A 112010-nucleotide genomic window follows, 5' to 3' on the forward strand; every position below is an offset into this window, starting at 1 on the left:
GCAGGGCACGCAGGGATACGGTGATCTCGGCGTCCGATTTCGTGCGGCGCAGGTTGTGGCGCACATATTCGTCCCAGGTGGCGATGTGATAGCTTTCGGTCCACAGGTCGGGATGTTCAAGGTCGCGCAGCAAGGCCCAGTTCCGCGCGCCGTCACGGCGGCGAATGTTGCGGCGCTTCTGCATCAGGCGCAGGAATTCCGGCACGTCCTTCTGGGCGATGCGGTAATCGACCATGACCATGATCGGACCCGACCGCCCGCGCAGGTCGATCCGCAGCGCCGGTTCGCGAAACCGGTTGGCCGGGTCCAGGTCGGCCGTGCCGAACTCGGGGGCCTTGAACCAGACGCCGATCACCGCGCCGACCAGCAGCACGATCCCCGCCGCCGTCAGCGCCTGGCCCAGCCCATGCGCCCCGGCGATGCCGCCCCAGACCCAGGACCCCGCTGCCATGCCGCCGAAGGTTGCCGTCTGATACAGCGCCAGCGCGCGCGCCACCACCCAGCGGGGGGTGGACAGCTGCACCGTCACGTTGAACAGCGACAAGGCCAGCACCCAGGATGCCCCCGCAGGCAGCAGTGCCAGCGCGTGCAGCCAGACCGATTGCGTCTGGCCCAGCACGACCGCCGACAGCGCGAAGCCCGCAAAGGCCATGCGCACGATGTTTTCGTTGTCGAACCGCGCCCGGATACGGGGGTTCAACGCCGCCCCGGCGATGGCGCCGATGCCGTAGCAGCCCAGAAGGCCGCCGAACAGCATCGAGCCCCCCTCGGGGTGGGATTTGGCGACCAGGGGCAGCAGCGCCAGCACGGACACGGCGGCAAAGCCGAACAGCGCGCCGCGCCCGATCACCTTTGTCAGGTTCGGCGACAGGAAGACATAGCGCAGGCCCGCGGCCACGGCGGGCAGGAAGGCCTCGGGCGGGGCGGTCCGGGGGGCGATGTTCGGGCGCCATCGGAACAGCGCGCCCAGCAGGGGGATATAGCTGGCGGCGTTGACGGCGAAGGCCGCAGCCGCGCCGAAGCCTGCCACGATGAAGCCCCCCGCCGCCGGTCCCACGCTGCGCATCAGATTGAAGCCCACCGAGTTAAGCGTGACGGCGGCAGGGAGGTCCGCGCGCGGCACCAGGTCACCCATGCTGGCCTGCCACGGCGGGTTATAGAGTGCCTGCCCCGCCCCGATCAGGAAGGTGAAACCCAGCAGCAGCCAAGGGGTCAGCCAGCCCTGCCAGGCGACCACCGCCAGGACCAGCGACACGGCGGCCATGAAGCATTGCGCGAACAAAAGGATCGTCTTGCGGTCGAAGATGTCGGCCAAGGCGCCCGATGCCAGCGCCAGCAGCATGATCGGCAGCGTGTTCGAGGCCTGCACCAGCGCGATCAGCGTGGCGCTGTCGGTCAGTTGCGTCATCAACCAGGCCGCGCCCACGGCCTGCACCAGCCCGCCGAAATTCGACACCAGAGTCGCGCTCCACAGCAGGCGGAAGTCGCGGTGCCGGAACGGGGCAAGGGCGGATGCTGTCTGGTCGGTCACTGGAACGGTCGCTTCGGGCTTTTCGGCAGCCTAGCCAGCCGGGTGGCGGGGGGCAATCTGCGGTCTTGGGATGGCGCCTCGGGGCCGGGATGAAACCAAACCAAACGACAAGTTGTTCCAGCGTCAGTCATTCTTGAACAGACTGCCGCTCTTTCGCCACAAGGCCGGGATTGCCGTCGGCCGGATCAGGCTGCAAGGCTTGACGCCCGGTGCCTGTGACAGGCTGATGAACCGATACGCGAATCACCGCCCGGTCCTGCCGCCGGGGTGGTTCGGGAATTTTACGCTGCTGGCGCGGTCCCCGCGACGCCGTATGCCATGAAGGAAGTTGATGATGATGCGTCTTGCCACCCTGTTCACGGCGCTTGCCCTGGGGCTTGCCGCATGTGGGAACAACAGCCAGCCGATAACCCTGGCCACGCCCCCCGTGCCGCCAGCCTATCAGGCCCGCACCGATACCGGCCCGAACGGAGAGCCGATCCAGATCCCCGCTGTCCGCGCCGCCTATCTGAACGAGCGCAACCAGCGCCAGCAGGTGCCCTATAACGGACCCGAGGAGCCGGGCACGATCGTCGTCGACCCCTATGCGCGCGTTCTGTATCACGTCCAGCAGGGCGGACAGGCGATGCGCTATGGCGTGGCCGTGGGCCGTGCCGGCACCGGCTATGCCGGCACCGCGACCATCGCCCGCAAGGCGGCCTGGCCGTCCTGGCGGCCGACCGACAACATGATCCGCACCCAGCCCGATCTTTACGCGCAGTTCGCGGGCGGACTGACCGGTGGGATGCACAACCCCCTGGGATCGCGGGCGCTGTATCTTTATGAAGGCGGGCGCGACACCTATTACCGCATCCATGGCACGATGGACCCGTCCTCCATCGGCAAGGCCACCTCGGCCGGCTGCATCCGACTGTTCAACCAGGACATCATCGACCTGTTTTCCCAGGTCGAGACCGGCGCCACCGTGCATGTCCGCAGCCAGGCGGAAAGCGTTCGCCTGGAAGGTCCGATGACCGAAACGCCCGAAGGCTATGTGGTGCCCGCCGGACAGGCGCCCGTCCCGGCCACCGCCGCGCTGGCCCCGACGGCCACGGCCTATCCGGCCACCTCGATGGTGACGGATCCCTATGCCGTCACGACGATCAGCACGCCCTATAGCGCGCCGGTCACGACCATGTCCCCGGTGGAAAGTGCCGTTCAGTAAACCGGGCAGATCGCCCTTGAAGGCCCCGGCTTCGGCTGGGGCCTTTCCAATTGCAAAACCGGAAAATCTTTCGCAACATTCGCGCGAAATCACGCCGCCCCAGGGAAGAAGCGATGCCCAACTACAGCAAGCTGGAACAGGAACTTCTGACCGTCGAGCAGCGGGCCTTGGCCGACAGAAGCCGCGGCGCGGCGCTTGGCCATCTGGACGACGGGGCGCTGGGGGCGCTGATTGCCGAACTGAAGGCCGCGGCGGACCAGGCGGGGCCACGGGGTGAAAACGGGCAGGTGGCGGCAGCCGACATCCTTGCGGCCGCCATCAGGCGGGTCAGGCGCGAACAGCGCAAGCGCAAGGCCACGCCTTCCGCAAGCAGCGGCAGCCCGGTGGTCAAGCCCGTCGCGCCAAAGCCTGAAAAGCCTGCCAAGCGCAAGCCCGCCTCGCCTGCCAGAAAGCCCGCAGGCCGCGAGAAGGCCGAGGTTCGCAAGCCTGACCTGCGCACCGGCTCTCGCCGCGTCGCCAAGGCGGGCGCCAAGTCTGCGGCAGCCCCGGCGGCGGAATCCGTGCCCTCTGCCACCGCATCCATGACCCCCGCCACCCCCGCCCCGGCCCAGCCGGAAAGTCCGGCCCCCGCGACCCAGGTTCAGGGAAAGGCCGCCCGCAAGGCTGCGAAAGAGGCCGAGAAGGAAGCCCGCAAGGCGGCCCGGAAGGCGGAAAAGGACGCGGCCAAGGCCGAGCGCAAGGCCGAAAAGAAGGCCGCGCGAAAGGCCGAGAAGGACGCCCTCAAGGCAAGCGCGAAAGCTGACAAGCCGAAGGGCAAGGACAAGAAGAAGGGCAAGGGCAAGGCCGCCAAGGCCAAGTCCGACCCGCTGGACGTCGCCTGATCCTGTCCGCCATGACGTTGCCCCGCCCCCTGGCAGGATGGTTCCGGCGACTGGCTGCGGTGCTGGCGATGCTGGCCGCGCCCGCCGCCCAGGCCTTTCCCGCCGTCGACGCCCTGGCCGGGCGCCCCCCGGTCCGCCAGACCGAATCGCTGCGCTGCACCGATGACGGGCGCGATTGCGTGCGGCTGGATCACTATGCCGCCGATGTCTGCAAGCTGATCGAACGCAATGCCGCCGAACGGGGGCTGGACCCGAACTTCCTGGCCCGTCTGCTGTGGAAGGAAAGCCGGTTCGAACCGGGCGCGATCAGCCCGGTGGGCGCGCTTGGCATCGCGCAGTTCATGCCGGGCACGGCTGATCTTTACGACCTGCACGATCCGATGAACCCCGCGCAGGCGATCCACAAGTCGGCCTGGTATCTGCGCCACCTGACCAACATGTTCGGCAATATCGGCCTGGCCGCCGTGGCCTATAACGGGGGGGAAAACCGCGCGGCGCGGTTCATCGGCCAGAATGGCGGCCTGCCCTATGAAACGCAGGATTATGTGGCCGCGATCACCGGATTTGACGCGCTTCGCTGGCGCGACAATCCGCCCCAGGCCCGGGAACTGAAGCTGGCCCTGGATCCCGACCTGGCGTTTCGCCCTGCCTGCGAAAAGCTTGCGGGCGAACGCAGGCTGCGCGAGTTCATGACCCAGCCCAAGGTCTTTCCCTGGGGCGTGATCGTGGCCAGCCATCCCAGCCAGTCCGGCGCGATCCAACAGGTCGCCCGCCTGAACCGCAGCCTGCGCCCGATCCTGGGCGACAAGCAGGTGGGTTATGTCCGCAAGCGCATCACCGGGGCACGCCGCGCCGTCTATACCGCGCAGATCGGCTGGGACAGCAGGCGCGAGGCCGCCGCCTTCTGCAACCGCCTCAAGCAGTTGGGCGGGCGGTGCATTGTGTTGCGGAACTGAAGTTTGGGTTAATTAATCATCCTATTAATAATCCTTTAGGTCACTGCGAAAGTGAAATCTACCTTTATCATCCATAATCATTTCCCCATTATTGCTTTTGTCATATCCTTGCTCCTCTACAATCCATTCTTCAACCCTGCGATGCAGCCAGTCTGCCTGCTTCGGATCTTGAATCAGGGATAATACCTCTTCCCAGTCAAACAAATATTTTGCGCTTCCGCTTCCTGAAAAAGGGTCGTATGCTTCTACAAGATACCAAATGCCCTCGCCCCCCTCAAAAGAAGGATTGGAAATTTCCATTTCCGTTCCTGATGCTTTCCATGCACGCTCAAAGGCAATTCTCCCCACTTCCTTCAACTCACCGTTTGTTGCAACATCATTGATGATGTTCTCCTTTAAAAGTCTAACTTTTCTACGTATAGCCGAAGGATGGGAGTGATTAAGATTACTTAGCATCAAAAAGGGATCTTCCACGGGGAGCCCAGATTCTACTTCAAGCCAGTTAAGAACATCTTTCCAGTTTTGAAACATCCACCTTGCATCTGACCGATCAGAAGCTGGGAGGTGGCTCAGCGGTGTAGAAGACACGGCTTCACCAAATTTTTTTGTGCTTCTATAATTTCTACCAATTTTTTGAAGTTCTGCTCCGATGCAGAACCACGCCCAAGCCTCCTCCTCTTTGTTCGGGTTCATACAGACTAGATCCACCAGTGAGCGGGTGTCTTTCACAACGATCTCCTTAAATTTTCTTTGAACCTATAGAAAACTCTGCGGATCGATGTCCACCGACAGCCGCAGGTTTGCGGGCGGCTTGTGCGGGGCGAGCCAGTCGGCGATGGCGGACTGGATGGGCGCCTGGCGCGGCGCGTGGATCAGCATCCGCATCCGGTGCCGCCCCCGGATCCGCGCGATGGGCGCGGGGGCCGGTCCCCACAGTTGCGCCCCCGCCTGTTCCAGCGGCGCGGCATGGGCGGCCAGATGGCGGGCGAAATCGGCGACGACGCCCAGGTCAGGATGGGACAGGATGATCCCCGCCAGGCGCCCGAACGGGGGCATCCCGGTGGCCTGGCGTCCGGCAGCCTCGGCGTTCCAGAAGGCCTCGTCCTCGCCCGACAGGATCGCGCGGATCACCGGGTGTTCGGGCTGGTGGGTTTGCAGCAGCGCCACCCCCGGCGCGGCGCCCCCCTGGCGGCCTGCGCGGCCTGCGACCTGGCGCATCAGTTGGAACGACCGTTCCGCCGCGCGCAGGTCGGCGCCTTGCAGGCCCAGGTCGGCGTCGATCACGCCCACCAGCGTCAGGCGCGGGAAGTTGTGGCCCTTGGCGACGATCTGCGTGCCAATGATGATCTGGGTGTCGCCATTCGCGATCTCGGCGATGGTGTCCTTCAGCGCGCGCGCGGAATGGAACAGGTCGGATGAAAGCACGGTCGCCTTGGCGTCGGGAAAGCGGGCGGCGACCTCTTCGGCGATGCGTTCCACGCCGGGGCCGATGGGGGCCAGCTTTCCTTCAACCTTGCAGGAGGGGCAGGCCAGCGGGATGGGCCGCGACTCTCCGCATTGGTGGCAGATCAGGCGGTTCTGGAAGCGGTGTTCGACCATCCGCGCGTCGCATTGATGGCAGCCGATTTGTTCGCCGCAGGCCCGGCACAGCATCACCGGCGCATAGCCGCGCCGGTTCAGGAACAGCAGCGATTGCTCCCCTTTGGCCAGCCGCGATTCGACCGCCCCCGCCAGCGTGGGCGAGATCCAGCGGCCCGACGCCATCTCCTCGGCCCGCAGGTCGATCGCGGCCATGTCGGGCAACTCAGCCGTGCCATAGCGTGACCGTAGGTCCAGTCGCCGGTACTTGCCACTGTGGGCGTTCACCCAGCTTTCCAGCGACGGCGTGGCCGAGGCCAGCACCACCTGCGCCCCGTTGATGGACGCGCGCAGCACCGCCATGTCGCGGGCGCTGTAATAGACCACGTCCTCCTGCTTGTAGCTGGAGTCGTGTTCCTCATCGACGACGATCAGGCCCAGGTCGCGGAAAGGCAAGAACAGCGCGGACCGGGCGCCGACGACCAGCCCGACCTCGCCCTTGCCCGCCATGTGCCACAAGCGGCGGCGTTCCGTGCGGGTGATGCCGCTGTGCCATTCGCCGGGACGCGCGCCGAAGCGGGCCTCGACCCGGTCCAGGAACTCGGCCGACAGCGCGATTTCCGGCAGCAGGACAAGGGCCTGGCGACCCTGCGCCAGGCATTCGGCGACGGCCTCCAGATAGACTTCGGTCTTGCCGGACCCGGTGACCCCGCGCAGCAGGGTGGTGCCATAGCCCCCCGCCCGGACCGCCCCGCGCAGCGCGTCCGCCGCCGCCTGCTGGTCGGCGTCCAGCGGCTTGCCGGGGCGCGAGGCGTCCAGCCGGGGATAGGGCAGATCGCGAGGGGCCTGAACCTCGGCCAGGGTGCCCGCCGCGACCAGGCCCTTGACCACCGCCGTTCCGACGCCTGCAAGCTGGGCCAACTCCGCTGGCGCAAAGCTTGCCCCGCCGTGATCGGCCATGACCTGCATCACGCGCTCGCGCGCCTCGGTCATGCGCGACGGCGGCACGCCGCCCGGCACGATCACGCGGCGGGCGGCGGGCGGCTGGTCCAGGTCGGGCGCGCGCGTCGCCATGCGCAGCATCAAGGGCAGCGGCGTCAGCGTGTAATCGGCAGCCCGTGTCAGAAAGTCCAGGAAGCGCGCGTCGAAGGGTTCGGCATCCAGCACGCGCGCCACGGGGCGAAGCTTGGCCAAGTCGAAATCCCCCACGCCCTCGCCCATGACCAGACCCACGACCCGGCGCGGCCCCAGCGGCACCAGAACAAGCTGTCCCTGCGCCACGCCCCCCTCGGGTGCCAGGTAATCCAGGACGCCCACCGGTTCGACCGTCAGAACGGCAATGCGCGCACGCGCGGGGAAAAAGGCGGGCAGGGTTTTCATCGCCCTGATAAAACCCTGCCGCGTGCCCGTTGCAAGGCCCGCCCTGCCCCTTTCGGCCAAGGCGGTTTTGCGCTATCACCCCAGCGAACCGCCTTACCGGAGCATGACCATGAAATTCTTCCTTGATACCGCCGATGTGGATGCCATCCGCGAGCTGAACGAGCTGGGCATGGTCGATGGCGTGACCACCAACCCCTCGCTGATCCTGAAGGCCGGGCGCAACATCGAGGAAGTGACCCGCGAGATCTGCGAGATGGTCAGCGGCCCCGTTTCCGCCGAAGTCGTGGCCGACAAGGCCGATGACATGATCCGCGAAGGCCGCCACCTGGCGCAGATCGCCCCCAACATCGCCATCAAGGTGCCCCTGACCTGGGACGGGCTCAAGGCCTGCCGGACCTTCGCCGACGAAGGCCACATGGTCAACGTGACGCTGTGCTTCACCGCAGCGCAGGCGATCCTGGCCGCCAAGGCGGGCGCGACCTTCATCAGCCCCTTCGTGGGCCGGCTGGACGACATCGGTCTGGACGGCGTGGACCTGATCGCCGACATCCGCGAGATTTACGACAACTATGGCTACGAGACCCAGATCCTCGCGGCCTCGATCCGGTCGGTGAACCACATCGTCGAAGTGGGCAAGATCGGCGCCGACGTCATTACCGCACCCCCCGCCGTGATCAAGTCGATGGCGAAACATGTCTTGACGGACAAGGGGCTTGAGCAGTTCACTGCCGACTGGGCAAAGACCGGTCAGAAGATCGGCGGATAACGAAAAGGGACAGGCATGACGGCGGAACAGCAGGCGGGGCTTGACCCCGAGACACGCGACAGGCTGCTGGCCGACCCCGGCGTCATCCTGGCCGACCGCGACCTGATGCGCGCCCTGGTCGCCGCGCGCGAGGCCGAGGTGGGCGACAACGTGATCGACATCCGCGGCCGCGCGATGGAGGCGCTGGAAACGCGGCTGGATCGTCTGGAATCGCAGCATGAAAGCGTGATCGCGGCGGCCTTCGACAACCAGTCGGGCACGGCGGTGATCCATCGCGCGGTGATCGGACTGCTTGAATCGGCCGATCTGGTGGAACTGGTGGACAGCCTGCAATCCGACATCGCGCCCCTTTTGCGGATCGAAACCCTGCGGCTGGTGGTCGAACCGGACCCCGTCATCCCCGGCCTGCCCGAGGATGCAGTCCTGGTGCCCGAAGGCGCCATCGGCCGGATCATCGCGGCCGGGCGGCGCACGCCGCGCGGCGACGACATCGTTCTGCGCCCGGCCTCGCCGGTGACGCAGCTGATGCACGGCCGGTCCGTCGCGTCCGAGGCGCTCTTGCCCATCGACCTAGGCGCGCGCCGCCCGCGTGCCATGCTGCTGATGGGCAGCGCCGACAAGACCCGCTTCATGCCCGCGCATGGCACCGACCTGCTGCGGTTCTTCGCCCAGGTCTTCCGGCTGGTCCTGCTGTCGCGGCTGCGCGGATGACCGCGCCGCTGGCCCTGGCGCCCGCCATGGCCAATGCCTTGGCCCGATGGCTGGAGGTGGAAGCCGCGACCCGCAACAGATCGGACCACACCATCACCGCCTATCGCGGCGACCTTCTGGCCTTCCTAGCCTTCCTGGGCGGTCATCACGGGCAGGCCGCCACGCCGAAATCCTTGGCCGACCTGCGCCAGACCGACATGCGCGCCTTTGCCGCCGCCGAACGCGCGCGTGGCCTCGGCGCGCGTTCGCTTGCCCGGCGGCAATCGGCGGTGCGCAGCTTCCTGCGCTGGATCGGGGACCGCGAGGGCCATGACCTGTCGGCGGCGCTTTCGACGCGCAGCCCGAAATACACACGGTCCCTGCCGCGCCCCCTGACGCCCGATCAGGCGCGGGACACGCTGGATATGGTGGCGCTGGGCCATGATACGCCCTGGGTGGCCGCCCGAGACACGGCGGTGATGACGCTGCTGTGGGGCTGCGGGCTGCGCATCTCCGAAGCGTTGTCCCTGAACGGCGACGACTGGCCCTTCCGCGACAGCCTGACCATCACCGGCAAGGGCGGCCGTCAGCGACACGTTCCCGTCCTGCCGGTGGCGCGGCAGGCCGTGGCCGATTACCTGCGCCTTTGCCCTTGGCAACCGGCCCCCGGCCAACCGCTGTTCCGCGGCGTGCGCGGCGGGCGGTTGGCACCCGGCATCATCGAGGGTGCGATGCAAAAGGCCCGCGCGTCCCTGGGCCTGCCTCCCACGGCCACGCCGCACGCGCTGCGCCATTCCTTTGCCACGCATCTGCTGGCGGCCGGGGGTGATCTGCGCACCATCCAGGAACTGCTGGGACATGCCAGCCTGTCCACCACGCAGGTCTATACCGGCGTCGATGATGCGCATCTGATGGCTGTCTATCAGGCCGCGCATCCGCGTGGCTAGGTCCGCGTGGCTGGGGTCGAACCGGGCCGCGCCCTGCCGCGTTCAGCACGCAGGATCAGAAGGATGTCACCATGACCACACATGCGATCTTCAACCGGCCGATGGACGCACCCGTCCTCCAGGGCCTTGACCAGGCGATCTTCGGCATGGGCTGTTACTGGGGGGTGGAACGGCTGTTCTGGCAGCAGAATGGCATCTGGCTGACCCAGGTCGGCTTCGCGGGCGGCACGGTCGAGAATCCGACCTATGATCAGGTGAAGACCGGCACCACCGGCCATGCCGAGGTCGTGCGCATCGTCTATGACAGTTCCAAGATCAGCTATGACCACCTGCTGCAACTGTTCTGGGAAAACCACGATCCGACCCAGGGCGACAGGCAAGGCAACGACGTGGGCAGCCAGTATCGCAGCCTGATCATGGCCTTCACCGACAGCCAGCACGCAGCGGCCGAGGCATCGAAGATCGACTATGACAACCGCCTGGCCGTGGCAGGCTTCGGCAAGATCACCACGCAGATCACCGGTCCCGCCCCCTTCTGGCCCGCGCACGAGGCGCATCAGCAGTATCTGCACAAGAATCCCGATGGTTATTGCGGCCTGAAGGGCACGGGGGTAGAGGCGTCCATGCCCAACCCGGATCCGATCTGATGACCACCTATTCCGCGCTGACCCATGTCCAAGGCCGTCAGGCCGCCGAAGCCCTGGCCGAGGCCTGCGAGGATCTGGAGCCCGAGCCCGTCGGCACCGGCGTTTTCGAGATCGAGGATGGTTCGGACCGCTGGGAGGTTGGCGTCTATTTCACCGACAAGCCCGACGAGATCGCGCTTGCGCTGCTGGCCGCGGCCTTAGGCGCCAATCCCTTCGCCGTGTCGGAACTTCCCGACGTGGACTGGGTGGCGCATGTCCGCCGCGAGCTGACCCCGGTGCGCGCCGGGCGCTTCTTCGTCCATGGCAGCCACGATGCCGACAAGGTGCCCGAGGGCGTCGAGGCGCTGTGGATCGAGGCCGCGATGGCCTTCGGCACCGGCCATCACAACACCACCAAGGGCTGTCTCGAGGCGCTTGACCGCCTGGCAACGCAGGGTTTCCAGCCCCACCGCATCGTCGATATCGGCTGCGGCACCGCCGTCCTGGCGATGGCGGCGGCGCGCCTGTGGCCGGTGACGGTGCTGGCCAGCGACATCGACGCGGTGGCGGTCGATACCGCAGCGGCCAACGTGATCGCCAATGGGCTGGACGGTCGGGTGATCTGCATCGAGGCGGCAGGCTTCGGCCACCAGATGCTTGAAGACAACGCTCCCTATGACCTGGTGCTGGCCAATATCCTGAAACAGCCGCTGATCGACCTGGCGCCGCAGATGGCCGCGATGGTCGCCCCCGAAGGCCGGATCATCCTGTCCGGCATCCTGACCACCCAGGCGGACGAGGTCGTTGAAACCTATGAAACGCAGGGGTTCGACCTGGATCGGCGGGACGATCTGGCGGAATGGTCGGCGCTGACCCTGGTGCGGAAATCCTGACCATCCATCGCGGACTTGAAAAACCGGGGAATGTCTGCTATCTGAGGGTGGCTGATGTTCTTCCTTCGACCTTCTGTCTGCTTTACGGCTTCAGATGTTCTTGCGACGACTGGGCCGCGCCACCGCAATCTCGCGGGTGGCATACATGACAGGAGATATCACGATGGCCAATGGCACCGTGAAATGGTTCAACGCAACCAAAGGCTTCGGCTTCATCCAGCCCGAGCATGGCACCAAGGACGTGTTCCTTCACATTTCGGCCGTGGAACGCGCCGGTCTCCGCGAAATCAAGGACGGCCAGGCCGTGACCTTTGACGTGGAACGTGGCCGCGATGGCCGCGAATCGGCGACCAACCTCGCCCTGGCCTAAGACGCCCTTCGAATGATCCGGGGTGGCGGCACTGATCGCCTCCCCCTTCCCGATCCTGGACGCCTTGCGCGGGATCGGATGACCTTCCCGAAAGAGACAATTTGATCGAGATTCACTGGGGCCAACCCCTGTCCTTTGTCGTTTCGCCCGACGGCGAGACGAAGACCTTCACCACCCTTGAAACCGCAGCCCATTGGCTGGAACGCAGATGGCCGGTTGACGACGTGTATCGTCGCCATGCAGCAAAGATGCTGGACGCCGCCGCCCATTGCATGACCCCCGTCGGTTCGGCACGAAAGGCCTTTTCGGCTGCCGCACGAAGCGCGGGCTTCCGGCCCGTCAACCAGCACTGACCGCACAAGAAAAAACCCCCTCTGCGACCGCATCGGGGGTTCGTTCGTCAAACCGGGATGGCTATGGCTTACAGACCGTGCGCAATCCGCTCGATGTCGCCGCGGCACAGACCGATATCGTCCAGCTCGCGATCCGACAGGCGGCTCAGTTCACGACGGGTCACGCGGGCATCGTTCCACGCGGACAGCATCGAGAAAAAGTTTGCAACGACATTGCCAACGCCCCCAACAGCCAAGCCGCGGTTCAGTTCCATCGTCGACATTTTCATCACCTGTTTCAGAAGTGCCCGACCATCGGGCATGTGCTTCATGCAACAGGATATAGAGCGGGCATTGTTGAAAGAGTAGCTGCGGGCAAGGCAATGCCGCCATGCAGAAAACGCAGATAAAGAAAGCGTTAAAGCGACAGGAGGTGTCGTTTTCCGGTTGCGGAACGCCGCATTGCAGCATCGCCCCTAGCGCCAGTCCCCCAGGGCCGCCTGCCACAACGCAAGTGCCGCAACGGCAGCCGTATCGGCGCGCAGAATCCGCGGACCCAGGCTGATCCGACTCACATGGGGCAGCGACGACAAACGCCCCCGTTCCGCGTCCGAAAAGCCGCCTTCGGGACCGATCAGGATCGCCCAGGGGCCGCGCGGCAGGACCGCCAGCGTTTCGGCCGGTCCGGCCATGGCCTCGTCCGCCCACAGGATGCGACGGGATGTGTCCCAGCCGTCCAGCAGGCGCGACAGCGGCATCAAATCCGCGACCGGGGGCACGAAGGTGCCGCCGCATTGCTCGGCTGCCTCGACGGCATGGGCTTGCAGTCGGTCCTGCCGGATGCGTTCGGCATTGGTGAAATCGGTCTGCACCGGCAGGATGCGCGCCGCGCCCATCTCCGCCGCCTTTTCGACGATGAAGTCGGTGCGCGCCTTCTTGATGGGCGCGAACAGAAGCCACAGGTCGGGCGGATCGCGCTGGGGGGCGGACTGTTCCAGCACATCCAGCGTCCCACCGCGCTTGGACAGCTGCGCAATCCGCGCGGCCCAGGCACCGTCGCGGCCGTTGAAGACCTCGACTCTGTCACCGGGCGCCTGACGCATGACGCCGCCCAGGTAATGCGCCTGCGCGCCGTCCAGCGGGATGGGTTGTCCCGCCGCCAGCGGGTGATCTATGAACAGCCTGATCCTTGCCATGGGGCCAGACGCTATGCAAAGCCGGACGGAAAGACCAGACACCGTCATCGACGCGCCCAAGGGCAACTGGGTGGACACCGCCGCCCCGCCCGCCTGGCGGCCTTGGCTGCGCTTGTCCCGCGCCGACCGACCGATCGGGACATGGCTTCTGCTGCTGCCCTGCTGGTGGGGGATCGGGCTGGCGATGATGGCCGACGGTCCCCGTTGGCTGGACCTGTGGATCGCGGTGGCCTGCACGGTCGGCGCCCTGGTGATGCGGGGGGCGGGCTGCACCTGGAACGACATCACCGACCGTGACATCGACGACAAGGTGGCGCGCACCCGGTCCCGGCCCCTGCCCTCGGGTCAGGTGACGCTGCGGGGCGCCTATGGCTGGCTGGTGGCGCAATGCCTGGTGGGCCTCGTGATCCTGCTGACGTTGGACCGGGCCGCGATCTGGATGGGCGTGGCCTCGCTGGTGCTTGTGGCGATCTATCCCTTTGCCAAGCGCTTTACCTGGTGGCCGCAGGTCTTCCTGGGGCTGGCCTTCAACTGGGGCGTCATGCTGGCCTATGCGGCGCATATGGGGCGGCTGGACGCGGCACCAGTGGTGGCCTGGGCCGCGGGCATTGCCTGGACGATCTTCTATGACACCATCTATGCCCACCAGGATGTCGAGGATGATGCCCTGATCGGCGTGAAATCCACGGCCCGGCTGTTCGGCGACAACAGCCCGCGCATCCTGGCGGGTTTCGCGGTGCTGACGGTGGCGCTGCTGGCGGTTGCGATCTCACTGACGGGTCGCAATCTGTTGATAGGCTATGCGGGACTGGCCGGGTTTGCGGTGCATTTGGCCTGGCAGCTGCGGAATTTCCAGCCGGAACAAGGGGCTGTCTGTTTGCGGCTGTTCCGGTCGAACCGCGACGCCGGGTTGATCCTTGCGCTGTTTCTTGCCTTGGCGGGGCTGGTCTGATTGCGCGGCGGCGATCCGGCCGCTAGACGACGCGTTCAGGAAACAGCCCAAGGTCATGCCCCATGGCGTCATCCCGCAGGCGGCTTCTGTCGCCGGTCGCCTCCATTCTGGTCCTGTCCGCAGCGGGCGGGCTGTGCTGGCTGGGCGCCGAAGCCGCCGCCCGCTATGTCGAGGACCGGTCCCGGCAGGATGTGGAACTGGCGCTGCATGCATCCGGCCAGAACTGGGTGACGGTCACGACCGACGGCTTGCAGGTCCGCCTGACCGGAACCGCCCCGTCCGAGATCGACCGCTTCCGCGCCATGACCCAGGCGGGCAGCGCGGTCGATCCATCGCGCGTGGTGGACCGGATGTCGGTCGCATCAGCCGATGCCGTGACCCCGCCTGATTTCAAGGTCGAACTTCTGCGCAACGACCAGGGGATTTCCCTGATCGGGCTGGTTCCCGCTTCGACCGACCGGGCGGGGCTGCTGCGGATGCTGCGCAGCGAGACCGCCGCGCCCCAAGTCACCGACCTGCTGGAAACCGCCGATTATGCGGTCCCCGAAGGGTGGGACGCGGCGCTGCAATATGGGTTGCGCGCGACACAAAGCATGGCGCAGGCCAAGATCTCGATCCAGCCGGGCAGCGTGACGATTTCGGCACTGGCCGACAGCGCGGATGAAAAGGGCCGCCTGGAATCCGGTCTGCGCCGGGGGGCACCCAAGGGCATCACGCTGGTCACGGACATTTCCGCGCCCCGTCCCGTGGTCGCGCCCTTCACCCTGCGCTTCGTCAAGGATGGGGACGGCGCCCGGTTCGAGGCCTGCGCCGCGGATGCCGAGGAAGGCCGCGACCGGATCGTGGCGGCGGCGCAGGCGGCAGGGGTTCCCGACGTGCCCGCCTGCACGCTGGGCCTGGGTTCGCCTTCCGCGGACTGGGCCGATGCGGCGGTTGCGGCCATCGGGGCTGTGGCCGACCTTGGCCAGGGCACCGTCACGCTGTCGGATGCGGATATCGCCCTGACGGCACCGCCTTCGGTCGCGCGGCCTGCCTTCGACGCGGCCGTGGCGGAGTTGCAGCAATCCTTGCCTCCGGTCTTTTCCCTGCAATCGACCCTGGAACAGGCCCCCGACCAAGCGAACCCGGGGCCGATGGAATTTACCGCCACCCTGTCGGACGCGCAGGTGCTGGACATGCGGGGGCCGATCAGCGACGACCGCATGGCGGAAACCGTGGACAGCCTGGCCCGCGCCCGCTTTCTGACCGTCCAGGCGGACCTGACCGGCGATCAGCGGGTGCCGCAAGGCTGGACCGTTCGCGTCATCGGCGCGATCGAGGCCCTGGACACCCTTCAGACCGGCAGCGTCCGCGTGACGCCGGACCTGATCCGCGTGACCGGCACCTCGGGCGATCCCGGCGCGCCCGAGGCAGCGGCGGCCCGGTTGGGGGAACGGCTGGGGCCGGGGGCAAGATACGAACTGGCGATCCGTTACGACCGGAGGCTGGATCTGTCGCTGAACCTGCCTGACGGACCGGAATGCGTGCGGCAGTTGAACATCATCATGTCCGAATCCGAAATCGGCTTCGAACCGTCGAAGGCTGCCATTGCAGGCGATCCTGCCCCCACGCTGGACCGGCTGGCGGCCGTCATGGCCGAATGCGCCGATTACCAGATCGAGGCAGGGGGCCATACCGATTCCCAGGGGTCCGAGGGCTTCAACGCCGACCTGTCGCGAGGCCGCGCGCAGGCCCTGGTCGCCGCCATGGCGGATGCGGGCATCGACATATCCCACCTGACCGCGCGCGGCTATGGCGAAAGCCAGCCCATTGCCTCGAACGAGACCGAGGAAGGCCGCGAGGAAAACCGGCGCATCGAATTCCGCCTGCTGTCGGATCATCCGGTCCGCAGCACCCCCCTGCCCCCGCCGGTGACGCTGTCGGGCCTGACCACGGAACCCCTGCCCCCCGGCCAGCCTGTCCCGGACCTGATCGGCCCCGTCCAGCCGCCCGCGCAGCCGCAGATGTTCGGACCCGAGATGCCGCGCGTCACCGCCGGTCCGACCGCCCCCGCGACCGTCGGCGCGAGCGAGGTCTTTCAGACGCTGGACGAACGCGAGGAAAACATTAGGCTGCCGGTCCTGACGCCGACGCCCGACACGCCCCGCCCCTCGCCCCGGCCGGACGAAGGCCCCGCCGACTGACCGCGTCGCCGACTGACCGCAAGGTGAACCGATCCATGAACCGTACGGAATTCGTCACTGTCACCACGATCATCCTGTTCGGCGTCTTCGTGCTGGGCTGGTTCGCAAGCTGGCTGATCGGGCGCCTGACCCGCCCCAGCCCGGCCGACCTGGCCGATCTGGCGCGGCAGTTGCACGACACCGAACGCGAACGCGACAAGGCCATCGTCCTGCTGAAGGAACGCGAAACCCGTCTTGCCGCCGTGCAGGCAGAACTGGACGCGGCCATGGAGGGGCTGCGAGAAAGCCGCACCGAGATCGAGGAGTTACGGGATTACATCGAACGCAAGCTGGTGCGCCGGTAGGGTGCGTGCTTGCACGCACCATTGACGCAGGTGTGGTGCGTGCAAACACGCACCCTACGTTACGCCACCTCGGCAAAGACCTTTTGCAGCGCCTTTTCCAGCTTCTCGAAGATCTCGTCCATCTGCGCTTCGGTCAGGATGAAAGGCGGGCACAGCACGATAGACTGGCCCAGCGGACGGCAGATCAGGCCCAGGTCGGTGCAGGCGTTGGCGATGCGTTCGCTGACTGACAGGCTGCTGTCGAAGGGCGTCTTGGTGGCCTTGTCCTTGACCGCCTCAAGCGCCCACATGAAGCCCACGCCGCGCAATTCGCCGATATGATCGCTGCGGTCCATGATGGCGCGCAGGCCAGCCTCCAACCGAGGAGCGAGTCGTTTCACATTTTCGGCAAGCCCTTCGTTCATCACCACGTCGATGGCCTTCAACGCGATGGCGCAGCCGACCGGATGCCCCGATGCGGTGAAGCCATGGGGGAATTCCTCGATCCGGTCGATGGCCTTTTGCAGCCGGTCGGTCAGTTCGGAACCCAGGATCACCGCGCCCATCGGGAACAGCCCGGCGGTCAGGTTCTTGGAACTGATGATCGCGTCGGGCGTGAATCCATAGGTCTGGCAGCCCCAGGTATTGCCGGTTCGGCCAAAGCCGGTGATCACCTCGTCCGAGATCATGGGAATGCCGTATTTCTTGAGGATCGGCAGCACCGCCTGGAAATAGCCCTGCGACGGCGGGATCACGCCCCCCGCGCCCTGCACGGGTTCGGCAAAGAAGCCCGCGATGGTGTCTGGGCCTTCGCGCTGGATCGTGTCCTCAAGCTCCTGCGCCAGGCGCGCGGTGAACTGTTCCTCGGTTTCGTCGGCCTTGCCATAGCGCCAGTAATGCGGGCAGGTCAGGTGGATGAAGCCGGGCAGCGGCAGGCCGAAGACCTCGTTATAGGGCTTGCCGGTCATGGAAGCCGACACCACCGTGACGCCGTGATAGGCGTTCCAGCGGGTCAGGATCTTGCGCCGCTGCGGGTTGCCCTCGCTGGCGTGCAGGAACCACAGCATCTTGACCATGGTGTCGTTCGCCTCGGACCCCGAGTTGGTGTAGAACACCTTGCCGCGCTCGAAGGGGGACACCTCGACCAGTTTTTCCGACAGCATCACGGTCTGGTCGGACAGGCGCCCGAAAAAGGCGTGGTATCCGGGAAAGCGGTCGTATTGGGCCTTCGCGGCCTCGGCCAGGCCCTTGTGGTCGAAGCCAGCAACCATGTTCCACAGGCCCGAATTCGCATCCAGATAGCGGCGGCCGTTCACATCGACGACGTAAGGCCCCTCGCCATGGGTCAGCACGACCGCCCCGCGGCTGGCGACGCTGGGCAGGTCGGTGAAGCCATAAAGCGAGTATTCGTCGGCGCGGGCTTCCCAGCTTTGCGGTTTGTTCATCATGGCCTCCATCGGTTTGCCCGCAGGCTAGCCGGGCCGATGCGGGCGATCAAGGACGGCGCAAACCGATCAGGTCCAGTTCCGCCTCGATCCCCGCCAGGGGCGCGGTGCGCACCTCGACCACCAGCGAATCGAATCGCTCGCGCAGCGCGGCCTTTTCAGCGCCCTGGCAGTCGTTCCAGGGCCGCCCCTGCAAGGCCATGACCAGGACGTAATAGCCAATGAAATGCGGCCGCTCGCCTGCCGCCAGCAGCGCACGATAGGCGTCATGCGCGCCGATCCGGCGCAGGGTCGCGGCGTCGGGAATGCCCGCCGCGATCAGCGCCCTCGCCGTTGCCGGCCCGATATTGGTGATCGCCGTCAGGTCGCTGTCCATGGCCCGCTTTCCATTTCGCCGTCTTTGCTGTATCAGCACTCGATCCCCCAAGGACAGCGGCAATGAACGACCAGGCCAATCCCCCGGCAGTGAAAAAGCTTTTCATCAAGACCTATGGCTGCCAGATGAATGTCTATGACAGCCAGCGCATGGCCGAGGCCATGGGCGCGGAAGGCTATGTCCTGACCGAGGATCAGGCGGAGGCCGACATGGTCCTGCTGAACACCTGCCATATCCGCGAGAAAGCGGCCGAGAAGCTGTATTCCGACCTGGGCCGCCTGAAGCCGCTGAAGGCGGAAAAGCCCGACCTGAAGATCGGCGTCGCGGGCTGCGTGGCCCAGGCCGAGGGCGCCGAGATCGTGCGCCGGATGCCGCTGGTCGATCTGGTGGTGGGACCGCAGACCTATCACCGCCTTCCCGCCATGGCGCGCGGCGAGGCGCCCGCGATCCTGACCGAGTTCCCGGCCGAGGACAAGTTCGACCACCTGCCCCAGAACCGCGCCACCCGCCGCGCACCCGCAGCCTTCCTGACGGTGCAGGAAGGCTGCGACAAGTTCTGCGCCTTCTGCGTCGTCCCCTATACGCGCGGTGCCGAGGTGAGCCGCCCCGTTGACCGGATCCTGCGCGAGGCGCGCGACCTCGTGGATCGGGGCGTGCGGGAAATCACCTTGCTGGGCCAGAACGTGAATGGCTGGCATGGCGCGGGATCGGGCGGCGAATGGGGCTTTGGCCGCCTGATCCGGGCGCTTGCAGATATCGAGGGGCTGGACCGTATCCGCTATACCACCAGCCACCCGAACGACATGGCCGACGACCTGATCGCGGCGCATCGGGACATCCCGCAGCTGATGCCCTATCTGCACCTGCCCGTGCAGTCGGGCAGCGACCGTATCCTGAAGGCCATGAACCGCAAGCACACGGCGGCGCAGTATCTGCGCCTGATCGACCGCATCCGCGAGGCGCGGCCCGATATCATGCTGACCAGCGACTTCATCGTGGGCTTTCCGGGCGAGACGGACGCAGACCACGCGGACACGCTGCGCCTGGTGGCCGAGGTGGGCTTCGGGACCGCCTTCAGCTTCAAGTATTCCCCTCGCCCCGGCACCCCCGCCTATGATCGCCCCGAGGTGGACAGCGACCTGGCCGACCAGCGGTTGCAGGAACTGCAGGCGCTGCTGACGAAACAGCAGAAGGCCGCGCAGGAAGGCATGGTCGGGCGCACCCTGGGCGTGCTGTTCGAAAAGCCGGGCCGCAAGGATGGGCAGATGATCGGCAAGTCGGATTACCTGCACTCGGTTTTCGTGGACGCGCCGCAGGCGCAGGTGGGCGACCTTGTGTCCGTGCGGATCGTGGAAAGCGCGGCCAATTCGCTGCGGGGCGAATTGAAGTCCTAGCTTGTTGTGAAATGCTAAGACATTAGGAGATTTCCATTTGAAAATTCAGGTTACTCCCTTCTGGAGAGCTAGAAAAATCTCTTATGCTGGCTATAGAAATGACGTAGTTGAGCCAATGCTAAGGCGACTTAAAGAAGATCCCTATTCTCTTGACCTTGCTATTTCTGCAACGATACTAGTTTGGCAGTCTCTTGACCATATTGCAAAGGAAAGAAATATATCGCTCAGTTGTGTAAGGGCTTTATTCAGAGATTCATATAATTATGCTAACCACCTTCAAGCCGCGGCTACCGTCTTTAAACATGCCGCTATCGAGACAAACCCAGCTTCCTTTGTTGGCCTAGATGCCGTTATTCAGCCTTCTTCTATCTTAAGCGCATCCACAGGAGGTGTATCAGTATCAGAGAAGATACCATGCCGTCTCGTATTTTCTGATGGATTTAATATAGCGCCATATGATCTGTTAACGGATAGCAATACAGCAATCAACACTATTAATTTAAGTTTAAAATGATTGTGTGAGATAAAAGTTCCGAATTTTTGTGGCAGGATAATTTATTGTCGGTAGCGACTTTATCCAGCAGAAAGTGCAGTTTTCTGGAACTCCACCTGATGCCCATCGTTAAGCCAAACGCATCACACTAGGAGGCCGGCATGGACGACGACCGGGTATGGAAGTTCGAGGAACGCCTGTGGCGCGCCTCGGAAGAACGCTATCACGAAAGGGTCGATCCCGAGTGCGTCATGGCGCTCAGCCATGCGCCCCATCTGTTCGCGGGCCAGGCCGCCGTCGACGCGGTCAGCGGCACCCCCGAATGGGACGAGGTGGCGTTCGACGACAAGACCATGTCCCGGCCCGAAGAAGGCATGATCGTCGTCGGCTACAATGTCACGGCGTCCAAGGGCGACACGCAGTTCAAGGCCGCCTGCACCTCGGTCTATCGCCGGCGCGGGCACGAGGACTGGACCGTGGTGCAGCACGCGCAGGTGGTGCCGTCGGGCGGCACGAACGGTCGGCGCTGAAATAATGCGGCCGGTCCCCAGGAACGCGCGAACATACGGGGGACCGGCCTCTTTCGCGTCAGCAGCCTGACACGAAAGTCCGAGGCGTCGGGCCATCGCCGGGGCGATGTCGGACGCTGTGATGAAAGACCGGCCCCCAGGAACGCGCGAACAGGACAGGGGCCGGTCTCTTTCGTCAGGGGTGGTGGACCCCGACGAAAGCCGGTGGCCGGGCGGGGGTCATTCCCCGCCGCCCAGGCCGTGAACATAGGTGGCGACGGCGCGGATCTCGGCCTCGGACAGGCGCGCGTTCCAGGCGGGCATCACCCCGTAGGGACCTTCGCTGACGATGCGGGTCAGCGTCTGGTGATCGTTGCCGTAAAGCCAGACGGCGTCGGCAAGGTTGGGCGCGCCCTGGCTGCGGTCGCCGGTGCCGTCCTCAAGGTGGCAGGCCGAACAGTTGTCGGCATAGACCTGCATCCCTTCCGCCGCCTTGGCTGCGTCATGCGGCTGCTCGGACAGGGACAGGACGTAATTCACCACCTGGTCGATCTGCGCCCGCTCCAGGATGCCGTCGCTGCCGAAGGCGGGCATCTGCGAATAGCGCGTGTCGCCGTCCTTCGGGTCGCGGATGCCGTGTTGCAATGTCAGGTGGATATCCTCCAGCGTGCCGCCCCACAGCCAGTCGTTGTCCAGAAGGTTCGGATAGCCCCGCGCGCCCCCCGCGCCCGATCCGTGGCACTGCGCGCACCAGGTGCGGAAGATCGCGCCGCCGGCATTGGTGGCATAGTTCACCAGTTCGGGGTCGTTCGGGATCGCGGTCAGGTCAACCTCGGCCAGGCGGGTCTGAATGGCGGCATTGGCCTGATCGAAACGCTCGATCTCGGCGGCGACCTCCTGGCGGTAATCGGTGCCCAGCAGGCCCTTGGTCGCCTGGGTGACCATCGGGATCGCCGGATAGGCGATCATGTAGCCGACCGCCCAGACGATCGTGGCATAGAAGGTCCACAGCCACCAGCGGGGCATCGGGTTGTCGTATTCGGTGATCCCGTCCCACTGGTGCCCGGTCGATCCCACCTCTTGCACCAGACCCTTGCGGGTCGGCTTGCGCATCTTGGGGGCCACCGGCTTGTCGGCGCGGGGCCGTTCGGGGATCTCGCCCAGGATCTTGGCGGCATGTTCGCTGTCGGCCGCGTGCCGCTGGACCGAGACCCGGTTGTCGGGATTGGCGGGATCCAGATGCGGATCGACTGGCTTGTCCTTGTCGTTGTCGGCCATCACCGGCCCTCCTTGTCGTCCGCGTCGGCGGGACGGTTCTCGTTCCTGAAGATGCTTTCGGCGGCGTCGCGGTGGGCCTTGCGGGATCCGGGGCGGAACACGAACAGGATCACGCCCACGAAGAACAGCACCAGCAGCAGCAGCGCCCAGCTGTCGGCCAGCCCGCGCAGGAAGCTGTAGGTTTCCATGCCCGCCCCCTACCGCGCCGGGTCCGGCTCGAAGGTCGAGAAATCGACCATCGTGCCAAGCACCTGCAGATAGGCGATCAGCGCATCCATTTCCGTCAGCTGCGGCTGGCGGTCGAAGTTGCGCTGCTGCGCGCCCGGATAGCGTTCCTGAAGGCCTTCGGCATCGGCATTGGGATCGGCCTGCGCCCGGAAATCCTCGACCGAAGCAGCAATCATCTCCTCGGAATAGGGCACGCCGACCAGGGCATCGGTTTCCACGCGGTCCTGGACGTATTCGGGACCGATGATCCGGTTCATCAGATGGCCGTATTTCGGCATGATGGATTCGGGCACCACCGACTGCGGGTCGCGCAGGTGGTCCAGGTGCCATTCGTCCGAATAGCGCCCGCCCACGCGCGCCAGATCCGGGCCGGTGCGCTTCGACCCCCACTGGAACGGGTGGTCATACATCGATTCGGCCGCCAGGCTGTAATGGCCGTAACGCTCGACCTCGTCGCGCATCGGGCGGATCATCTGGCTGTGGCAGACATAGCAGCCCTCGCGGACATAGATGTCGCGGCCTGCCAGTTCCAGGGGGGTGTAGGGGCGGACCCCTTCCACCTTCTCGATGGTGTTTTCCAGATAGAACAGCGGCGTGATCTGCACGAGGCCGCCGATAGTCACGACCAGGAAGGAAAAGATCAGCAGAAGCGTCGCGTTCTTTTCGAGGATCTTGTGTTTTTCAAGAAGTTGCATTGCTCGCGTTCCCTTATTCGGCCGGCACGCCGATGGCGGTCGAATGGGCCTTGGGCTGGCGGGCCACGGTGGCCCAAAGGTTGTAGGCCATGATGATCCCGCCGGTCAGATAGAGGACCCCGCCCAGGGCGCGCACCACGTTCATCGCGAACTTGGCCTGCACGGTGTCGGCGAAGGCGTTGACCAGGAAGCCCTGGCTGTCGACCTCGCGCCACATCAGGCCCTCCATGATGCCCGACACCCACATGGATGCCGCGTAAAGCACCAGGCCGATGGTGGCCAACCAGAAGTGCCAGCTGACCAGCGACAGGCTGTAGAGGCGTTCCCGGCCCCACAGACGCGGCGTCAGGTAGTAGAGCGCGCCGAAGGTGATCATGCCGTTCCAGCCAAGGGCGCCGGAATGGACGTGGCCGATGGTCCAGTCGGTATAGTGCGACAGGCTGTTCACGGCCTTGATCGACATCATCGGGCCTTCGAAGGTCGCCATGCCGTAGAAGCCGACGGCCACCACCATCATGCGCAGGATCGGGTCGGTGCGCAGCTTGTCCCAGGCCCCCGACAGCGTCATCAGCCCGTTGATCATGCCCCCCCAGGACGGCATCCACAGCATGATCGAGAAGACCATCCCCAGCGTCGAGGCCCAATCAGGCAGCGCGGTGTAATGCAGGTGGTGCGGACCGGCCCAGATATACAGGAAGATCAGTGCCCAGAAGTGGATGATCGACAGTTTGTAGGAATAAACCGGACGCTCGGCCTGCTTCGGGATGAAGTAGTACATCATCCCCAGGAAGCCCGCGGTCAGGAAGAAGCCCACGGCGTTGTGGCCGTACCACCACTGCACCATCGCGTCCTGCACGCCCGAAAACACCTGGACCGACTTCGATCCGAAGATGCTGACCGGCACCGACAGGTTGTTGACGATGTGCAGCATCGCGATGGTCACGATGAAGGCCAGGTAGAACCAGTTGGCGACGTAGATATGGGGTTCCTTGCGCTTGATCACGGTGCCCAGGAACACGGCCAGATAGGCCACCCAGACCACCGTCAGCCACCAGTCCACATACCATTCCGGCTCGGCATATTCCTTGGACTGCGTGGCCCCGGCGATATAGCCGGTCGCGGCCAGCACGATGAAAAGGTTGTATCCCCAGAACACGAACCAGGCCAGGTTCCCGCCCCAGAGCCGCGCGGCCGAGGTGCGCTGCACCACATAAAAGGACGTGGCGATCAGCGCGTTGCCGCCAAAGGCAAAGATCACCGCGCTGGTATGCAGCGGCCGCAGCTTGCCGAAGTTGGTATAACCCTGCGTCAGGTCCGACAGGTTCAGCGCTGGAAAGGCAAGCTGAAAGGCAATGACCACGCCTACCAGGAAGCCCACCACGCCCCAGAATGCCGTGGCGATCACCCCGAAGCGGACCACGTCGTCCATATACTGCGTCCGGTCGATGACGCGTGCCGGTTCGTCGACCTGGCGCAAGGACCAGACGAACATCCCGCCCGCCACCAGCATGACGACGATCGCATTGACCATATAGGCCGGATCGCGCGCCATGTTGGCGCCGATCGCGGCCAACAGCGCGATCGAGCCCAGCAAGATCAGTTTTACATAATTCCACATGGCTTCCACCTGCGTCCCTTGGCGGGAATGACCACACGGCACGAATCGCCGCCGGACAGATCCCTTCGTCGCAGTGGGAATAAGGCGGCAGGGGCGCACGAAACCTTGATCTGCATCAAGTTCGGCGGTTTGATTCCGATCAAGGCTGGGCCGTGGCGAAACCGCCATCCTGCGCCTGCCCGATCAGAGGAGACCGACATGGGTTACAAAAGCATCCTGACCGTCCTGTCCGATCCCCGCCAAATGCCCCAGCTTGACGCGGCGGCAGCCCTTGCCGCGCGCGAGGACGGGCATCTGTCGGTTCTCAGCCTCGGCCTGGACCATACGCAGGTCGGTTACTACTTCCCGAACGGTATGCCCTATGCCTTCCAGGACGCCATCGACATGGCGGTGGAACAGGCGGGCGATCTGGACAGGCAGGTCCGGCAGCATCTTGGCCGCTACAGCGACCTTCGCTGGTCGTCCGAGGCCGCCGTGGCCCAGATCGGCGGCATCGCCAATCTTGTCGGGATGCGCGCACGGTTTTCCGACCTGACCGTCCTGGCCCGCCCCTATGGCGAGGATGCCCCCGGCGAGGCCGAGGCCGTGGTCGAGGCCGCGCTGTTCGAGGGCTGCTGCCCCGTCCTGGTCCTTCCGGGCACCGCCCTGCCCGCCGATCCGCCGGGAAAGGTGCTGATCGCCTGGAACCAGTCGATCGAGGCCTTGGCCGCCGTCCGCCGCGCCCTGCCGCTGTTGCAGGCTGCCGGTTCGGTCGAGATCACCGTGATCGACCCGCGCGGCGGCGCCGATGGCTCGGAGCCCGGAGCCCCCTTGGCGCAGATGCTGACCCGCCACGGCGTCCATGCCGATATCACCGTCCTGGCCCGCACCGCCGCGACCGTCAGCGAGGAGATCAACCGCCGCGCGACCGAGATCGGCGCGGATCTGGTGGTGATGGGGGCCTATGGCCATTCCCGCTTCCGCCAGGCAATCCTGGGCGGGGCCACGCGCAACATGCTGGAAAAGGCGAAGGTGCCGGTTCTGATGGCCCGCTGAACGCCCGCGGCTGGTTCAGGCGACCAGCCGCGTCCCGTCATGCCCCGCGATGCGCAGGTCCATCAGCGCGCCTTCGGGCTGGTCGCTGGCGAAGGATACTTCGGTGAACTGTTCGGTCCGGCCCAGGCGCGGGCCTTCGGTCAGGACGCGATGCGTCTGGCCTACCTGCGCATCCAGGTGGCGGCGCAGCGCGGCCTCGCCCGTCTCGCGCAGGCGGGCGGCGCGGTCGCGGATCACCGGGCCTTTCACGGCAGGCATCCGCGCGGCGGGCGTCCCTTTGCGCGGGGAAAACGGGAAGACATGCAGGAAGGTCAGCCCGCAATCCTCCACCAGCTTCACGCTGTTCTCGAACATCGCATCGGTCTCGGTCGGGAAACCGGCGATGATGTCGGCGCCGAAGACGATGTCGGGGCGCAGCCGCCGTGCTTCCTCGCAGAAGCGGATCGCGTCGTCGCGCAGATGGCGGCGCTTCATCCGCTTCAGGATCATGTCGTCGCCCGCCTGCAATGACAGGTGCAAATGCGGCATCAGGCGCGGTTCCGTGGCGATGGCCAGCATCAGGTTTTCATCCGCCTCGATCGAATCGATGCTGCTGATGCGCAGGCGCGGCAGATCCGGGACCAGCCGCAGGATGCGCATCACCAGATCGCCAAGGCGTGGCGTGCCGGGCAGGTCGGCGCCCCAGCTTGTCAGGTCCACGCCGGTCAGCACGACCTCGTTGAAGCCGCGCCCCACCAGGCGCTTGATCTGTTCCACCACCACACCCGCAGGCACCGACCGCGAATTGCCCCGCCCGAAGGGGATGATGCAGAAGGTGCAGCGGTGGTCGCAGCCGTTCTGGACCTGGACATAGGCGCGGTGGCGGCCGAACCCGTCGATCAGGTGGCCCGCCGTTTCACGCACCGACATGATGTCATCGACACGGATCTTTTCGGTTTCCCCGATCAGGTCGGGCGCGCGCAGGCCCTGCCAAGTTTCCGGCTGCATCTTCTCGTGATTGCCGATGACGCGGGTGACCTCGGGCATCTGCGCGAAGGTTTCGGGTTCGGTCTGGGCGGCGCAGCCGGTCACGATCACCGGCGCGCCGGGGTTTTCGCGCGCCAGGCGGCGGATTTCCTGGCGGGCCTTGCGCACGGCCTCGGCGGTCACCGCGCAGGTGTTGACGACCACGGCGCCGGACAGGCCCGCGGCTTCGGCCATCTCCTTCATCGCCTCGGTTTCATAGGCGTTGAGGCGGCAGCCGAGGGTAGAAAAGACAGGCGCGGTCATGATGCCAGCCATTCAGGTGTCAGGACGCCCGAAAAGACATGCGCCGTCGGCCCTTCCATCCAGACGCCGTCGTCGCGCCAGTCGATCCGCAGCACGCCGCCCGGCACGTTCACGGTGACGCGCCGCCCGGTGAGCCCGCGCCGGGCCGCGGCCACGGCGGCAGCACAGGAGCAGGACCCCGAGGCCAGCGTCGGCCCCGTGCCGCGCTCCCAGATGCGCAGGATGATCTCGTCGGCCGAGACGACCTGCACGACCTCGACATTGGTGCGCTGCGGATAAAGGGGGTGGTGTTCCATCGCAGGGCCAAAACTCGCCAGATCGACGAAGGCCGCGTCGTCCACGAAAAAGGTCACATGCGGATTGCCCATGCCGGTCGCCACCGGATCGCCGTCGATGGGCAGGTGGTCGATGTCCACGTCTTGCGCCAGGGGGATCGCGCGCCAGTCCAGCACCGGCGGCCCCATGTTCACCCGCGTCAGGCCTTGGCCCGCATCTTCGGCCAGCAGCACGCCATGGTCGGTCCGCAAGCTCAGCCGGTCGCGGCCTGTTTCGTCCATCACGAACCGGGCGATGCAGCGGGTCGCGTTCCCGCAGGCCGCACTGACGGAACCGTCGGCGTTCCAGAAGCGCAGCCGGACATCCGCCTGGTCGTCCGCCTCGATGGTGGCAAGCTGGTCGAAACCCACCCCGCGCTGGCGGTCCGCGATGCGCGCCACCACCCCGGCCAAGGGGGCGGCGCCCCCGGCACGCAGGTCCAGGACGACGAAATCGTTGCCAAGCCCATGCATCTTCATGAAGGGCAGGCCGGGGGCGGATTTTCTGTTCATGCGCGTCCTATAATCCCTGCCGGAAATTTCCGCCAGTGCCCGTGTCTTTTCCGCTTGACGCCCCCGGCAGCCCCCCCTAGTAAGCGCCCGTGTTGGGCCCGTAGCTCAGTTGGTAGAGCAACTGACTTTTAATCAGTGGGTCACAGGTTCGAATCCTGTCGGGCTCACCATATGTCAAATCAAGGGCCTGGGCCGAAAAGCCCAGGCCCTGATCTTTTTTGCCATGCTGAAAGTTCGTCGTGCCACGAAAAAGGGCGCGCATCGCTGCGCGCCCGATCTTCGTGTGAGGCCCCGCCTTATTCGGCGGGGACGGCTGCGGGTTCTTCCACGTCCATGATCGGATGAGCCAGGTGGATCAGCATCTCCTTGGGGCAGACCTGCAGGAAGTTGGTCTTCTCGACCTCCCAGTCCGCAAGGATATCTCCTGCGCGGCGTGATCCGGTTTCCTTGAAATGCCGCTCGATCAGGCCCTTCAACTGGCCTTCCCAATGATCCTTGGTCACGGGACACATCACCAGCGTTTCAGGATTGATATAGTCCTGCGCCACGCCTTTCGGATCATAAAGATAAGCCATCCCGCCGGTCATGCCTGCGCCGAAGTTCGCGCCGATCCGGCCCAAAATTACGGCCACGCCGCCGGTCATGTATTCGCAGCCGTTGCTGCCGCAGCCCTCGATCACCACCTTGGCGCCCGAGTTCCGCACGGCGAAGCGTTCCCCTGCCCGCCCTGCGGCGAACAGATAACCGTCGGTTGCGCCGTAAAGCACCGTGTTGCCGATGATGGTGTTCTCGGCCGCGACCAGCGGGCTGGCCATCGGCGGGCGCACCACGATGGTGCCACCCGACAGACCCTTGCCCACATAGTCGTTGGCATCGCCCGACACCTCGATCTTCAGCCCCGGTGCGGCAAAAGCCCCCAGCGACTGCCCGGCCGATCCCGTCAGGCGGATCGTCAGGTGGTCGGGCTGCAGGTTGTTGCGCATCCCGAATTTCTGCACGATCAGGCTGGAGGTGCGGGTTCCGATGGTCCGGTGCGTGTTGCGCACGGCATAGGACAGCTGCATCTTCTCGCCATCCTCGAAGAAGCGGGCGGCGTCCTTGACGATCTCGGCGTCCAGCGTGTCCATCACCGCATTACGCGGCTTGGAACGGTCGTAGACGATCTTGTCCGCGCCATCGACGGTGATCAGCAGCGGGTTCAGATCCAGATCATCCAGATGCGCGGCGCCCCTGCTGACCTGGGTCAGAAGGTCGGCGCGGCCGATGATCTCGTCCATGCTGCGCGCGCCGATGGCAGCCAGGATCTCGCGGACCTCCTGCGCATAGAAGGTGATCAGGTTCACCACCTTGTCGGCGCTGCCGGTGAACATGGCCCGCAGGCGTTCGTCCTGGGTGCAGACGCCCACCGGACAGGTGTTCGACTGGCACTGGCGGACCATGATGCAGCCCATGGCGATCAGCGCGGCCGTGCCGATGCCGTATTCCTCGGCCCCCATCATCGCGGCCATGACGATGTCGCGGCCCGTCCGCAGGCCGCCGTCGGTGCGAAGCGTCACCCGTTCGCGCAACCGGTTCATCGCCAGCACCTGATGCGCCTCGGTCAGGCCCATTTCCCACGGCAGGCCCGCAAACTTGATGGACGTGGCGGGCGAGGCCCCGGTGCCGCCATTGTGACCCGAGATCAGGATGATGTCGGCCTTGGCCTTGGCCACGCCCGCAGCGATGGTGCCCACACCGCTGGACGCCACCAGCTTCACCGTGATCTTGGCGCGCGGGTTGATCTGCTTCAGGTCATAGATCAGCTGCGCCAGATCCTCGATCGAGTAGATGTCGTGATGCGGCGGAGGCGAGATCAGCGTCACGCCCTTGGTCGAATGGCGCAGGCGCGCGATCAGGTCGGTGACCTTCATGCCGGGCAACTGCCCGCCCTCGCCCGGCTTGGCACCCTGGGCGACCTTGATCTCAAGCTCCTCGCAGGCGTTCAGGTATTCGGCCGTGACGCCGAAGCGGCCCGAGGCCACCTGCTTGATCTTGGCGCAGGGGTTGTCGCCGTTGGGCAGCGGATGCGAATGCGCCGGATCCTCGCCGCCCTCGCCCGAATCGGACTTGGCGCCGATGCGGTTCATGGCGATGTTCAGCGTCATGTGCGCTTCGGGCGACAAGGCACCCAGCGACATGCCCGGCGTCACGAACCGCTTGCGGATCGAGGTGATCGATTCGACTTCCTCGATGGGCACCGGCTTGCCCAGCGGCTTGATGTCCAGAAGGTCGCGGATGTGGATCGGCGGATTGGCCCGCATGGTGGCGCTGTATTGCTTCCAGACGTCATAGGACGCCTTGTCGCAGGCCACCTGCAGCAGCTTCATGGTGCTGGCTTCCCAGGCGTGCTTTTCGCCCGAGCGGCGCATCTTGTAGAAGCCGCCGACCGGCAGCAGGTCCGCGTTGCCGTGGAAGGCCTTGTGGTGCAGTTCCTCGAGGTCGGACTGCAAGCCATGCAGCCCGATGCCGGAAATGCGGCTGTGCATGCCGGGGAAGTATTCCGCGACCATGGCGCGGGACAGGCCCACGGCCTCGAAGTTCAGGCCGCCGCGATAGGACGAGATGACGGAAATCCCCATCTTCGCCATGATCTTCAAAAGGCCCGCATCCACCGCGTCGCGGTAACGGCGCATGTTTTCGATCAGGGTGCCGGGCAGAAGGCCGCGTTCGATCCGGTCCTGGATCGAATCCTGGGCCAGATAGGGGTTCACGGTGGTCGCGCCGCAGCCGATCAGCACGGCGAAGTAATGCGGGTCGATGCATTCGGCCGACCGCACGTTCAGCGAACAGAAGGTCCGCAGGCCCTTGCGGGTCAGCCAGCTATGAACCGCACTGGTAGCCAGGATCATCGGCATCGCCACCCGGTCCGGCCCCTGCCCTTCGTCGGTCAGCACCAGATGGCCCGCGCCCGAGCGCACGGCATCCTCGGCCTCGGCGCGGATGCGGGCCAGGCCCTCGCCCAGGGCCTCGGGACCAGCCCCGTCGGGGAAGGTGCAGTCGATCCGTGTCACCGTTTCCCCGAACATACGCGACATCTCGGCGAATTCGCCGTTGGCCACGAAGGGGCTTTCCAGGATCAGGATCTCGGTCTGGCTGCTGGATTCGTCCAGCACGTTCTTGAGGTTGCCGAACCGGGTCTTGAGGCTCATCACCCGCGTTTCGCGCAAGCTGTCGATGGGCGGGTTCGTGACCTGCGAAAAGTTCTGCCGGAAGAAGTGGCTCATCGGGCGGTACTGGTTCGACAGCACCGCCGGCGGCGTGTCGTCGCCCATGGATGCGATGGCCTCCTTGGCATCCTCGGCCATCGGCGACAGGACGTGCTCCAGTTCCTCCAGCGTATAGCCGGCGGCGGTCTGGCGGCGGCGCAGTTCGTCGCCGCTGAAATGCGCCTGCTCGGGCAGTTCGCGCATGATGTCGTTCAGGTCCACGACCTTCTCGATCCATTCGCCGAAAGGCTGGCTGGAGGCCAGGCGGTCCTTGATGGCGCTGTCGTGGTAAAGCTTGCCGTCCCACATATCGACGGCGATCATCTGGCCGGGGCCAAGCGCGCCCTTCTCGCGCACGCTCATCTCATCGACCGGGACCATGCCGACCTCGGATCCGGCGATCAGCAGGTTCTCGGTCGTCACGACATAGCGCATGGGCCGCAAGCCGTTGCGGTCAAGCCCGCCGCAGACCCAGCGGCCGTCCGTCATCGCCAGGGCGGCGGGACCGTCCCAAGGCTCCATCACGGCGTTGCAATAGGCATACATGTCGGCCCAGGCCTTGGGCATGTCGGTGGTGGCCTTGGACCAGCTTTCCGGGACCAGCATGGTCTTGGTCATGGGGGCGCTGCGGCCCGAACGGACCATGACCTCGAACACCGCATCCAGGGCCGCCGAATCCGACGACCCGGCAGGCACGATCGGCTTGATATCCTCGGCCATGTCGCCGAAGGCACTGGATGCCATGCGGATCTCGTGGCTTTTCAACCAGTTGAGGTTGCCCTTCAGCGTGTTGATCTCGCCGTTGTGGGCCAGCATGCGGAAGGGTTGCGCCAGCCACCATTGCGGGAAGGTGTTGGTGGAATAGCGCTGGTGATAGATGGCGAAGGCGCTCTCGAACCGCTCGTCCTTCAGGTCGGGATAGAATTCCGCGACCTGTTCGGCCAGCATCATGCCCTTGTAGATGATCGACCGGCAGGACAGCGAACAGAAGTAAAGCCCCGCGATCTGCGCCGCGACGGCCGCACGTTCGATCCGGCGGCGGATGATGTACAATTCGCGTTCGAACCGGACCTGGTCGATGTCCTTTTCGCAGCGGATCAGGATCTGCTCGATCTCAGGGCGGGTGGCATTGGCCTTTTCGCCCAGCACGGCGGTGTTCACCGGGACGTGGCGCCAGCCATAGATGTAATGGCCCATGCGCAGGACTTCGGATTCCACGATGGTCCGGCAGGCTTCCTGGGCGGCGAAATTGGTGCGCGGCAGGAAGACCTGGCCCACCGCGATCAGCTTGGACTGGTCCGGTTCATGGCCCGTGCGGCGCACCTGGTCATAGAAGAAGGGGACCGGGATCTGGACATGGATGCCCGCGCCGTCGCCGGTCTTGCCGTCGGCATCAACCGCGCCGCGGTGCCAGATCGCCTTCAGCGCGTCGATGCCCGACTGCACCACCTTGCGGCTGGCCTTGCCGTCGATGTTGACCACCAGGCCCACGCCGCAGGAGGAATGCTCGTCCTCCTCGCGATACAGGCTGTTCTTGGCCATCCAGTCGCGAAGGGCCTCTTGTTCCTGTTGCCAATCCTTGCTCATCGCTAGGCCCTTTCGTGGATAAGCTGCGTCAGCAACTGATCGCAGTCGTATTGCGGTTCGGTGTCCCCGAAGCCCGGCTCGCCCGGAAAGGCGAAGGTGACGGGGCTGTCATTGGTTTCCTGGCGCTGCCCGGTCCAGTCGGACTGGGTTTCAATCCCGCCATAGAAGCGGCCCATCTTGCGGCTGACGAATTGCTGGCCGCTGCGTTCGATCAGCAATTCGCCATCGGCGCCATAGGTCTTGAGCTGGAAGCGCGTGACCTCCAGCGGCTGTCCGTCGATCTCGACCTTTTCGCCGGTCAGGATGTCCTGACCCACATGGCGCAGGCGTTCGCCGGTGTTCGATTCGGTCCAGAAGTCAAAGCTGTCCTCACCCGTTTCCAGCAGGGTGCGGAAGCTTGCATGGTCCTTGGACCGTTCCACCAGGAAATCCGCCAGACCGGTGTTCGGATCGCTGCTTTCGACCCAGCGGGTTTCGGCGTCGATGCGCGACAGATGGCGCAGCCCGTCCTCGCCGAAGATCGCGCTGCGCTGATCGCCGGCGGGATCGGCCTTGCAGATGTAATACTGGCTGACCGAACAGCCCCGGTTCTGGACCGTGGCCTGCAACTGGCAACCGCTGGGCGGGACGAAATTGGCGGCATGGCCGGCACTCGCCGCCAGGGCCAGCCCGAGGGACAGGATGATCCGCAGCATCGCGGGCCTACTCTGCCGCCAGGCGGGCCGCGCCGGTCAGATAACCGGCGATGGATTCGGCGGCCTCGCGTCCGTCGCGGATCGCCCAGACAACCAGCGAGGCGCCGCGCACGATGTCGCCCACGGCGAAGACGCCGGGCAGGCTGGTCTGGTGGGTCTGGAAATTGGCCTTGATCGTGCCCCAGCGTGTCACCTCCAGCCCATCGACGCCCCACAGTTTGGGCAGATCCTCGGGTTCGAAGCCCAGGGCCTTGATGACCAGATCGGCAGGTTCGTCGTAATCGGCGCCCTCGATCAGTTCGGGCGACTGACGGCCCGACACGTCCGGCGCGCCCAGGCGCATCTTCTGGATCCCGACCGAGGCGATCTGCATCACCGTGCGTACCGGCCCATCGACGTCGGCCTCCTGGTTCGCGGCAAAATCGCCGGCGACATGGCCGATGAACTTGCCTGGCGCCGACATCCAGACGAACTCGACGCCTTCCTCCTCGGCGTTCTGGACCTCGCGCTGGCTGCCCGGCATGTTGGCGCGGTCCCGGCGATACAGGCACTTGACCGACAAGGCACCCTGGCGGATCGCGGTCCGCACGCAGTCCATGGCGGTGTCGCCGCCGCCGATGACGATCACGCGCTTGCCGCGGGCGTTCAGTTCGCCGTCTTCGTAATCCGGCACCTCGTCGCCGAAATCGACCTTGTTGGACGCGGTCAGATAGTCTATGGCCCGCACCACGCCACCCGCATCGGCATTGTCGATGTCCAGGTCGCGCGTCTTGTAGACGCCCGTGGCGATCAGCACGGCATCATGCTTGCCCCGGATCGCGTCGAAGCTGATATCCTCGCCCACGTTGCAGTTCAGAACGAATTCGACGCCGCCGTCCTCCAGCCATCGGTTGCGGCGCATGACCACGTCCTTTTCCAGCTTGAAACCGGGGATGCCATAGGTCATCAGCCCGCCCGCGCGGTCGTAGCGGTCATAGACGGTGACCTGGAATCCCTGACGGCGCAGCATGTCGGCGGCGGCAAGCCCACCCGGGCCCGCGCCGATGATGCCCACGCTTTCGGCGCGTTCGATCACGGGGGCGGCAGGCTTGACCCAGCCCATCTCCCAGGCGGTGTCGGTGATGTATTTCTCGATCGAGCCGATGGTGACGGTGCCGTGGCCCGACTGCTCGATCACGCAGTTGCCTTCGCAAAGCCGGTCCTGCGGGCAGATGCGGCCGCAGATTTCCGGGAAGGTATTGGTCGATTGGCTGACGCGATAGGCTTCTTCCAGACGCCCTTCGGCAGTCAGGCGCAGCCAGTCGGGGATGTTGTTGTGCAGCGGGCAATGGCTTTGGCAATAGGGCACGCCGCACTGGCTGCACCGGCTGGCCTGTTCCGCCGCCTTGGCATCGGCGAATTCGCGATAGATTTCGTGGAAGTCTTCGCTGCGCTCGGCGGCCGAACGTTTCTCGGGCATCTCGCGCGGGGTCGAGACGAACTTGAGCATTTTCTGCGTGGCCATGGCTGCGCGACCTTCCGATGACAGGAGCTTCCGCAGACGCAGTAAACCAAGCCCCCAGTCATTAAAAGTCAGTCATGCTGACCTAATACGCATATTTCTTATTCGAAGTGCAAAAAGCCTGCTCTCGGGGCGAATATTTAGGTCAGCATGCGTTACCAACCCGCCGAAATCGCCAGCAAAGCAATGCCACCGACGATGATCCTCCACCAACCGAACAGCGCATAGCCATGCTGCGAGACATAGCCCAGCAGCCAGCGGACCACGATCAACGCGGTCAGGAAGGCTGCCACAAAGCCGATGGCGATATTACCCAATGCGCTTGCGTCCAGAAGGTCGCGATTCTTGATCAGGTCCAGGGTAAAGGCGCCCAGCATGGTGGGCATCGCCAGAAAGAACGAAAACTCGGCCGCTGCGCGCTTGTTCGCGCCCAGCAGCAAGGCCCCCACGATGGTCGCGCCTGATCGCGACACGCCGGGAACCATGGCAATGCACTGAAACAGACCAATCTTGAAGGCCACGGACAGGGGCAGATCCTCGGCCCTGTCATAGACGGGATGATCGGCGCGGCGATCCACCCACAGCAGCACGATCCCGCCCAGGATCAGCATGACGGCGATCAGGATCGGCGTCTCGAACAGCACCGACTTGATGAAGCCATGCGCTAGGACGCCCACGATCGCGGCGGGCAGGAAGGCCAGCAGCACCGCCATGACAAAGCGGCGGGCGGCCGGGTCACGGGGGGCCGATGTCAGGATCTGAACGATCCGTGCCGAATAGACCCCCAGGATCGCCAGCAGCGCACCCAACTGGATCAGCACCTCGAAACTGCGGCCGGGCGAATCGAAGCCCAGGAAATGACCTGCCAACAGGATGTGCCCGGTGGACGACACCGGAATGAATTCGGTCAGGCCCTCGAGGATCCCGAGGACCGCGGCAACGATCGTGTTGGATTCCATCAGTCGGCGCGCAGGTTCTTGGCCGACCGCTTGATCGCGTCATACTGCCCGGACGGGCGGAAGCGCCACAGATAGTCGTCGATCACCGCCTCGGCGGCGACCGGCTGGATGCCCAGGTCGTCGAACCCCCTGGCGTCCGGGGCGACCACGTTATCCTTGCGCAGCAAGGCGATCTGGTCGCGGGTCAGCAGGGAATTGGTGAACAGCCCACCCGTCACGAATTGCAGAACGCCCAAGACGCGCGCACCCAGGTTCGCCGCCCAGAACGGCAGGCCGATCACGCCGCGGCGGCGCATGGTGGCGCGCAGGACCTGATCCGCCACATCCTTGACCGTCATCACATCGGGGCCGCCCAGTTCATAGATGCCGGGCGCAGCCTCGCCCGTGGCGCCCTTCACGGCGGCCATGGCCACGTCATCGACAAAGACCGGCTGCATCCGGGTTCTGGCGCCGACGACCGGCAGAATGGGTCCAAGGCGCGTCATCGCGGCAAAGAGGTTATAGAAACTGTCGCCTGGCCCGAACATCACCGAGGGGCGCAAGATCACCGCATCGGGACGATGGCGCAGCACCGCCGCCTCTCCGCGCGCCTTGCCGGCGATATAGGGGCTGTCCGATTCGGCATCGACCCCCAGGCCGGAGACATGGACGACCCGCGCCACACCCATTTCGTTCGACAGGCGAGCGATCCGTTCGGCGCCGTCTTCAAAGACGGACTTGAAGGTGCTTTTCCCTTTGGGGGTCAGGATGTTCACACAGTTCACCACCGCATCGGCGCCAACCATTGCGGCCCGCACGGACAGATCGTCGCGGATGTTGCACAGCACCGGCTGGACTTGGCCCACCGACCCATAGGTGCGGGTGAACAGCGCCTCGTCCGGGCGGCGGACGGCGATGCGGACGCGCCAGCCCTGCTTGGCCATCAGCCGCGCGACATGCCGGCCCAGAAAGCCCGACCCGCCGAAAATCGTGACCAGTTTCGCCATGGGCGTCTCGCCTCCTTCATGCCGATGCCTGGGCGTTCCATACCCCTGCGCGCGTCCCGCGACAAGACAAGGGTCGGGCGGCGCGTGATGCGTCAGGATTTCGCAAGATTTCTTCTCGACCCCCATTGACGCCCCCCGCGACTGCCTTTAGAGACCCGCCTCACACCAGTTGGCCCAGATGGCGGAATTGGTAGACGCGCACGGTTCAGGTCCGTGTGCCGCAAGGCGTGGAGGTTCGAGTCCTCTTCTGGGCACCATAAAAAGCCCCCGGAAAACTTCGGTTTTCCGGGGGCTTTTTGCTTGTCCCTGGCATATGTGGGGGCGGGATCGTGCCCGCCCCGCCTGTCGTCAGAACTGCTTGCCGATGGCGCGGTCCAGGGACAGCCTGCCGCCGCCATGAGCCACGAAATACAGCGTGATCGCCAGCCACAGCAGCGACTTCTCGGCGCCGCCGAACCCCTCGGCCTGGACGACCCAGTGGAAATACGTGGTCACGCACAGCACGATCGACACCGCAAAGGCCGCGGGACGGGTCAGCAGGCCCAGGGCCAGCAGCAGCCCGCCAAAGAATTCGGTCGCGGCCAGCAGCGGTGACCAGAACCAGCCGGGATGAAAGCCCAAGCCTTCGACCATGCCAACGGCGCCCATGGGCGACATGATCTTGGGCCAGCCATGGACCATGAAGGCGATGCCCGCGATCAGGCGCATGTAAAGCACCGTCACGGGGGCCAGCGCGGCATAAAGGCCTTGCAGGCCGGGAATGATGAAGCGGGTATTGGTGGTGTTGTAGTCGGTCATTCTTGATCTCCGGCAACTTGCGGCCGCGATGCGGCGCAAGGGTGACAGCGTTGCCCACAAGGGCGGGATTGATGCAGTCGGAGGATCAGGCGCGCGGAGGCCGCCAGGGTGCGGCCCAGATGGCATCGCCCTGAAGGGCCGGGCCGGCATCGGCATGGATGGGCGATCCCGGTCGCGGCAGTTCGTCGGTGCCGTCGATCGGCGCCAGGCAGATGAAGCAGAAGCCGGGTTTCTTGACCGTCTCGGCCGTGCTGCCAGGCAGGCCCGCCGCATAGCACATGTCGTCCGCCCGGATCTGGGCGCTGCACAGGGGTCGCGTGATATCCGCGCTTGCCGCCGCGACGGACATCGCCAGCAGCGACATCATCAGCAGGACTGTGGCAAGAACTCTCATCCCGAATGGCCGGATCGTTGCGGATGGCCCGATATGCGCAGCAAACCCGCACCGTTCAAGCAATTTCCGCCCCCCTTGTTCACATTGCCGAAAGCCGCAGCCGCCGGTATCGTCTGCCGGGCAACCCTTGTGACAGGAGAAGCACCATGTCGGAACTGATCGTCATCGCCTTCGACGACGAGGCCACCGGGTTCGAACTGCGCGCGGAACTGGTGAAGATGCAGCAGGACTATCTGATCGAGATGGAGGACGCGGTCGTCGTCACCCGTCCCGCCGAAGACGACATCAAGCTGCATCAGGCGGTGAACCTGACGGCAGCCGGGGCGCTGGGCGGCGGGTTCTGGGGGACGCTGGTGGGGCTGGTCTTTCTGAACCCGCTGATCGGGGCTGCGGTCGGCGCGGCGTCCGGCGCCCTGGCGGGGCGGCTGACGGATGTGGGCATCAACGACGAATTCATGCGCAACACGGCCCGCGCCCTGCCGCCGGGCGGATCGGCGGTCTTCGTGCTGCTGCGCAAGATGACCGCCGACAAGGTGCTGGACCGGCTTCAATCCTTTCATCGCCGCGGGCGGGTGCTGCAGACATCCCTGTCCCAACAGGACGAGGACAAGCTGCGCGACGCGCTGTCGGGCAATGCCGCCCCCATCCCGCCGGTCACGCCGCCCGCCGGCGGCGCTTGACGCAAGGCCGGGCCGCATGAGACATGGCGGCCATGGTCCTGCGCATCCTGTTCAGCCCCCCTGCCAGCGACACCGCGCCGGCACCCGCGCTTCGCTGGCGTCCCCTGCGCCGGGCGCTGATCTGGCTGCGTTGGCTGGGCCTGCGGTTCCTGGCGCTGATGCTGGCGCTGGTGATGTTCTATGCGCTGATCAACCCGCCGACGACCTGGACCATCGTGGCCGAGGGGACGCAGCCGCGGGCCTGGGTGGATATCGAGGACGTGGCCCCGGTCATGCGCCGGTCCGTCGTCGCGGCCGAGGACGCCAATTTCTGCCTGCACTGGGGTTTCGACATGACCGAAATCCGCAAGGTCGTGGCCTCGGGTTCGTCGCGGGGGGCCTCGACGCTGACCCAGCAGACGGCGAAGAACGTGTTCCTGTGGCAGGGACGCAGCTGGACGCGCAAGGTGCTGGAAACCGCCTTTACCCCCATGATCGAGGCCTTCTGGTCCAAGCGCCGCATCCTGGAAGTCTATCTGAATGTCGCCGAATTCGGCCCCGGCATCTTCGGGATCAAAGCCGCGGCGCGGGAATATTTCGGCACCACCCCCGACCGGCTGACACCCGTGCAGGCCGCACGGCTGGCGGCCGTCCTGCCCGCGCCAAAGTCCCGCAGTCCGAACCGGGCATCCGCCCGGTCCCGCGCGATCGCGGACGGGGCCGCGACGATTGCGCGCGACGGGCGGGCCGATTGCCTGTAAAGGCTGCGCCTTCCGGTTGAAACATGGCCGCCACAGGCTTATCAAGGCCGGATTGCATGACAGATGATCCCGAAGCAGGCGATGAATACCAATAATCAGACCACCCGCCTTTATCATTCTGCCCTTTCGCCCTTCTGCCGCAAGGTGCGGCTGGTGCTGGCCGAAAAGAGGATCGAGGTCGAACTGGTCGAGGAACGCTATTGGGAAAGCCCGCCCGACCTGAAGCGCCGCAACCCGGCGGGCAAGCTGCCGGTGCTGCGCCATCGCGGCAACATGCTGGCCGAAAGCCAGGCGATCATCGAATATCTGGACGAAGCCGTTCCCAGCCCTGCGCTGATGCCCGCCACGCCCTTGGAGCGGCACGAGGTGCGCCGCCTCTGCGCCTGGTTCGACGACAAGTTCAACACCGAGGTGACGGTCCCGATCCTGACCGAACGGGTGTGGAAGAAGGTCACCCGCCAGGGCTATCCCGACAGCCGGGTGGTCAAGGACGGGCTGCGCGCGATCAAGGAGCATATCGACTATCTGACCACGCTGCTGGAAACCCGCCGCTGGCTGGGGGGCAACAGCCTGTCGCTGGCGGACTTCACGGCGGCGGCGCATTTTTCCTGCCTTGATTATATTTCGGACGTGGATTGGGACCGGTCGGAATCCTTGCGCGACTGGTATGCGACGATCAAGTCGCGCCCGGCTTTCCGGTCGGTCCTGGCCGACCAGGTGCCGGGGATCCACCCGGCCCCCCATTATGCCGAGCTTGATTTCGGATAAGTCTGGGGGGCCAGCCCCCCAGACCCCCCGGGATATTTATGCCAGAATGAAAGAGCGTCTGGCGGCTGAGGCCGAGGCGGTCGGGTTTTCGCGGATGCGGGTCACGACGCCGGATGCGGTTCCGCAGGTGGCCGAACGGTTGCAGCAGTTTCTGGACGCCGGGCGGCACGGGCAGATGGGCTGGATGGCCGAGCGGACGCATTGGCGGGGCGATCCGGCGGCGCTGTGGCCCGAGGCGAGGTCGGTGATCGTGCTGGCCGAGCTTTACACGCCCGACCATGATCCCCTGGGCGTGCTTGAACAGCGCGACCGCGCGGCGATCAGCGTCTATGCCCAGGGGCGCGATTATCATGACTTGGTCAAGAAACGCCTGAAGCAGTTGGGGCGGTGGCTTCTGGAGCAGGTGCCCGGAGAACAAATCAAGGTTTTCGTCGATACCGCGCCGGTCATGGAAAAGCCCCTGGCGCAGGCCGCGGGGATGGGCTGGCAGGGCAAGCACACCAACCTTCTGTCGCGCGACCTGGGAAGCTGGTTCTTCCTGGGGTCGATCTTCACGACCGTTCCCCTGCCCCCCGACGCGCCCGAGATTTCCCATTGCGGATCCTGCCGCGCCTGCCTGGACGCTTGCCCGACCAAGGCCTTTCCCGCGCCCTATCAGCTGGATGCGCGGCGCTGCATTTCCTATCTGACGATCGAACACAAGGGTCCGGTCGATCCCGCGCTGCGCCCGCTGCTGGGAAACCGCATCTATGGCTGCGACGATTGCCTGGCGGTCTGTCCCTGGAACAAGTTCGCCCAGGCCGGGTCCGAAATGCGCTATCGCGGCATCGTCGCCGCGCCGCCATTGGCGGAACTGGCCATGCTCGACGATACCGGCTTTCGGGCACGCTTTTCAGGCAGCCCGATCAAGCGGATCGGACGAGACCGGTTCGTCCGCAATGTGCTGTATGCCATTGGCAATTCCGGCGATTCCGGTTTGGCCGATGTGGCGCGCGGGCTGGTCGATGATCCCGACCCCGCCGTGGCCGATGCCGCCCGCTGGGCTGCGGAACGGTTGGCCCAGTCCTGAGGTCACAGCAGGAAATCGCCGCGGTCGAGGTCGATATGGCCCAGCAACCGCAGCAGGAAGTCTGCCTTGCCGTCTCCGTTCAGGTCGGCCATGACGCGGGTTTCGGCCCCCAGATGCTGCCAGCGAACCTGCCGGGCCGCGCTGAAGTTCGCATCATCGATATATCCCAGCCTGAAGGCGCGCAGGTCCAGCCGGTCGGCTGTGCCGGAAAAATCATGGATCACATCCGGCGCGGCGGGCAGGCTTTCGGCCAGGGCGACGAAGCGGAACACGTCCGCGCCATCGCCCCCCACAAGCACATCGGCCCCGCCCCCACCGATCAGGATATCGTTGCCAAAGCCGCCCCACAGGGTATCGCGCAGGTCGCCGCCGTTGAGGACATCGTTCCCCGCCTCGCCCCACAGCATGTCCGACCCCGCGCCGCCAAGCAGCGCATCGTCGCCCGGACCGCCATAAAGCGTGTCGTTCCCACCATCGCCTGACAGCGAATCGTTGCCCGCTTCTCCGAACAGGCCGTCATTACCGGATTGTCCCGCCAGCCGGTCGTTGTCCAGTCCGCCGCGCAGGGTGTCGTTTCCCGCCCCTGCGACAAGGACATCGTTTCCTGCGTCTCCGTTCAGCCTGTCGTGGCCTGCCCCCGCGGTCAACGCATCATTGCCGTCGCCGCCCCACAGGACATTGTGTCCCCACAGGTCCGCGAGGATGTCGTTTCCTCCTTCCCCGAACAGGCTGTCGTTTCCCGGCCCGCCGTCCAGCCTGTCGTTGCCGGCACCAGCCTGCAGAACATCGTTGTCCATGCCCCCCAGCAAGGTGTCCCACCCCGCGCCTGTCTGCAGGCGGTCATGGCCCCAGCCGCCATCCAGATGGTTGCTGCCCAACAGATCCTGCAGGATGTCGCTGCCCGCCTCGCCCAGAAGGCGGTCGTTCCCCGCATCGCCCAACAACCGGTCGTTTCCGGCCCCGGCCATGAGATGATCGTTGCCCAGCCCTCCGGCCAGCCAATCCATCCCTGCCCCTGCCCGCAACGTGTCATTGCCCGCGTCCCCCAGCAGGCGGTTGTTGCCAGACAGGTCGGCCAGCAGGTCGTTGCCGTCCTGGCCTTGCAGCGTGTCGTTTCCCAGATTGCCGTTCAGCTGGTCGTTCCCCAGCCCCCCGTAAAGCGCGTCGTCGCCCGCCCCGCCGTCCAGAAGATCGCTCTCCGCATCGCCGAACAGCTGATCGTTTCCGCCGTCGCCGAACAGGCGGTCATTGCCCCCGCCGGCACGCAGAACGTCGCTGCCTTCTCCTCCGCGCAGCAGGTCAAGTCCTGCGCCCGCGATCAGCAGATCGTTCCCGTCCTCGCCATGAAACTGATTGTTGCCAAAGAGATCCTCGAGCCGGTCGGCGCCCGTGCCGCCCCACATGATGTCGTTGCCGGTCTGGCCGTTCAGCATGTCCACACCCGCGCCGCCGCGCAGCAGGTCGTTGCCGTCGCCCCCCCAAAGGCTGTCCAGGCCGGAACCGGCGATCAGCGTGTCATGGCCCGCGCCGCCCAGAAGGTGGTTGTTGCCCAGCACGTCCTCGAGATAGTCGTTGTCGTTTTCGCCGGCCAGGGTATCGTCGCCCGTTTCTCCGAACAGGCGGTCGGCGCCGGGGCCGCCATACAGCCGATCGTTGCCGATGCCGCCGCGCAGGGTGTCATGGCCAAGGCCGCCATAGATCAGGTCATTGCCGTCATGGCCCAGCAGGCTGTCGTTTCCGTCGTCGCCGAACAGCGTATCGTTGCCGCCCTGTCCCAGCAGAAGATCCGCGCCGCTGCCCCCGCGCAGCAGGTCGTTGCCCGCCTGGCCATGGACCGTATCATCCCCCGCCCCGGCCGAGACGGTGTCGTTGCCTGTCCCGGCCTGGATCACGTCGTTTCCCCCGGCACCCAGCAGGCTGTCCGGGGCGGCAGTGCCGAAGACCCATTTGCCGACGGTCGTGGGCGGCGTCACGATCTTGACCGGATCCAGCGCGGGCAGGCCGTAGTGGCCGATGGGAAACATCCCGTTGTCGAAATCGCCGGGGGTCAGGGCACCGCCCGAGCGGGTGCGGATCTCCAGGATCGAATTGCCATAGATGATCCGCATCCCCCAGGTTTGGGGAACGAAGTTCAGCTGCCAGGTGCTGCGGATCATGCCCAGCAAGGACAGGTCCAGCCGATCCGCGCCTGCCTCATAGTCGGTGATGATCACGCGGCCATCGAAGCGGTCGATGACGAAGACATCGGCCCCTTCCCCACCCGTCAGCGTGATGTTGGACTTGGCGGTGACAAGGATGTCGTCGCCGTCGCCGCCCTGCAGATGCGTCGTGGCGGCAGTCGCCAGCAGCAGATCGTCGCGCGACGTTCCCGCGACCGTCCCCGCACCCGCCAGACCCGTCTGGCCAAGGGCGCCGGGGTCGATGGCAAGCTGGGTCAGACCGGTTTCGCCGTCCGAGGTGACAAGCAGCACGATCTTGCCCCCGATCACCGTGGCCTCGATGGCACTGACACGCGCCAGGGCCATGTCGGCGCTGTCGGCGATGGTTTGCAGATGCATCATCCTGCCGTCGGGCAGCAGCGTGAAGATGCTGATGCCGCCGTCGGCGCCGCCCGCGATCACATAGCCACGCCCGTCGACGACTGCCGTGGCAAGGGCCGTCACAGACTGGAACCGGGTCGTCAGTTCATCGACGATGTGATCGACCGCGGTCAGCGCGCCTGTCTTGTCCAGCCGGAACACCGACAGGGACGACGACGTGGCCCCCGCCACCACCACGAAGCTCTTGCCCCCGAACTCGATCGCGGCAATGTCCGATGGGACATAGTAGCCCAGTCCCGCCTCGGCGACATGGACCGCCCCCTGGCCCAGGGCGCCGTCCGCGCCAAGCGCGTGGGTCGAGATGAAATTGCCCAGGCCCGAGATGGCGACCAGCAGGCGCTGCCCGTCCACCGTCGCCATGATGATCTTGTCCAGCGACGCCTCGGCCACGCCGGCCGGCAGGGGCAGTTGGACCGAAGACACAGGCACAAGGGCGCCATCGGCGCCGATCCGGCTTGTCTCGATCGCCAGCCGGTCGTGACGGGCCGAAAACAGGAACTGCCCCTGGTCGCTGGTCATGCCGCCGCTGGCGGACAGTTGCGCCCCGATCCGGTCTGCCGGGAAAAGCTGCGCGATCTCGCCAAGCCGGCCCCTGCCGTCGAAGGACAGCCCGGCCACGCCCGCGCCCGACATCCCCCCGACCATCAGGTCGCCACCGCCTTCCCCGCCCAGGACCGTCAGGAAAGGCTCTGCCTGATAGGTAAAGTTCAACGGAAAGGCAGCCGCCTGACCGCGTTCCAGCGGCGCCAGGGGGTCGCTGATTCGATAGGTGCTGACCCCGCCCTTCGCATTCACGGCGAACAGCATCCATTTGCCATCGACAGGAGCCAGGGCCAGATCGGCAACATTCGACAGCCAGCGCGGTTGCGCGGTGCCATATGTGACGATGTGCTGCCAAGAAATCATCTGGTCCGTTCAATGCGCATTTGCAGCCGGCCCGCACGGGGCAATACGCTAACAGAACCCTAACCCGCCTTGTCCGAACAATCGGATTATCCCGGCAGATTGATGAAATCTTTAGGCATAGAATGCTAAAGGTCCGTAAATGATCAAGCCCGGTTGTGACACCGAGGCAATCTTCATCATCGTCGCCAATTCGTCGACCGTGGTGCGGATCAGCCGCTGGTGCGGATGCCCCACGGATTCCGCGAACAGGGCGGGCGTATCGCCCGGCAGGCCATGGGCACGCAACCCCGCCGCAAGGTCGGGAAAGCTTCGCTGGCCCATGAAGACCACGGTCGTGACCGCCGGATCGGCGATGGCCGCCCAGTTGATGTCCTCGGGCAGGTGGCCCGTCACATCGGCGCCGGTGATGAACTGCACCCGCCGCGCCGTCAGCCGGCGGGTCAGGGGGATCCCCGCCGCCGCCGCAGCAGCACTGGCCGATGTGACGCCGGGCACGATCTCGAAGGCGATGCCGGCGCCGGTCAGGGCGACCAGTTCCTCCTCCAGCCGCCCGAAGATGCCCGAATCGCCCGATTTCAGCCGCACGACCCGGCGCCCCGCCAGGGCATGTTCGACCAGCAGCGCATTGACGTGATCCTGCCGCGCTGACGGACGGCCCGCCCGCTTGCCGACCGCGATCAGCATCGCGTCGGGATTGGCGTGGTCCAGGACCGGACCGGATGCCAGGTCGTCGTAAAGCACCACCTCGGCCCGCGCCAGGCGGTCCACGGCCCTCAGCGTCAGCAGTTCCGGGTCGCCCGGCCCGGCAGAGACAAGCGACACGAAACCGGTTGATGGCATGGAGAGATCAGGCAAGGGACAGCTTTCGGCCGGGGATTTCCAGCTATACCACCCAAGACGGGCCTGACAATGCCGGGCGGCGAAACCTTGGCCGGTCCCGCCCACGGATCCGCGAACTGAACATGAGGGATGCAATGACCGTCATATGCTGGTTTCGCCGTGTGCTGCGGCTGGACGATCACCCCGCGCTTGTGGCCGCCGCCGAAAGCGGGCCGGTGATTCCGCTGGTGATCCTGGATCCGGCCGAAGCGTGCGCCCACCCGGCGTCGGCCCAGCGACAGGCGATGGCGCTGCCCGATCTGGACGCGGCCCTGCGCCGCCAGGGCAGCCGGTTGATCGTCCGGCGCGGCGACCCTGCCACAGTGCTGCTCGCGATGATCCGCGACAGCGGCGCCCAGGCGGTCCACGCGACGCAGGGATTGCCCTTCGCCACGGATGACGGCTTGGCGACAGCGGTGGAACGGGCGGGGGCCAAACTGCATCTGCATCCGCCGGCCGACCTGGTCCCGCGCGGCAGCGTGCTGACCGGCACCGGCACCCGCTTCAAGGTCTTCACGCCCTTCTGGCGCGCCCTGCGCAAGGGATCGATCGCCGATCCCCTGCCCGCGCCGCGCCCGTCCCTGCCCACGTCCTGGCCTGACGGCGACGGCCTGGACTGGCCCGAGGCACGCGCGGCGATGAACCGCGGCTGGGATGTGGTGGCGCGCCATGTCCAGGCCGGGGAAAGCGCGGCCCATGCCCGGCTGGACGCATTTCTGGACAGGCTGGACGCCCGCTATGGCACACGCCGCGACACTCCGTCCGACGGCGCTGCGACCTCGGGCCTGTCGGATGCCTTGGCGGTCGGCGAAATCAGCGCGCGGCGATTGTGGCACAGGGCGATGAACGCCCAGGCCCACGGCATCGGCGGGGTCGAGGATTTCCTGCGCGAACTGGCTTGGCGGGAATTCGCACGCGATCTTTTCGACGCCATGCCCGACATGGGCCAGACGTGCTGGAGAGCGGAATGGAATGATTTTCCATGGCAAAGCGATGGCGCAGAGGCCGAAGCTTGGCGACAGGGCCGCACCGGTGTGGCCCTGGTCGATGCAGGAATGCGAGAGATGTTCGCGACCGGGCGGATGCACAACCGGGTGCGGATGATCGCGGCCAGCTATCTGGTCAAGCATCTGATGGTTGACTGGCGCGTCGGGCTGGACTGGTTCGCGCGCTGCCTGACCGACTGGGACGCGGCCAGCAACGCGATGAACTGGCAATGGGTGGCGGGCTGCGGGCCGGATGCCTCTCCCTATTTCCGGGTGTTCAATCCCGACACCCAGGCCGCGAAGTTCGACGGCAAGCGGCTCTATCGCGACTATTGGCTGGCTCCGGGGGCGAAGGGCGCGGCCGAGTTTGCCGAGGCGGCGCCCCGATCCTGGGTGCTGGAGGCCCGCCCCGCGCCGCTGATCGACCTGGACCAGGGCAGGCAGCGCGCCCTTGATGCCTATGCCCGCTTCCGGCGATAGGCGGCCGCGCGCCAGATCAGCGCGGTGGCCGCAAGCCCTGCCAGCACCAGAACGACCGGATTGGCGGGCGTCAGGTTCGCGGCCAGGATGCCGATCAAGGCCCAGGCGACACCCGCCGGATAGGCCCACTCGCCTGGACGCACCGCCTGCACGGCCAGGGCCGCGCCGGTCACGGCCAGCAGGCACAGGATCGCGGCCGCCTGTTCAGACAGGATCCCGTATCCCCCCAGGACAATCCCGAAGGACGCCCCCGTGGCCGCCGTCAGCCAGCCCGCATACAGCGCGACGGGCCGCACCTGCCAGACCGGATCCTGCCGACCGGCGCGCAGGAAGGCGATCAGCGCCGGCACCAGCATCGCCACGATCAGCACGGTCGCGCCGATGGGGGTATTGTGCGCCGTCTCGATCCAGAACATTCCCAGTGCCAGGCTGACCAGCAGCGCAGGGCGCATCGGCTGCCAGTCGGGATCGGCCGGCCGCTTCCAGGCACCAAAGGCGGAACCCGCGACCAGCCAGGCGAAGATCAGGCCCCAGATGGAAAAGGCCCAGCCCGCAGGCTGGATCGGCGGATCGACCTGCGGGATCGGGAACTGGTCGGGACGATAGCCGCCAAAGCCGTTCGACAGCATGGGCGAGACGGCAAAGGCGACGGCTGCCAGCAGCACAAGGATGGAAAGCAGGTTGCGCATGGAATTTCCCTTGATCACGTTTGCAGCCCCAACCCCTGACGGGCCTGTTCCAGATCCTCGGGTGTGTTGATGTTGAAGAAGGGGTCGGGCGATATGTCCCAGCCAACCGTCGCCGCGCCGTGTTCCGCGGCAAAGCCGCGCACCCGCCGTTTCCCCAGGACCAGAAAGCCGCGTAAGGCATCCCGCAGCGCCACCGGCCACAGGCCGAAGGTCGGGTGATCCACGACCCGCCCCCCGCCATCCCGCCCGGCGGCCAGAACGATGCCGTTGCCCTGCGCAGTCAGGCGCGTGGCAAGATCGCGCGGAAAGAACGGCGTATCGCCCGCGACGCTGATCACCGCATCCGCGCCAAGCCCTGCCGCCCAGTCCATGCCCGCCAGGATTCCCGCCAGCGGCCCCGGGAAATCGGGCAGACTGTCGGGCAGGACAGGCAGCCCGAAACCGGCGAACCGCACCGCATCGCCATTCGCGTTCAGCGCCAGCGGCGCGCATTGCGGGGCCAGCCGGTCGATGATTCGCGCCAGCATGGGCCTGCCGCCCAGATCCAGCAGGCATTTGTCGCCCCCCCCCATGCGGGTCGCGCGGCCTCCGGCAAGGATGATGGCGGGATGGGTCATGGGGCGGTTGTGGCCCCGATCGGCGCGCATGGCAAGATCGGACCACTTCTTGGTGGGACACATCCAGGGCCGGACCCTATCCGTTTCTTGACACGACAGGTCGGCGACACTAGCCGATGCGGGACGCTGGCCAGGACCGGAACCTGTGCATGAGACATGACCCCCTGCCCCCCTATCAGACCCAGGCCAGCCTGCCCGACCTGCCCTTTGCCATGATCGACACCCTGATCCGGGCCGAGGCTGCGGAACAGGGGCTGGATCTGCACGACGGGCATGGCCGGTCCACGTGGTGCAAGCTGCCGGACGGGGGCGAATTCGGCGCGAAGATGGGACCGACGGGCAGCATCCTTTATGTCCGCGCCCATGCCCGCGACCGGCTGCACGACCTGTGCAAGACCGTCACGCATCGGTTGGTCGGGCATCTGCCGGATCTGCGGCCGGCATGGTCGTCGCTGGACCGTCCCGGCGCGCATCCCCCCAATTTCAGCCTGGCGCGGGTGGCGGGCGTCACCCGGATCGCGGCCGATTTCCTGCGCCTGCGTCTTGAGGGAGGCGACATGGGCCGTCTTTCCCGCGACCTGATCCATTTCCGTCTGGTGCTGCAACCGCGGGGAACGACGGTTCCCGCTTGGCCGGTGATCGGGGACGACGGTCGGACGGTCTGGCCCAAGGGCGCGGCCACGCTGCACAGGCCTGCCTATACGGTGCGCCATATCGATCCGGCTGCGGGCTGGCTGGACACCGACATCTTCATCCATGACGGCGGGCGGGCCTGCGATTTCGCGGCCTGCGCCGCACCAGGCACCGTAGTGGGGCTGACCGGGCCGGGCGGCGGCGGGATCGTGCAAGCGGGCAGCCTGCTGATCGGCGGGGACGAAACCGCCTATCCTGCCCTGGCCCGCACCCTGGAAGCCGCAGCCGCCGATGTGCGGGGCGAATGTCACCTGTTCGGCGCCCGATCGGATTATCCCCTGCCCGACCATCCGGGCATCCGCATCATCCACACGCCTGGCGGCGAGGCCGTTCTGGCAGACCGGCTACGCCAAGAGGGCACGAACGCCCGGCGAATCTGGCTTGCCACCGAACGGTCGCGTCTGGCGCCTCTGAAGACCGCCATCCTGGACGACTTGCGCATCGACAAGGCGCAGGCCCATCTTGCCGCGTATTGGAGTGCCTGAAACGGCAGACCCGCCACGTCAATAGTTGACAATTTTACATGGCTGTTCGATATGCGGCAAAACCCTGCGGGCCGGGCCATGGCCCTGTGCGCCGTTTCGGACCCCGCAGCGACCGCGACCAGCCGCCCCGGCGGATCAAGAAGCCAAGGAACGCCATGACCCATCTTCCGCTGTCCCGTCTCGGCGCCCCCATTGTCTTTTCGCTGGCCTGCCTGATGGCATCCCTGGCCCATGCGCAGGACGCCGCGCCCGCCCCTTTGGCGCAACAGCCGCAAGCGCCGGTGCAGGCGACAGGACCGGCTGCGGAACCCGCCGCACCCCAGGCCGCCGCAGTCCCGGCCTCGCCTGAACCCGAACCCGAACCGGTTGCCGATTTCCTTCCTCAGCCGGTGCAGGATGCCCTGGCCCCGATCCTGACGCCCCCTGCGCGCGACCCGAACCTGCCCCATGACCTGTCGCCGATGGGAATGTTCTGGGCCGCCGACATCGTGGTCAAGGCGGTGATGATCGGGCTGGCCTTTGCATCGGTCGTCACCTGGACGGTGCTGGTGGTCAAGGCCCTGGAACTGTGGGGGGCCAGCGCCACGGCGCAAAACGGCATCCGCCGCATCAAGCGGGCCGCCAGCCTGGATGCCGCCGTGGCCGCCAGCGGCAGCCGCCGCGACGCGGTGTCGCGCATGATCCGCAGCGCGGCCGAGGAATACCGCCGGTCCCGCCCTGCCCTGGACGTGGCGGGGGACCACGGCGTCAAGGAGCGCGTCGAATCGCAGCTGGACCGGATCGAGGCCGTCGCGGGCCGGCGCATGGGCAGGGGCACCGGCATCCTGGCCACCATCGGATCGACCGCCCCCTTCGTGGGCCTGTTCGGCACCGTCTGGGGGATCATGAACAGCTTCATCGGGATCTCCGAAAGCCAGACCACGAACCTGGCCGTCGTGGCGCCGGGTATTGCCGAGGCTTTGCTGGCGACGGCCATCGGCCTGGTTGCGGCGATCCCGGCGGTGGTGATCTATAACATCTTTGCGCGCGGCATCACCGGCTATCGCCTGCGGCTGGCAAATGCGGCGGCGGGCGTGCGCCAGCTGGTCAGCCGCGATCTGGACTTCCGCGGCATCGCCGCCACCACCGCACCGGGGGAATAGGCCATGGCTGGCGGGATACGCGACAGCGGCGACGATCTGGTCGAAAACCACGAGATCAACGTCACTCCCTTCATCGACGTGATGCTGGTGCTGCTGATCATCTTCATGGTGGCGGCGCCGCTTGCGACGGTCGATGTCAACGTCGATCTGCCGGTGTCGAACGCCACGCCCGCCCAGCGCCCCGACCAGCCGGTCTATGTGACCGTCAAGCCCGACCTGACGCTGGCCCTGGGAAATACCGACATCGCGCCGGGGGGTTTGGCGGCTGCGCTTGCCGAGGCGACTGAAGGCGACCGCGAGCAGCGCATCTTCCTGCGCGCCGACCGCGAGGTCGCCTATGGCGACCTGATGGAGGTGATGAACACCCTGCGCGAAACCGGCTATCTGAAGATCGCGCTCGTGGGGCTTGAATCGACCACGGGCGCCGTGCCGCCGGCATCCGCCGACCCCGCATCTGCGGCTGCCCCGGAACCCGCACAATGAGCGGGCGCACCGCCGCCATGATCCGCGAGGGCGCGCTGTGGGGCGGCGCCTCGGTCCTGGTGCTGGCGCTGCATCTGGGCGGGGCCTTGTGGTTGATGCGACAAGCCGAAGCCGCAGCCCCGCCCCCTGGGCTGCCCGAACCGGTCTTTGTCGATCTGGCCCCGCCCGCTGTCGAGGAGCCGGTCGAAGCGGCACGGGAACCTGCCGAGCCGGAACCCCGACCCGAACCGGAACCCGTGGCAGAGCCGCTGGAACTGCCGCCCCTGCCAGAGCTGGAACCGCTGGACGACATGGCGGATCTGTTTCCGCCCGCGCCGCCCGAACTGGACACCCCGCCCGAGGTGGTGCTGAACAGTTCCGCCCGCCCGCAGCGTCGCCCGGAACGCGAACCGGAACCGCAGCACCAAGCCGAACAACGCCGCGAACCGGAACGGCAGCGTCAGGCGGAACCCCGCAGGCAGGAACAGGCCGCACCGCAACAGCAGCAGGCGCGCCGCGCCGAGCAAGGCGCCGGCGGCACCGGGGCCGCCGGTCCCAGCCCGCAGCAGAAGGCCAGCCTGATGTCGCAATGGGGTGGCCAGATCCGGTCCTGCATCAGCCGCCGGGCATCGGCCCCGCGCGGGGTCCGCGAAGGCGGCCGGGTGGAATTGAATCTGTCGGTGTCGCGCAGCGGGACAATCCAGGGGGTAGGCATCGCCGGATCCTCGGGCATCGCGGCCCTGGACCAGGCGGCGGTCCGGGCCGCGCAGCGCGCCGGACGCTGCCCTCGCGCGCCCGCCGAACTGACCGATGCCACCTATGGCTTCGTGCTTCCGATCAATATTCAGGTGCGCTGACCGCATGGCCTGCTGCCTTGCAGCAGGCGGAGGCCGGGGGCGCTTCGCCCCCCGGGACCCCCAGAGGATATTTGAACCAAGGCAAAGACGGTTCTTTCAGCCGAACACCTGGGGCTGATCCACGCGCAGGCGGGCAATGATCCCCTCGATCCGGCTCAGATGCTGGCGGATGGCTGCCACGGCGGCCTCGGCGTCGCGGCGGCGCAATGCGTCAAGGATATGGCCGTGTTCGGCAAAGGCCGTGTCGGCGCCATAGGACAGCGACAGATAGCGCGCCCGGTCCATGTGGCCCTTGTTTTCCTTCACCAGTGTCCAGACGAACTCAAGTCCGGCATAGGCGCAGATGTCGTGATGGAACTGATCGTCCAGCCTGTGGAAGCCGGTGCGGTTGCCCGTCTCGATTTCCCGGGCTTGCAGATCCAGCAGATGCGCCAAGGCGTCGAAATGGCCATTCGTCAGACGTTCCGCCGCGACACGGATGCAGGATTCCTCCAGCGCGGCGCGGATGAAATAGGCTTGCAGGACCGCTTCTTCCGAGATCGGCGTCACGATGGTCGCCCGCTGCGGGCGGATCTGGATGAAGCCCAGTTGCGACAGCCGATAAAAGGCATCGCGGACCGGCTGGCGCGACACGCCCATTTGCGCCGCCATCTCGACCTCGGACAGCTTGGCGCCGGGCGGCAGGGTCAGGTTCACCACGCGGTCGTAAAGCAAGGTGAAGACCTGATCGGTTACCGTCGGCACCCGCCCGCTGTCGAGCGGCGGAAAACTTCTTGCAGAAAGGGACGCGGTCAACATGATGCCCCCGATTGACCATTCTTGAAAACTAGCATATTAGTTTCTGACGCAGAAAACAAGTACGACTCATGGGAGGAGAAAGAGCTTGCTGGACGAAGATCGGCTGTTCCCGCTGGAAGGACGCGCCCGCAATCTGGCGCGTGGCCTTTATTCGGAAGTCCGTGATCTGCCGATCGTCAGCCCGCACGGCCATACCGATCCCTGCTGGTTCGCCGAGAACCAGCCCTTCCCCGATCCCGCGCAGCTGTTCGTCACGCCCGACCATTACGTCTTCCGCATGCTGTGTTCGCAGGGCGTGGCGCTGACCGACCTGGGCGTGCCGCGGGTTGATGGCGGGGCGACCGAAGCGGACGGGCGAAAGATCTGGCGGCTGTTCGCCCGGAACTATCACCTGTTGCGCGGCACGCCGTCGCGGATGTGGCTGGACCACAGCTTTCACCATGTCTTCGGCATCGACCGCCGCCTGTCGGCGGAAACGGCGGACTGGTATTACGATCATATCGCCGATTGCCTGGCCCGCCCCGAATTCCTGCCCCGCGCGCTGTTCGAACGCTTCAACATCGAGGTCATCGCCACGACCGAGGCCGCGACCGACAATCTGCGCTGGCACCGGATGATCCGCGAATCGGGCTGGTCCGGTCGGGTCGTCACCGCCTATCGCCCCGACGGCGTGGTGGACCCCGAGATGGCGGGCTTTGCCGACAACGTGGCCTTGCTGGGCCAGCAGACCGGCTTCGACACAGCCACCTGGGACGGATACCTGGACGCGCACCGGGCGCGGCGGGCGTTCTTCAAGGACCATGGCGCCACCTCCAGCGACCACGGCCATGCCACGGCCCGGACCGAGGATCTGCCCCAGGCGGATGCGGCGGCGCTGTTCCAGAAGGCTCTGCGCGGGCAATGCACAGCCGACGAAGCCGATGCCTTCCGCGGCCAGATGCTGACCGAAATGGCGCGGATGAGCCTGGAGGACGGGCTGGTCCTGCAAATCCACCCCGGCGCGCGGCGCAACCATTCCGATCCGGTGATGGCCGTCCATGGCCGCGACAAGGGCTTCGACATCCCCGGCCGCACCGATTACGTCGCGGCCCTGCGCCCGTTGCTGAACGCGGTGGGGATGCGCCCCGACCTGACCGTGATCCTGTTCACGCTGGACGAGACCAGCTATTCGCGCGAACTGGCGCCCTTGGCAGGCGTATATCCCTGCCTGCGCCTGGGTCCGCCCTGGTGGTTCCACGACAGCCCCGAAGGGATGATGCGCTTCCGGCAGATGGCCACGGAAACCGCAGGTTTCTACAACACCGTGGGCTTCAACGACGACACCCGCGCCTTCTGTTCGATCCCCGCGCGCCACGATGTCGCGCGCCGCGTGGATTGCGCCTTTCTCGCCACCCTGGTCGCCACCGGGCGCCTGGCAGCCGACGAGGCACCGGAACTGGCGCGCGACCTGACCTATGGCCTCGCCAAGAAGGCCTACAAACTCTGAGCTTCACCAACGGGAGGATACCATGAAGTTCGTCAAGACCACCTTCGCCGGATTGATGATCTCGGCCGCTTTCGCCACAGGCGCGGCGGCCGCGGAATGCGAGATCACGCTGCGGTCGTCCGACACCCATCCCGACGGCTATCCGACCGTCGAGGGCGTCAAGGCCATGGCGGCCGAGGTCAAGGAAAAGACCCAAGGCCGCATCTGCATCGAGGTCTTCCCGTCGTCCCAGCTGGGCGAGGAAAAGGACACAATCGAGCAGACCCAGTTCGGCGTGATCGACATGGTGCGCGCGTCCTTCGGGTCGTTCAACGACATCGTGCCCGTGACGCAGATCATGTCGCTGCCTTACCTGTTCACCTCGCCCGAACACCAGCACGCGGTCATGGACGGCCCTATCGGCGAGGAGATCGCCGCCGACTTCGCCGAAAAGGACCTGATCGCGCTCGCCTATTACGACGGGGGCGCGCGCAACTTCTACAACTCGCAAAAGCCCATCAGGACGGTGGAAGACCTCAAGGGCATGAAGTTCCGCGTCATGCAGAACGATGTCTTCGTGGACATGATGTCGGCCCTGGGCGCCAACGCCACGCCGATGCCTTATGGCGAGGTGTATTCGTCCATCCAGACGGGCGTCATCGACGGGGCGGAAAACAATTTTCCCAGCTATGACAGCTCGGGCCATGCCGAGGTCGCCAAGTATTTCACGCTGGACCAGCACCTGATGGTGCCGGAACTGGTCGCGGTGTCGAAGACCACCTGGGAAAAGCTGTCGCCCGAGGACCAGGAGATCCTGCGCACGGCCGCCGAAAATTCGGCCACGCTTCAGCGCAAGCTCTGGGCCGAACAGGAAAAGGCCAGCGAGGAAAAGGTGATCGCTGCCGGAAGCGAGGTCATCAAGGACGTGGACAAGACCGCCTTCATCGAGGCGATGGCCCCGGTCTATGAAAAATACGTGACCACGCCCGAGGCGCAGGATCTGGTCAAGCGCATCCAGGAAACCCAGCCGGCAGCCCAGTGATCCCCCGGCCCGCGGCACCCCTGCCGCGGGCTTCCTTCTTCCTGAAACCAAGGGGTGACGCCATGCATGGCAGCATCGCCGCACTGTCACGCTTGAACGCCTGGTTTTCCCGGATCAGCCTGTGGCTGGCGGGAACCGGGCTGGTGGCGATGACGGTCATCGTCTTTGCGCAGGTCTTCATGCGCTATGTCATGAACGACAGCCTTCTGTGGGTCGAACCGGTGGCGATCCTGCTGATGAGCTGGTTCATCTTCCTGGGCTCGGCCGTGGGCGTCCATGAAAGCTTCCACATGGGCTTTGACGTGCTGCTGTTCTTTTTGCCCGACAGCGCCGGGACGTGGCTGCGCGCGCTGTCCGACCTGGCCGTGCTGGCCTTCAGCATCGGCATGGCGGTCTATGGCTGGCAACTGATGGCGAAGACCTGGGAATCGTCCTTGCCGGTGATCGGGCTGCCGGGGGGCTTCGGCTACATGCCGCTGTTCGCGGGAGGCGTGCTGATGACGCTGTTCGTGCTGGAACACCTGCTGAACCGGCTGACCGGCCGCACGGTCGAGGCCGCGCCCGATGCCCAAGACATCCTGATGACCGAGGCCTGACATGGAATACCTGATCCTGTTCGGCGTCTTCACCGTCCTCATGCTGATCGGCACGCCGATCGCCTTCTGCCTCGGCATCTCCAGCCTGGCGACCGTCGGATACCTGGGCCTGCCGCCGCTGGTGGTCTTCCAGCGGCTGTCGGCGGGGATTTCCGTCTTCACGCTGATGGCCATTCCCTTCTTCATCTTCGCGGGCGACCTGATGGTCCGGGGCGGCATCGCCGCCCGGATCGTGGCCTTCGCCGGGTCGCTGATCGGCCATGTCCGGGGCGGCTTGGGGCAGGTCAACATCGCGGCATCCACCCTGTTCGGCGGCATTTCCGGGTCGGCGGTGGCCGAGGCGGCGGCGGTCGGCGGCATCATGATCCCGCAGATGAAGGCGCGCGGCTATGGCGCGGACTACGCTGTCAACGTGACCTCGATGGCCGCGCTGATCGCGCTCTTGCTGCCGCCCAGCCACAACATGATCATCTATTCGATCTCGGGCGGGGGGCGGATCTCCATCGCAGACCTGTTCACCGCGGGAATCATTCCGGGCCTGCTGCTGGCCGCGGCGCTGTCCGTCACCGCCTATATCGTCGCCCGCCAGCGCGGCTATCCGACCGAGGCCTTTCCCGGCTTCGCCCGCGTGGGTTACTTCCTGCTGCAATCCATCCCCGGAATGCTGCTGATCGCCATCATCTTCGGCGGTGTGCGGTCAGGCGTCTTCACGGCCACCGAAAGCTCCTGCATCGCGGTCCTCTATGCGCTGCTGGTGACGATGGTGGTCTATCGCAGCATGTCCTGGTCGGACTTCGTCCATGCCACGCAGCAGGCGGTGCGCACGACGGCGATGGTGCTGCTGATCATCGGCATGGCGGGGGCCTTCGGCTGGCTGATGGCCTATCTGCACGTGGCGCAGATATCGCTCAACTGGATGCAGTCGGTGTCCGACAATCCTTTCGTGATCCTTCTGATGATCAACATCGTGCTGCTGGTGCTGGGCACCTTCATGGACATGTCGCCCCTGATCATCATCACCACGCCGATCTTCCTGCCGGTGGTTGCGGCCTTCGGCGTCGATCCGGTGCATTTCGGCGTTATCATGATCCTGAACCTGGGAATCGGCCTGAACACGCCGCCGCTGGGCCCCGTCCAGTTCGTCGCCGCCGCCGTGGCCCGCATTTCCATCTGGGAAGCCATGCGCAGCGTCTGGCCCTTCTATGCCGCGGGCCTGATCGTGCTGCTGCTGGTGACCTATGTCCCCGCCCTGTCGCTGTGGCTGCCGAGCGTCTTCAAATGAAGGGTCCCGTCCGCACCGTGCTGGCCCATTCCCCCGAATTGATGGTCGTCCGCTTCGCCTTCCGGGCGGGCGACCAGGGCGCACTGCATTCCCACCCCCATGTGCAATCGACCTATGTGCAGTCGGGCCGCTACCGCTTCACCGTGAACGGCCGCGAGTTTCAGGTCGGGCCGGGCGATGCCTTCGTCATCCCCTCGAACGCCGAACACGGCTGCACCTGCCTGGAAGAGGGCGAGCTGATCGACAGCTTCACCCCCTGCCGCGACGATTTTCTGTGAAAGGCCCTGCCATGACCCATGTCGACACCCGCCACGCGATCCATCCCGATCATGCCAAACGCATGGACACGGGCGATCTGCGCCGGCATTTCCTGGCCGAGGGGCTGTTCGCCCGGGCCGAGATCCGGCTGGTCTATACCCATTACGACCGCTTCGTGCTGGGCGGCGCGGTGCCGGACGGGTCGGACATCACCCTGGACAGGATCGCCGAAACCAGGACCGCGACCTTCCTGGAACGGCGAGAGATGGGCATCGTCAACATCGGCGACACCGGCAGCGTCACGGCGGCGGGCCAGACCTGGGAGATGAAGAAGGGCGACGTCCTGTATCTCGGCATGGGCTCGGGCGCGGTGACCTTCAGCGGCATGGGCCGGTTCTACATCACCTCCTGCCCCGCGCATCGGGAACTGCCCTGCCGGCTGATCACCGTCGAGGACGCCAAGGAGATGAAGACCGGCGCGGTGGAAACCTCGAACAAGCGCACCATCCGCCAGTTCATCCACCCGCTGGTCATGGAAAGCTGCCAGCTTGTGCTGGGCTATACCACGCTGGAGGACGGGTCGGTCTGGAACACCATGCCCGCCCATGTCCACGACCGCCGGATGGAGGCATACCTGTATCACGGCATGGCGCCCGAGGCGCGCGTCCTGCACCTGATGGGAGAGCCGCAGGAAACCCGCCACCTGTTCGTGGCCGACGAACAGGCGGTGATCTCGCCGCCCTGGTCGATCCATTCGGGCGCGGGCATCGGCGGCTATACCTTCATCTGGGCCATGGCGGGCGACAATGTCGATTACACCGACATGGACGTCGTCCAGCCGGGGGACCTGCGGTGAACCCCTTCTCGCTGGACGGCCAGGTCGCGCTTGTCACCGGCGCCAACACCGGCATCGGCCAGGCCATCGCCGTGGCCCTGTCCCAGGCGGGGGCCGAGGTCATCGCGAGCGGGCGCCGCGACTGCGACGAGACGCTGGCGCTGATGGGGTCCGGTCGCGGCTTGCGGCTGGACTTCCGCGATCCCCTGGCGGCGCGCGATGTCTTCGCGTCCGAACGCATCGACATCCTGGTCAACAACGCGGGCATCATCCGCCGCGCCGATGCGGTCGAGTTCTCCGAGGCCGACTGGGACGAGGTGATGGACGTGAACCTCAAGGCGCTGTTCTTCACCTGCCAGGCCTTCGCGCGGGCCGCCCTGCCGCGCGGGCGGGGCAAGATCGTCAACATCGCGTCCCTGCTGTCCTTCCAGGGCGGCATCCGGGTGCCGTCCTATACCGCGTCGAAACATGGCGTCGCGGGCCTGACCAGGCTGATGGCCAACGAATGGGCCGCCGCCGGGCTGAACGTCAACGCCATCGCGCCCGGCTATATCGAGACCAACAACACCGAGGCCCTGCGCGCCGATCCCGACCGGTCGCGCGCGATCCTGGACCGCATCCCCGCAGGCCGCTGGGGCCGCCCCGAGGATATCGGCCAGACCGCCGTGTTCCTCTCCGCCCCCGCCTCCGACTACATCAACGGCGCCGTCCTCAACGTCGATGGAGGCTGGCTTGCAAGGTAGGCTTTTCCGCGAACCGACCACGCAGGGGGGTATCGTCCACCTGGGCCTCGGCGCCTTCTTCCGCGCCCATGGCGCGATCTATGTGGCCGAGGCAGGGGGCTGGGGCATCACCGGCGTCTCGCTGCAATCGCCGGGCACGCGCGACAGGCTGAAGCCACAGGGCTGGGCCTATACGGCGCTTGAACTGGGACCGGAGGGCGAGAAGCCGCAGGTCGTGACGGTCCTGCGCGACGTGCTGGTCGCGCCGGAAGACCCCCAGGCGGTGCTGGAGGTGATGGCCGCGCCCGATACGCATATCGTCAGCTTGACGGTGACGGAAAAGGGCTATTGCCACGAGCCGTCCACGGGCCGCCTGAACCGCGACCATCCCGACATCCGGCACGACCTGGCGAACCCGCTGCCGAAATCCGCGCCGGGCTTCCTGGTCCGCGCCCTGGCCCTGCGCCACGCGGCGGGGCTGCCGCCCTTCACGGTGCTTTGCTGCGACAACCTGCCGGAAAACGGCCGGGTGGTGCGCGGCGTGACCCTGGAACTCGCCCGCCTGATCGACCCGGCCCTGGCCCACTGGATCGAGGCCAACGGAGCATTCCCCGCGACCATGGTGGACCGCATCGTCCCCGCCACCACGCCCGCCGACCTGGACCGGCTGGAAGCGGCGACCGGGATCCGCGACGAAGCCCCGGTCATGCACGAACCCTTCCGCCAGTGGGTGGTCGAGGACAATTTCTGCGGCCCCCGTCCGGCCTTCGAGACGGTCGGCGTGCAGATGGTCGCGGATGTCACGCCATACGAGCACATGAAGCTGCGGATGCTGAACGGCACGCATTCCAGCCTCGCCTATCTGGGCTATCTGGCGGGGCATGAGACCATCGCCGAGACCATGGCCGATCCGGTTTTCGCGGGCTTCGTGCGCCGGCTGTGGCGGGACGAGATCATCCTGGCGCTGACGCCCCCGCAGGGCGTGGCTCTGGAGGCCTATGCCGATGCGCTTGCCGCGCGCTATGCGAACCCGGCGATCCGGCACCGGACCTGGCAGATCGCGATGGACGGCAGCCAGAAGCTGCCGCAGCGGATCCTGGGCACCATCGCGGAAAGCCGCGCTGCGGGCCGGGCGGTGCCAGGGCTGACCTTGGCCGTGGCGGCCTGGATGCGCTATGTGTCTGGCCGTGACGAAAAGGGCCAGCCGATCGAGGTCAAGGATCCCCTGGCCCCGCGCCTGGCCGCCCTGTGGCGCGACGATTCCGCGCAGACGGTGGCGGGATTTCTGGCCCTGGTCGAGGTGTTCCCGCCCGCGCTGCGCGACGACGCGGGCTTCGCGGCTGACCTGACGGCGGCGCTGTCGGGGTTGGTGCAGGACGGGGCGCGGGCGATGGTGGCGGGCGTGGAAGCGGTGGGGTGAAATCCCACCCTACAGGGCCTCGGCCACCAGGGCGCCGCGATGGCGGATCACCTTGCGGCTGAGGCCATGGCCCGCCGCGATGGCCGTGGCGCAATCCGCGCCCGACAGGTGGGCCGCCAGATAGCCCGCATTGAAGCTGTCGCCCGCCGCCGTGCTGTCCACGGGGGTTTCGGGCGCAAGTTCGTCGATCAGCCCCGATCCCTCGGCCCCGCCAAAGCGGATCGGCCCGCCGCCGTTCTTGACCACCACCTGCCCCGCCCCAAGCGCCAGGTAGCGCGCGACGGTCGCCTGGGGATCGGCATCGCCGAAATGGCTGGATTCATCGTCGAAGCTGGGCAGGACCAGGTCTGCACCTGCCGCCGCATCGCTGATGCCTTGGCGCATCGTGGCGGCGTCGGCCCACAGGCGCGGACGCAGGTTCGGGTCGAAGACCACCTGCGTTCCCGCCGCCCTGGCGTGGGACAGGGCCGCCAGCAGGTTTGCCCGGCCCTGCGGCGGAAGGATCGCCACCGTGATGCCCGAGAAATAGGCGACCGCCGCACCGTCAAGCGCCGCGTCCAGAACCGCCGGATCGTCGGCCAGCCGCTTGGCCGCCGACGTATCGCGCCAATAGGCGAAGCTGCGTTCGCCGTCCTCGAGGCTGATGGCATAAAGCCCGATTTCCCGGTCGGGATCGCGGCCGACATGGGCGGTGCCGATGCCTTCCGACGCCAGGAAGTCCACCATCTGCTGCGAAAAGGCGCCCTGGCCCACGCGGGACAGGTAATCGACCTGCCAGTCCGCGCCCAGCAGGCGGCGCAGATACCAGGCCGTGTTCAGCGTATCGCCGGCAATCCCCAGGCGCCACAGGCCGGGCTGGTCCGACTGGCCCAGTTCGACCATCGCCTCTCCGATGGACAGGATGCGCATCAGGCGGCCCGGTGCCTTCGCGACAGGGCGAGTTCCACGCCGCGCAGTTCCGCCAGCCCCTTGAGGCGACCGATCGCGGGATAGCCCGGTTGCCCGCCGCGGCCGATGTCATCCAGGATATCCTGGCCGTGATCGGGGCGCATGGGGATGCGCCAGTCCTCGCGTCCGGCAGCCCGCCTGCGTGCCTCCTCGGCCAGGATGGCGTCGATCAGGTCCACCATGTCGGTCTGACCGGCCAGATGTTCATCCTCGAAGAAGCTGGCGGGGACGGTGTCGCTGTCGCGGCGGACGTTGCGCAGGTGCAGGAAATGCACCCGGTCGCCCAAGCGGCGCATCATGCCGGGCAGGTCATTGTCGTGCCTTGCCCCCAGCGAGCCGGAACACAGCGTGATGCCGTTGGCGGGCAGGTCCACCGCCGCCATGCGTTCGGCGTAATCGGCCTCGGTGGACATGACGCGGGGCAGGCCCAGCAGGGGGAAGGGCGGATCGTCCGGGTGGCAGCACAGCCGCATTCCCAGATCCTGCGCGACGGGGGCTACCTGTTCCAGGAAATCGTTGAAGTTGCGGCGCAGCACCGCGTCCGTCACCGGGGCATAGGTTTGCAGCAGGTCACGCACGTCGCCCATGGTCAGATGCTCGGCCGCGCCGGGCAGGCCGAAGACCACGTTTCCGGCAAGCTGCCGGCGCGCGCCGTCGTCCATGTCGGCAAAGCGGCGGGAAGCGGCCTGTCGGATGTCTTCGGGGAAATCCTCGGCCGCGCCGGGGCGTTCCAGGATATGGATGTCGAAGGCCGCGAAGTCGGTCAGGTCGAAGCGCATGCAGCGCGCGCCGTTGGGGCGGCGCCATTCCAGGTCGGTGCGGGTCCAGTCCAGCACCGGCATGAAGTTGTAGCAGATCACCCGGATCCCCGCCGCGTGCAGGTTCCGCATGGATTGGGTCCAGTTCTGCACATGGCCCCGCCAGTCGCCGGTCTGGGTCTTGATCGCCTCGCTGACGGGCAGGCTTTCCACGACCTCCCATTCCAGCCCGGATGGCGTGCCGTCGCGCATGACCGCAAGCTGGGCCTGACGCCGGTCAATTTCCTCGGGCGTCCAGACGGTGCCCGTGGGGACATGATGCAGGGCCGTCACGACACCCTGGACGCCCGCTTGCAGCATGTCGTCGATGGACACGCGGTCGTTCGGACCGAACCAACGCCAGGTCTGTCGCATGTAATCCTCTCTCAGTCGGTGAAATAGTCGGGCCGGGCCGCTGCCATCTGCGGCACTTCGGTCAGCATCTGGCGCAGATGGGTGCGCATCGCGGTCTCGGACGCGTCCGCATCGCCCTTGCGCAAGGCGTCCAGGATCTGCTGGTGCTGGCCGATGATGAAGCCGCGGTCGAAGGCGCGCATGGACAGGTGCCGCAACCGGTTCATCTGCGCCTTGAGCCGTTCCAGATCCGCCCAGACCGCCTCTTGTCCCGCCGCCAGGGCCAGCAGGCGGTGGAAGCGGTCGTCGGATTCAATGAAGTCGTTGACGTTCCCGGCCTGGTCCGCGGCTGTCTGGCGGGCGATTTCATCCGCCATGCGGTCCAGCATCTCGGCAGGCCGTGCCTGGGCCACGATGCGGGCCAGGTCGGCCTCGACCGCCTCGCGGATGAAGCGGGCGGACAGGACCGCCGCGACCGATATCTTGCTGATATAGGTGCCGCGCTGCGGGCGGACCTCGGCCAGGCCGTCGCTGGCCAAGCGGATGAAAGCCTCTCGCACGGGCTGGCGGCTGATGCCGATGGCGGCCGCGACCTCGGTTTCGCTGATGCGCATGCCGGGGGGCAGATCGCCCTGCTGGACACGTTTGCGCAGCCAGTCATGGACCTGGAACGCAGTGCTGGGCGCGATCGTGATGCGTGCAATGTCCATGGAAGCCTCCCCGCCAAGCAATCTATGCCATACTTCCATACAAGTAAAGCCTCCCGGAATCCGATTCAGGGGGTTGTGGGGGCATCCGTCGGCATGGCCGGGGTTTCCGTCGCACCTGCCGCCGGCGTGGGGCCGCTCTCGACCAGCCGGTTCTGGTCCCATTCGCCCGACGCGACTTCGCCGCTGGCATAGCGCATCACGCCCTGGCCTTGCCGCTTGCCCGCCACGAAGCTGCCCTCATAGCGGTCGCCGCTGGCATAGGTGGCGACGCCGGTGCCGTCGATCTCGCCCGCCTTCCAGCCGCCTTCATAGGTGAAGCCGTCCGGCGTCGTCAGCTTGCCCTGTCCCTCGCGCAAGCCATTCGCGAAGCCGCCGGTATAGACCGTGCCGTCGGGATAGGTGGCCTGGCCTTCGCCATGGCGCTGACCATCCGCCCAGGCGCCGTTATAGACATAGCCGTCGGGATAGGTCATCCGGCCCAGTCCGTGATTCCGGGCATTTCTGAAGCCGCCTTCATAGACCATGCCATTGGCATAGGTGGCCTTGCCCTCGCCCTCGATCACGCCCGCGGCCCATTGGCCGGAATAGCTGGCCCCGTCGGGATAGGTGATGGTCCCGCTGCCGTGGGGCCGGTCGTCCTTCATGCCGCCGGTATAGACCGATCCGTCAGGATAGGTGATCTGGCCTTCGCCCTCCATCCGGCCTTCCACCCACGACCCCGTATAGACATAGCCGTCGGTGCCGGTGAAGGTGCCCTGGCCGTGGCGGCGGTCGGCCTTGAAGGCGCCGTCATAGACATCGCCGTTGGCATAGGTGGCGACACCCTGCCCTTCGCGCCTGCCGTTCAGCATCTGGCCCTCGTAGCGGTCGCCCGAGGACTGGACCAGGACGCCCGTGCCGGACATCTGCCCCGCCGACCAGACGCCGTCATAGACCAGCCCGTCGGCCATGGTCAGCTTGCCCTTGCCCGCGCGCTGCCCGGCCAGCATCCCGCCTTCATAGACCGCACCGTCGGGATAGGTGATCTTGCCCTGCCCTTCCTTGACGCCCGCGTTCCAGTCGCCTTCATAGCGATAGCCGTTGGGCTGGGTCAGCACGCCCTTGCCCTGGTGCAGGCCCTTGACGAAATCGCCGGTATAGACCGAGCCGTTGGCATAGCGCGCGACGCCCTTGCCGGTGATCTCACCGGCCGACCAGTCGCCTTCATAGGTGCCGCCGTCGGCATAGGTGATCGTGCCGGTGCCGTTGGGCTTTCCTTCGGCGAACTGGCCTTCATAGACCGATCCGTTCGGAAAGGTGGCGCGGCCCTGGCCCAAAATCTCGCCTTCGACCCAGTCGCCTTCATAGCGATAGCCGTTGGGCAGGGTATAGCTGCCCTGGCCGTGCTGGCGGCCGTTGCGGAAGGTGCCTTCATAGACGCCGCCGTCGTCATATTGCTTGGTCACGACCTGCGCATCCGCCGCCATGGTCCCCGCCAGCAGCGCCACCATTGCCGCCCAACTTGCCGCCTTCATCGCCAGTCCGCCCTTCGTCCTTTGCCCCATGGTCTATCGCAGCGGAACCGGCTGCGCAAAGCCCGACTTTTCCTTATCCATGTCATCGCCTATCACGGCATCGAGAGAACAGGGGCTGCATGATGACCAACCGTTTCCGCCTGACCATCGGCCAGTTGAACGCCACGGTGGGCGACCTGCAAGGCAACGCAGACAAGGCCCGCGAGGCGTGGGAGGCCGCGAAGGCCGCCGGCGCCGACATGCTGGCCCTGCCCGAGATGTTCATCACCGGATACCAGACGCAGGATCTGGTGCTGAAACCCGCCTTCTGCCGCCAGGCCGAGGAGGAGATCCTGGAACTTGCGGCCCTTTGCACCGGCGGCCCGGCCCTGGGGATCGGCGGGCCATGGCGCGATGGCGAAAAGCTGTATAACGCGTTCTGGGTCTTCAAGGACGGCGAAATGATCGCCCGCGTGCTGAAGCACCGGCTGCCCCACAAGCAGTTGTTCGACGAATGGCGGCTGTTCAACAGCGGCCCGATCAGCGGTCCCTATCCCGTCGCGGGCGCGCGGATCGGATCGCCCATCTGCGAGGACAGCTGGTCCCCCGACGTGGCCGAGACGCTGGCCGAAACCGGGGCCGAGATCCTGATCGTGCTCAACGGGTCGCCCTATCACAGGAACAAGCTGGACCTGCGCATGGGCCACATGGTCGCCCGCGTGGTCGAAACCGGGCTTCCGCTCGTCTATGTCAACATGGCCGGCGGACAGGACGACCAGGTTTACGATGGGGCAAGCTTCGTGCTGAACCCCGGCGGACACAAGGTCGTGCAGCTGCCGCCCTTCCAGGAAATGCTGGCCCATGTCGATTTCACCCTGACCGACGACGGCTGGCGTGCCGAGCCGGGGCTGATGGTGCCCCAGCCCGACGAATGGGAACAGGATTACCAGGCCATGATGCTGGGCCTGCGCGATTATCTGCGCAAGTCCGGGTTTTCCAAGGTCGTGCTGGGCATGTCGGGCGGCATCGATTCCGCGCTTGTGGCGACGATCGCCGCGGATGCCATCGGGCCGCAGAACGTACATTGCGTGATGCTGCCCAGCGAATACACGTCCCAGACAAGCCTGGACGACGCGGCCGACTGCGCGGGCCGGCTGGGCGCGCGGCTGGATACGGTGCGCATCGACGGGGCGCGCGACGCCGTGGCGGATGCCCTTGCGGATCTGATGAAAGGCACCGAGCCCGACATCACCGAGGAAAACATCCAGTCCCGCCTGCGCGGCCTGATGCTGATGGCGATTTCCAACAAGTTCAACGAAATGCTTCTGACCACCGGCAACAAGTCCGAAGTCGGCGTGGGCTATGCCACGATCTATGGCGACATGGCGGGCGGATACAACCCGATCAAGGATCTGTACAAGACGCGGGTGTTCGAAACCTGCCGCTGGCGCAACGCCAATCACCGCGACTGGATGATGGGCCCGCCGGGCGAGGTGATCCCGCCCCGGATCATCACCAAGCCCCCTTCGGCGGAACTGCGCCCCGATCAGGTGGACCAGGACTCCCTGCCCCCCTATGACATCCTGGACGCGATCCTGGACGGGCTTGTCGAACAGGATCTGTCGCTGCGCGATCTGGTGGACCAGGGCTTTGACGCCGATACCGTCCGAAAAGTGGAAAGGCTGCTTTATGGCAGCGAATGGAAACGGTATCAGGCGGCCCCCGGACCCCGGATCTCGACCAAGGCGTTCTGGCTGGACCGCCGCTATCCCCTGGTGAACCGCTGGCGGGACCGGCTGTAGGCGGGCGCAAGCCCGCCTTCCCGCGCCGGTCCCTATCCGACCCCGCCCAGCAATTCGCGCGCGGCCATGTCGATGAAGGCCTGCTGGTTGCGCCCGACATTGTGGACGAAGATCGTATCCACGCCCAGTTCGGCGATGGCCTGCAGATCGGCGCGGTGCAGCCCCGGATCGGCCGAGACGCGAACCGACCGGCCAATGTGGTCCGGTCCGACGAACTGGCCCAGCAGGTCGAAATCCGATGGACGCCGGACATCCCAGTTGATCTCTCCGCCGATCGCCACGGGTGCCCATTGATCCAACGCGTTGGCCATGGCGCGACCTTCGGTATCCGCCCAGGATATCGTCTGCTGGACATGGACGGGCTTGCCCTCGCCTCCGCCCTCGCGGAAGGCGGCGAGGACGCGGGCGACATTGGCCGGATCGCCGCCCAGGGTCAGCAGCCCCTCGGCCCAGCCGCCCAGCCAGCGCGCCGTGTCCTCGGTCGCGGCGGCACCGAACAGGGGCGGCGGCGTGTCGGGCAGCGACCACAGGCGTGCCTCGATGGCGGTCACGCGTCCGCGATGCGTGACGGTCTCGCCGCGCAGCAGGGCGTGCATCACGTCAAAGCATTCCCGCAGCCGTGCATTCCGTTCCGGCTTGTCGGGCCAGGCCACCCCCGTCATCGCCTCGTTCAGCGCCTCTCCGGTGCCAAGGGCCACCCAGAAGCGGCCGGGAAACATCTGCGCCAGCGTGGCCGCCGCCTGGGCCATCACCGCCGGGTGATAGCGGTATCCCGGTGCGGCGATATTGCCGAAGGGCACCGTGGTCGTGGCCATCGCCGCGCCCAGCCAGGTCCAGGCATGGCCGGAATGGCCCTGACGCGTGCTCCAGGGCTGGATATGATCGGAACACTTGATGGCCGCGAAGCCCGCAGCCTCGGCACGGCGTGCCAGATCACACAGGGTCCGCGGGTCGTATTGCTCGTGCGAGGCGTGATATCCGATGCGTGCCATGACCGTGCCCTTCCTCCAATCCTGCGGGAAGCCCCTGACCCTGCGGGAAGTTCCCTGGGGGAACAATCCGTCGGCCATGATGCTTGCGCTGTGGCATGGATCACCGGACGGCGACATGGCGGAACTGGACGAATGGTGGAAGAACGCCGTCATCCATGGCGTCGATGTCGAACGGCTCTGCGACAGCGACGGCGACGGGGTCGGCAATTTCGCCGGGCATTGCGCCGTGGCCTTGCACCCCTGTGGTCGAAATGGGCACGCTGACCGCGTTGCCCCCGTGCATGACAAATGAAAGGACATCCCATGACCATTCGTGCCGTTGGCGCTCCTGCCGCCGATCAGCCCCTGCGCCCCATGGACATCACCCGGCGCGATACCGGTCCGCATGACGTTCGCATCCAGATCGTCTATTGCGGCATCTGCCATTCCGACCTGCACCAGGTGCGCAGCGAATGGGCCGGCACGCTTTATCCCTGCGTTCCGGGGCACGAGATCGTGGGCCGCGTGACCGAGGTGGGCGCCCATGTCACCAGCCACAAGCCGGGCGATCTGGTGGGGGTCGGCTGCATCGTGGACAGTTGCCAGCATTGCGCCGAATGCGAGGAAGGGCTGGAAAACTACTGCGACGGCATGGTCGGCACCTATAACGGCCCGACCGCGGATGCCCCGGGCCATACGCTGGGCGGCTATTCCCAGGCCATCGTGGTCCATGAACGTTATGTCCTGCGGATCACCCACCCCGAGGATCAGCTGGCCGCCGTCGCCCCGCTGCTGTGCGCGGGGATCACCACCTATTCACCGCTGCGCCACTGGGGCGCGGGACCGGGCAAGAAGGTGGGGGTGGTGGGCATCGGCGGCCTGGGCCACATGGGGGTGAAGCTGGCCCATGCCATGGGCGCGCATGTGGTGGCCTTCACCACCTCGCCCGACAAGGTGGACGCGGCCAGGGCACTTGGCGCCCATGAGGTCGTCGTGTCCCGCAACGCCGAGGAAATGGCGGCCCATTCCCAAAGCTTCGACTTCATCCTGAACACCGTCGCCGCCCCGCATGACCTTGACGCCTTCCTGGCGCTGCTGAAGCGCGATGGGACCATGACGCTGGTGGGGGCGCCCGCGACCCCCCATCCGTCGCCCAATGTCTTCAACCTGATCATGCGCCGCCGCAGCCTGGCCGGATCGCTGATCGGCGGCATCCCGGAAACCCAGGAAATGCTGGATTTCTGCGCCCGGCACGGGATCACCGCAGATATCGAGATGATCCGCGCCGATCAGATCGAGGACGCCTATGAACGGATGCTGACGGGCGATGTCAAATACCGCTTTGTCATGGACATCGCCACGATGGCCTGAACCACGCACCTGACGGTCGGGGAAACCTCCGGCTGTCAGGCATAATCCACCCAGACGCCGCCCGCGTCTGCGGACCGGACGCAATGTTCCACCCAGCGCACGCCCTCGACCCCGGCCTCGACGCCGGGATAGCGCAGGTGGGACACGCGCGACGGATCGCCCTCCTCATGCGCCTCGATCGCCTGGGCGAAGCGCGAATGCAGGTTCGCCCAGGCCTCGAACAACCCTTCAGGGTGGCCCGCGCCGATGCGGTCGTCCATCACGGATTGCGGATGAAGATAGGGCATCCCGCGGTCCAGAAGGCGCGCGGGTTCGCCCTGGATTTCAAGCCGCAATTGGTTGGGGTGTTCGTCCCACCATTCGACGGACCCCCTGGACCCGGTCACCCGCACCTTCTGGCCGTGCATGGACCCTGCATTGACGGCGGATGTCCACAGCGTCCCCACCGCGCCCCCCTCATATTCCATCAGCACCGTCGCGTTGTCTTCCAGCGGCGCGCGCGAGGCGACAAAGCTTTGCCGCGAACACAGCAGCCGCCTGATCCGCAGATCGGGGCAGATCACCTGCGCGATATACAGGGGATGGGTGGCCAGATCCCCCAGGACATAGCTGGGACCGGCAAAGGCCGGATCGACGCGCCAGCGGGCCGCGGGGCTGTCCAGTTCCACCGGGGCGCTGTGAAAGCCATGCGCGAACTGCATTGTGACGATGCGGATCTCGCCCAGGGTGCCGTCTGCCACAAGGCGGGCGGCTTCCTCGATCATCTGATGGCCGGAATAGCCATAGGTGACGCCGACGATCAGGCCGCGTTCCCGGGCAATGGCTTGCAGGTCAAGCGCCTCGGCGGTGGTGAAGGTCAGGGGCTTTTCGCAGATGACATGGATGCCCGCCAGCAGCGCCGCCTTGGTGATCGGGTAATGGGTGTTGTTCGGGGTGGCGATCGTCACGCAGCGGATACCGTCGGGACGCGCGGATTCAGCGGCGAACATCGCCTGGTAATCGGCATAGCAGCGATCGGGCTCCAGCCCCAGTTCCGCCCCGAAGGCCCGGCCCCGGTCGGGATCCAGGTCGAAGGCCCCGGCCAGCAGACGGAAATACCCGTCGCGCATCGCGGCGGATCGGTGGACATAGCCGATCTGGCTGCCCCTGCCGCCGCCCACCATCCCCCAGCGGATTGCGTTTTTCGTCAGGCGGGTGCCGTCGATCATCGGGTCGTCTCCTTCGCTCGGGCAAAGCCCACGGTTTCCAGATAGCGGCGGGATCTCGCGACATCGGCCAGCGACCCGCCCGCATTGCGGGGATCGCGTTCCTGTTCGACGGTGATGAAACCGGCATAGCCGCGCCGTTCCAGCAGCGACAGGATCGCGGGATAGTCGATGCAGCCGTCGCCGATGGGACACATCACGCCCATCGCGCAGGCGTCGAAGAAACGGATGCGGCGGGTCATCACATCCGCGAACTTGGCGGCGTCGATGTCCTTGAAGTGGAGGTAATCCAGCCGGTCCCAGTACCGGTCCAGCACCGCAACGGGATCCATCCCGGCATAGGCGATGTGGCCGGTGTCCAGGCACAGCCCCGCCTCGGACGCGGGGATGTCGCGGGTGATGCGGTCGATCTCGTCCGCGAACTCGACATGACCGCCCGCATGGGGGTGGATCACGGCGCGGACGCCGTATTCGTCCCGCGCGATCCGGGCGATGGCGCGGATGTTGGCGACCATGCCCGCCCAGGCGGCGTCGTCCAGCCGCATTGCGCGGTCGGAATGGCCCGCGGCGTAATCGCGCGCCTCGTGCCCCCAGTCCATCACCGTCAGATAGGGCGCGGCGAAACGCTGGCCGGGCGACAAGGGGGGCTTCGGCAGCGCCGTGATCACCGCGCAGATCCGGCGGGCCTGGCGTTCCAGCGCCTCGCGGTTCGCGGGATCCACGAGATTGTCGAAGATCGTGCCCGCCACGACGTAAAGGCCATGCTGTCGCAAGGCGTCCGATACCGTTTCCGAATCCAGCGGCATGTATCCGTATGGCCCCAGTTCCAGCCCGCCGTAACCCGCCGCCGCAGCTTCCCTCAGCACCAGCCGCCAATCGGGCAGGTTCGGGTTCGAGACATCGTCCACGCCCCAGCAACAGGGCGCCGTCGTGATGGTGATGGTCATGGGCTTCCTCCGGTCCAGGCAGGATTATCCGGCAAGCGGCAGGGTGCGAAGAAGGGACTTGAAGGGATCCCCTCAACTGGCCACTGTCCCGCGCAAAGGGGGGGCCATGGGAAAAGTGACGCTGGACAAGGTGGCGCAGGCGGCGGGGGTATCGCTGGCCACCGTGGACCGGGTGGTGAACCGGCGCGGCGGGGTGTCCGCAGACAAGGAAGCGGCGATCCTGGCGGCTGCCCGCCGCCTGGGCCTTGACCGCAGCCTGCGGGTCACGCCCACGGCCGCCAAGCGCATCGCGGTCCTGATCCAGCCCCCCTCCAATCCGTTCCATGCCCAGCTGCGCCAGGGCATCGAACAGGCCCGCGCCATTCACCGCGACCTGAACCTGCTGTTCCAGGTCGAATGGATCGACCCGGCGCAGCCCGACCGCATTGCCGCCCGGATCGCCCGCGCTTCGGCCTGGGCGGACGGCATGATCCTGACCGTTCCCGCCGCCCCGCAGATCGTCGCGGCGATCGAGGCGCTGCCCGCGCGCATCCCGGTCGTCACCATGGCCGACGACGTGCCCGCCGCCAGCCGCGCCGCCTTTGTTGGCCCCGACGACCGCCAGTCCGGTCGCGTCGCGGGCGACCTGATGGGATACCTGATCGGGCAGGACGGGGGCGACACGCTGGTCCTGATCGGCCGCTTCGACATGCCGGGCCATGGCGCGCGCAGCGGCGGCTTCATCGACGTGCTGGCCGAACGCCACCCCGCCATCCGCGTCTGCGAGGTCCGGGAAACGCATGAGGACAAGGCCACCGCCGCCACCCTGGCCCTGCGCGTGGCGCGGGCGAACCCCGACCTGCGCGGCATCTATCTCTGCACCACCGGCTGTTCGGAACTGGTGGCGGCTCTGGCGCCCATCCGCCAGACGCGCCCCATCGCCATCCTCACCCACGAACTGACGCCCCAGCGGCGGGCGCTTCTAAAGACCCGCCAGGTGCAGGCGATCATCGACCAGAAGCCGGTGCTGGAGGCGCGGCTGGCTGTGGAAACCGTGGCCCGCCTGATCGGCCGCCTGGATGGCGACGCAGGATCGGTCGCCACCGAGATCCAGATCTTCATGCCGGAAAGCGTTTGACGCCGCCGCCGATGATGTGAAACCCTCACATTCCTGAGGGATCCCGTCACACCGAAAGGAGGGCCGATGCGCCGTCCGACCATTGCCGACCTTGCGCGCGAGGCGGGCGTCAGCCTTGCCACGGCCGACCGCGTGCTGAACGGCCGCCTGAAGGTGCGAGAGGAAACCGCGCGGCGCGTGCAAGAGGCGGCGCAGCGCATCGGCTATCACGGTGCCAACGCGATCCGCGCGCGGTTGATGGCGGAACTGCCCGAACTGCATGCCGCGCTGATCCTGCAAAAGGAACGACACTCCTTTTACCAGGATTTCGCACGGGAATTTCAGGACCAGGCCGCGCAGATCACCTCGCACCGGGTGCGGGTGACGGTGCGATTCGCGCAATCGACCCTGCCAGGGGAATTGGAGCAGTTGCTGGAGTCGATGGCAGGGAAGGTCGATGCGGTCGCGGCCACCGGGCTGGACCACCACAAGGTCACGGCGGCGGTCAGCACTTTGCGGGCGCGCGGCATCCCCACCTTTTCCCTGCTGTCGGACTTCGCCCAAGGGGTGCGGGAAAGCTATATCGGGACCAACAACATCAAGGTCGGCCGAACGGTTGGATGGCTGATTTCCAAGATCGCGCGCAGGCCCGGCAAGGTCGCGGTCTTCATCGGCGGGCACCGGTTTCACGGCCACGAACTGCGTGAAACCGGATTTCGCAGCTATTTCCGGGAATACGCCCCCGATTTCGAGTTGCTGAACCCCCAGGTGAACCTGGAGACAAGGCAGTTGACCTATGAGGCGGTGACCGAACTTCTGGAACGGCACAACGACATCGTCGGCATCTATTGCGCGGGCGGGGGGATGGAAGGCGCCATCGCCGCCCTGCGCGAGTTGCGCAAGCCGGGCGACGTGGTGCTGATCGTCAATGAACTGACGCCGGATTCGCGCGAGGCCTTGCAGGACCGCACCCTGTCCGTCGTCATCAGCACCCCCCTGCGCCAGGTTTGCGAGGAAACCCTGGCCCTGATGATCCAGGCACGCGACCACGGCTTGACCGACAATCCAGGCCAGCGGTTCCTGCCTTTCCAGATCTGGACACCGGAAAGCCTGTAGGCTTTGATGTAAAACCATCATCAGAGGCATCATTTTCCATCAGGAATGATGGCTTTCCCGATCACGGCGTGATTGACCCATGGACGGCCTTCCGTGATCTTTCCCTGGCGACGAGCCTTGAGGAGAATCGTCGCCGCCTGCCAAGGACCGACGCCGCGCAAACCCTGCATCCGCAGGGGTGGCCATTTGCGGCCTGCTGTCTGGCACAGAGTAACGAATAAGGTGCCACGCGCACCATCAGTGGAGGGAAGACCATGAAGCGACTGCTGACGGCGACCGCGATCTGCGGGCTGCTGGGAACGGCTGCCCAGGCCGAGAATATCGGGGTGTCCATGGCCCTGTTCGACGACAACTTCCTGACCGTGCTGCGCAACGGGATGCAGGATCACGCGGCCAGCCTGGACGGCGTGACCTTGCAGATCGAGGATGCCCAGAACGACGTGGGCAAGCAGCTGAACCAGATCCAGAACTTCGTGGCCTCGGGCGTGGACGCGATCATCGTGAACCCGGTCGATACCGACGCCACCGTCGCCATGTCGCAGGCCGCTGCCGACGCGGGCATCCCGCTGGTCTATGTCAACCGCGAGCCGGTGAACGTGGACAGCCTGCCTGAAAAGCAGGCCTTCGTGGCATCGGACGAAAAGGAATCCGGCACGCTGGAAACCCAGGAAATCTGCCGCCTGCTGAAAGAGGCCGGCAAGACCGAGGCCAAGGCCGTGGTGCTGATGGGCGAGTTGTCGAACCAGGCCGCGCGGATGCGCACCCAGGACATCAAGGACGTGATCGCCACGCCCGAATGCAGCTTCATCCAGATCGTCGAGGAGCAGACCGCCAACTGGTCGCGCACCCAGGCCGCCGACCTGATGACGAACTGGATCACCTCGGGCCTGGAATTCGACGCGGTGATCTCCAACAACGACGAAATGGCCATTGGCGCGATCCAGGCCATGAAATCGGCGGGCATGTCGATGGATGACGTGATCGTCGGCGGCGTGGACGCCACGCAGGACGCCCTGGCCGCGATGGAGGCGGGCGACCTGGACGTGACCGTCTTCCAGAACGCGGCGGGTCAGGGCCAGGGCGCGGTCGATGCCGCGTTGAAGCTGGCGCGCGGCGAGGCGGTCGAGACCAAGGTCTATGTGCCTTTCGAACTGGTGACGCCCGCGAACCTGGCCGAATACCAGGCCCGGAACTGAGCCCTGCCGCCGGGGCGCCCCGCGCGCCCCGGCACCCTTTCCCACCGGAGGACAGTTTCATGGTCAGCCCAAGGACTGCTGCCGCCATCGACCGCGTCCACGCGGCGATCGAGCAGGAAGGCGTCTTGTCGATCAGCGGCATCCGCAAGGAGTTTCCGGGCGTTCTGGCGCTGGACGACGTGCAGTTGCGCATCCGCCCGGGCACGGTCCACGCCCTGATGGGCGAGAACGGCGCGGGCAAGTCCACGCTGATGAAGATCATCGCAGGCGTCTATCAGCCCGACGCGGGCGAGATCCGGCTGCGGGGGCAGGTCGTCGCGCTGAAGTCGCCGCTGGACGCGCTGGAACAGGGGATCTCGATGATCCACCAGGAACTGGCGCTGATGAACTGGATGACGGTGGCCGAGAACATCTGGATCCGGCGCGAGCCCAAGAACCGCTTCGGCCTGATCGACCATGCGAAGATGGCGCAGATGACGGCCGACCTGTTTGCACGGCTGAACATCAGCTTGGACCCCCGCGCGCAGGTGTCGGACCTGACAGTGGCGCAGAAGCAGATGGTCGAGATCGCTAAGGCAGTCAGCCACAACTCGGACGTCCTTATCATGGACGAGCCGACCTCGGCGCTGACCGAGCGCGAGGTGGACCACCTGTTCGCCATCATCCGCGACCTGCGCCAGCGCGGCATCGGCATCGTCTACATCACCCACAAGATGAACGAGCTGTTCGAGATCGCCGACGAATTCACCGTCTTCCGCGACGGCAAGTATGTGGGCACACACAACGCGAAGGACGTGACCCGCGACGACATCATCCGCATGATGGTCGGCCGAGAGATCACCAACATGTTCCCCAAGGTCGACTGCCCCATCGGCGACACGATCCTGGAGGTGCGCAACCTGACCCTGCCGGGCGTCTTCCACGACGTGTCCTTCTCCCTGCGGCGCGGCGAGATCCTGGGGCTGGCAGGCCTGGTCGGGTCCAAGCGGTCCAACGTGGCCGAGGCGCTGTTCGGCGTGACGCCCGCCGACAGTGGCGAAATCCTGATCGACGGCAAGCCCGTCACCATCGACAGTCCCGCGCAGGCCATGGCGCATGGCATGGCCTTCCTGACCGAGGACCGCAAGGAAACCGGCTGCTTCCTGACGCTGGATTGCCTGGAAAACATCCAGTCCGCGCTGATCACCCGCAGCCATGTCAAGCACGGCTTCGTCCAGCAGGCCGCCGTCAACCGCCTGGCCGAGGACATGGCGAAGACCCTGCGGGTCAAGACCCCGAACCTTCAGGAAACCGTGGAAAACCTGTCGGGCGGCAACCAGCAGAAGCTGCTGATCGCCCGCTGGCTTCTGACGAAACCCCGCATCCTGATCCTGGACGAACCCACGCGCGGGATCGACGTGGGCGCGAAATCCGAAATCCACCGCCTGATCACCGAACTGGCCGCGCAGGGCGTGGCGGTGCTGATGATCTCCTCGGAATTGCCCGAGGTGCTGGGCATGTCCGACCGCATCATGGTCATGCACGAGGGCCATGTGTCCGGCTTCCTGGACCGGGCCGAGGCCGACCAGGTCAAGATCATGTCGCTTGCGGCGAAGTAAGGGAACATCCTCATGAGCAGCCAAGACATCACCGCCCGCGCCCCCGCGCGTCCCCATCGCAAGCTTCCGGCCGAGGTCAACATCCTGCTGGTCCTGATCGGCATCGCGCTTGTGTTCGAGATCCTGGGCTGGATCTTCCAGGGCCAGTCGTTCCTGTTCTCCTGGAACCGGCTGAAGATCATGATCCTGCAGGTGTCCGTGATCGGCATCATCGCCGTGGGCGTGACGCAGGTCATCATCTCGGGCGGGATCGACCTGTCGTCCGGGTCAGTGGTGGGCGCGGTCGCCATGGTGGCGATGTCCTTCGCCCAAGTCTCGACCTATGCCCGTGCGGTCTATCCCGGCCTGACCGACCTGCCGATGATCGTGCCCCTGCTGATCGGCCTGGGCTGCGGGGCCATCGTCGGCTTCATCAACGGCTGGCTGATCGCCTATACCAAGATCCCGCCCTTCATCGCCACCCTGGGCACGATGGTCACGGTGCGCGGCTTCGCCAAGTGGTACACCAAGGGCCAGCCGATCAGCTTCCCGACCGAGGGCTTCGCCTGGATCGGCAGCGGCATGATGCCGGTCGTGATCTTCATCCTGGTCGCGGCGATCTTCCACGTGGCGATGAAATACACCCGTTATGGCAAGTTCACCTATGCCATCGGCGCCAATGCCCAGGCCGCCCGCGTGTCCGGCATCGACGTGGAACGCCACCTGGTCAAGGTCTATGTCATCGCCGCGATGCTGGCGGCGCTTGCCGGAATGGTGGTGGCGGCGCGCGGACAGACCGCGCAGGCGGGGATGGGGCTTGCCTATGAACTCGACGCCATCGCCATGGCGGTGATCGGGGGCGTGTCGCTCAATGGCGGGCGCGGGTCGATCCTGGGCACGGCCATCGGGATGATCATCTTCGGGGTCATCATCTCGGGCTTCACGTTCCTGCGGCTCGACGCCTACTACCAGGAAATGATCAAGGGCGCGATCGTCGTGGCCGCCGTGGTGGCCGACGTGCATCGGCAAAGAAAGCGCCGCAAGACCAGCTAGGCCCGCGCCTCAGCCCCCCTGATCCCCCCTTTACACCAACCGTCAGGATGCACCCCATGACCAGACTGCCCGGAAAGATTGCCGCCACCACCGCCCTCTGCCTGTCGCTGGCAGCACCCGCCCTGGCGGAAACCCGGATTGGCGTCACCATGACCTCGTTCGACAACCCCTTCCTGACGATCCTGCTGAACGGCATCCGCGCCGAGGCCGAGCGGACCGAAGGCGTCACACTGTCGGTCGAGGATGCGCAACTGGACGTGGCGAAACAGCTGAACCAGGTGCAGAACTTCGTGGCGAACGGCGTGGACGCGATCATCGTGAACGCGGTCGATGGCGACAGCACGGCCGCCATCACCGCCGCCGCGACAGGCGCGGGCATTCCGCTGATCTATGTGAACCACCCGCCGGCGGAACTGGAAACCGGGATGCCCGCAGGGACCGCCTATGTGGGTTCCGAGGAAACCGACGCAGGCAACCTGGAAGCCGCCGCCGTCTGCGAGGCCCTGAAGGGGCGCGAGGATCCCAAGGCCGTGATCCTGATGGGACCGCTGGAAAACCACGCCGCCCTGGTGCGCACGAAGATGGTCGAGGAAGCCTTTGCCAAGCCCGACTGCCAGGTGGAAATCGTCGAAAAGCAGGTCGCCAACTGGAACCGCGTCCAGGCGCAGGATCTGGTGACCTCGTGGATGACGGCGGGCCTGGAGTTCGACGCCATCGTCGCCAACAACGACGAAATGGCGATCGGCGCGGCGCAGGCCCTGGCCGCCACCACCGGCAAGGGCGACATCGTCATTGCGGGCATCGACGCCACTGCCGACGGGCTGGCGGCGATGGAAGCGGGGCAGATGGACGTGACCGTCTATCAGAACGCCACCGGCCAGGGCGAACAGGCGGTGAAGGCCGCCGTTGCTGCGGCCAACGGCGAGACGGTCGAATCCGAACACTGGATCCCCTTCGAGCCGGTCACGCCCCAGAACATGGCCGATTACCAGAAGTAAGCGGTGCCGCCGGGCGGGGCGTCTCCTCCTCCCCGCCCTGCCCGGCTTTTCAAATACGACAGGACCACCCCATGCGCATTGCCATCGACCCCTTCATGCACCGCCATCTGCCGCTCGAGGCGATCCCCGCCAAGGTCAAGGAGCTTGGCTATGACTGGATCGAACTGTCGCCGCGCGGCGATTTCCTGGAATGGTTCAAGGCCCCGCGCGTGTTCCCCGACCGGATCGCCTCGCTGAAAAAGGCGCTGAAGGACGCAGACGTGGGCATCGCCAGCCTGCTGCCGATGTATCGCTGGGCTTCCAATGACGAAACGGAACGCCGGGCCGCGGTAAAGCACTGGAAACGTGCCATCGAGATCGCCGTCGAACTGGGCGTGGACACCATGAACAGCGAATTCGGCCGCGGTCCCCATCCCGACAAGGGGTCCTGCTATTGCTGCCACACCGGCAGCATGATCGAGGCCTGCGAGGACGCCTGGTGGCGCAGCATGGAGGAACTGGTCCCGATCTTCGAGCGCGAGGGGATCAACCTGCATATCGAGCCGCACCCCGAGGACTGGTGCGAAACGATCCAGCCCGCGCTGGACATCATCCGCACGGTGAACTCGAAGAACGTGCGCTTCCTTTATTGCGCGCCGCACACCTTCTATTTCGGCGACGACACGACGGCCATGCTGCGCGAGGCCGCCGATGTGCTGGCCCATGTCCATGTGGGCGACACCTTCAACCACAAGGCCTCAAGCGGGTTGCGCTATATCCTGAACCCGCCGGGCACGCAGGCGCGCGTCCACCAGCACCTCAACATCGGCCAGGGCGAGGTGCCCTGGGACGAGTTCTTCGGCACGCTGGCGGAAATCGGCTTCGACGGCATCATGACCGCCTGCGTCTTCGCCTGGGAAGACAAGGCCGACCAGTCCGGGCGCTTCATGCGCGCCGAGATGCAGAAATACATCGACCAGTATTGGAAGAAAGGTTCCAAGGAATGACCGTCAGAATTGGTGTCATCGGCACCGGAGCCATCGGCCGCGACCATGCCCGCCGCATCAACCAGGTGCTGTCGGGCGGCACCATCACCGCGCTGTCCGACGTGAACCGCGCCTCCGCCGAAGCGGTCAAGGCCGACATCGCCCCCGATGCCACGGTCTTTGCAACCGGCGAGGAATTGATTGCCTCGGATCAGGTCGATGCCGTGCTGGTCACCTCCTGGGGTGCCACGCATGAACAATACGTGCTGGCCGCCATTGCCGCCGGAAAACCCTGCTTCTGCGAAAAGCCGCTGGCCACGACCGCCGAAGGCGCCAAGCGCATCGTCGATGCCGAGGTGGCCCACGGCAAGCGTCTGGTCCAGGTCGGCTTCATGCGCCGCTATGATGAAGGTTATGTCGCGCTGAAGAAGGTGGTGGACGGACAGATCGGCGCGCCGATCATGGTCCATGCCGCGCATCGCAACCCGACTGTCCCGGAAGCCTATACCACCCCCATGGCGATCCACGACACGCTGATCCACGAGATCGACGTGTTCCGCTGGCTGCTGGACGACGACTATGTGTCCGCCCGCGTGACCTTCCCCCGTTCGGCGGCCCGCAGCCATGCCAAGCTACGCGACCCGCAGATCGTGACGCTGGTGACGGCCAAGGGCACGGTGATCGACACCGAGATCTTCGTGAACTGCCACTACGGCTATGACATCCAGTGCGAGGTCGTGGGCGAGGATGGCGTGGCGCGCCTGCCCGAACCGATGGCGATCCAGACCCGGCTGGCGGCCACGCGCGGCAACCCGATCCTGACCGACTGGAAGGACCGCTTCGTCGCCTCCTACGACGTGGAACTGCAGGACTTCCTGAAGGCCGCCGCCCAGGGCACCGCCTCCGGTCCGACCTCCTGGGACGGCTACATGGCCGCAGTCACCTCGGACGCCTGCGTCCAGGCGCAGGACGCCGAAGGCGAGATGATCGCCATCACCTATCCCGACCGCCCCGCCCTTTATGCCTGAGGACGCCATGCGCTTTGCCCTGAACCACATCGCCGCGCCCAAGCTGTCGCTGCCCGACTTCTTCACTGCGGCCCGCGACCTTGGCGTCACCGAGGTCGAGATCCGCAACGACCTGCCCGATGTCCTGTCCAATTGGCGACCCGAGGACGTGAAGGCCGAGGCCGAGAAGGCGGGTGTGACCATCCTTTCCATCAACGCGCTTTATCCCTTCAACACCTGGACGGGCGACTTGCCCGCGCGGGCCGAGGCGATGGCCGATTATGCCGCCGCCTGCGGGGCCAAGGCCCTGGTCATGTGCCCGCTGAACGACGGCACGCCCGTGGATTTCGACCAACTGGTGGGCGCGCTGACAGCGATGAAGACGATCCTCGACACGCGCGGCCTGACCGGGCTGGTGGAACCGCTGGGCTTCCCGATTTCGTCCCTGCGAAGCAAGGCCGAGGCTATCCGCGCCATCCAGGCGGCTGGCGGGGAAGGCACCTACAAGCTGATGCACGACACCTTCCACCACCATCTGGCTGGCGAAACCGAGTTCTTCCCGGAATGGACCGGCCTCGTCCATATCTCGGGCGTGACCGACCCGGCGGTGTCGGTCGCGGACATGCTGGACGCCCATCGGGTGCTGGTGGACGGCGGGGACCGGCTGGGAAACCTGCCCCAGATCCGGGCGCTGCTGGAGGCGGGCTATGAGGGCCCCTTCAGCTTCGAGCCCTTTGCGGACGAAGTGCATCAGGCCGCCGATCCCAAGGGCGCAGTGAAGGCCAGCATGGCCTTTGTTTCCGAGCAAGCCTGACCCCAGACAAGGACCGATCCCATGACCAAATCCCTTGACCTGATCACCATCGGCCGTTCCAGCATCGACCTTTACGGCGCGCAGGTCGGCGGGCGGCTGGAGGACATGGGGTCGTTCCGCAAGTATATCGGCGGCAGCCCCACGAATATTGCCTGCGGCACGGCGCGGCTGGGGCTGCGGTCGGGGCTGATCACGCGCGTGGGCGACGAGCACATGGGCCGCTTCATCCGCGAGCAGCTGGTCCGCGAAGGCGTGGACGTGCGGGGCGTGGTGACGGACCCCGAGCGGCTGACCGCCCTGGTGATCCTGGGGATTCGCGACCAGGAACGCTTCCCGCTGATCTTCTATCGCAGCGACTGCGCCGACATGGCGCTGTGCGAAGACGACATCGACGAACCCCTGATCGCGGACGCCCGCGCGGTGCTGGCGACCGGCACGCATCTGTCGCATCCGCGCACGGAAGCCGCCGTCCTCAAGGCGCTGCGGCTGGCACGCAAGCATGGCGCGCGCACCGCGCTGGACATCGACTATCGCCCGAACCTCTGGGGGCTTGCGGGTCACGACGCGGGCGAAAGCCGCTTCGTGGAAAGCGCGGCGGTGACGGCGCGGCTGCAATCGACGCTGCCCCTGTTCGACCTGATCGTGGGGACCGAGGAGGAGTTCCACATCGCCGGCGGGTCAACCGATACCATCGCTGCCCTGCGGGCGGTGCGGGCGATAACCCCCGCCACGCTGGTCTGCAAGCGCGGCGCGGCGGGCGCGGTGGCCTTTACCGGCGCCATCCCCGACAGCCTGGACGAAGGCGAGGCAGGGCCGGGCTTTCCCATCGAGGTCTTCAACGTCCTGGGCGCAGGCGACGGCTTCTTCTCGGGCCTGATGAAGGGCTGGCTGGACGGCGAGCCTTGGCCCAAGGCCCTGGAATACGCCAATGCCTGCGGCGCGCTTGCGGTCAGCCGTCATGGCTGCACGCCCGCCTATCCAAGCCTTGCGGAACTGGAATTCTTCCTCAAGCGCGGGGTGGTGCGCCCGGACCTGCGCAACGACCCGGAACTGGAACAAGTCCACTGGGCCACCAACCGGCACCGCCGCACCGGCGGCGACTGGTCCACCATGCGGGTCTTTGCCTTCGACCACCGGATGCAGCTGGAACAGATGCCCGGATACACACCCGAAAAGGGCGGCGCCTTCAAGGAACTGTGCCTGCGGGCCGCGTTGCAGGTCCAGGGCGGCAAGCCGGGATACGGCATCCTCTGCGACAACCGCATCGGGCGCGACGCGCTGCACGCCGCGTCAGGGACCGGCCTCTGGATTGGACGGCCCGCCGAATGGCCGGGATCGCGGCCGCTGGAACTGGAGCCGGACCTGGGCCTCGACTGCGGCGGACTGGAGGCTTGGGCGCGCGAGAACGTGGTCAAGGTCCTGTGCTTCTGCCATCCCAAGGACGATCCGGCGATCCGCGCCGCGCAAGAGGAAACCGTCAGGCGCCTGTTCCAGGCCGCGCGGCGCAACGATCTGGAATTCCTCCTGGAGATCATTCCATCCAAGGTCGGACCCGTGGACAACGAGACAACGGCAACGCTGATCCGGCAATTCTATGCGGCAGGCGTCTATCCCGACTGGTGGAAGCTGGAGCCGATGACCGAAGGGGTGGCCTGGCGCAAGGCCATCGGCGCGATCGAGGATAACGACCCCAACACCCGCGGCATCGTGGTTCTTGGACTGGATGCGCCCGAGGCCGAACTGGCCGGCAGCTTCGCCGTGGCAGCGGCCTTCCCGCTGGTCAAGGGCTTCGCGGTGGGGCGCACGATCTTTGGCGCGGTCGCGCGGGCCTGGCTGGACGGCGACCTGACCGACGGCGAAGCGGTCGAGGAGATGGCCCGGCGATACAGCCGGCTCTGCGGCATCTGGGACAAGGCGCGGGCAACCGCAAAGGTGGCGGCATGAACCGGCATCTGGACAAAGGGGACGGAAAGCCTGTCCCGGCGGATCACGCAAGAGGTGCTGAGATGAGTGGAACAATCCGGCTGACGGCCGCGCAGGCCATGGTCCGCTGGCTGTCGGTGCAGATGACCGAGGATGGCGAACGCTTCGTCGAAGGCTGCTGGGCGATCTTCGGCCATGGCAACGTCGCGGGCATCGGCGAGGCGCTGCACGGCATCGGCGAGGCCTTCCCGACCTGGCGGGGCCAGAACGAGCAGACCATGGCCCACGCCGCCATCGCCTTTGCCAAGGCGAAGAAGCGGCGGCGGGCGCATGCGGTGACCTCCTCCATCGGGCCGGGGGCCACCAACATGGTGACGGCCGCCGCGCTGGCGCATGTGAACCGCCTGCCGGTCCTGCTGATCGCGGGCGATGTCTTTGCCAGCCGCCGCCCCGATCCGGTGCTGCAGCAGGTCGAGGATTTCGACGATGGCACCGTCAGCGCCAACGACTGCTTCCGCCCCGTGGTGCGATACTTCGACCGCATCCAGCGGCCAGAGCAGCTTCTGACCGCCCTGCCCCGCGCGCTGCGGGTGATGACCGATCCGGCCAATTGCGGCCCGGTCTGCCTGGCCTTCTGCCAGGACACCCAGGCCGAGGCATACGACTGGCCCGAGGCCTTCTTCGAACCCCGCGTCTGGCGCATCCGCCGCCCGGAACCCGACGCGCAGGAACTGGAGGAGGTGGCGGGCCTGATCCGCGCCGCGAAACGCCCTGCCATCGTCGCGGGCGGGGGCGTGATCTATTCGGGGGCCGAAACGGCGCTGTCGGATTTTGCCGCGCGTCACGGCATCCCGGTCGCGGAAACGCAGGCGGGCAAGTCCGCGCTTGCGCAGGCGGACCCGATGAACTTCGGCGCATCCGGCGTGGACGGGTCGGCTGCCGCCAATGCCGTCCTGCGGGGCGCGGATCTGGTGATCGGCGTCGGCACGCGGTTGCAGGACTTCACCACCGGCTCGCGCACGATGTTCGCGCAGGACGCGATGCTGGTGTCGATCAACGTGCAGCCGTATGATGCGGCCAAGCATGGGGCAGTGTCGCTGGTAGCTGACGCGCGCGTGGCTTTGGAAAAGCTGACGGCGGCCCTGGGCGATCATCGCGCCGCCTTCGACGGCAGCGCACGCGCCGACTGGCTGGCCGCCGTCGGTGCCCATTGCGCGGTCCCCGCGCCCGGCAACGACCTGCCCAACGACGCACAGGTGATCGGTGCGGTCCAGCGCGCCGCCCCCGACGCCATCGCCATGTGCGCGGCAGGCACCATGCCCGGCGCGTTGAAGCTTTTGTGGCAGCCCGCGCAGGGCGGATACCACATGGAATACGGATATTCCTGCATGGGATATGAAATCGCGGGCGCGATGGGCATCAAGCTGGCCTGCCCGGACCGCGAGGTCATCTGCTTCGTGGGCGACGGCAGCTACATGATGGCCAACAGCGAACTGGCCACGGCCGTGATGCGGCGCATTCCCTTCACGGTCGTGCTGACCGACAACCGGGGCTATGGCTGCATCAACCGGCTGCAGCAGGTTTCGGGCGGCGTTCCGTTCAACAACCTGTATGTGGACTGCAACGTCGAGGACCAGCCCCGCATCGACTATGTGGCCCATGCGGGCTCCATGGGCGCCCATGCGGTCAAGGCCAACGGCATCGCCGACCTGGAAGCGCAGATCGCCGCCGCGCGAGGGCGCGACATCCCCACGGTGATCGTCATCGATACCACCGCCAAGGATGGCCCCGCTCACGGCCTGACAGACGAGGCGGGCCACTGGTGGGACGTGGCCGTCCCGGCCGTTGGCGCGACGGACAGGCTGCGCGACGCCTATCGAACCTATCTGGAAAATGCCGCCCGCGCGCGGCTGGTGAACTGAGGAAAGCACCCATGATCCGCTATGGCACCAACCCCATCGCCTGGGCCAATGACGACGACCAGACCATCGGCGCCCATATCCCGACCGAGCAGATCCTGACCGAGGCAGGCCGCATCATCGGCTTCGACGGGATCGAGAATGGGCACCGCTGGCCCGAAGACCCCCAGGCGCTGAAGGACCTGCTGGGGCACTATGGGCTGAAGTTCATTTCGGGCTGGTATTCGACCAACCTGCTGACGGGCTCGGTCGAGGACGAGATCGCGGCGGTCCAGCCGCATCTGGCCAAGCTGAAGGCCAACGACTGCCGCGTCTGCATCGTCTGCGAATGTTCCAACACCGTGCATGGCAATCCCGGCGTCGCGGTGAACGACCGGCCCCGCCTGACGGCCGCCGAGATGACCGATTTCGGCCGCAAGATCGAGGAATTCGCGACCTATCTGGCATCGCAGGGGATTACGCTGGCCTATCACCACCACATGGGCACGGTGGTCGAATCGCCCGAGGAGATCGACGCCTTCATGGCCGCGACCGGACCCGCCACGCACCTGCTGTTCGATGCGGGCCACTGCACCTTCGGCGGCGGCGATCCCCAGGCGGTTCTGCGCAAGCACGTCGCGCGCGTGGCCCATTTCCACGCCAAGAACATCCGCCGGGATGTGACCCGACGGGTCCGCGACGAGAACCTGTCCTTTCTCCAGGGGGTGCTGGCAGGGGCCTTCACCGTGCCGGGCGATCCCGAGGGGGCCATCGACTTCGTGCCGCTGCTGCGCATCCTGGCCGAGGCCGGTTATGACGGCTGGCTGGTGATCGAGGCCGAACAGGACCCGGAAAAGCGCAACCCGCTGGAGTATCAGTCCCTGGGATTGAGGTCGCTGAAGGCGGCGGCGGCCGAGGCAGGTCTGGACCGCGCGGCGGCAGCCTGAGCGCGGTGGGGGCTGTCTGCCCCCACACCCCCGAGGATATTTCCACACAGAAGACAAGGCCCGTCATGAGCACCCTTCTTCGCAGACCCTTCGGCACCCATGGCGAAGTGCATCGCATCACGCCGCAATCGGCCGGCTGGCGCTATGTGGGATTTTCGCTGCACCGCCTGCGGAAAGGCGAGACGGCAGCCGAGGCCATCGGCGACAGGGAGGCGATCCTGGTCCTGGTCGAGGGCAAGGCCCAAATCAGCGCGGCGGGCCAGGATTGGGGCGTTCTGGGCGATCGCATAGATGTCTTCGAAAAGACCCCGCCGCATTGCCTGTACGTGCCCCCCGGCCAGGACTGGCAGGCGCAGGCAACGACCGACTGCACGCTGGCCGTCTGCACCGCGCCGGGCCGGGGTGGGCACGCGGCGCGCCGCATCGGCCCGGACGGCATCACCCTGACGCAGCGCGGCCAGGGGACCAACACCCGCTGGATCAACAACATCGCCATGGAGGATCAGGACTTCTGCGACAGCCTGCTGGTCACCGAGGTCTTCACCCCCGCGGGACACTGGTCATCTTATCCCAGCCATCGCCATGACGAGGACGACTTCCCCCGCATCACCTATCTTGAGGAAACCTATTATCACCGTCTGAGTCCCAGGGACGGCTGGGCTGTTCAGCGGGTCTATACGGACGACGGCAGCCTGGACGAATGCATGGTCGTGCGTGATGGCGATGTGGTCCTGGTGCCCCGTGGCCACCATCCCTGCGCGGCGCCGCACGGGTTCGAACTCTACTACCTCAACGTGATGGCGGGACCGCGCCGGAACTGGCGTTTCGTGGCGGCCCCCGAGGTCATGAGCGTCATCGAGAAGGATGCGCGCCAGGCTCAGGCGAGTTGATAAAGTATTAACGACACAATCACCGGGAACCTCTGGACGGCCGATCTGTTGGTGGTCGGGCGTCCGCCCAGTGCGGGCGTGTGATTCGCGGTCCGAATGCGGACCTTCAGTCCACGATCAGCCAAGGTTTTCCGATGTTTTACACCGACAACAAGCTGCAATACCCCGTTCGCGTCGATTCCCCTAATCCGGTCTTCGCCCGCGCCCTTCAGCAGGCCATCGGCGGGGTCGAGGGCGAGATTCGCGTGGCCATGCAGTATTTCTTCCAGGCCTGCGGTGCACGCGGCAATCCCAAGTTCCGCGACCTGCTGATGAACACCGCCGCCGAGGAACTGGGCCATATCGAGATGCTGGCCACGGCTGTTGCCATGAACCTGGAAGGCGCGCCCCTGTCCATGAAAGAGGAGATGGCCGCCAGCGACCGCGCCGTGGGCGCGATCATGGGCGGCATGAACCTCAAGAACCTGCTGTCCTCGGGCCTGTCGGCCATGCCGGTGGACAGCGACGGTGTGCCCTTCGACATGTCCCACATCTATGCCAGCGGCAACATTGCAGCCGACATGACCGCCAATGTCGCCGCCGAATCCACCGGGCGGACGCTGGCGGTGCGACTTTACAACATGACCGACGACGCGGGGATGAAGGACATGCTGCAATACCTGATTGCGCGTGACACCATGCACCAGAACCAATGGCTGGCCACGCTCGAGGAACTGGGCGGCATGACCGGCGCCTTCCCGATCCCCAACAGCCATCCGCAGGCCGAGGAAAAGACCGAGTTCAGCTATGCCTATCTGGGCTTCCAGGCCGATGGCAGCGCGCCGGTTCCGGGCCGCTGGGGCGACGGGCCGTCCATCGACGGCAAGGGCACCTTTGCCAAGGGCAAGCTGCATCCTTCGGACCAGAAGCCCGACCTGGGCATGGCCCGGCCCGGCAGCGGCGCGCAGGCCGAACAGATCGGGTGATCCAGCGGCCCGCCGGTCAATGCCGGCGGGTCTTTCAACAGGCACGGAACGGCCATGACCCGAACGCCCTGGATTCGTTGGACAATCGCGCTGGGCTTCGCGCTCGGCGGATTTTTCGACGGCATCCTTTTGCACCAGATCCTACAATGGCATCACCTTCTCAGCCTGGTGCCGGGAATGGAAGATCTGCGGCTGCAAATCCTGTGGGACGGCTGGTTCCATGCCGCGATGTATGGGCTGGCTGCCCTGGCCCTGATCGAGCTGTGGCGGGCGCGGGGTGCTGCTGCGGGGATGAATGGCACGCTGGGGACGCTGCTGATGGGTTTCGGTGCCTGGCATGTGCTGGACGGGATCCTGTCGCACTGGCTGCTGGGCATCCACCGGATCCGGCTGGACAGCGCCTATCCGCTGGCCTGGGATCTAGGGTGGTTCCTGGGGCTGGGGCTGCTGCCCATCCTGCTGGGCCTGGTGATCGCGCGCAGGCCCAAGGGCCGGTCGGATCCGCCGCCCGGCCTGACGGTTTCCGTTCTGGCGGCCATCAGCCTGGGGGCGGGTGCTTGGGCGGCGCTGCCTCCGGCGGACCAGCCCTTCGCCACGATCGTCTTTGCGCCGGGCGTCGATCCGGGCACCGCCATGTCGCGCGCGGGATTCGGGGAAGGCGATGTGATCTGGACCGACCCCCTGTCCCAGGTCACGGTTGCGCGGCTGGAAGGCGGCGCCCCTTGGCGGCTTTACCTGTCGGGCGCGCTTCTGGTCAGCGGAACAGGGGTGCCCGCCGGATGTTTCAACTGGGCGCGCGTCTGACGCGGCCCGAACAGGAGAAGACCATGAGCCTTGCCATCATCACCGGGGCCTCGACCGGGATCGGGCTGGAACTGGCCCGCATCGCCCGCGCCGATGGCCACCACGCCATCATGGTCGCCAACGAACCCGCGATTCACGAAGCGGCCGCCACCCTGGGCGGCGAGGCGGTCGAGGCCGACCTGGCCACGCCCGCAGGCATTGTCGCCGTTCTGAACAGGCTGGCGGGGCGTGACGTGGATCTTCTGATGCTGAATGCGGGCACGGGGATGGGCAACGCCTTCCTGGACCAGGATCCCGACCGGATCGACCATGTGGTGATGACGAATGTGCTGGGTGTGCTGCGGCTGGCGCATCCCCTGGGACGGCGCATGCGCGACAGGGGCCAAGGCCGTATCCTGATCACCGGGTCCATCGCGGGCTTCATGCCCGGGACATTCCAGGCGATCTACAACGCCTCGAAGGCATTCCTCAACAATTTCGCCCTGGGCTGGAACGAGGAACTGAAGGACACGGGCGTGACCGTGACCTGCCTGATGCCGGGAATCACCGATACCGCGTTCTTCGAACGCGCGGGGCTTCTGGACACGAACCTGGGCCAGATGAAGAAGGACGACCCTGCCATGGTCGCCCGCGCGGGCTATGACGCGATGCTTGCGGGCCGGACGCAGATGACGCCGGGGTTGAAGAACAAGGTCCAGGCCACGGCAGCCGAAATCCTGCCCGCGGGCGTGGTGGCCAAGATGCACCGGCAGATGGCCAAGCCCAAGGGCGAATGATCCCCTGCGCGGCCGCGACAGGCCGGGCAAACCACCGGTCCGGCACCCCGGACCACCTTCCACCGACAGGAGAACCAGGATGAAGCGCAGAACCCTTTTCGCCGCAGGCGCCGCAGCCGCCGTCATGCCGGTCGCCCGGATGGCCTTTGCCCAGGCCGCCGCCCCCGACGCACGCATGCAGGAAATCCTGCTGGGAGGTAATTTCTCGTTGCTCAGCAGCCGGCTTGCCGCCGAGAAGGCGACCGATCCCGCCGTCAAGGCCTTTGCCGCGCTGGAAGTCGCCGAGCAGGAGGCCGTGGCCCGTGCATTCGGCGCCGCCCCGTCCGATCAGGTCGCGCCGGAGCACGCGACGATGCTGGAACAGATGAACGCCATGGAGGCAGGCGCGGAATTCGACCGGCAATATCTGACGGCGCAGATGCAGGGCCATGAACAGTTGCGGGCGCTGCACGCGGCCTATGCCGAGAACGGCGAAAATCCGATGGCGCGCGGCGCGTCCATCGTCGGCGTTCCGGCCATCGATTCCCACATGTCCATGCTGCGGGCGATCAGCAACCGGATGGGCTGACGCATGGAGGCCTGGCTTTGCCTTGCCGGCGGGAACGCGCTTGGCGCGTTCCATGTCGGTGCCTGGCAAGCGGTCGAGAGGTCCGGCCTGCGCGTCACGCGCATGTCGGGCGCCTCGATCGGGGCGGTTGTGGCTGCGCTGATCGCAGGCAATCCGCCCGACCGGCGGACCGAGGCGCTGCACGCCTTTCTGGACAAGGTCGCGCAGCATCGTTCGGTCAGCGGACGCCGGGCTTCCATTACCGCCATGCTGCTGCGCGGCCATCCGCCGCTGTTCGTGCCGTCCTGGCCCGGCCTGTGGGAGATCGTGCCGGGAATGCCCGCCGACCGCTCTCAATTCCGGCGCGGGCCGATGCGGCGGCTTCTGGAACGCAGCATCGACTTCGACCGTCTGAACGATTCTGACATCGAGGTCACGATCACCGCCCTGGATGCCGAAACCGGCGAGGTCGTGGACTTCCGCAACCGCGGCACGACCCTGACGGTGGAGCACCTGATGGCCAGCACCGCCCTGCCCGTCCTGTTCCGGCCCGTCCACATCGACGGCCGCGCCTTCCTGGATCCCGGCCTGTGCGAGAACCTGCCCCTGCGCCCGCTGCTGGACCGGCCGGGCGATGCGGCGATCATCGCGCTTGACCTGTTCACGCAGCAGGGAACGATGCTGGAAACCATGGACGGCATCGGCACCCGCGCGCAGGAACTGTTCTTTGCCGGCCAATCGGCCCGCATCATCCAGGGCGCCGACCTGAAGGGCCGCGACTTCCATCACATCGTGCTGACCGACCCCGATGATGTCTTCGTGGGCAAGGCCTTTGATTTCGGCAGGTCAAACCTGGCGCGCCGGGTCGAACTGGGCGCGGCCCTGACGGCTCGGGCGCTTGTCGGTCTTTGCGCCGCTTTGCCCGCGGCCCCCGCCCCCCCTGGAGAATCTGTCCCATGATCCCGATCCGTCTTCACGCCCGGCTTGACGCCGCGTCCGCCGCCGCGCTGCTGCTGGTGCCTCGCGCATTGGGATGGCCAAGCCGCCTGAGGCGCCCGTTGGCCCTGGCCGGGCTGGGGGTCGCGGCCTATTCGCTGGCCACCCGGTATCGCGACGGCCCGGGCGGCGGGATCGGCCTGGACCAGCATCGGATGCTGGACGCGGCGCAGGGGGCGGCCTGCCTGGCGGCGGGCCTCGGCGAACGCGCGCCGGGACCGCGCGCCTTTCTGACGGGTTACGGCGCCTTTTCCCTGGCCGCCGCCGCCCTGACCCAGCCGCCGGGACCGCGCGGGGTGCCGCTTTCCGCGGCGGCGGTGGCAGGGGACGAGCTTGGCCCGGACTTGCTCCGACTGCGCTGCGGCATCGTCAACGTGGCCTTCATCGGCAGGCCGGAAGCCGGGGACCGGGGCTGGTTCCTGGTCGATGCGGGTCTGGCCGGGGCCGGCCCTGCCATCCGTGCGGCGGCGCGGCAGCGGTTCGGCGACGCCCGGCCTGCCGCGATCCTGCTGACCCACGGTCATTTCGATCATGTCGGCGCCTTGGCCGAACTGGCCCGCGACTGGGACGCGCCGATCCTGGCTCATCCTTCCGAACGGCCCTATCTGGACGGCACACAGTCCTATCCGCCCCCTGCCCCCGAGGTCGGCGGCGGTTCCATGGCAGAACTGTCCCCGCTGTTCCCGCGCGGACCCATCGATGTGTCGGACCGGCTGCAGGACCTGCCCCGCGACGGCACGATCCCCGGACTGGAAGGCTGGCAATGGATCCATACGCCCGGCCATGCGCCGGGGCACGTGTCCTTCTGGAACGCGGCCAGGGGCGACCTGATCGCAGGTGACGCGATCAGCGCCACGCGCCAGGAATCGCTCGGCAGCGCGATGTTGCAGATCCCGCATCTGCAAGGTCCGCCCGCCTATTTCACGCCTGACTGGGACGCCGCCGGAAAGTCTCTGCGCAGGCTTGCGGCGCTGCGTCCCGAACGGATGATCCCCGGTCACGGCCCTGCCGTGGCAGGACCGGATTTCCTGGCCGCGCTTGACCGGCTGGCCCAGGATTTCGACAGCCGCGGGCTGCCCGCCCACAGCCGTTATCTGCACCAGTCGCCCGATCGGCCCTGACATGAGAGGGGGCCGATGCCCCACCAGCAGCTGGCGCTTCATGACGGCCGGATGATGCCGACCGCTATCCGCGCAAGATCCGCCGGTTGGAACCGCCGGCTCAGGACGCGGCCTGGTCCATCAGATGCCGCGCCCACAGCCCGGATGCCCAGGCGGCGGGAATGCCCAGGGGGATCGACACCAGGACCGTCATTTCGGGGGACAGCGCGGGCAGGCCGATGGCCTGGCCCAGCAGCCCCAGCATGAACAGGTTGATCGCCACCGCCCCCGCCGCAAAGACATAGAGCATCAGCGCCAGTTTCCAGACCGGCCAGCGATCGTTCATGACCTTTTCCCTTTTCTGTCCCATCCCTGCATTCTGCACGAATTTAATAGGCCTTCTTTGACTTCGGACAAGGATCGCCCCTGCCCGAACGACGATGGTGCCCCCAATTGCAACTGTATCGGGAGACCCTCGCCATGCGCGAAGTCCTGACAAAGAGCATGGCCCGGAACATCTTTTACGGCGGGTCGCTGTTCTTTATCCTCATCTTCATCGGCCTGTCGGTGCACAGCCACTGGTATATCGTGAACGTGTCCACGAATGACGCGCCGCTGACCGCCAGCGTGGCGGGCGGCAAGCACGTCTGGGAAAAGCACGCCTGCGTCAACTGCCACTCGATCCTGGGCGAAGGCGCCTATTTCGCGCCCGAACTGGGCAACGTCATGACCCGCTGGGGCGTCCAGGACGACCCCGAAGCCGCCTTCGAGGTCATGAAGGCCTGGATGGAGGCGCAGCCCTCGGGCATCGAGGGCCGCCGCCAGATGCCGCAGTTCAACCTGTCCGACGAAGAAATCCGCGAAGTCACCGACTTCCTGCTGTGGACCAACAAGATCCGCACCCAGGACTGGCCCCCCAACGACGCCGGTTGATTGGAAAACACCATGAAATATCAATCACAAAAAATCGCCCTGGCCTATATCGCCGTGGCCCTGGCCTTGTTCGCCACACAGGTGACGATGGGGCTGATCATCGGCTATATCTATGTCCAGCCGAACTTCCTGTCCGAAATCCTGCCCTTCAGCGTGGGCCGGATGGTCCACACCAACGCCTTGGTCGTCTGGCTGCTGTGCGGGTTCTTCGGCGCCGCCTATTTCCTGATCCCCGAGGAAGCCGAGCGGGAAATCCATTCCCCCTTCCTGGCCTATCTGCAGCTGTTCATCCTGGTGGTGGGCACGGCCGGGGCGGTCGCCACCTATCTGTTCAACCCGTGGCAGGGCAACTACTTCGTCGGCACCCAAGGGCGCGAGTTCCTGGAACAGCCCACCTGGGTCAAGGCCGGCATCGTCGTGGCCGCGCTGATCTTCCTGTATAACGTCTCGATGACGGTGCTGAAGGGCCGCAAGACCACGATCAGCACGATCCTTCTGATCGGGCTTTGGGGTCTGGCGCTGCTGTTCCTGTTCGCCTTCTACAACCCAGCGAACCTGGGCCTGGACAAGCAGTACTGGTGGTATGTGATCCACCTGTGGGTCGAGGGCGTCTGGGAACTGATCATGGCCTCGATCCTGGGCTTCCTGATGCTGAAGCTGACGGGCGTGGACCGCGAGGTGGTCGAGAAGTGGCTGTATGTCATCGTGGCGACGGCGATGTTCTCGGGCATCCTGGGAACCGGGCACCACTATTTCTGGATCGGGATGCCCGCCTACTGGCAGTGGATCGGCTCGATCTTCTCCTCCTTCGAGGTGGTGCCGTTCTTCGCGATGATGGCATTCGCCTTCGTGATGGTCTGGAAGGGCCGGCGCGACCACCCGAACAAGGCAGCCCTGCTGTGGTCGCTGGGCTGCGCCGTGCTGGCCTTCTTCGGCGCGGGGATCTGGGGCTTCCTGCACACGCTGCACGGGGTGAACTATTACACCCACGGCACGCAGGTCACCGCCGCCCACGGGCACCTGGCCTTCTATGGCGCCTATGTCTGCCTCAACCTGGCGCTGTTCAGCTATGCCATGCCGATCCTGCGCAAGCGCGACCCCTATAACCAGGTGCTGAACATGACGTCGTTCTGGCTGATGTCGGGCGGGATGCTGTTCATGACCTTCGCGCTGACCTTCGCAGGCACGGTGCAGACCCATCTGCAGCGCGTGCTGGGCATGGGCTACATGGAGGTGCAGGACCAGATGGCGCTGTTCTACTGGATGCGCTTCGGGTCGGGCGTCGCCGTGGTGCTGGGTGCGATCCTGTTCATCTATGCCCTGTCCTTCCCGCGCCGCGAAGTGGTCCGCCCCGGCCCGCTGGAGCGTGAGCGCCTTGCCAACAACCCCGACTACATCGCTGCGGAGTGACGACGATGGACGGAACCTTCAACATCGGGGGGCTTGATGCCCCCTTCTACCTGCCCCAAGCGGACGAATGCGACATCTTCGCCGCGGCCCATGCCAAGAACCTGCCCCTGCTGCTGAAAGGCCCGACCGGCTGCGGCAAGACCCGCTTCGTGGCCCATATGGCGGTGCGTTTGGGACGGCCGCTTTACACGGTCGCCTGCCATGACGACCTGTCGGCGGCCGACCTGATCGGGCGATACCTGCTGAAGGGCGGCGAGACGGTCTGGGTCGACGGCCCCCTGACCCGCGCGGTCCGCGAAGGCGCGATCTGCTATCTGGACGAGGTGGTCGAGGCCCGCAAGGACGTGGCCGTGGTCCTGCACCCCCTGACCGACGACCGCCGCATCCTGCCCATCGACCGCACGGGCGAGGAGTTGCAGGCCGCCCCCGGCTTCATGCTGGTGGCGTCCTATAACCCGGGCTACCAGAACATCATGAAGACGCTGAAGCCGTCCACCCGACAGCGGTTCCTGTCGGTCGAATTCACCTTTCCCCGACCCGAACACGAAATCCCTGTTGTGGTGCGCGAAAGCGGGCTGGACAGCGACCGCGTGTCCCTGCTGGTGCGTCTGGCGAACAAGCTGCGCGGGCTGAAGGGCCAGGATCTGGAGGAAGGGGTGTCCACCCGCCTGGTGGTCTATGCCGCCACCCTGATCGCGGGCGGCATGTCGATGGACCGCGCCATCCGGGCCGCGATGATCGAGCCCCTGACCGACGATGCCGAGATCCGCGCCGGATTGACGGATCTGGTCGTTGCGGTGATGGGCTGACGCCATGGGCCATATCGAGATCGCCCCCTGGGAACCTGAGGAAAGCGTCGGCAAGATCTGGCACTTCCTGGCCTCGCGCATGGACCCGCCGCGCCGCTATCCCGATGCGGCCGTGCGCTTCGATGACATGCGCGGCCGCATCGCCGTGCTGTTCCGCGGGCTTGGCGGGGCGGCCGATGTGGAACTGAAGCCGGTGGCCGACCAGGCCAGCCGGCACCGCATTTCCCTGCGCCGCAAGCTGGCATTCGAGACCGAACACCTGGCCCGCGCCAGCTTCGACGGCGGGTCGCTGCGCCTGCCCGTGGAACTGGCGGTCTTTCCCGACCGCAGCGACAACGAGGCGCTGTTCCTGTGGCTTGCCGCCGCCTCGGCCCATGCGCCCGACCATGCGCCGCTTGCCGATCCCTTCCTGGCCGACCTGGCCGCGATCCGGGCAGGCCAGGCGATGACGCAGGCGACGCTGCAATCCGCCCCCGGCCTGCGCGCCGTCTGGACGCGGCTTTGCAAGGCCCATCTGGCCGACCGGATCCGCCCGAACCTGTCGGGGGCCGAGGCAGGCCTCGAATCGCTGATCCGACACATGCTGGGCGATCCGGTTCGGGTTCATGCCGGGCTGCTGGCGGGTCTGAACAGGCCCCCCGTCCACTGGCGCGCCCCGCGCGGATACCGGCCGATGCTGCCGGTGCCCATGTGGCCCGACCTGCGCGGGTTGACCAGCGGCATCGCCTCCGATGTCGCGACCCTGCCGACCGACGGCACGCCCGAGGAATCCGGCGACGGCACCGCCCGCAAGACGCGGCGAATCAAGGCCGACCAGGCCGAACGCAAGGACAGCCTGATCCTTTACAAGTTCGAGGCGATGCTGACCTGGGCCGAGATGCTGAACATCAACCGCCGGGTGGAAGACGACGACCTGGACAACGCCAAGAAGGCCGCCGACGATCACGAGGAAATCGTGCTGGGCCAGATCAGCAAGGCGCCGGCGACCAAGCTGAAGCTGCACCTGGATCTCGCGCCCGAGGATGTGGACCGCGAACGGGTCGCGGGCAAGCACACCTATCCCGAATGGGACGCGCGGGGCGGCGTCTGGATGCCCGACCATTGCCGTGTGCTGGCCGCGCCGGTCGAACCCGCGCCTGATTACGCGGGCATCACCGACCCCGCCGCCCGCCGCCGCATCGACGCCGTGCGCCGCCAGTTCCAGGCCCTGCGCCCTGCCCGGCTGATCCGCCATGCCCAGCCAGACGGCGACGACCTGGACCTGGATGCAACGCTGCGATCCGTCACCGACCTGCGCGCCTCAGGTCGCGGCAGCGACCGCATCTGGCGCCAGGCCCGGCCGGAAAACCGCGATCTGGCGGTGTCGATCCTGCTGGACGTGTCGCGGTCCACCGAAAGCGCCGTGACCGGCCGTCCCGTCATCGACATCGAGCGCGAGGCGCTGACTGCCCTTGCCTGGGGCCTGGAGGCCTGCGGCGACCGCTTCGCCATCCAGGGCTTTTCGTCGCTGAAGCGCGACCGGGTCTGGATCCACGACTGCAAGTCCTTCGACGAACCCATGAACCGCGGGATCGAGGCGCGCATCCACGCGCTGCGCCCAGGCTTCTATACCCGGCTGGGCGCGGCGATCCGCCATGCCTCGGCCGGTCTTGCCAAGGAAGGCCGGTCGCGGCGGCTGATGATCGTCATTACCGACGGCAAGCCCAACGACCTTGACCACTACGAAGGCCGCCACGGCATCGAGGACAGCGCCATGGCCGTGCGAGAGGCGCGGCGGGCGGGTCATTCGGTCTTTGGCATCACCATCGACAAGGGCGCGCAAAGCTGGTTCCCGCGCATCTTCGGCCAGGGCGGCTTTTCCGTGATCCGCGACCCCGACCGGCTGATCGGCACCCTGCCCCAGATCTATCGCCAGTTGGTGATGTGATGGACCTGGACGACCTGCCGGGCGAGCTGATCATGTGGATCCTGATCGGGTCCGAGATCCTGGTCTTTGCGGCAGGCGTCACCGCGATGTCGGCCATGCGCCTGACCGATCCGGCAGGGTTTGCGGATGCGCAGGCCATGCTGGACGGGCGGATGGCCGCGCTGAACACGGTCGTGCTGGTCACGTCCGGCCTGTTCGCCGCCCGCGCCGAACGCGCGGCGGGCGCGGGCAACCGGCGCGGGGCGCGGCGCGGGCTGATGCTGGCCGCGCTTGGCGGGGTGATCTTCCTGATGGTGAAGGCCGTCGAATACGCGCATGACCTGTCGGCGGGGATAGGCATCGACACGCATCCCTTCTTCACCTTCTATTTCCTGCTGACAGGGTTTCACGCCGCCCATGTGATCGCAGGCGTGGCGGTGTTGGGGCTGGTCGCCCTCCGCCCCAGGCCAGACGCCGTGCAGGCCGGGGCGATGTTCTGGCACATGGTCGATCTGGTCTGGGTGCTGATCCTGCCGCCGATCTATCTGCTGATGTGAGGGCGTGATGACCGACCGACTGACCCGCAACTGGCTGGTGCTGATCGCCCTGATCCTGGCGACGACGGGGCTGGCGACCCAGGATGGGCGTATCGCCGCCGCAGGCCTGCTGGCCCTTGCCTGGGCCAAGTCGCGCGCGATCCTGGGCGGGTTCCTGCACCTGGACCGCGCGCCGGGATGGCTGGCGGCCTTCGTGGTGCCGCTGGGACTGTGGCTGGCCCTGGTCTGGGGACTGGCTGCGGTCAGATGACCTTGCTGATGGCCCCGAACGCGTCCGCCTGGGCCAGATCCTGCAGCCGTGATACCGAGGCGATGGCGGCGCTCGACTGGTTCACCCGCACGCCCAGCTCGCGCAGCTTGGCAAAGGCGCGCGACAGGCTTTCGGGCTTCATGCCCAGCCGCCCCGCGATCAGCCCCTTGTCATAGGGCAGCACCACGGTCGCGCTTTCCGCCCCCTCGGGGCAGAGTTCCAGCAGGAATTCGGCCACCCGCTGCGCGCCCGACCGGGCTTTCAGCTGCTCGATCTGCTCGACCAGGCCCTGCAGGTGCAGGAAGGTCGCGGACAGGATCGAAATCGCGGCCTCGGGCCGGGTTTGCAGCATCTCGAGGAACGCCTGGGCGGGCACGGCGATCAGGTCGCAGGCGGTCGTCGCCTCGGCCGATACGGGATAGGCGGCGCGGCGCAGGGCGATCGGCTCGCCGAAGCTCTGGCCGCGCGTCATCACGCCCACGACGGCCTCGGCCCCGTTGGGGGCGATACGGTAAAGCTTCATCCAGCCATCCGCGACGATATGGATCGCATGGGCGTCGTCGCCGTGCTGGAACAGCACCTGCCCGCGTCGCAGCCGGACAATATGGGCGGCATCCAGCAGCCCGTCGCGCAGTTCCGGTGGCAGGGTGGCGAACAGCCGCGCCTGGCAGGCGATCTGGCGGTGCGCGGCGGACAGTTTCAGGCTCATCGGGACGATCCTTCCTGAAAAGGAAAGCCGGGGTGCGGTGGCAGCCGCCGCCCCGGACTGGCCATGGAGCGGCACGTGCCGCCCCTTCGGAAAAGAGGTTTACTGGACCTGCGCGATCTCGGCATCCATGCGTTCGCGGGCCTTTTTCGACATCTTGGCGGTCTTGGCGGCGTCGAGGTTCGCGGGCGCGTCGCCCACCTGGATCAGCCCGACCATGCCCATCGCGAAATGCGGCGTGCACTTGACGCCGTAAAGGCCCGGCTCGGTCACGGTCAGCGCATATTCCTCGTTGATCTTGCTTTTGAAGGCCTCGACGCCTTCGGGAAGGATGTCCTTGATGGCCTCGACGTTGTGGCTCTTGTCAGTGGGCACGAAGCGGATCACGTCGCCCGGCTGGGCCTTCACATAGGCGGGTTCGAACACCATCATCCCGGCCTCGCCCTTGTTGAGCATGTGGACCTCGTGCTCGGCCGCAAAGGCGGTGCCGGACAGAACAAGGGCAAGGGCGGGGGCGGCGAGGAAGAATGCGCGTTTCATCTGTTGTCTCCTGAGTCTGCGGATCGATTGTTGAATCCGCTGGTCAGGAATTAACGTCCCGGTCCCCCCTGCACTTTGACATAACGCAAAGAGCGGGACGTTTAATCCTCGGGATCGGCGATGCGCGCCAGGCCCTCGGCATCGACGACGGTCAGCTTCTGGCGCCCGCCCTCGACCAGGCCCTGCGCCTCCCAGGATGACAGCAGGCGCGACACGGTGTGCAGCGTGGTGCCCGTCATCTCGGCGATGTCCTGGCGGGTGATGGGAAAGTCGATGCGGGTGCCGGCCGCCTCGATCCGGCCGGCCTTCTCGGCCAGGCGCAGCACGGCATGGGCGACCCGGCGCTCGACCTCCTGGGTGGACATCTCGCGCAGGCGGGTATGGGCCTCGTCCAGGCGCTGCCCGATGGTCTGCATGGCGTTGATGGCCAGGCGCGGGTTGTTTTCCACCACCGCATCCCAGTCGGCCATGGGCCAGCCCACCACGATGGATTCGACGGCGGCGCGCGCGGTGCCGGGGTAATCGGGCCGCGCCAGCGCGCGGGCAAAGCCGAACAGGTCACCCGGATGGACGACCCGGACCATCACCTGCTGGCCATCGGGCGTGACCTGCGTCACCTTCAGCCGCCCGTGCAGCAGCAGATAGAACGCCACCGCCTGCGCGCCCTGTTCGAAGACAAGACCACCGGCAGGCACCCGCCTGGGCGTGGCCCGCGCCATCAGCCGCGCCAAGGCCGCCGGTTCCATCTGCCGGAACAGGGGCAGGTTGCGCACCTGGGATACGTCGATTGCCACGTCTTGCGCCTTCACCATGGGTTTCCTCAGTTAGTGCCGCAAAACGACGGGGGACGCAAAGCTTTCGGGGAAATCGGTCAGCCTTCCACCTCTCGGACAAGGCGGAAGCCCAGGTTGGCGGGGGGCACGCCCACGGAACATCCGCCCGATTTCGGATCGCGCACGAAATCGGCCACGGCGGCGCGGTGCAGTCCTTCGACGATATAGATGCCGCAGGTCTCGTCCTGCCGCCGGATCCGGCCCGCCGCGTCCAGATCGACCCGGCGCAGGCAGGTCGAGGTCCATTCCCAAACTGCCCCGCCGAGGTCGCGGATCCCCTTGGAGTTGACGTTCAGGCTGCCCACCGGGCGGATCTCGCGGTCCAGGTCGCGGCTGCGCGCCGCGTCGGCGGCATATTCTGCCAGCCACAGGACGGCAGGGTTGTCGGGATCGGCTTCCACGCCAAGCGCGTCGTCGCGAAACATCTCGGCCGCGGCAAAGGCCCATTCGGCGTCAGAGGGCAGGCGCCAGGTCTGGCCGGTTCGTTCCGACAGCCATCCCGCATAGGCCACGGCGTCCAGCCAGCTAATCCCCGTCACCGGCAGATCCGGCCGGTCGGTCGCGCCGCCAGGGGGCAGGCAGGCACCCGCCGCCACGCAATCCAGCCACTGCCCGGTGCTGACGGGGGTTTCCATGATCTCGACCGGGGCGAGAAGCTGCGTCATCTGGACGGGGGCGTCGGTGGACCGGCCCGCCTGCCGCCAGTCGCCGTCCAGGCGGTGCTGGAAAGGCTGGGGATCCAGGCGCACCATTTGGGGAAGATCAGGCAGCTTGCGGTCCTGCGGCCACAGGGTCAGGCCAAGCGCGCCGGCAACGGCCCCGGCCAGCATGAAGGCGGTCGCGTGCATGTCCTTCGCTCCGGTTCGGGAAAGGTGGACCGCCCCTGCGGGTGATGCAGGGGCGGCGTGGGCCAAGGCCGCGTCAGACGGCGGCGGGGGCCAGGACCTGCTTCATCAGGTCGTCGTTCCATTCGCCCTTGACGACCACATGGGCGGCGGCGCCAAGCTCGAAGGCCTCGATCAGGTTGTGGTTCACATAGGCATAGACGCCGGGCTGTTCGAACTTGTAGACCATCAGCCCCGCCGTGCCGCCCGGAATGAACCAGGTTTCCAGGCCCGTTTCGGGCGGGTTGTTGAACTTGCCCGTGGCCCAGACGTAATCGCCATGCCCGCCGATCAGGTGGGGCCGGGTGTCGCGGTTGGCCTGGCTGTGGACGAAGGCCACCGTTTCCCCGACATTCGCGGTCATCGCGTTGTCGCCGGTCAGCGCGCCCACCCCGCCGTTGAAGACCACATGGGTCGGCGTCAGGGTCTTCATGACGGCCACGACATCCTCGTAGCTTTCGCCGGGGCTGGCATAGGTCTTCCAGTTGCCCGCCTCGTCGCGCGGGACATAGAAGTCCTGCTCGCCGATGTAATAGACCTTGTCATAGCTGACCAGCTTGCCGTTCCGGTCCTTCAGCCCCTCGCGCGGCAGCACCATGATGGCGCCGTTCATGCCCGAGACGACGTGCCAGGCCACCATGCCCGGAGGGGCGCAGTGATAGACGAAGACGCCGGGTTTCGTCGCCTTGAAGCGCAGCACGCAGCGTTCCCCGGGGTTCACCTGGGTCAGCGCGCCCCCGCCAAGCGCGCCGGTCGCGCTGTGGAAGTCGATGTTGTGCATCAGTTCGTTGCTGGGCGGGTTGATCAGGGTCAGTTCGACATAGTCGCCTTCGTGGACCACCATCAGCGGGCCGGGGACGGTGCCGTTGAAGGTGGACGCCCAGTATTCGGCGCCGCTGTCGTCCAGGGCGATCTTCTTCTCGATGATGTTCATCGTGAATTCGACCACCTTCGGGCCGCCGGTCGCGACCTGTTCATGGGCATGGACGAAGGGCGGATCGACCAGATCCACCTTGACGCGCGGCAGGCTGTCCACATCTACTGCGGTAGCCGGGGTCAGCACCTTGGCGGCATCGGCGGTTTCGGCGGCGGCGACGCGCACCTGGCTCAGCGCGCCAGCGATGGCGGCGCCTGCAAGGATCGTGCGGCGGCTGACGGACAGGTTGGTCATGGCTGGTTTCCCTCATACTCGATGACAGATCGGACCCGGTTCATCCCGGTTGAGTGAAGATTGCCACGCCACGCCGCGCACAACGTTGTGCTGGAACAACCAAGTGCCGCCCTTTCGTCCCGATGCTTGCTGCAACGCAAAGAGCAGGCATTTTTCCCGCCTATCCGTCAGGTGAGAGCGATGAAAGGAATGCGCCATGACCGATGCCAAACGCCCCCGAATCCCCCGCGGCCTGCGGCCCGACGGGCCTGCGCTGTGGTCATACGGGTTCCGGCCCTTCTTCCTGGGCGGCGCCGTCTGGGCGGTGGCTGCCATGGCGCTGTGGATCGCGGCCCTGACTCACGGACTGCCCCTGGGCGGGGATTACGGCGCCCCCTTGTGGCACGCGCATGAAATGGTCTTCGGCTTTGCCCCCGCCGTGCTGGCGGGATTCCTGCTGACCGCCATTCCGAACTGGACCGGCAGCCTGCCGGTGTCGGGCCGGGCGCTGATCGCGCTGTTTTCGGTCTGGGCGGCGGGCCGCCTGGCCATGGCTGCGGCGGCGCTGACCGGACCTTGGGTCGCGGCGCTGATCGACGCCGCCTTCCTGCCCCTGCTGCTGGCCATCGCCGCCCGAGAGATCGTCGCGGGACGCAAGTGGAACGACCTGAAGGTCCTGGGCGGCGTCGCGGCGATCATGGCGGGCAATCTGGGCTTTCACGGGGCGGCGCTTCTGGGCGGCGATCCGGCGCTGTGGATGCGCGCGGCCGTGGCGGGCTATGTGATGCTGGTGCTGATCATCGGCGGACGCATCATCCCCAGCTTTACCCGCAACTGGCTGAACCGGCAGGGGGCCGGGGCGATGCCTGTTCCCCATGACCGCTTCGACATGGGTGTGATCATCGCATCCGCCCTGGCGCTTGGCATCTGGACGTTTGCCCCTGAATCCACGCCAGCCGCCCTGGGCTGCGCCATGGCCGCCGGGCTGAACGCCGCCCGGCTGGCCCGCTGGCGGGGGCTTGCCACCCGCGCGGAACCGCTGCTGTGGGTGCTGCACCTGTCCTATGCCTTCGTGCCGCTGGGCTTCCTGGCCGTCACGGCGGCGGCCTTGGGGATCGTGCAGGCGGCATCGGCGCTGCATGTGCTGACGGTGGGGGTGATCGGCACCATGATGCTGGCGGTGATGACGCGCGCGACGCGCGGGCATACCGGGCGCGACCTGACCGCATCGCGCGTGACCACGCTGTCCTATCTGTGCCTGTTCGCGGCCGCCCTGGCGCGCCCCCTGGCCGACCTGACCGGATCGGCGGGCCTGATGGAGGCCGCGGGCCTGTTGTGGATCCTGTCCTTCGGGTTGTTCGTCGCGGAACACGGCGCGATGCTGGTCCTGCAACGCCGCCAGCCGGCCCGGATGCAGGCGGCGCGGGCCTGAGGGGGCTTCAGGCCCCTGCCCGGACCGGCTCCATCCGGTCCGGCGTCCAGGCCGGTTCCCAGACCAGCCGCACGTCCACCGATGCCACGCCCTCCAGCGATTGCAACGCCGTCTCGACCCCCAGGCGCAGGAAATCCGCCAGGGGGCAGCCGCGCGTGGTGGTCGTCATATCGACCCGGACATGGCCCCCGTCCACCTCGATGGCATAGATCATCCCCATGGCCACCAGATCGCGGCCGGTTTCCGGGTCCAGCACGGTCCGCAGCCTGTCGCGGACAAGATCATGCAAGTCGGCCATGTCCCTTCCCCCCTTCAGATCCCGCGCCGCACCAGCAGCCGATAGGTCGCGCCGTCCGCCGCGAAGTTCCCGGCCCATTCGTGATGGCGCATCGCCAGTTCCGGGAACAGGAACATCGGTTCGCGGTCAAGCGTGGCGAACAGCACCTCGCCCGGCGTCATGCGGTCGATGGTTTCCAAGATGCGCACCATCGGCTCGGGCGGCATCAGGCCCGTCAGATCCAGCGCCCGGGCCGGATCGGGCCACAGCGCCGCGCCCGGCGCCGATCCGGGGGCCAGGCCTTCCTCGACCGTCTCGCCCGCGACAGGGGTGAACTCGACCTGCCAGCCGCCGTCGGGCAACTGCCGGTCGCGCGCCGAAAAGCCCCGGTTGGCCATCACGTTGAACAGGGGCACCGGCCGGAACGGCGCGATCAGCAGCAAGGGCTGGCCCGGCTGCAAGCCGTCCACGGCCTGCATGATCAGCGAAAAGGGATCCTGGCCCTGGGCCAGCGAGGGGCGGACGTCAAGCCGATGCGGGGCGGGGGATGTCATGGTCGGTTCTCCGGTCGGACGGGGGAAGGATCATCGGCGGCAATCCTGCAGGACGCGCCGTTTCGGAAAGGTGACGAAGGCGGCGGATCGCGATCAGTTCGTGCCCATGCAGCAATGCCGCCAGCAAAAGCACAAGGGCCGCAATGTCGAACAGTGCCGGAACCTGCGCGGCCAGGGCCGCCGCACCGACCAGCACGCCCGCGACCCACAGCGCCAGGCTGCGCCCGGCGGCGCGGGCGTCTGTCAGGTCGTGGACCATCGGCACCGGCGCGCGCCCGATCAGGGGGGCAAAGACCTGGATCCAGGTCAGAAAGCTGGTGATCTTGACCATCTGCGCCAGCGTCAGCGTGGACAGCCACCCGGCCAGGGCCACGAAGACCGCCGCCTCGGCCCAAGGCCCGCCCAGGATCAGCGCGGGCGCAACCAGCAGGGCGGCCAGGGCCAGGAAGGCCAGGGCCGCGCGGCTCCATTGCATGTTCGTCTCGGGCGCGGGGGCGCGGCGGCTTTGCCAGATGCGGCGGATTTCGCCCAGATACAGGCCCGCCGCAAAGGCGCAGGCCAGACCGCAGGCGACGGCCAAGGGCAAGGGATCGCCGCCCGCCAGCAGCACGCCAAGCGCGGCCAGCAACAGCGCCAGCGCAAGGGCGGCCGCGATCAGCGCCGCGCGGCGCCAAGGGCTGCTTCCGTCCGGGGCGATCAGGAACATCGGAAACAGCCGATAGCTGACCCCCATGGCCGCCAGCGTCAGCCAGAAGCCCGCGCCCAGCAACACATGCAGGGACAGCCCGTCGGGCAGCAGGGCCGCCCCCCAGGCAATCCCGCCGAAGGCCCAGCCCATGCCCGCACCCGTCACCCACAGCACCGGCAGCGCCAGAAGCGCAAGCAGCACCGTGGACCCGTCCTGCGTGCGCCAGGCCCGCGTGGCGACCAGCGTGCCCCCCAGCATCAGCATCGCCAGCCCGAAGGCCAGCCCCAGCAGCACTGGCCCCGCCGCCAGCAGGACGCCCGTGGGCCAGCCATCCAGCGCCAGAAAGCCCCCTGCCAGCGACAGCGTGCCCGCGCCGCACAGGATCAGCGCCGGCAACGCCAGCCGGGGCAGGATCAGCGGCCGGGCGGTCAGGACCGGAACGAACTGGATCAGCGATCCCAGCATCATCTGGCACAGCCAGCCCAGGGCAAACAGATGGACCGCAGCCAAGGCCCATCCCTCGGACCAGCGGCCCGGCCCGGCAAGACCGAACGTGGCCATCGCCAGGGCTGCCAGCAGAAACGCCATGGCCGAGGCGAACCACGCCAATGTCCATCGTGAAAGCGCCTTGCCCAGCATGTCGGACCCCCGAAACCGTAGCGGCCAGCATCCTGCACCCAAGGCGCGACTTCGTTGATCGAACGCAAAGAGGCGACGGATTTGCAACCTGTCGTATGGAGGCGTTGCCAAAATCGTGTGGGAACCTTGGCCGGGCCTGCCTGTTGTCTGAACAGCCGGCCCATGCCGGACACCGAAAACGCAAACAAGAACCGGAGATTGACCATGACCAAGCTGCTTGCTTCGACCGCCCTTGTCGCCATGCTTGCCGCACCCGCCATGGCGCAAACGGCGACCGATGCCACCACCGCGCCGGCCACGACCGATGCGCCGATGACGACCGAAGGCACCACCGCCGCGCCGGCCGATGCCACCGCGACCACCACGATGCCGGCCGAAGGCGCCGCAGGCGAGATGGGCTTTGGCTATACCGCAATGGCGGGCGACATGTCGGCCGAAACCTTCATTGGCAAGCGCCTTTACGCATCGGAAGCCGATGTCGACATGAACGCCACCTTCAACGAGGTGGACGAGAACTGGGAAGACATCGGCGAGATCAGCGACCTGGTGATCAGCCAGGACGGCCAGGTCAAGGCGGTCCTGACCGATATCGGCGGCTTCCTGGGCCTGGGCGAACGGACGGTGGCCGTGTCGATGGACCAGTTGCGGGTGATCCGCGACGGCGATTCGGAAGACGAATACTTCATCGTCTTCACGGCCAACCGCGAGGCCCTGGAGAACGCACCGGAATTCGAGTGGGTGGACGAATAAGACGCCCCCACATTGCCGGAAAGGGCGCGCGAAAGCGCGCCCTTTTCATGTCAGCCGCCCAGCGCAATCCCTTCCCGCCGTGGATCGGCGCCGCCCGTCAGCCCGTCAGGCCCGATCACGATGCCTTGCAGGCCCGACGTCAGGTCCGTTTCGTTCAACTCGAACCCCATGTCGGTCAGGCCCTGCGTCAGGGCGGCTGGCAGCCCGGCCTCGACATCCATGGGGCCGAAGCGGTTGACGATGTTGGGCGCGGCCACGGCGGCCTGGATGTCCATGCCCCAGTCCAGATGCGCGATGATCGCGCGGGCGACATAGCCGATGATCCGGCTGCCGCCCGGCGACCCGATCACCATCACCGGCGCCCCGTCCCTCAGCACGATTGTCGGCGCCATCGAGGACCGGGGCCGCTTGCCCGGCGCCACCGCATTGGCGATGGGCCAGCCATCCGCGTCATGGGTCTCGAAGCTGAAATCGGTCAGTTCGTTGTTCAGAAGGAAGCCCCCGGTCATCACGCGGGATCCGAAGCCGTTCTCGATCGTGGTGGTCATCGAGAGCGCATTGCCATAGCTGTCCACGATCGAGATATGCGTGGTCGATGGCAGTTCCAGCGACGAGTCCTGTCCCCACAGCATGGCATGGGACCAGCCGGGCTGTCCGGCGCTGACTTCGGGCAAGCTGTCGTCGCCTGCCAGCAGCTTGCCCCGTTCCGCCAGATAGGCCGGGTCGATCAGCCCCTGCGTGGGCATCGGCACATGGTCGCTGTCGGCCATGAACCGGCCGCGGTCGGCAAAGGCCAGGCGGGACGCATCCCCGATCAGCCGCCAGCTTTCGGGGCTTTCCGCTCCCAGCGCGGCCAGATCATATCCGCCCAGCATACCCAGGATCTGCCCCACGGTCAGCCCGCCCGACGACGGCGGCCCCATGCCGCAGACATCATGGCTGCGATATTCGACGCAGAGGGCCGGACGTTCGACCACCCGGTAACCCGCCAGATCCTGCATGGACAGCAGGCCGGGATTGTCGGCATCGCGCACGGCCGCGACGATGCCTTCCGCAACGTCCCCCCGATAAAACCCCGCCGCGCCATCGGATGCCAGCCTGCGCAGGGTATCGGCATAGGCCGGATTGGTCAGCCTTGCCCCCGCGGCGACCGGCTGGCCATCTGGAAAGAAATAGGCGGTCGTCGCCGGATGGGCTTGCAGCGCCTCGCCTTCGTCGGCCACCAGTGTCGCCAGGCGCGGAGAGACGGTGAAGCCCTCCTCGGCCAGACGAATACCGTCGTCGAACAGGCCCGCCCAGTTCGCCCGGCCCCATCTGCGGTGCGCGGCCTCCAGCAGGGCGGGCGTGCCGGGGGTGCCGACGGACAGGCCGCCCACCACCGCCTCCATGAATTCCAGCGGCTGGCCTTCCTCGTTCAGAAACAGCTTGGGCGTGGCCGTCATGGGCGCGGTTTCGCGACCGTCGAGCGTGGTCAGTTCGCCCGTTTCCGCGTCGTGCCAGACCAGAAAGGCCCCGCCCCCCAGACCCGAGCTTTGCGGCTCGACCAGTCCCAGCACCACCTGCACCGCGACCATGGCATCTGCCGCGCTGCCGCCGGCGGCAAGGACCCTGGCCCCCGCCTCGGACGCCAGGGGATGGGCTGCGCTGATCATCCAGTCCTGCCCGGCGACGGGTTCGCCCCGCGCCTTGGCGTCAAGCGCGGCGCGCGCGGCCTGGGTCAGCGGGCCGAACGCGTCGGCCTGGACATCGGAACCCGACGCCGCCTCGGGCGCCACCGCATCGGTGGCCTGCTGGGCAAAGGCCATGGCGGACCCGCCCAGGAACAGCGCGACCGCAACTGCCGATTGTTTCATCCCTGCCTCCTGCGTTTCAATGCCCTACTGTGCGCCCCCGATGCGAGTGGCGCAAGTCGCGGGGTTTTTCGCTGGACGGTCGCTGCGGACGCCGTTACGGTCCCCGCCAACACTATCCGTTGGGGCGTCCCGTCGCGGGGCTGAGAGGTGCAATGCGCACCGACCCATCGAACCTGATCCGGGTCATGCCGGCGGAGGGAACGGATAGGCTGACACGCGTCGTCCGCCGGACCGATCCGCCTGTCTGCCGCCCCGTCCCCCGTCGCGCATCCCGGATGCGACAGAAAAGGGGAAGGGACATGACCAGGACCGTTCTGACCATTGCCGGATCGGACAGCGGCGGCGGCGCGGGGTTGCAGGCGGATCTGAAGACGCTGTCGGCGCTTGGCGTTTATTCCGCCAGCGTGGTCACGGCCGTGACCGCCCAGAACACCCGGCGCGTGACGGCGATCCACCCCGTTCCTCCGACGCTGATCCGTGCCCAGATCGATGCGGTTCTGGACGATATCGCCGTCCATGCCATCAAGATCGGCATGATCGGGTCGGCGGAGGCGGTCGCTGCGGTCGCGGCATCGCTGCGCGGCTGCGCCATCCCCATCGTGCTGGATCCGGTCATGGTCGCGAAGTCGGGCGATGTCCTGGCATCGGACGACGCCGTGGCCGCGCTGATCCGCGATTTGCTGCCTCTGGCCCATGTGCTGACCCCCAACCTGCCCGAGGCCGCGCGCCTGCTGGACCAAGCCCCCGCCGGATCCGACGCCGAGGCCATCGCCCAGGGGCGCGCGCTTTGCGCACTGGGTCCGCGCCATGTTCTGATGAAGGGTGGTCATGCAGGGGGAAGCCGCTGCACCGATCTTCTGGTCGGGCCGGACGGGGTGGCGCGCTTCGCATCGGCCCGGATCGACACCCGGCACACGCATGGCACGGGCTGTTCGCTGGCCTCGGCCATCGCAGCGGGACTGGCGCAGGGACTGACGGTCGTGGATGCGGCGGGCCGCGCGCATGACTGGCTGCACGGCGCAATCCGGGCCGCAGGCGATCTGTCCATCGGCGGGGGGCATGGGCCGGTCCATCACTTCCACGCGCTGTGGCCGCAGCCTGCCGAGGTCGCCCCATGACCGTGACCGTCATCGGCGGGGGCGTGATGGGCCTTTGCGTTGCCACGGAACTGACCCGGCGCGGCATCCCGGCGGCGATCCGCGACCGCGCACCCGGACCGCATGCCTGTTCCTGGTGGGCAGGCGGGATGCTGGCCCCTCATTGCGAAGGCGAAAGCGCCGATGCGGCCGTGACCCGGCACGGCCTTGCCTCGGCCGACTGGTGGCTGGCCCAAGGCGTGCCGGTGGCGCGGAACGGCACCTTGGTCGTCAGCGCCGCGCGGGACGCGGCGTCCCTGGACCGCTTCGCGCGGCGCAGCACTGGGCACCGGATGCTCGACGCCCAAGGCCTGGCCGCCCTGGAGCCGGATCTGGCCGGGCGGTTCGGGCGCGCCCTGTTCTTCGCGGACGAGGCGCATCTGAATCCCCGGCAGGCGCTGTCCATCCTGTCGGCCCGCCTGCCCCGGACCGAGGTCCTGTCGGGCAGGATCATCGACTGCCGGGGCCTTGCCGCCCGCGATGCCTTGCCAGACCTGCGCGGGGTGCGCGGAGAGATGGTGGTGATCCGCTGTCCCGATGTCACGCTGTCGCGTCCCGTGCGGCTGCTGCATCCGCGCATTCCGCTTTACCTCGTGCCGCGCGGGGACGGCATCTTCATGCTGGGCGCGACGATGCTGGAAAGCGACCGGCGCGGCCCGCCGACCGTGCGCGCGGTCCTGGAACTGCTGGGCGCGGCCTTCGCGCTGCATCCCGCCCTGGCCGAGGCCGAGGTTCTGGAACTGGGCGCGGATGCCCGCCCGGCATTTCCCGACAACCTGCCCCGCATCCGCCGCATCGGCGGCACGCTTCACGCGAACGGGCTTTACCGCCACGGCTTCCTGCTGGCCCCTGCCGTGGCCCGCATGGTCGCCGATCACCTTCAACACGGAACCAGACCGGAGTTCATGGATGCAGATCATTCTTAACGGCAGCCCCTGCCACACCAACGCCGCCACCCTGGCCGATGCCCTAACCCAGGCAGGGGTCACGGGCCATATCGCCACCGCCCTGAACGGCAGCTTCGTCCCCGCGGCGCTGCGTGATCAAACCCCGATCCGCGACGGAGACCGGATCGAGGCCTTGGCCCCCATGCAGGGGGGCTGAGATGCCGGTCCTTTACGGAACGCATGTCGAAAGCGCCTTGCTGCTGGGCACCGCAGGCTATCCCTCGCCCCGGATCCTGGCGGATGCCTTCGCCCGGTCCGGCGCGGGGATCGCCACCGTGTCGCTGCGGCGGGAAACCGGCGGCGGACAGGATTTCTGGGCCTTGGTCCAGTCCCTGGGTGCGCGCCTGCTGCCGAACACCGCCGGCTGCCACAGCGCGAAGGAAGCCGTCACCACCGCCCACATGGCGCGAGAGGTCTTCGGCACCGATTGGATCAAGCTGGAGGTGATCGGCCACGCCGACACGCTGCAACCCGATGTCTTCGAACTGGTCCAGGCGGCACGCATCTTGGCAGCCGAGGGGTTCAAGGTCTTTCCCTATTGCACCGAGGATCTGACCGTCTGCGAACGCCTGCTGGACGCGGGCTGCCAGGTGCTGATGCCCTGGGGCGCGCCCATCGGGTCGGGGCTGGGGCTGAACAACCCCCACGGCCTGCGGGCATTGCGGGCTGCCTTTCCCGATGTGCCGCTGATCATCGACGCGGGCATCGGCCTGCCCAGCCATGCCGCCGCCGCCATGGAAATGGGCTATGACGCGGTCCTGCTGAACAGCGCCGTCGCCCGTGCAGGCGACCCCGCAATGATGGCCGGGGCGATGGCGGATGCGGTCCGGGCCGGTCGCGCCGCCTATCTGGCCGACCCGATGGAGCGGACGGACATGGCCGTCCCCTCGACCCCCGTTCTGGGAAAGGCGTTCCTGTGATCTGGCCGCGCTTCTATCCCGTCCTCGACAGCGCCGACTGGATCGCGCGCGTCCTGCCCCTGGGGGTGCGGCTGGTGCAGTTGCGCATCAAGGACCGGCCCCTTGCCGAACTGCGCGGCCAGATCACCCGCGCCCGCGACCTGTGCCACAGCCACGGCGCGATCCTTGTGGTCAACGATCACTGGCAACTGGCGATCGAGGAAGGTTGCGAGGCGGTGCATCTGGGGCAAGAGGATCTGGACGGGGCCGATCTGGCGGCGATCCGCAAGGCGGGCCTGCGCCTGGGCGTTTCCACCCATGACAGGGCCGAACTGGACCGCGCCCTGGCCTGCGACCCCGACTATGTGGCGCTTGGGCCGGTCTGGCCCACGATCCTGAAGGCGATGCCCTGGGCGCCGCAGGGCACGGACAGGCTGGCCGAGTGGAAGGCGCAGATAGGGGATATCCCGCTTTGCGCCATCGGCGGTCTGACCCCGGAACGCGCCCGGCTTGCCATGGCTGCGGGCGCCGACATGGCAGCGGCCGTCACCGACATCACCCTGGCCGCCGATCCCGACCGGCGCATCAGCGAATGGCTGGAGGTCGCGCCGTGAGATATGCACGCCAGACCATCCTGCCTGGCTTTGGCGCGGCGGGCCAGTCCCGCCTTGCCGGCGCGGACCTTCTCGTCGTCGGTGCGGGGGGCTTGGGCGTTCCCGTCCTGCAATACCTGGCCGGAGCCGGGATCGGCCGGATCACCCTGGTCGATCCCGACCGGGCCGAGGTTTCGAACCTGCATCGCCAGCCCATCTTTGGCCGCCATATCGGCAGGCCCAAGGCCGAAGCAGCCGCAGTTGAAATGGCCGCGCTGAACCCCGATTGCCGGATAACCCCGCTGGTGACGCGGCTTGATCCCGCCAATGCGCCCGATCTGGTGGCAGGCGCGGATCTGGTGCTGGATTGCGCCGACAGCTTTGCGG

112 protein-coding genes, 2 tRNA genes and 1 riboswitch (2 of these 115 cut by a window edge) are annotated in these 112010 nt (G+C 66.6%); of the genes, 72 read left to right on the forward strand and 42 right to left on the reverse strand.

The features are described 5' to 3' along the window. Nucleotides 1–1531 carry the 5' portion of an MFS transporter gene (locus RAH32_RS08255; RefSeq protein ID WP_306607005.1) on the reverse strand. It extends 98 nt beyond the left edge of the window, so only the first 1531 of its 1629 coding nucleotides appear in the window; its start codon is at nt 1529–1531; its stop codon lies beyond the left edge, outside the window. 331 nt (nt 1532–1862) lie between these two features. On the opposite strand from RAH32_RS08255, the gene RAH32_RS08260 reads away from it, so the two are divergent. The 3 genes from RAH32_RS08260 (at nt 1863) to RAH32_RS08270 (ending at nt 4572) form a co-directional block, all read left to right on the forward strand. Beyond that, nucleotides 1863–2735 (forward strand): L,D-transpeptidase, encoded by an 873-nt coding sequence (locus RAH32_RS08260; protein ID WP_373429683.1) that lies wholly within the window; start codon nt 1863–1865, stop codon nt 2733–2735. Between the two features lie 113 nt (nt 2736–2848). Continuing rightward, nucleotides 2849–3616 (forward strand): hypothetical protein, encoded by a 768-nt coding sequence (locus RAH32_RS08265; protein WP_306607007.1) that lies wholly within the window; start codon nt 2849–2851, stop codon nt 3614–3616. Between the two features lie 11 nt (nt 3617–3627). Beyond that, complete coding sequence (locus RAH32_RS08270) at nt 3628–4572, forward strand: lytic transglycosylase domain-containing protein (protein WP_306607009.1); 945 nt, start codon at nt 3628–3630, stop codon at nt 4570–4572. A gap of 24 nt (nt 4573–4596) precedes the next feature. Here the strand turns inward: RAH32_RS08270 and RAH32_RS08275 are convergent, their stop codons facing one another. Beyond that, nucleotides 4597–5301 (reverse strand): hypothetical protein, encoded by a 705-nt coding sequence (locus RAH32_RS08275; protein WP_306607011.1) that lies wholly within the window; start codon nt 5299–5301, stop codon nt 4597–4599. Nucleotides 5302–5328: 27 nt separating this feature from the next. After that, a complete protein-coding gene (locus RAH32_RS08280) occupies nt 5329–7530 on the reverse strand; it encodes a primosomal protein N' (RefSeq protein ID WP_306607013.1) in 2202 nt (733 codons plus the stop codon). Nucleotides 7531–7639: 109 nt separating this feature from the next. Here RAH32_RS08280 and fsa point away from each other — a divergent pair, with 109 nt between their 5' ends. The 7 genes from fsa (at nt 7640) to RAH32_RS08315 (ending at nt 12175) form a co-directional block, all read left to right on the forward strand. Continuing rightward, a complete protein-coding gene (gene fsa / locus RAH32_RS08285; RefSeq protein WP_306607015.1) occupies nt 7640–8296 on the forward strand; it encodes a fructose-6-phosphate aldolase in 657 nt (218 codons plus the stop codon). Between the two features lie 15 nt (nt 8297–8311). Continuing rightward, nucleotides 8312–9007 (forward strand): DUF484 family protein, encoded by a 696-nt coding sequence (locus RAH32_RS08290; protein WP_306607017.1) that lies wholly within the window; start codon nt 8312–8314, stop codon nt 9005–9007. Then, a complete protein-coding gene (locus RAH32_RS08295) occupies nt 9004–9933 on the forward strand; it encodes a tyrosine recombinase XerC (protein ID WP_306607019.1) in 930 nt (309 codons plus the stop codon). Before RAH32_RS08290 ends, RAH32_RS08295 begins: the two co-directional genes overlap by 4 nt. A 71-nt stretch (nt 9934–10004) precedes the next feature. Beyond that, nucleotides 10005–10580, forward strand: a complete 576-nt coding sequence (msrA, locus tag RAH32_RS08300) for a peptide-methionine (S)-S-oxide reductase MsrA (protein ID WP_306607021.1) — start codon at nt 10005–10007, stop codon at nt 10578–10580. Continuing rightward, nucleotides 10580–11452: a 50S ribosomal protein L11 methyltransferase gene (locus tag RAH32_RS08305; protein WP_306607023.1), complete on the forward strand. Its 873-nt coding sequence runs from the start codon at nt 10580–10582 to the stop codon at nt 11450–11452. Before msrA ends, RAH32_RS08305 begins: the two co-directional genes overlap by 1 nt. 163 nt (nt 11453–11615) lie before the next feature. After that, nucleotides 11616–11822: a cold-shock protein gene (locus RAH32_RS08310; protein ID WP_103172357.1), complete on the forward strand. Its 207-nt coding sequence runs from the start codon at nt 11616–11618 to the stop codon at nt 11820–11822. Nucleotides 11823–11923: 101 nt separating this feature from the next. Next, entirely contained in the window at nt 11924–12175 is a 252-nt protein-coding gene (locus tag RAH32_RS08315; protein WP_306607024.1) for a DUF982 domain-containing protein, read from the forward strand. Between the two features lie 68 nt (nt 12176–12243). On the opposite strand, the gene RAH32_RS08320 is transcribed toward RAH32_RS08315, so the two are convergent. Together RAH32_RS08320 and RAH32_RS08325 are read right to left on the reverse strand one after the other, a co-directional pair. After that, nucleotides 12244–12438 (reverse strand): DUF1127 domain-containing protein, encoded by a 195-nt coding sequence (locus RAH32_RS08320; RefSeq protein ID WP_306607717.1) that lies wholly within the window; start codon nt 12436–12438, stop codon nt 12244–12246. Nucleotides 12439–12630: 192 nt separating this feature from the next. Then, complete coding sequence (locus tag RAH32_RS08325) at nt 12631–13350, reverse strand: 16S rRNA (uracil(1498)-N(3))-methyltransferase (protein ID WP_306607026.1); 720 nt, start codon at nt 13348–13350, stop codon at nt 12631–12633. Nucleotides 13351–13363: 13 nt separating this feature from the next. Between RAH32_RS08325 and ubiA the strand changes: the two genes are divergently transcribed. From ubiA to RAH32_RS08340, 3 genes are all read left to right on the forward strand, one after another. Further along, the gene (ubiA, locus tag RAH32_RS08330; RefSeq protein WP_306607719.1) at nt 13364–14302 is read left to right on the forward strand and encodes a 4-hydroxybenzoate octaprenyltransferase; all 939 of its coding nucleotides are present in this window, start codon (nt 13364–13366) and stop codon (nt 14300–14302) included. A gap of 62 nt (nt 14303–14364) precedes the next feature. Beyond that, nucleotides 14365–16485 carry an OmpA family protein gene (locus RAH32_RS08335; RefSeq protein WP_306607027.1) on the forward strand — a complete coding sequence of 707 codons (2121 nt, stop codon included), beginning with the start codon at nt 14365–14367 and terminating at the stop codon, nt 16483–16485. A 35-nt stretch (nt 16486–16520) separates the two neighbouring features. Then, complete coding sequence (locus RAH32_RS08340) at nt 16521–16829, forward strand: hypothetical protein (RefSeq protein ID WP_306607029.1); 309 nt, start codon at nt 16521–16523, stop codon at nt 16827–16829. Between the two features lie 59 nt (nt 16830–16888). Here the strand turns inward: RAH32_RS08340 and RAH32_RS08345 are convergent, their stop codons facing one another. Together RAH32_RS08345 and RAH32_RS08350 are read right to left on the reverse strand one after the other, a co-directional pair. Beyond that, nucleotides 16889–18253: an aminotransferase gene (locus tag RAH32_RS08345; protein WP_306607721.1), complete on the reverse strand. Its 1365-nt coding sequence runs from the start codon at nt 18251–18253 to the stop codon at nt 16889–16891. Nucleotides 18254–18302: 49 nt separating this feature from the next. Next, nucleotides 18303–18629 (reverse strand): TfoX/Sxy family protein, encoded by a 327-nt coding sequence (locus RAH32_RS08350; protein WP_306607031.1) that lies wholly within the window; start codon nt 18627–18629, stop codon nt 18303–18305. Between the two features lie 62 nt (nt 18630–18691). On the opposite strand from RAH32_RS08350, the gene miaB reads away from it, so the two are divergent. The 3 genes from miaB (at nt 18692) to RAH32_RS08365 (ending at nt 21046) form a co-directional block, all read left to right on the forward strand. After that, nucleotides 18692–20023 carry a tRNA (N6-isopentenyl adenosine(37)-C2)-methylthiotransferase MiaB gene (gene miaB, locus RAH32_RS08355; protein ID WP_306607033.1) on the forward strand — a complete coding sequence of 444 codons (1332 nt, stop codon included), beginning with the start codon at nt 18692–18694 and terminating at the stop codon, nt 20021–20023. Nucleotides 20024–20060: 37 nt separating this feature from the next. Then, on the forward strand, nt 20061–20537 hold the full coding sequence (locus RAH32_RS08360; RefSeq protein ID WP_306607035.1) for a hypothetical protein: 477 nt from the start codon (nt 20061–20063) through the stop codon (nt 20535–20537). Nucleotides 20538–20677: 140 nt separating this feature from the next. Then, the gene (locus tag RAH32_RS08365) at nt 20678–21046 is read left to right on the forward strand and encodes a hypothetical protein (RefSeq protein WP_306607037.1); all 369 of its coding nucleotides are present in this window, start codon (nt 20678–20680) and stop codon (nt 21044–21046) included. 219 nt (nt 21047–21265) lie between these two features. On the opposite strand, the gene ccoP is transcribed toward RAH32_RS08365, so the two are convergent. The 4 genes from ccoP to ccoN form a co-directional block, all read right to left on the reverse strand. After that, nucleotides 21266–22138 carry a cytochrome-c oxidase, cbb3-type subunit III gene (gene ccoP, locus RAH32_RS08370; RefSeq protein ID WP_306607723.1) on the reverse strand — a complete coding sequence of 291 codons (873 nt, stop codon included), beginning with the start codon at nt 22136–22138 and terminating at the stop codon, nt 21266–21268. Between the two features lie 164 nt (nt 22139–22302). Beyond that, nucleotides 22303–22491, reverse strand: coding sequence for a cbb3-type cytochrome c oxidase subunit 3 (locus RAH32_RS08375; protein ID WP_306607039.1), 189 nt, complete (start codon nt 22489–22491; stop codon nt 22303–22305). A gap of 9 nt (nt 22492–22500) precedes the next feature. After that, nucleotides 22501–23226, reverse strand: coding sequence for a cytochrome-c oxidase, cbb3-type subunit II (gene ccoO, locus RAH32_RS08380; protein WP_306607041.1), 726 nt, complete (start codon nt 23224–23226; stop codon nt 22501–22503). Nucleotides 23227–23239: 13 nt separating this feature from the next. Continuing rightward, nucleotides 23240–24844 (reverse strand): cytochrome-c oxidase, cbb3-type subunit I, encoded by a 1605-nt coding sequence (gene ccoN, locus RAH32_RS08385; RefSeq protein WP_306607043.1) that lies wholly within the window; start codon nt 24842–24844, stop codon nt 23240–23242. Nucleotides 24845–25042: 198 nt separating this feature from the next. Between ccoN and RAH32_RS08390 the strand changes: the two genes are divergently transcribed. After that, entirely contained in the window at nt 25043–25879 is an 837-nt protein-coding gene (locus RAH32_RS08390; protein ID WP_306607045.1) for a universal stress protein, read from the forward strand. A gap of 15 nt (nt 25880–25894) precedes the next feature. Here the strand turns inward: RAH32_RS08390 and mtaB are convergent, their stop codons facing one another. Together mtaB and dapF are read right to left on the reverse strand one after the other, a co-directional pair. Next, nucleotides 25895–27148: a tRNA (N(6)-L-threonylcarbamoyladenosine(37)-C(2))-methylthiotransferase MtaB gene (gene mtaB, locus RAH32_RS08395; RefSeq protein ID WP_306607047.1), complete on the reverse strand. Its 1254-nt coding sequence runs from the start codon at nt 27146–27148 to the stop codon at nt 25895–25897. Beyond that, on the reverse strand, nt 27145–27975 hold the full coding sequence (gene dapF / locus RAH32_RS08400) for a diaminopimelate epimerase (protein WP_306607049.1): 831 nt from the start codon (nt 27973–27975) through the stop codon (nt 27145–27147). Before dapF ends, mtaB begins: the two co-directional genes overlap by 4 nt. Nucleotides 27976–28069: 94 nt before the next feature. Here dapF and RAH32_RS08405 point away from each other — a divergent pair. Next, nucleotides 28070–28145 (forward strand) — tRNA-Lys (locus RAH32_RS08405). Nucleotides 28146–28271: 126 nt separating this feature from the next. On the opposite strand, the gene gltB is transcribed toward RAH32_RS08405, so the two are convergent. From gltB to RAH32_RS08430, 5 genes are all read right to left on the reverse strand, one after another. Beyond that, a complete protein-coding gene (gltB, locus tag RAH32_RS08410) occupies nt 28272–32807 on the reverse strand; it encodes a glutamate synthase large subunit (protein ID WP_306607052.1) in 4536 nt (1511 codons plus the stop codon). 2 nt (nt 32808–32809) lie between these two features. Next, nucleotides 32810–33502, reverse strand: coding sequence for a hypothetical protein (locus RAH32_RS08415; protein ID WP_306607054.1), 693 nt, complete (start codon nt 33500–33502; stop codon nt 32810–32812). A 7-nt stretch (nt 33503–33509) separates the two neighbouring features. Beyond that, nucleotides 33510–35006, reverse strand: a complete 1497-nt coding sequence (locus RAH32_RS08420) for an NAD(P)-dependent oxidoreductase (RefSeq protein WP_306607056.1) — start codon at nt 35004–35006, stop codon at nt 33510–33512. Nucleotides 35007–35158: 152 nt separating this feature from the next. Continuing rightward, nucleotides 35159–35962, reverse strand: coding sequence for an undecaprenyl-diphosphate phosphatase (locus RAH32_RS08425; RefSeq protein ID WP_373429684.1), 804 nt, complete (start codon nt 35960–35962; stop codon nt 35159–35161). Continuing rightward, a complete protein-coding gene (locus RAH32_RS08430; RefSeq protein ID WP_306607057.1) occupies nt 35962–36948 on the reverse strand; it encodes a complex I NDUFA9 subunit family protein in 987 nt (328 codons plus the stop codon). Before RAH32_RS08430 ends, RAH32_RS08425 begins: the two co-directional genes overlap by 1 nt. Before the next feature lie 172 nt (nt 36949–37120). On the opposite strand from RAH32_RS08430, the gene RAH32_RS08435 reads away from it, so the two are divergent. Then, a tRNA-Leu gene (locus RAH32_RS08435) sits at nt 37121–37205 on the forward strand. 91 nt (nt 37206–37296) lie between these two features. Here RAH32_RS08435 and RAH32_RS08440 read toward each other — a convergent pair. Then, on the reverse strand, nt 37297–37746 hold the full coding sequence (locus RAH32_RS08440; protein WP_306607059.1) for a DoxX family protein: 450 nt from the start codon (nt 37744–37746) through the stop codon (nt 37297–37299). 85 nt (nt 37747–37831) lie between these two features. Next, complete coding sequence (locus RAH32_RS08445) at nt 37832–38140, reverse strand: hypothetical protein (protein ID WP_306607061.1); 309 nt, start codon at nt 38138–38140, stop codon at nt 37832–37834. A gap of 146 nt (nt 38141–38286) precedes the next feature. On the opposite strand from RAH32_RS08445, the gene RAH32_RS08450 reads away from it, so the two are divergent. The 4 genes from RAH32_RS08450 to queG all read left to right on the forward strand — a co-directional run bounded on the left by RAH32_RS08450 (nt 38287) and on the right by queG (nt 41397). Continuing rightward, nucleotides 38287–38820 (forward strand): DUF1269 domain-containing protein, encoded by a 534-nt coding sequence (locus RAH32_RS08450; protein ID WP_306607063.1) that lies wholly within the window; start codon nt 38287–38289, stop codon nt 38818–38820. A 23-nt stretch (nt 38821–38843) separates the two neighbouring features. After that, on the forward strand, nt 38844–39560 hold the full coding sequence (gene mtgA / locus RAH32_RS08455) for a monofunctional biosynthetic peptidoglycan transglycosylase (protein WP_373429685.1): 717 nt from the start codon (nt 38844–38846) through the stop codon (nt 39558–39560). An 81-nt stretch (nt 39561–39641) separates the two neighbouring features. Next, entirely contained in the window at nt 39642–40328 is a 687-nt protein-coding gene (gene fzlA / locus RAH32_RS08460) for an FtsZ-binding protein FzlA (protein ID WP_306607065.1), read from the forward strand. A gap of 46 nt (nt 40329–40374) precedes the next feature. Beyond that, nucleotides 40375–41397: a tRNA epoxyqueuosine(34) reductase QueG gene (queG, locus tag RAH32_RS08465; RefSeq protein WP_306607067.1), complete on the forward strand. Its 1023-nt coding sequence runs from the start codon at nt 40375–40377 to the stop codon at nt 41395–41397. A 2-nt stretch (nt 41398–41399) separates the two neighbouring features. Here the strand turns inward: queG and RAH32_RS08470 are convergent, their stop codons facing one another. Next, nucleotides 41400–44903 carry a M10 family metallopeptidase C-terminal domain-containing protein gene (locus RAH32_RS08470; RefSeq protein ID WP_306607069.1) on the reverse strand — a complete coding sequence of 1168 codons (3504 nt, stop codon included), beginning with the start codon at nt 44901–44903 and terminating at the stop codon, nt 41400–41402. Between the two features lie 111 nt (nt 44904–45014). Continuing rightward, nucleotides 45015–45743 carry a uroporphyrinogen-III C-methyltransferase gene (gene cobA / locus RAH32_RS08475; RefSeq protein WP_306607071.1) on the reverse strand — a complete coding sequence of 243 codons (729 nt, stop codon included), beginning with the start codon at nt 45741–45743 and terminating at the stop codon, nt 45015–45017. A 134-nt stretch (nt 45744–45877) separates the two neighbouring features. Here cobA and RAH32_RS08480 point away from each other — a divergent pair, with 134 nt between their 5' ends. Continuing rightward, nucleotides 45878–47248, forward strand: a complete 1371-nt coding sequence (locus tag RAH32_RS08480) for a cryptochrome/photolyase family protein (protein WP_306607074.1) — start codon at nt 45878–45880, stop codon at nt 47246–47248. On the opposite strand, the gene RAH32_RS08485 is transcribed toward RAH32_RS08480, so the two are convergent. Together RAH32_RS08485 and mobA are read right to left on the reverse strand one after the other, a co-directional pair. Then, entirely contained in the window at nt 47227–47937 is a 711-nt protein-coding gene (locus RAH32_RS08485) for a hypothetical protein (RefSeq protein ID WP_306607076.1), read from the reverse strand. The two genes, RAH32_RS08480 and RAH32_RS08485, sit on opposite strands and share 22 nt — an antisense overlap. Before the next feature lie 14 nt (nt 47938–47951). Next, nucleotides 47952–48554 (reverse strand): molybdenum cofactor guanylyltransferase MobA, encoded by a 603-nt coding sequence (gene mobA, locus RAH32_RS08490; RefSeq protein ID WP_306607729.1) that lies wholly within the window; start codon nt 48552–48554, stop codon nt 47952–47954. A gap of 149 nt (nt 48555–48703) precedes the next feature. On the opposite strand from mobA, the gene RAH32_RS08495 reads away from it, so the two are divergent. The 4 genes from RAH32_RS08495 (at nt 48704) to RAH32_RS08510 (ending at nt 52193) form a co-directional block, all read left to right on the forward strand. Next, a complete protein-coding gene (locus RAH32_RS08495; protein WP_306607078.1) occupies nt 48704–49732 on the forward strand; it encodes a siderophore-interacting protein in 1029 nt (342 codons plus the stop codon). Between the two features lie 155 nt (nt 49733–49887). Beyond that, nucleotides 49888–50874 (forward strand): tonB-system energizer ExbB, encoded by a 987-nt coding sequence (gene exbB, locus RAH32_RS08500; RefSeq protein ID WP_306607080.1) that lies wholly within the window; start codon nt 49888–49890, stop codon nt 50872–50874. Nucleotides 50875–50877: 3 nt separating this feature from the next. Beyond that, nucleotides 50878–51357, forward strand: coding sequence for a TonB system transport protein ExbD (gene exbD / locus RAH32_RS08505; protein ID WP_306607082.1), 480 nt, complete (start codon nt 50878–50880; stop codon nt 51355–51357). After that, a complete protein-coding gene (locus tag RAH32_RS08510) occupies nt 51354–52193 on the forward strand; it encodes an energy transducer TonB family protein (RefSeq protein ID WP_306607084.1) in 840 nt (279 codons plus the stop codon). Before exbD ends, RAH32_RS08510 begins: the two co-directional genes overlap by 4 nt. 96 nt (nt 52194–52289) lie before the next feature. Here the strand turns inward: RAH32_RS08510 and RAH32_RS08515 are convergent, their stop codons facing one another. Further along, nucleotides 52290–52937 (reverse strand): GntR family transcriptional regulator, encoded by a 648-nt coding sequence (locus tag RAH32_RS08515; RefSeq protein WP_306607086.1) that lies wholly within the window; start codon nt 52935–52937, stop codon nt 52290–52292. A 139-nt stretch (nt 52938–53076) separates the two neighbouring features. Between RAH32_RS08515 and uxaC the strand changes: the two genes are divergently transcribed. From uxaC to RAH32_RS08555, 8 genes are all read left to right on the forward strand, one after another. Beyond that, nucleotides 53077–54477, forward strand: a complete 1401-nt coding sequence (gene uxaC / locus RAH32_RS08520; protein ID WP_306607088.1) for a glucuronate isomerase — start codon at nt 53077–53079, stop codon at nt 54475–54477. 22 nt (nt 54478–54499) lie between these two features. Further along, complete coding sequence (locus RAH32_RS08525) at nt 54500–55498, forward strand: TRAP transporter substrate-binding protein (protein ID WP_306607090.1); 999 nt, start codon at nt 54500–54502, stop codon at nt 55496–55498. Nucleotides 55499–55560: 62 nt separating this feature from the next. After that, nucleotides 55561–56094 (forward strand): TRAP transporter small permease, encoded by a 534-nt coding sequence (locus RAH32_RS08530; protein ID WP_306607092.1) that lies wholly within the window; start codon nt 55561–55563, stop codon nt 56092–56094. Between the two features lies 1 nt (nt 56095). Then, a complete protein-coding gene (locus tag RAH32_RS08535) occupies nt 56096–57376 on the forward strand; it encodes a TRAP transporter large permease (RefSeq protein WP_306607094.1) in 1281 nt (426 codons plus the stop codon). Then, nucleotides 57373–57654: a cupin domain-containing protein gene (locus RAH32_RS08540; protein WP_306607096.1), complete on the forward strand. Its 282-nt coding sequence runs from the start codon at nt 57373–57375 to the stop codon at nt 57652–57654. The genes RAH32_RS08535 and RAH32_RS08540 overlap by 4 nt, the downstream gene beginning before the upstream one ends. A gap of 11 nt (nt 57655–57665) precedes the next feature. Continuing rightward, nucleotides 57666–58490 carry a 5-dehydro-4-deoxy-D-glucuronate isomerase gene (gene kduI, locus RAH32_RS08545; RefSeq protein WP_306607099.1) on the forward strand — a complete coding sequence of 275 codons (825 nt, stop codon included), beginning with the start codon at nt 57666–57668 and terminating at the stop codon, nt 58488–58490. Then, nucleotides 58487–59212, forward strand: coding sequence for a 2-dehydro-3-deoxy-D-gluconate 5-dehydrogenase KduD (gene kduD, locus RAH32_RS08550; protein ID WP_306607101.1), 726 nt, complete (start codon nt 58487–58489; stop codon nt 59210–59212). The genes kduI and kduD overlap by 4 nt, the downstream gene beginning before the upstream one ends. Continuing rightward, nucleotides 59190–60611: a mannitol dehydrogenase family protein gene (locus RAH32_RS08555; protein ID WP_306607103.1), complete on the forward strand. Its 1422-nt coding sequence runs from the start codon at nt 59190–59192 to the stop codon at nt 60609–60611. The genes kduD and RAH32_RS08555 overlap by 23 nt, the downstream gene beginning before the upstream one ends. A gap of 9 nt (nt 60612–60620) precedes the next feature. Here the strand turns inward: RAH32_RS08555 and RAH32_RS08560 are convergent, their stop codons facing one another. The 4 genes from RAH32_RS08560 to RAH32_RS08575 all read right to left on the reverse strand — a co-directional run bounded on the left by RAH32_RS08560 (nt 60621) and on the right by RAH32_RS08575 (nt 64934). Beyond that, complete coding sequence (locus RAH32_RS08560; RefSeq protein ID WP_306607105.1) at nt 60621–61520, reverse strand: sugar kinase; 900 nt, start codon at nt 61518–61520, stop codon at nt 60621–60623. Then, a complete protein-coding gene (gene uxuA / locus RAH32_RS08565; protein WP_306607107.1) occupies nt 61520–62731 on the reverse strand; it encodes a mannonate dehydratase in 1212 nt (403 codons plus the stop codon). The genes RAH32_RS08560 and uxuA overlap by 1 nt, the downstream gene beginning before the upstream one ends. An 11-nt stretch (nt 62732–62742) precedes the next feature. Further along, nucleotides 62743–63420, reverse strand: coding sequence for a GntR family transcriptional regulator (locus RAH32_RS08570; RefSeq protein WP_306607108.1), 678 nt, complete (start codon nt 63418–63420; stop codon nt 62743–62745). A gap of 65 nt (nt 63421–63485) precedes the next feature. Beyond that, nucleotides 63486–64934, reverse strand: coding sequence for a 2-isopropylmalate synthase (locus RAH32_RS08575; RefSeq protein ID WP_373429686.1), 1449 nt, complete (start codon nt 64932–64934; stop codon nt 63486–63488). A gap of 122 nt (nt 64935–65056) precedes the next feature. Between RAH32_RS08575 and RAH32_RS08580 the strand changes: the two genes are divergently transcribed. Then, entirely contained in the window at nt 65057–66715 is a 1659-nt protein-coding gene (locus RAH32_RS08580; protein WP_306607733.1) for an NAD+ synthase, read from the forward strand. Between the two features lie 32 nt (nt 66716–66747). Here the strand turns inward: RAH32_RS08580 and RAH32_RS08585 are convergent, their stop codons facing one another. Continuing rightward, nucleotides 66748–67707, reverse strand: coding sequence for a TIGR03885 family FMN-dependent LLM class oxidoreductase (locus tag RAH32_RS08585; protein ID WP_306607111.1), 960 nt, complete (start codon nt 67705–67707; stop codon nt 66748–66750). Between RAH32_RS08585 and RAH32_RS08590 the strand changes: the two genes are divergently transcribed. Next, nucleotides 67697–67999, forward strand: coding sequence for a hypothetical protein (locus RAH32_RS08590; RefSeq protein WP_306607113.1), 303 nt, complete (start codon nt 67697–67699; stop codon nt 67997–67999). The two genes, RAH32_RS08585 and RAH32_RS08590, sit on opposite strands and share 11 nt — an antisense overlap. An 11-nt stretch (nt 68000–68010) precedes the next feature. Then, entirely contained in the window at nt 68011–69057 is a 1047-nt protein-coding gene (locus RAH32_RS08595; protein WP_306607115.1) for an NAD(P)-dependent alcohol dehydrogenase, read from the forward strand. Nucleotides 69058–69092: 35 nt separating this feature from the next. Here the strand turns inward: RAH32_RS08595 and RAH32_RS08600 are convergent, their stop codons facing one another. After that, nucleotides 69093–70265, reverse strand: a complete 1173-nt coding sequence (locus RAH32_RS08600; protein WP_306607117.1) for a Gfo/Idh/MocA family protein — start codon at nt 70263–70265, stop codon at nt 69093–69095. Continuing rightward, complete coding sequence (locus RAH32_RS08605) at nt 70262–71209, reverse strand: TIM barrel protein (RefSeq protein ID WP_306607119.1); 948 nt, start codon at nt 71207–71209, stop codon at nt 70262–70264. Before RAH32_RS08605 ends, RAH32_RS08600 begins: the two co-directional genes overlap by 4 nt. A gap of 106 nt (nt 71210–71315) precedes the next feature. On the opposite strand from RAH32_RS08605, the gene RAH32_RS08610 reads away from it, so the two are divergent. From RAH32_RS08610 to RAH32_RS08700, 19 genes are all read left to right on the forward strand, one after another. Continuing rightward, entirely contained in the window at nt 71316–72326 is a 1011-nt protein-coding gene (locus RAH32_RS08610; protein ID WP_306607121.1) for a LacI family DNA-binding transcriptional regulator, read from the forward strand. A 66-nt stretch (nt 72327–72392) separates the two neighbouring features. Next, nucleotides 72393–73421 (forward strand): LacI family DNA-binding transcriptional regulator, encoded by a 1029-nt coding sequence (locus tag RAH32_RS08615; RefSeq protein WP_306607123.1) that lies wholly within the window; start codon nt 72393–72395, stop codon nt 73419–73421. 254 nt (nt 73422–73675) lie between these two features. Beyond that, on the forward strand, nt 73676–74617 hold the full coding sequence (locus RAH32_RS08620) for a sugar ABC transporter substrate-binding protein (RefSeq protein WP_306607124.1): 942 nt from the start codon (nt 73676–73678) through the stop codon (nt 74615–74617). 59 nt (nt 74618–74676) lie between these two features. After that, nucleotides 74677–76215, forward strand: a complete 1539-nt coding sequence (locus RAH32_RS08625) for a sugar ABC transporter ATP-binding protein (RefSeq protein WP_306607126.1) — start codon at nt 74677–74679, stop codon at nt 76213–76215. Between the two features lie 12 nt (nt 76216–76227). Beyond that, nucleotides 76228–77247, forward strand: coding sequence for an ABC transporter permease (locus tag RAH32_RS08630; protein WP_306607128.1), 1020 nt, complete (start codon nt 76228–76230; stop codon nt 77245–77247). 56 nt (nt 77248–77303) lie between these two features. After that, nucleotides 77304–78245, forward strand: coding sequence for a substrate-binding domain-containing protein (locus tag RAH32_RS08635; RefSeq protein WP_306607131.1), 942 nt, complete (start codon nt 77304–77306; stop codon nt 78243–78245). A gap of 71 nt (nt 78246–78316) precedes the next feature. Further along, nucleotides 78317–79231, forward strand: coding sequence for a sugar phosphate isomerase/epimerase family protein (locus RAH32_RS08640; RefSeq protein WP_306607133.1), 915 nt, complete (start codon nt 78317–78319; stop codon nt 79229–79231). Next, nucleotides 79228–80238, forward strand: a complete 1011-nt coding sequence (locus RAH32_RS08645; protein ID WP_306607135.1) for a Gfo/Idh/MocA family protein — start codon at nt 79228–79230, stop codon at nt 80236–80238. The genes RAH32_RS08640 and RAH32_RS08645 overlap by 4 nt, the downstream gene beginning before the upstream one ends. 7 nt (nt 80239–80245) lie before the next feature. After that, nucleotides 80246–81031: a TIM barrel protein gene (locus RAH32_RS08650; protein ID WP_306607138.1), complete on the forward strand. Its 786-nt coding sequence runs from the start codon at nt 80246–80248 to the stop codon at nt 81029–81031. 21 nt (nt 81032–81052) lie between these two features. Then, complete coding sequence (locus RAH32_RS08655; protein WP_306607140.1) at nt 81053–82975, forward strand: bifunctional 5-dehydro-2-deoxygluconokinase/5-dehydro-2-deoxyphosphogluconate aldolase; 1923 nt, start codon at nt 81053–81055, stop codon at nt 82973–82975. A 62-nt stretch (nt 82976–83037) separates the two neighbouring features. Further along, nucleotides 83038–84876: a 3D-(3,5/4)-trihydroxycyclohexane-1,2-dione acylhydrolase (decyclizing) gene (gene iolD, locus RAH32_RS08660; RefSeq protein WP_306607142.1), complete on the forward strand. Its 1839-nt coding sequence runs from the start codon at nt 83038–83040 to the stop codon at nt 84874–84876. An 11-nt stretch (nt 84877–84887) separates the two neighbouring features. After that, complete coding sequence (gene iolE, locus RAH32_RS08665; RefSeq protein ID WP_306607144.1) at nt 84888–85799, forward strand: myo-inosose-2 dehydratase; 912 nt, start codon at nt 84888–84890, stop codon at nt 85797–85799. 65 nt (nt 85800–85864) lie between these two features. Continuing rightward, nucleotides 85865–86689 (forward strand): 5-deoxy-glucuronate isomerase, encoded by an 825-nt coding sequence (iolB, locus tag RAH32_RS08670; RefSeq protein ID WP_306607146.1) that lies wholly within the window; start codon nt 85865–85867, stop codon nt 86687–86689. Between the two features lie 134 nt (nt 86690–86823). Then, nucleotides 86824–87654, forward strand: coding sequence for a manganese catalase family protein (locus RAH32_RS08675; RefSeq protein ID WP_306607148.1), 831 nt, complete (start codon nt 86824–86826; stop codon nt 87652–87654). A gap of 54 nt (nt 87655–87708) precedes the next feature. Continuing rightward, on the forward strand, nt 87709–88458 hold the full coding sequence (locus tag RAH32_RS08680) for a DUF2243 domain-containing protein (protein WP_306607150.1): 750 nt from the start codon (nt 87709–87711) through the stop codon (nt 88456–88458). A gap of 23 nt (nt 88459–88481) precedes the next feature. Next, nucleotides 88482–89234: an SDR family NAD(P)-dependent oxidoreductase gene (locus tag RAH32_RS08685; RefSeq protein WP_306607152.1), complete on the forward strand. Its 753-nt coding sequence runs from the start codon at nt 88482–88484 to the stop codon at nt 89232–89234. A 79-nt stretch (nt 89235–89313) separates the two neighbouring features. Beyond that, a complete protein-coding gene (locus RAH32_RS08690; protein ID WP_306607154.1) occupies nt 89314–89802 on the forward strand; it encodes a DUF4142 domain-containing protein in 489 nt (162 codons plus the stop codon). A gap of 3 nt (nt 89803–89805) precedes the next feature. Further along, nucleotides 89806–90741 carry a patatin-like phospholipase family protein gene (locus RAH32_RS08695; RefSeq protein ID WP_306607156.1) on the forward strand — a complete coding sequence of 312 codons (936 nt, stop codon included), beginning with the start codon at nt 89806–89808 and terminating at the stop codon, nt 90739–90741. After that, a complete protein-coding gene (locus RAH32_RS08700) occupies nt 90738–91898 on the forward strand; it encodes an MBL fold metallo-hydrolase (protein WP_306607159.1) in 1161 nt (386 codons plus the stop codon). The genes RAH32_RS08695 and RAH32_RS08700 overlap by 4 nt, the downstream gene beginning before the upstream one ends. Nucleotides 91899–91998: 100 nt before the next feature. On the opposite strand, the gene RAH32_RS08705 is transcribed toward RAH32_RS08700, so the two are convergent. Then, a complete protein-coding gene (locus RAH32_RS08705) occupies nt 91999–92223 on the reverse strand; it encodes a hypothetical protein (RefSeq protein WP_306607161.1) in 225 nt (74 codons plus the stop codon). A gap of 134 nt (nt 92224–92357) precedes the next feature. On the opposite strand from RAH32_RS08705, the gene RAH32_RS08710 reads away from it, so the two are divergent. Genes RAH32_RS08710 through RAH32_RS08735 form a run of 6 tightly spaced genes read left to right on the forward strand, consistent with a single transcriptional unit; the run spans nt 92358 to nt 97742 of the window. Continuing rightward, on the forward strand, nt 92358–92810 hold the full coding sequence (locus RAH32_RS08710) for a c-type cytochrome (protein WP_306607163.1): 453 nt from the start codon (nt 92358–92360) through the stop codon (nt 92808–92810). A gap of 12 nt (nt 92811–92822) precedes the next feature. Further along, nucleotides 92823–94220 carry a cbb3-type cytochrome c oxidase subunit I gene (locus RAH32_RS08715; RefSeq protein ID WP_306607165.1) on the forward strand — a complete coding sequence of 466 codons (1398 nt, stop codon included), beginning with the start codon at nt 92823–92825 and terminating at the stop codon, nt 94218–94220. 5 nt (nt 94221–94225) lie between these two features. After that, nucleotides 94226–95029: a CbbQ/NirQ/NorQ/GpvN family protein gene (locus RAH32_RS08720; RefSeq protein WP_306607167.1), complete on the forward strand. Its 804-nt coding sequence runs from the start codon at nt 94226–94228 to the stop codon at nt 95027–95029. A 4-nt stretch (nt 95030–95033) separates the two neighbouring features. Next, the gene (locus RAH32_RS08725; RefSeq protein WP_306607169.1) at nt 95034–96956 is read left to right on the forward strand and encodes a nitric oxide reductase activation protein NorD; all 1923 of its coding nucleotides are present in this window, start codon (nt 95034–95036) and stop codon (nt 96954–96956) included. Then, complete coding sequence (locus RAH32_RS08730; protein WP_306607171.1) at nt 96956–97492, forward strand: cytochrome c oxidase subunit 3; 537 nt, start codon at nt 96956–96958, stop codon at nt 97490–97492. Before RAH32_RS08725 ends, RAH32_RS08730 begins: the two co-directional genes overlap by 1 nt. A gap of 7 nt (nt 97493–97499) precedes the next feature. Beyond that, nucleotides 97500–97742, forward strand: coding sequence for a cytochrome C oxidase subunit IV family protein (locus tag RAH32_RS08735; protein WP_306607173.1), 243 nt, complete (start codon nt 97500–97502; stop codon nt 97740–97742). Here the strand turns inward: RAH32_RS08735 and RAH32_RS08740 are convergent. The 5 genes from RAH32_RS08740 to nirK form a co-directional block, all read right to left on the reverse strand. Next, entirely contained in the window at nt 97735–98451 is a 717-nt protein-coding gene (locus RAH32_RS08740; RefSeq protein ID WP_306607176.1) for a Crp/Fnr family transcriptional regulator, read from the reverse strand. The genes RAH32_RS08735 and RAH32_RS08740 overlap by 8 nt on opposite strands. 99 nt (nt 98452–98550) lie before the next feature. Then, nucleotides 98551–98988, reverse strand: coding sequence for a pseudoazurin (locus RAH32_RS08745; protein ID WP_306607179.1), 438 nt, complete (start codon nt 98986–98988; stop codon nt 98551–98553). A 101-nt stretch (nt 98989–99089) separates the two neighbouring features. Then, complete coding sequence (locus RAH32_RS08750; RefSeq protein WP_306607181.1) at nt 99090–99800, reverse strand: Crp/Fnr family transcriptional regulator; 711 nt, start codon at nt 99798–99800, stop codon at nt 99090–99092. Nucleotides 99801–99859: 59 nt separating this feature from the next. Continuing rightward, nucleotides 99860–100669 (reverse strand): SUMF1/EgtB/PvdO family nonheme iron enzyme, encoded by an 810-nt coding sequence (locus RAH32_RS08755; protein ID WP_306607183.1) that lies wholly within the window; start codon nt 100667–100669, stop codon nt 99860–99862. Nucleotides 100670–100742: 73 nt separating this feature from the next. After that, nucleotides 100743–101876 carry a copper-containing nitrite reductase gene (gene nirK / locus RAH32_RS08760; protein WP_306607186.1) on the reverse strand — a complete coding sequence of 378 codons (1134 nt, stop codon included), beginning with the start codon at nt 101874–101876 and terminating at the stop codon, nt 100743–100745. A 196-nt stretch (nt 101877–102072) separates the two neighbouring features. Here nirK and RAH32_RS08765 point away from each other — a divergent pair, with 196 nt between their 5' ends. Then, on the forward strand, nt 102073–103287 hold the full coding sequence (locus RAH32_RS08765) for an NnrS family protein (RefSeq protein WP_306607188.1): 1215 nt from the start codon (nt 102073–102075) through the stop codon (nt 103285–103287). 7 nt (nt 103288–103294) lie between these two features. Here the strand turns inward: RAH32_RS08765 and RAH32_RS08770 are convergent, their stop codons facing one another. The 3 genes from RAH32_RS08770 to RAH32_RS08780 are packed head-to-tail and all read right to left on the reverse strand — an operon-like array spanning nt 103295 to nt 105445. Then, nucleotides 103295–103585, reverse strand: a complete 291-nt coding sequence (locus RAH32_RS08770) for a metal-sulfur cluster assembly factor (protein ID WP_306607190.1) — start codon at nt 103583–103585, stop codon at nt 103295–103297. A 14-nt stretch (nt 103586–103599) separates the two neighbouring features. After that, entirely contained in the window at nt 103600–104118 is a 519-nt protein-coding gene (locus tag RAH32_RS08775; RefSeq protein ID WP_306607192.1) for a DUF2249 domain-containing protein, read from the reverse strand. Then, nucleotides 104090–105445, reverse strand: a complete 1356-nt coding sequence (locus RAH32_RS08780) for a hypothetical protein (protein WP_306607193.1) — start codon at nt 105443–105445, stop codon at nt 104090–104092. Before RAH32_RS08780 ends, RAH32_RS08775 begins: the two co-directional genes overlap by 29 nt. 204 nt (nt 105446–105649) lie before the next feature. Between RAH32_RS08780 and RAH32_RS08785 the strand changes: the two genes are divergently transcribed. Then, on the forward strand, nt 105650–106195 hold the full coding sequence (locus tag RAH32_RS08785) for a PRC-barrel domain-containing protein (protein WP_306607195.1): 546 nt from the start codon (nt 105650–105652) through the stop codon (nt 106193–106195). A gap of 50 nt (nt 106196–106245) precedes the next feature. Here RAH32_RS08785 and ggt read toward each other — a convergent pair whose 3' ends face one another. Beyond that, nucleotides 106246–108048: a gamma-glutamyltransferase gene (gene ggt / locus RAH32_RS08790; protein WP_306607196.1), complete on the reverse strand. Its 1803-nt coding sequence runs from the start codon at nt 108046–108048 to the stop codon at nt 106246–106248. A gap of 110 nt (nt 108049–108158) precedes the next feature. Further along, nucleotides 108159–108265, forward strand: a riboswitch (TPP riboswitch). Between the two features lie 82 nt (nt 108266–108347). On the opposite strand from ggt, the gene thiD reads away from it, so the two are divergent. The 6 genes in view from thiD to RAH32_RS08820 are tightly spaced (at most 1 nt apart) and all read left to right on the forward strand, a layout consistent with a single transcriptional unit that may run on beyond the window. Next, a complete protein-coding gene (gene thiD / locus RAH32_RS08795; protein ID WP_306607198.1) occupies nt 108348–109166 on the forward strand; it encodes a bifunctional hydroxymethylpyrimidine kinase/phosphomethylpyrimidine kinase in 819 nt (272 codons plus the stop codon). Continuing rightward, nucleotides 109163–110110 carry an FAD-dependent oxidoreductase gene (locus RAH32_RS08800; RefSeq protein WP_306607200.1) on the forward strand — a complete coding sequence of 316 codons (948 nt, stop codon included), beginning with the start codon at nt 109163–109165 and terminating at the stop codon, nt 110108–110110. The genes thiD and RAH32_RS08800 overlap by 4 nt, the downstream gene beginning before the upstream one ends. Then, entirely contained in the window at nt 110094–110288 is a 195-nt protein-coding gene (thiS, locus tag RAH32_RS08805; RefSeq protein WP_306607202.1) for a sulfur carrier protein ThiS, read from the forward strand. The genes RAH32_RS08800 and thiS overlap by 17 nt, the downstream gene beginning before the upstream one ends. Nucleotide 110289: 1 nt before the next feature. Continuing rightward, entirely contained in the window at nt 110290–111051 is a 762-nt protein-coding gene (locus tag RAH32_RS08810) for a thiazole synthase (protein ID WP_306607204.1), read from the forward strand. Then, on the forward strand, nt 111048–111644 hold the full coding sequence (locus tag RAH32_RS08815; protein ID WP_306607206.1) for a thiamine phosphate synthase: 597 nt from the start codon (nt 111048–111050) through the stop codon (nt 111642–111644). Before RAH32_RS08810 ends, RAH32_RS08815 begins: the two co-directional genes overlap by 4 nt. Beyond that, nucleotides 111641–112010, forward strand: partial view of a HesA/MoeB/ThiF family protein gene (locus RAH32_RS08820; RefSeq protein ID WP_306607207.1) — the 5' end (the start) only. It continues 569 nt past the right edge of the window; 370 of the gene's 939 nt are visible here — the first part of the coding sequence; the start codon lies at nt 111641–111643; the stop codon falls past the right edge of the window. Before RAH32_RS08815 ends, RAH32_RS08820 begins: the two co-directional genes overlap by 4 nt.

Origin of the sequence: Paracoccus yibinensis (genome assembly GCF_030846195.1) — a bacterium.
In the GTDB taxonomy this organism is placed as follows: domain Bacteria; phylum Pseudomonadota; class Alphaproteobacteria; order Rhodobacterales; family Rhodobacteraceae; genus Paracoccus; species Paracoccus yibinensis.

Coding starts and splice junctions, on each gene's coding strand:
- RAH32_RS08740 (WP_306607176.1), bottom strand. CDS start 98,451: ATGAGCCTGAAACTGTCCGCCGCGCACCGCCAGATCGCCTGCCAGGCG.
- RAH32_RS08615 (WP_306607123.1), top strand. CDS start 72,393: ATGCGCCGTCCGACCATTGCCGACCTTGCGCGCGAGGCGGGCGTCAGC.
- RAH32_RS08270 (WP_306607009.1), top strand. CDS start 3,628: ATGACGTTGCCCCGCCCCCTGGCAGGATGGTTCCGGCGACTGGCTGCG.
- queG (WP_306607067.1), top strand. CDS start 40,375: ATGAAAGAGCGTCTGGCGGCTGAGGCCGAGGCGGTCGGGTTTTCGCGG.
- dapF (WP_306607049.1), bottom strand. CDS start 27,975: ATGAACAGAAAATCCGCCCCCGGCCTGCCCTTCATGAAGATGCATGGG.
- RAH32_RS08265 (WP_306607007.1), top strand. CDS start 2,849: ATGCCCAACTACAGCAAGCTGGAACAGGAACTTCTGACCGTCGAGCAG.
- ccoO (WP_306607041.1), bottom strand. CDS start 23,226: ATGCAACTTCTTGAAAAACACAAGATCCTCGAAAAGAACGCGACGCTT.
- mtgA (WP_373429685.1), top strand. CDS start 38,844: ATGGCGGCCATGGTCCTGCGCATCCTGTTCAGCCCCCCTGCCAGCGAC.
- RAH32_RS08650 (WP_306607138.1), top strand. CDS start 80,246: ATGCGCTTTGCCCTGAACCACATCGCCGCGCCCAAGCTGTCGCTGCCC.
- RAH32_RS08645 (WP_306607135.1), top strand. CDS start 79,228: ATGACCGTCAGAATTGGTGTCATCGGCACCGGAGCCATCGGCCGCGAC.
- RAH32_RS08605 (WP_306607119.1), bottom strand. CDS start 71,209: ATGACCATCACCATCACGACGGCGCCCTGTTGCTGGGGCGTGGACGAT.
- RAH32_RS08630 (WP_306607128.1), top strand. CDS start 76,228: ATGAGCAGCCAAGACATCACCGCCCGCGCCCCCGCGCGTCCCCATCGC.
- uxuA (WP_306607107.1), bottom strand. CDS start 62,731: ATGCGACAGACCTGGCGTTGGTTCGGTCCGAACGACCGCGTGTCCATC.
- iolE (WP_306607144.1), top strand. CDS start 84,888: ATGATCCGCTATGGCACCAACCCCATCGCCTGGGCCAATGACGACGAC.
- RAH32_RS08310 (WP_103172357.1), top strand. CDS start 11,616: ATGGCCAATGGCACCGTGAAATGGTTCAACGCAACCAAAGGCTTCGGC.
- RAH32_RS08510 (WP_306607084.1), top strand. CDS start 51,354: ATGAGCGGGCGCACCGCCGCCATGATCCGCGAGGGCGCGCTGTGGGGC.
- RAH32_RS08350 (WP_306607031.1), bottom strand. CDS start 18,629: ATGGACAGCGACCTGACGGCGATCACCAATATCGGGCCGGCAACGGCG.
- exbD (WP_306607082.1), top strand. CDS start 50,878: ATGGCTGGCGGGATACGCGACAGCGGCGACGATCTGGTCGAAAACCAC.
- RAH32_RS08700 (WP_306607159.1), top strand. CDS start 90,738: ATGATCCCGATCCGTCTTCACGCCCGGCTTGACGCCGCGTCCGCCGCC.
- RAH32_RS08320 (WP_306607717.1), bottom strand. CDS start 12,438: ATGTCGACGATGGAACTGAACCGCGGCTTGGCTGTTGGGGGCGTTGGC.
- RAH32_RS08480 (WP_306607074.1), top strand. CDS start 45,878: ATGACCGTCATATGCTGGTTTCGCCGTGTGCTGCGGCTGGACGATCAC.
- RAH32_RS08690 (WP_306607154.1), top strand. CDS start 89,314: ATGAAGCGCAGAACCCTTTTCGCCGCAGGCGCCGCAGCCGCCGTCATG.
- RAH32_RS08575 (WP_373429686.1), bottom strand. CDS start 64,934: ATGAAGGCGGCAAGTTGGGCGGCAATGGTGGCGCTGCTGGCGGGGACC.
- RAH32_RS08280 (WP_306607013.1), bottom strand. CDS start 7,530: ATGAAAACCCTGCCCGCCTTTTTCCCCGCGCGTGCGCGCATTGCCGTT.
- RAH32_RS08800 (WP_306607200.1), top strand. CDS start 109,163: ATGACCGTGACCGTCATCGGCGGGGGCGTGATGGGCCTTTGCGTTGCC.
- RAH32_RS08735 (WP_306607173.1), top strand. CDS start 97,500: ATGACCGACCGACTGACCCGCAACTGGCTGGTGCTGATCGCCCTGATC.
- gltB (WP_306607052.1), bottom strand. CDS start 32,807: ATGAGCAAGGATTGGCAACAGGAACAAGAGGCCCTTCGCGACTGGATG.
- RAH32_RS08540 (WP_306607096.1), top strand. CDS start 57,373: ATGAAGGGTCCCGTCCGCACCGTGCTGGCCCATTCCCCCGAATTGATG.
- RAH32_RS08495 (WP_306607078.1), top strand. CDS start 48,704: ATGAGACATGACCCCCTGCCCCCCTATCAGACCCAGGCCAGCCTGCCC.
- RAH32_RS08390 (WP_306607045.1), top strand. CDS start 25,043: ATGGGTTACAAAAGCATCCTGACCGTCCTGTCCGATCCCCGCCAAATG.
- iolD (WP_306607142.1), top strand. CDS start 83,038: ATGAGTGGAACAATCCGGCTGACGGCCGCGCAGGCCATGGTCCGCTGG.
- RAH32_RS08325 (WP_306607026.1), bottom strand. CDS start 13,350: ATGGCAAGGATCAGGCTGTTCATAGATCACCCGCTGGCGGCGGGACAA.
- RAH32_RS08680 (WP_306607150.1), top strand. CDS start 87,709: ATGACCCGAACGCCCTGGATTCGTTGGACAATCGCGCTGGGCTTCGCG.
- RAH32_RS08785 (WP_306607195.1), top strand. CDS start 105,650: ATGACCAAGCTGCTTGCTTCGACCGCCCTTGTCGCCATGCTTGCCGCA.
- RAH32_RS08290 (WP_306607017.1), top strand. CDS start 8,312: ATGACGGCGGAACAGCAGGCGGGGCTTGACCCCGAGACACGCGACAGG.
- RAH32_RS08340 (WP_306607029.1), top strand. CDS start 16,521: ATGAACCGTACGGAATTCGTCACTGTCACCACGATCATCCTGTTCGGC.
- RAH32_RS08425 (WP_373429684.1), bottom strand. CDS start 35,962: ATGGAATCCAACACGATCGTTGCCGCGGTCCTCGGGATCCTCGAGGGC.
- fsa (WP_306607015.1), top strand. CDS start 7,640: ATGAAATTCTTCCTTGATACCGCCGATGTGGATGCCATCCGCGAGCTG.
- RAH32_RS08710 (WP_306607163.1), top strand. CDS start 92,358: ATGCGCGAAGTCCTGACAAAGAGCATGGCCCGGAACATCTTTTACGGC.
- thiS (WP_306607202.1), top strand. CDS start 110,094: ATGCAGATCATTCTTAACGGCAGCCCCTGCCACACCAACGCCGCCACC.
- mobA (WP_306607729.1), bottom strand. CDS start 48,554: ATGACCCATCCCGCCATCATCCTTGCCGGAGGCCGCGCGACCCGCATG.
- RAH32_RS08570 (WP_306607108.1), bottom strand. CDS start 63,420: ATGGACATTGCACGCATCACGATCGCGCCCAGCACTGCGTTCCAGGTC.
- thiD (WP_306607198.1), top strand. CDS start 108,348: ATGACCAGGACCGTTCTGACCATTGCCGGATCGGACAGCGGCGGCGGC.
- RAH32_RS08445 (WP_306607061.1), bottom strand. CDS start 38,140: ATGAGAGTTCTTGCCACAGTCCTGCTGATGATGTCGCTGCTGGCGATG.
- exbB (WP_306607080.1), top strand. CDS start 49,888: ATGACCCATCTTCCGCTGTCCCGTCTCGGCGCCCCCATTGTCTTTTCG.
- mtaB (WP_306607047.1), bottom strand. CDS start 27,148: ATGACCGCGCCTGTCTTTTCTACCCTCGGCTGCCGCCTCAACGCCTAT.
- fzlA (WP_306607065.1), top strand. CDS start 39,642: ATGAATACCAATAATCAGACCACCCGCCTTTATCATTCTGCCCTTTCG.
- RAH32_RS08595 (WP_306607115.1), top strand. CDS start 68,011: ATGACCATTCGTGCCGTTGGCGCTCCTGCCGCCGATCAGCCCCTGCGC.
- RAH32_RS08675 (WP_306607148.1), top strand. CDS start 86,824: ATGTTTTACACCGACAACAAGCTGCAATACCCCGTTCGCGTCGATTCC.
- RAH32_RS08560 (WP_306607105.1), bottom strand. CDS start 61,520: ATGCGCATCCTGTCCATCGGAGAGGCGATGGTCGAACTGGGCCAGTCG.
- kduI (WP_306607099.1), top strand. CDS start 57,666: ATGACCCATGTCGACACCCGCCACGCGATCCATCCCGATCATGCCAAA.
- cobA (WP_306607071.1), bottom strand. CDS start 45,743: ATGCCATCAACCGGTTTCGTGTCGCTTGTCTCTGCCGGGCCGGGCGAC.
- RAH32_RS08525 (WP_306607090.1), top strand. CDS start 54,500: ATGAAGTTCGTCAAGACCACCTTCGCCGGATTGATGATCTCGGCCGCT.
- msrA (WP_306607021.1), top strand. CDS start 10,005: ATGACCACACATGCGATCTTCAACCGGCCGATGGACGCACCCGTCCTC.
- RAH32_RS08305 (WP_306607023.1), top strand. CDS start 10,580: ATGACCACCTATTCCGCGCTGACCCATGTCCAAGGCCGTCAGGCCGCC.
- RAH32_RS08655 (WP_306607140.1), top strand. CDS start 81,053: ATGACCAAATCCCTTGACCTGATCACCATCGGCCGTTCCAGCATCGAC.
- RAH32_RS08810 (WP_306607204.1), top strand. CDS start 110,290: ATGCCGGTCCTTTACGGAACGCATGTCGAAAGCGCCTTGCTGCTGGGC.
- RAH32_RS08555 (WP_306607103.1), top strand. CDS start 59,190: ATGGAGGCTGGCTTGCAAGGTAGGCTTTTCCGCGAACCGACCACGCAG.
- RAH32_RS08620 (WP_306607124.1), top strand. CDS start 73,676: ATGAAGCGACTGCTGACGGCGACCGCGATCTGCGGGCTGCTGGGAACG.
- RAH32_RS08610 (WP_306607121.1), top strand. CDS start 71,316: ATGGGAAAAGTGACGCTGGACAAGGTGGCGCAGGCGGCGGGGGTATCG.
- RAH32_RS08415 (WP_306607054.1), bottom strand. CDS start 33,502: ATGCTGCGGATCATCCTGTCCCTCGGGCTGGCCCTGGCGGCGAGTGCC.
- RAH32_RS08730 (WP_306607171.1), top strand. CDS start 96,956: ATGGACCTGGACGACCTGCCGGGCGAGCTGATCATGTGGATCCTGATC.
- RAH32_RS08470 (WP_306607069.1), bottom strand. CDS start 44,903: ATGATTTCTTGGCAGCACATCGTCACATATGGCACCGCGCAACCGCGC.
- iolB (WP_306607146.1), top strand. CDS start 85,865: ATGAGCACCCTTCTTCGCAGACCCTTCGGCACCCATGGCGAAGTGCAT.
- RAH32_RS08750 (WP_306607181.1), bottom strand. CDS start 99,800: ATGGTGAAGGCGCAAGACGTGGCAATCGACGTATCCCAGGTGCGCAAC.
- RAH32_RS08295 (WP_306607019.1), top strand. CDS start 9,004: ATGACCGCGCCGCTGGCCCTGGCGCCCGCCATGGCCAATGCCTTGGCC.
- RAH32_RS08755 (WP_306607183.1), bottom strand. CDS start 100,669: ATGCACGCGACCGCCTTCATGCTGGCCGGGGCCGTTGCCGGCGCGCTT.
- RAH32_RS08365 (WP_306607037.1), top strand. CDS start 20,678: ATGGACGACGACCGGGTATGGAAGTTCGAGGAACGCCTGTGGCGCGCC.
- RAH32_RS08420 (WP_306607056.1), bottom strand. CDS start 35,006: ATGGCCACGCAGAAAATGCTCAAGTTCGTCTCGACCCCGCGCGAGATG.
- miaB (WP_306607033.1), top strand. CDS start 18,692: ATGAACGACCAGGCCAATCCCCCGGCAGTGAAAAAGCTTTTCATCAAG.
- RAH32_RS08260 (WP_373429683.1), top strand. CDS start 1,863: ATGATGATGCGTCTTGCCACCCTGTTCACGGCGCTTGCCCTGGGGCTT.
- ccoN (WP_306607043.1), bottom strand. CDS start 24,844: ATGTGGAATTATGTAAAACTGATCTTGCTGGGCTCGATCGCGCTGTTG.
- RAH32_RS08450 (WP_306607063.1), top strand. CDS start 38,287: ATGTCGGAACTGATCGTCATCGCCTTCGACGACGAGGCCACCGGGTTC.
- RAH32_RS08585 (WP_306607111.1), bottom strand. CDS start 67,707: ATGGCACGCATCGGATATCACGCCTCGCACGAGCAATACGACCCGCGG.
- ggt (WP_306607196.1), bottom strand. CDS start 108,048: ATGAAACAATCGGCAGTTGCGGTCGCGCTGTTCCTGGGCGGGTCCGCC.
- RAH32_RS08775 (WP_306607192.1), bottom strand. CDS start 104,118: ATGACATCCCCCGCCCCGCATCGGCTTGACGTCCGCCCCTCGCTGGCC.
- RAH32_RS08345 (WP_306607721.1), bottom strand. CDS start 18,253: ATGAACAAACCGCAAAGCTGGGAAGCCCGCGCCGACGAATACTCGCTT.
- RAH32_RS08720 (WP_306607167.1), top strand. CDS start 94,226: ATGGACGGAACCTTCAACATCGGGGGGCTTGATGCCCCCTTCTACCTG.
- RAH32_RS08770 (WP_306607190.1), bottom strand. CDS start 103,585: ATGGCCGACTTGCATGATCTTGTCCGCGACAGGCTGCGGACCGTGCTG.
- RAH32_RS08600 (WP_306607117.1), bottom strand. CDS start 70,265: ATGATCGACGGCACCCGCCTGACGAAAAACGCAATCCGCTGGGGGATG.
- ubiA (WP_306607719.1), top strand. CDS start 13,364: ATGCAAAGCCGGACGGAAAGACCAGACACCGTCATCGACGCGCCCAAG.
- RAH32_RS08725 (WP_306607169.1), top strand. CDS start 95,034: ATGGGCCATATCGAGATCGCCCCCTGGGAACCTGAGGAAAGCGTCGGC.
- RAH32_RS08440 (WP_306607059.1), bottom strand. CDS start 37,746: ATGACCGACTACAACACCACCAATACCCGCTTCATCATTCCCGGCCTG.
- RAH32_RS08535 (WP_306607094.1), top strand. CDS start 56,096: ATGGAATACCTGATCCTGTTCGGCGTCTTCACCGTCCTCATGCTGATC.
- RAH32_RS08580 (WP_306607733.1), top strand. CDS start 65,057: ATGACCAACCGTTTCCGCCTGACCATCGGCCAGTTGAACGCCACGGTG.
- RAH32_RS08705 (WP_306607161.1), bottom strand. CDS start 92,223: ATGAACGATCGCTGGCCGGTCTGGAAACTGGCGCTGATGCTCTATGTC.
- RAH32_RS08685 (WP_306607152.1), top strand. CDS start 88,482: ATGAGCCTTGCCATCATCACCGGGGCCTCGACCGGGATCGGGCTGGAA.
- RAH32_RS08530 (WP_306607092.1), top strand. CDS start 55,561: ATGCATGGCAGCATCGCCGCACTGTCACGCTTGAACGCCTGGTTTTCC.
- RAH32_RS08375 (WP_306607039.1), bottom strand. CDS start 22,491: ATGGAAACCTACAGCTTCCTGCGCGGGCTGGCCGACAGCTGGGCGCTG.
- RAH32_RS08590 (WP_306607113.1), top strand. CDS start 67,697: ATGCGTGCCATGACCGTGCCCTTCCTCCAATCCTGCGGGAAGCCCCTG.
- RAH32_RS08625 (WP_306607126.1), top strand. CDS start 74,677: ATGGTCAGCCCAAGGACTGCTGCCGCCATCGACCGCGTCCACGCGGCG.
- RAH32_RS08780 (WP_306607193.1), bottom strand. CDS start 105,445: ATGCTGGGCAAGGCGCTTTCACGATGGACATTGGCGTGGTTCGCCTCG.
- RAH32_RS08335 (WP_306607027.1), top strand. CDS start 14,365: ATGGCGTCATCCCGCAGGCGGCTTCTGTCGCCGGTCGCCTCCATTCTG.
- RAH32_RS08640 (WP_306607133.1), top strand. CDS start 78,317: ATGCGCATTGCCATCGACCCCTTCATGCACCGCCATCTGCCGCTCGAG.
- RAH32_RS08485 (WP_306607076.1), bottom strand. CDS start 47,937: ATGCGCAACCTGCTTTCCATCCTTGTGCTGCTGGCAGCCGTCGCCTTT.
- RAH32_RS08745 (WP_306607179.1), bottom strand. CDS start 98,988: ATGAAACGCGCATTCTTCCTCGCCGCCCCCGCCCTTGCCCTTGTTCTG.
- RAH32_RS08695 (WP_306607156.1), top strand. CDS start 89,806: ATGGAGGCCTGGCTTTGCCTTGCCGGCGGGAACGCGCTTGGCGCGTTC.
- RAH32_RS08765 (WP_306607188.1), top strand. CDS start 102,073: ATGACCGATGCCAAACGCCCCCGAATCCCCCGCGGCCTGCGGCCCGAC.
- nirK (WP_306607186.1), bottom strand. CDS start 101,876: ATGACCAACCTGTCCGTCAGCCGCCGCACGATCCTTGCAGGCGCCGCC.
- RAH32_RS08715 (WP_306607165.1), top strand. CDS start 92,823: ATGAAATATCAATCACAAAAAATCGCCCTGGCCTATATCGCCGTGGCC.
- RAH32_RS08635 (WP_306607131.1), top strand. CDS start 77,304: ATGACCAGACTGCCCGGAAAGATTGCCGCCACCACCGCCCTCTGCCTG.
- RAH32_RS08430 (WP_306607057.1), bottom strand. CDS start 36,948: ATGGCGAAACTGGTCACGATTTTCGGCGGGTCGGGCTTTCTGGGCCGG.
- ccoP (WP_306607723.1), bottom strand. CDS start 22,138: ATGCGCAAGCCGACCCGCAAGGGTCTGGTGCAAGAGGTGGGATCGACC.